The following is a 115,343-nucleotide window of genomic DNA, read 5'->3' as shown; positions in this document are numbered from 1 at the left end:
AGTGTCGGGTGCTTCCCACGCCACGTGGTCGTCGGCCCTGCGGATGATCATCGGCAGCGCACCGCCGAGATGCGAGCAGATGATCTTCACGCCGGGATAGCGCTGAAGGTGTCCCGAGGTGATCAGCTGCATCGCGGCGATGGTGTCCTCGAACGGCGCCCCGACCATCCAGGTGATGTGGTGATCGGAGACCAGCGGTGAACACGCGCCGTTTCCCGCCGGGTGCAGGTACAGCACCGCGCCGCGGGCGTCGAGCTCGGCGAAGATCGGCTCGAAGGCCGGGTCGGTGATCGCGTGGCCCAGCACGCTCGTGTTCATCGTGACACCGACCATGCCCAATTCATCGACAGCACGATTGATTTCGGCGATCGATGCGTCGATGTGGGTCATCGGCGATGAGCGCTCGCGCGAAGTGGGGGCACCTCCCGCCCGAAGGGCAGGGGGACAGACGAACGGCGTGGCGGCGAAGGCGCGGAAGCGGTCAGGATAGGCCGCGACGACGGCAGCGTATTCGTCGTTGACGTGGCGCGCAGCGGCGACGGCCAGGTCGATATCGGCGCCGTACGGCAACTGCGGCGCGGCAGAGAGCACCTGAAGGTCGACGCCTGCGCGGTCCATCAACCGCAGCCGTGCATCGAGTTCCGCGCCATCGCCTGCGCCGATACCGCGCTGGGTGGCGGTGTCGGTCTTGCCGAGACCGACGAGGATATCGAGGTAGGCCTCGGTCCAGTAATGGGCGTGCACGTCGATCCGCATGTATGTCAACGCTATTCGTTGAACGCCACGCCGTACAGCGTTCAGCCGCTGGCGGTTTGGATTGCGCCGCCGCTAGCCTCGGAAGCTGTGAGCGAGAAACTGCACGTCGACCTTTCCGGCGCGCCGCAGACGATGCTGGCTACCCTCTACGCCAAGGCGCTCGACGCTGACCTGCCGAAGCCGATCCTCGGGGACCGCTGGGCGAAGGAGATCGTCGACCGCATCGACTACGACTGGTCGAAGACATCGATCACCAAAGCCAATTCGCCCTCGGTCACCACCCGCAGCGCTCATTTCGACAACTGGGCCAGACAGTTCCTGGCGGTCGCGCCCGAAGCCACCGTCGTGCACCTCGGCTGCGGGCTGGACGCGCGCGCGTTCCGGCTCGACCCCGGTCCGGGCGTCGAGTGGTATGACGTCGACTATCCCGACGTCACCGACCTGCGCCGCCAGCTCTTCCCGGCCCGCGACAACTACCACGTGATCTCCGCGTCGGTGACTGATCCGGCCTGGCTGCGCGAGGTGCGCTCGGACCGGCCGACGCTGATGATCGCCGAGGGACTCACCATGTACCTCACGGAATCCGACGGTGTGGCGTTGTTGCGCCGCATCGTCGACGCGTTCCCGTCCGGAGAGTTGCAGTTCGACGCGTTCAACCGGCTGGGCATCAAGTCACAGTGGATGAACGCGGTGGTCCGCCGATCCGGGTCGACGTTGTACTGGGGGATCGACATGCCGGACGACATCGTCAGCGCCGTTCCCGGGGTTCGCCTGCTGGCCTTCCAGTCCCCGTTCGACTCCCCGACCTTCCAGGACGTCGCGTGGTACTACCGCGTGATGGCCAGGGTGATGTCGGCGGCACCGTCGCTGCGCTACATGGCGCAGTACCACCGCTGCGCGTTCTGAGCTACGCCAGTTGCCGCCTGCGGCCGCGGGGCATGAAAGATTCAGACAATGGTTCCGTCGCAGTCTCCACACAATGAGCCGGGCGCACCCCTTCTGATCGTGCGGTTCGGCACCGTGGACGAGGTGCTGCGTCCCGGAGACGGCCCGGTGTTCATCGGCAGGGAGCTGCCCGCGCAGTTGCGCATCGCCGACCCGCGCATCTCCCGGACGCACGCCAGGATCGAATCGGCAGGCGTGCACTGGGTGGTTGTCGACGAAGCCAGCACGAACGGCGTGTTCCTCCACGGCGAAAGGGTGTCCACCGTCTCCGTGGCCGACGGAATGACACTGCACCTGGGTCATGTCAACGGCATCGAGGTGAGGTTCTCGTTCATCGACCCGGATGCAGGCACCATGATGGCCACCCACCACACCGGTGAGGGGCCGCCCGCGGACACGATCACCGTCCGCACCGATGCGCTCGGCGGCCCCGACATCGCGCGGGCAGGCGCTGCGGTGGCCGCGCGCCGCGAAGAGCTCGGCTACACCCCACGCCGCCTCAGCGACGACGGCGTCATCAGCTCCGGCGAGTTGGAGGAGCTCGAGCGCGGGCGCAGCTGGCCATCCGCGAGTACCCGCGAAAAGGTCGAGCACGCGCTGCGCTGGCCGCCGGGCACCATCACCCACGTGGCCCGCGGTGGCGAGATCCCCGAGGACGATGACACCGAGTTGCTGTCGGATTCCGTGCAGGTAGAGGTGATGGTCGACTACGCCGCGATCGCTCTCGACGGCCTGGGGGCGCAGATCGCGACTTTGCCGCCGATCAGCGATCCGGAGTTCGGCGCGCAGGCCGCCGAGCACCTGGCGCAGCTGCGACGGCTGGAGGCCACCACCGCCAATGCCGCCCGCAGCGCCCCGGCGCCCCAGATCATGCTGGCGCTCGGCGACGTGCGCCGGACCTACCGTGACCTGATGCTGCTCGCCGCCGCCGCCCCGGCCGCCACGCTGGGCCAGCGCCTGTTCGCGGCACGCCACCGCGCCCAACTCAGCGCCGAGGAAACCGCCGCGGCCGCCGGCGTCGACGTCGATGTCGTGACTGCGGTGGAGGCCGAACGGCTGGTACCCGCCGACGTGTCCGCCGCGCTGGAAAGCGTCGTGTTGCGGCTCACCGGCCACTGAGCGACGGACCCGGGTTGAGACGACGGCTGTGGCCGTGCGTGATACTGCAGAGCATGCTTAGGGGGCGGAGCATCGACGACGAAGATGCTGATCGATGGGGTAGCCGATGCTGACCGCCGGGTCGATGGTGGGCGGCTACCGCATCGAACGCGAACTGGGTGTCGGCGGCATGGGCTCGGTGTATCTGGCCGCACACCCCACCCTGCCCCGCTATGACGCGCTAAAGGTGCTCTCCCGTGAACTCTCGCGCGACCCCGACTTCCGGACGCGGTTCACCCGCGAGGCCGACGTTGCCGCCTCGCTGGACCACCCGCAGATCGTGGCCGTGTACAACCGGGGCCAGACCGACGATGGCCAGCTGTGGATCGCGATGCAGTTCGTCGACGGCACCGACGCCGACGCCGCGCTGCGCGCCGGCGGGATGACGCCGACCCGCGCGGTCCACATCGTCGCCGAGGTCGCCAAGGCGCTGGACTTCGCGCACGCCCATACAGTGGTGCATCGCGACATCAAGCCGGCCAACTTTCTGCTGTCCGGACCGGTCGGGCCCGACGAGCGGGTGCTGCTCGGCGACTTCGGGATCGCCCGCGCGCTCGACGACGTCGGACTGACGGCCACCGGCGCGGTCATGGCCACCATCGCCTATGCCGCCCCAGAGGTGTTGTCGGGCATGCCGTTTGACGGTCGCGCCGACATCTATTCGCTGGGCTGCACGCTGTTTCGGCTGCTGACGGGCAAGACACCGTTCTCCGGTGCCAACGGGCCGGCCGCCACGATGATGGCGCACCTGCAGCAACCACCGCCGCGTGTCACCGATGTGGCGCCCTCCCTGCCTGGCGCGCTCGACCAGGTGATCGCCGTCGCGATGGCCAAGGACCCGGCGCGGCGATTCGGTTCGGCCACCGCGCTGGGAGCGGCCGCATTCGCGGCGTTACACGACCCGAGCTTTCAGCAGGACCGCACGCTACTGGCGCCGGTATCGAGCCGCGAGGTCAGCTCCTACCCCCGGGCCGACGCAGGCGCACCGGTCATGCCCTGGTTCAACAACGGGCCGCAGACGATGCAGGGTCCGTCGGCACCGGGCTATGGTCTTCCCGCGCCTGCCAGTGCCGCGCCGCGAAACCGACGGCGCGCCGTCGTGATCGGCGCGGTAGCCGCCGTCGCGGTGCTGATAGCCGCCACCGTGACGGTGGTGGTGTGGCCGTCAGACGAACCGGCATCGACCCCTGCGTCCGGACCGGCGACGATCCCGACGCCGACCGGAGCGCCCGCCACCGACGTGCCCGTCTCGGTGTTGCGTTCAATCTTGTTGACCGGCAGCCAGATTCCCGGAAACACCGGCGACAACGCGGTGGTCCTCGAACAAGACGGTAACCAGATGCTCAACGACTCGGCCACCATTGACAATCAGCAGTGCCTCGGGGCATGGGCACCGGCGCAGCAACCGGTCTACAGCGAGAGCCCTTTCGGTGGGGTAGCGGTGCAGACGCTGCGTGCGCTCTACCGAAAGATCACCCAGGACAGCATCATTCAGGCCGCCGTGTCGTTCCCCGAAGAGAACGGCCCTGGTCTTTCGCTGCAGCTACAGCGGCGGCAGTGGGAGATATGCGCGGGCAAGACGGTCACCATCTCGTCCGCGCAGGACCCGCCTCAGGCGTGGAAGTTCGAGCAGCCCACCAACAACGCCGGAGTGTTCGTGCTGCAGGCCACCTCGAGCGCAGGCGACGCGGTGTGTCAGCACGGCATATCCACCCGCGGCAACGTGCTCATCGATATCCGGCAATGCCGCCCGCCGGGTACCGCCGACGTCGCGGCGTTGGTCAATGCCACCGCCAACAAGGTTCCCCGACAACAGTGAGTCCATCCAATGGAGGTTTGCCGTCAATGACGTCACACAAAGTATCCGCTGTCGTTTCAGCGTTGCTCCTCACGGTCACGCTGGGCGTAGCGTGCTCACGCGGCGGAACACCGGCTGCAGAACATAGCAGTGCGGAGTCGTCTTCGTCGGCGGCGGCAGCGCCCTCGGCGGCCACCTCCACCACGACCGTCGCGCCGGTGTCCGACGAGGATCAGGTGCGTGAGGCGGTGCTGGCCTTCCAGGATGCCTACAACACGCAGAACTGGGACGCCTATCTGGAACTGATGTGTCCCAGTTGGCGGGCGATGTACACCGGGCCGGTCATGGACTCGTTGAAGAAGACCCGTGTCGATCAAGGCCTGACGACGGTCACAGTCAACAGCGTGCGCATCGTCGGGGACGACGCGACGGCGACTGTCGACGCCCAGAACGAGATGCTGGGCCGCAAGACCCTCGACTTCAAGCTGGTCCGCGATGACGGCTGGCGTATGTGTATGCCCAACGGGGTGTAGGCGCAACGCGATGGGACGGATCACGTTCGCGGCGTTGATGATCGCGCTACTGCTGACCGCCTGCGGCGGCGCCGTCGACGGCACGGCGGTGAAATCGACGACACCGACGATCGATCCGTCGGCGCTCGACCCGGGCTCCTACCCGACGACACCCCGGCCTGCGTTGGGACAGGCGGGAACCGATGACGTGGGGCGGCTCGTCGAGGGACGGCGGATGGCCGGCTTCGTCGTCGGGCCGTGGCAGGCCGATCCCGTCCTGATCCAAGCTGGGGCGGCCCCGGCGAAGGTCATGGATCAGCGCAACCAGATTTCGCAGGTGATCTGGCCGTCGATGCTGACCAGGTTTCCCTCGCTGCCGTTGATCGTGGGCTTCGTCAGTGAACGAACTTCGTCGAATGCGAACGACACGGCGATGGTGCGAAACGCGGTGCTGCAGTATCCATTCCCAGAAACTGCTGCGAAAGTCGCCGAAGGCCTGGCCGCCGGGGCGCTGAACATCGTGGTGACCGACAGGGCGGGCGGCCCGGTCCCGACCGAGCCCGTCCGCGCGGTGCCCATACCGGGTCACCCCGAGGCCACCGCGGCACTGATGGCGCGCCCCGAGGGCACCGCGATCGTGCATGAGCTGACCGTGATCAGCGCACGCGGGCCGCACGTGCTGATCCAGGTCATCCAGTTCGCCACACCAGAGCGGGCCGTCGAACTGGCCGGCCGCATCCTCGATCTGCAGGTGCCGCTGATCGACACGTTTGTACCCACCGCCCCTGCACCGCTGGCGACACTACCGCGTGATCCGTCGGGTCTGCTCGCCCGCACTGTGCCGCTCAAGCCCGGCCAGGGGGATTCGATGGTGGACGCCGACTACGACCCGGCAGGGGCAATGCAGTTGGAGGACAACCCGATTGCGGCGGGTGCGGCAATGCGGGACGCCGGGGTGGACACCGTCGCGGTCAGTCAGACGACGGTGTACCAGGCCCGCGACGCCGCGGCCGCCCAACGGCTTGCGCAGGCCCTCGGCGACGACACCGCGCAGAGGCAGGCGGCGCAGCCGGCCGCGGAGGTTCCAGGCCTCGCGGGCAGCCGGTGTGTGCGCATCGACGGAGCTGGCGGCCTGATTCCGCACCACTGGTGCGTCGCCACCAGCGGGCGGTATACGTTCAAAGCCGTTGCCCGCGAACTGAACAACGCGCACCAGCAGATGGCGGCCCAATACCTGATGCTGAGCGGATAGCGCCGCTGGGCTCAGCCCGGAATGCGCTCCAGGATGCGTTTGGCGATCGTGATGTTCTGCTCGGTCAGGCCGCTTCCCATGATCTGCACGTCGACCAGCACGTTGTTCTTGGCCGCGATGGCACGTGTGACGGTCACGGGCGAGTTGTCGTTCACGTTGCGCAACGAGGTGACGCCGCCGCCGGCGTCGACAGGCTGGCCCAGCGTCCACTCCGACTGTTGCCCTTGCGAGACGACCTTCCACGTGAACCGCGTGTCGGCGCAGCGGCGCCACTGCTCGACATAATTGGCCAGCGCCTTCTGCGCGGCCGCCGCGTCGTCGAAGGTGACCACGGACTCGCCGAGTACGACTGATGGCGTCGGCGATTGCTGTTGGCTGACCCCACGAAACCCCCGCCAACCGGTGCCCTCGAAGGCCGGTGGAGCGCCGGCGCCGAACGAGCTGGCGCAACCTGCAGGCTCGTAGACCTGCTGGCGTGGATCCAGCGCCGCCACACCGGTGGAGTTCGGGCCTGCGATCAACGCGGGGTTGTCCATGACGGTCTTGAGCTCATCGAGGCTCGGCAGTAACCCGGCCAGGCCGGCGGCAGTGACGGGCGGCGGCGACGGCGGCGGTGGCGGGGTGGTCGCGGTTGTGGTGGACGAAGCGGTGGGAGTGGAGGCCTCTGTCGCGGGCGACTCCGATGTGCCTGCACACCCTGCGAGGAGAGCGGCCGTGGACAGCGTGAGCGCGGCGAGTGTCTGCCTGCATTGGTACTGACCCATCGAGTCGCCCTCTCCATCACGCCACCGGTCCTTTTCAGCTTCGCACGGTGCGGGGAGGGGTCCGGGCACCAATTCGCCGTTCTCGCGACGTCAGAGCAGGGCGGAGATGGCGGGCCGCGAGGTGTTCGACGCAACGGCGGCGTCGGCGTTGGTCGCCGTTGCCAGCGCGAACGCGCCGATCAGTCCGGCGGGCAGCACGATGTACGTGGCGATGTAGCGCGTGAAGACATGCATTCGGCTCTCCAGTGTCGTGGGATGTGCAGACACCACGATGCCGTGCACAGACCCGCAGGTCTGTCGGGTGATCGGACCGCGCAGGAGGTGATCCGGTGTCCCCCGATCGGGGGACAAGGACGCCTAGACGGCCTTCAGTTCCGCGATGACTTCGGCATAGAGCCGCGCCTTGATCGCCCCGAACACCGCGCCAGCCTTCGGGGCGAGCGCCTCGGCCCGCGCCACCGCGATGTCGACCACCTCACCTTCGCCGCCGGTCGCGGCGACGATGCCTGCGGCATGTGCGTCCTCTCCGCCGTAACGGCGCCCGGTCGTCATCGCCTCATGGGCGATCGCGATCGGTAACCGGGAGCGGATCAGCGCATTCATGCCCGGGGTGAACGGAATTCCCAAGTCGACCTCGGGAAGGCAGAAGTAGCCGCGGTCGGCGCGCATGACGATCTGGTCGTGAGCCAGGGCCAGCATCGCGCCCGCGGCGAACGCGTGGCCCTGCACCGCGGCGACGACGGGCGCGGGAAACGCCAGCACACGGGCGAACAACGCGTGGACGTCGACCAGGTTGGTCTCGGATGCATCCGGGTTCGCCGCCATGAAATCCAGGTCCAGCCCGTTGGAGTAGAACTTGCCGGAACCCGTCGTGACCACCGCCCTGGCGCCCTGCGCCGCCTCCACTTCGTCGAGCGCGGCGTTGATCTGGATCAGTCGATCCGGGTGGAAACGGTTCTCGTCGTTCCCGAGCGTCAACACGAAAACGGCGCCGTGGCGGTCAAGGCCGGTCATCTGCCGATTACACCACTGGTGTGTGCTGCCAGAATCGGACGGTGTCCGAAGCGATTCCTGTCAATGGCCGCATCTCCAACTGGTATGCGGAGCTTCCGGCCGTGCGCGCGCCTCTGCCCGGTGATCGCGACGCCGACGTGTGCATCGTGGGCGCCGGCTACACCGGGCTGTGGACGGCCTACTACCTGAAGCGGGCCGATCCGTCGCTGCGCATCGTCGTGATGGAGGCGCGGTTCGCCGGATTCGGCGCGTCCGGCCGCAACGGTGGGTGGCTGTCCGGGTTGGTGCCCGGCGACCGCAACCGGATGGCGAAGCTCTACGGGCGCGATCGCGTGCTGGCCTGGCAGCAAGCCCTCAACGACGCTGTCGATGAGGTCATCGACGTCGCGGACCGCGAAGGTATCGATGCGGGCGCCGTCAAGGGTGGAACGCTTCACGTGGCGCGCAGCCGTGCGCAGGCGTCGAGGCTGGCGGCCGAAGTCGATGAAGAGCGCCTCTGGAAGGTCGACGGCATCACCGCGTTGACCAAAGACGAATCAGCACAACGCATTCAGATCGACGGCGTGCGGTCGGCGTACTACAACCCGCATTGCGCCCGGATACAGCCGGCCCAGCTCGTGCGGGGTCTGGCCGACACCGTCGAACGGCTCGGCGTCGATATCTACGAGAGGTCGCCTGCGGCCGAGGTCCACGCGGGGCGGGTGAGGACCACGCTCGGCGCGGTCCGCGCGCCCGTCGTGCTGCGCGCGACCGAGGGTTTCACGGCAGCGCTGCCGGGGCTGCGGCGGCGCTGGTTGCCGATGAACAGTTCGATGATCGCGACCGAGCCGATCCCCCAGGATGTTTGGGACACGATCGGCTGGCAGGGCTGTGAGACGTTGGGTGACACCGCGCACGGCTTCTTCTACGCCCAGCGCACGGTGGACGACAGGATTGCGATCGGCGGCCGGAGCGTGCCCTACCGGTTCGGCTCGCGCACCGACATCGACGGACGGGTGCCGGAAAGCACCATCGCGCATCTGACCGCGGTGCTGCACTCGGCGCTGCCGCAGACCCGAGACATCCCCGTCGCGCATGCCTGGTGTGGTGTGCTTGCCGTCCCGCGAGACTGGGAGGCGAGCGTATCCTTCGACAAGGCAACGGGTTTGGGCGCTGCCGGTGGATACGTCGGGCATGGCGTGACAGCCACCAACCTGGCCGCGCGCACCCTGACCGATCTGGTGCTCGGACGGCAGACGCCGCTCACGGACCTGCCGTGGGTCGGGCATGCTTCGCGCGACTGGGAACCCGAGCCGTTGCGATGGTTGGGCGTGCGCGGGATGTACCTCGCGTACAAGGCCGCCGACTGGCACGAGTCGCGTGGGCGTCGGTCGACGTCGCCCATCGCCGTCGTCGCCGACAAGATCGCCGGGCGGCCCTAGTTTTATGTCGCCGGGCGGCCCTAGTTTTATGTCGCCGCCGGGGCGGCCCTAGTTTTATGTCGCCGCCGGGGCGGCTCCCTGGGACTCGGCCTTCTGCTTGAGCCGTGCCAGCGTCAGCTCGATGTGTTCGGCGTTCGCGGACTTGCGGTCCTTCACGCCGGTGGCCCAGCCCGCCGGAATGCGGAACCACCCGGGGCGACGGTCCCAGGTGCTCTCGGTCACCCGGCAGGTCCCCTCGCCGGTGGAGGCGATGTCGTATCGCCAGTGCGCGACGGGCACGACCGCGCTGCGCACATCGAACGCAAAGACGCGGCCGGGTTCGGCATCGGTCACGGTGCACGCCGTCGACCACGACTTGCTGCCGGCCGTATTGGTGCCCTTGAACTTCGCGCCGGGCACCGCGGCGTCACCCTGCACCCACTCCATGGCGGTGGTCTCCGCAGCCACCTGACACATCGTCGGAAGGTGGGTGATCAGGTCGTACACCGCGACGGCGTCTGCCGCGATATCCACACTTGCCTGACAGTCAGCCTCGCGATGTTCGGTCATGCCTGGCGATGCTATTGGCTGGGCCGGAAGAAATGGCGCGTCTTCGCACGTTGGTCTTGTCATGAGCGATCGACCAGTACTGGAGCCCACCGCTGCCCACCCCATCACCGTCGAGCCCACCGGCAAGCACGTCACGGTGCGGATCAACGGAGAGGTCGTGGCCGACACCGACAATGCCCTGACGCTGCAGGAGTCGACCTATCCCGCCGTGCAGTACATCCCGTCGCGCGACGTCGCGCCGTCGGTGATGCGTGCCAGCGACACCGAGACGTACTGCCCGTTCAAGGGCGACGCGAGCTACTACCACGTCGTCACCTCGTCCGGGGAGACCGTCGAGGACGCGATCTGGACCTACGAGCAGCCGTATCCGGCCGTGGCGTTGATCGCCGGTCACGTCGCGTTCTATGCCGAGAAGGCTGACATCACCGTCGCATAGCCTGGTCGGGTGTACAGCGCGGTCAGCGTCGAGTTCGAGGGGCCGGCCGGCCCGGGAGTGACGCTGTCTCCACTGCGCCGCGGCCGCGCTGATCCGTGCTATCACGACGCCGAGGACGGCGCGATCTGGCGCACCAGCCTCATGCGCAGCGGCCCGGTCACCGCGCGCATCACGAAATCCGCGCCCGCAACCGTGGACTGCGAGGCATGGGGCAGCGGCGCAACGGAATTCACCGAATCTCTGCCGAGGCAGCTGGGACGCGATGACGACGTATCGGGCTTTGCACCGGTCGAGCCGACGATCGCCGCAGCGTATCGGCGGGTACCGCACCTGCGGATGGGCCGCACCGACCGGGTCCTGGAAGCGCTCGTCCCGGCGGTCCTTGAACAGCGGGTCTACGGCAAGGACGCCCGACGGGCGTGGAAGTCGCTGGTCACCAAGTACGGTGCCCCAGCACCGGGGCCGGCTCCCGCACACATGCGCGTGCCCCCGCCGGGCGAGGTGTGGCGGCGCATCCCGTCGTGGGAGTTTCACCTCGCCAACGTCGACCCGGGACGCGCCCGCACCATCGTGGGCTGCGCGCAGCGAGCCGACTCGCTGGAACGCCTCGTCGGGCGGCCCGCGGAGCTGGCTCGCGCCGCGTTGATGTCGCTGCCGGGCGTCGGCGTGTGGACCGCGGCCGAGACGGCCCAGCGCGCGTTCGGCGACGCCGACGCGTTGTCGGTCGGCGACTACCACTTGGCCAAGATGGTCGGCTGGAGTCTGCTCGGACACCCGATCGACGACCCTGCAATGGTCGAGCTCCTCGAACCGCTGCGTCCGCATCGGCACCGTGCGGTCCGCTTGCTGGAGATCAGCGGTCTCGCGTTCAATCCGCGGTTCGGTCCCCGGCAGGCGATCCCGAAATTGGCCGATATGTGACGCACGTTTCGCCGGAGTTTCCTCATGAGTGAGGCGGGTACACGACGCGGAACGATCGATATTGCGAAATCGATATTGCGAAGGAGCTTTCGATGACTGCGTTCACCATCCCCGGACTTTCCAACAAGCAGGGCGCTGAAGTCGCCGAGATCCTGCAGAAGGCACTCAGCAGGTACAACGACTTACACCTGACGCTCAAGCATGTGCACTGGAACGTCGTGGGACCGAACTTCATCGGCGTGCACGAGATGATCGACCCGCAGGTCGAACTGGTCCGCGGATACGCCGACGACGTCGCCGAGCGCATCGCGGCGCTGGGCACCTCCCCCAAGGGCACACCCGGTGCGATCATCAACGACCGCACCTGGGATGACTACTCCGTCGAACGCGACACCGTGCAGGCACATCTCGCTGCGCTGGACCTTGTCTACACCGGCGTGATCGAGGACACCCGCAAGGGCATCGACCGCCTCGAAGATCTGGACCTGGTTTCGCAGGACATGTTCATCGGGCAGGCGGGCGAGCTGGAGAAGTTCCAGTGGTTCGTCCGTGCGCACCTGGAGAACTCCGGTGGGCAGCTCGTCAACGAGGGCGCCAAGACCGAGAAGGCCGCAGCAGGTCGGGCGAAGAAGAAGGCGGCCACCAAGTAGGCGCCATACCCGTTGGCGCTCTTACAGGTTCGCGGAAGCGAGTGATGACTGCAGCGGCGCGCTCGGCGCAGTGAGCTCGCGGTGCGCGCCCGCCAGCCTCATGCCTGCGGTAAGCAGGGATCCGATGATGATCGCCGCGCCGACCATCGGGATCGCGGCCGGTGCGGCGGCGATCACGATGGCGGCGAGGCAGCGTTCGGTCTTGCCGAACGGTCCGCCGTTGCGCCGGGTTGCGCCTGCCCCTGCGGCCGCCAGTGACGCGAACGTCGGCAGCGTCGCCGCCAGCGCGGCAACCAGCACCCAAATCACCGGCCACGACAGCCAGTTCATGTCGGGCCCGCCTTGGGATGCCGCCCAGACCGCAAGGCCGGTGAACACAAGCAGGTCCGAGGCCCGGTCCCCGATCTCGTTGAGCGCGAACCCCCACGGCCTGCAGACCTTCCTGGCGCGTGCGACCGCGCCGTCGAGGTTCGCCCCGCCAAGACGCACGGCGAGCGCTATCGCTGCGACGGGCCACCAGCCGGCGGCGATGCACACTGCGGCCGCCGCGGCGCCGAGGACACCGATCGCGGTGAAGACATCCGGCGACGTGCCCTGAATCTCCGCGCGTCGCATGAAGACATGCAGGCGCTGGGTGTACCAGGGCTTCAGTGCGTAGAGTCCGTCCATCGGATCTGCCTCCTCTCGTATCGCATCGTTGGGGGAGTTTTTCCAGCCGCGCTTGGAGGTTTCTTGGACTTCCGGGCGGGTTACGCCGCTGCCGCAGCGGAGGCAGGCCACGCTCGCGGTTGAGCCGCCACGAGATCGGTGCCCAGCACCAGTCGCAGGCTCCCCGTGGACGTCCTGGTGCGACGCGCGGTACGCAACGCCAGCACCTCGCGCCGCAAATCCTGCGCGGCGAGGCCGGTCGGATTCATCGGCTCACCGAAACGGACCTCCATGGGATTCGGCGTGAGGCGGCCGCCCTTCGGCAGCACATCGGCGGTGCCCTTCAAAGCGACAGGAACGATGGGTACGCCGCAGTCGCTTGCCAAATGAATTGCACCGGAGCGAAACTCGCCGATGCGTCCGTTGGTGCTGCGAGTGCCCTCCGGGTAGATCACGACGGTGCGGCCGGCGGCCAGTGCAGGTTTGATCGCTGCGAGCAGCGCCGCGTAGCCGGAGGCGCTACCCGATCTCCGTACGGGTAAGCCGCCTGCGAGGTTTCTGAGCGCGAACCGGCGCACCGGAAAGTCGAACCAGTAGTCCGCGGCCGCGACGAATACCGGCCTGGCTCGGGGCGGCAGTGCGGCAAGGAGGACGGCCGTGTCGGCGTGCGAACTGTGATTGGCCACGAGGATGCAACCGCCCGGATGACTCCAGCGTCCGGTCACCGTGAGGCCGCCCGAGCGCGACACCACGATCCGCCACACGTAGTGCCGGAACGTGGCGGCGAATCGACCCGTGCGGGCGAAACGTAGGCAGGCGACGAGGAGCAGTCCGGCGACGCTGGTCGCGCCGATCCACGGAACGGCGGCCGGGGCGGCGTTGAGCAGGATGGCGATGTTGTTGAACAACTCGGGTGTGTGGCCGTGCATGGCCGAACGGTGCAGGAAGTCTCCCGGGCCGGGGCTGTACCAGGGGTTGAGCGCGTGAAGCGTGTTCATCGGATTCTCCTCTCGTTCTCGTCTTGACCCGACGGTCGATGAGAGGAGTCTGCTGATCTGATCTTGGACGATTCTTGGAACATCACCACAGCCCCGGCACGACGGTGTCGCCCCGGGGCTGTGAGGACAGTGGCTCTGTTGGCCGGCTTACGTGGCGGTTTCCTCCAGCGCGTCGTCGCGCACCGGGCGGTCGGCGAGTTCCTCGTGCGAGCCGAACAGGTACGGATAGGCGATGCCCGCGATGGCGGCGCCAACGAGCGGCGCCAGCCAGAACGCCCAGAGTTGCATCGGTGCGCCCTCGCCGTTGAAGAACGCGACGGCGGTGGACCGTGCCGGGTTGACCGAGGTATTCGAAATGGGGATCGAGATCAGGTGGATCAGCGTCAACGTGAGCCCGATCGACAAGCCCGCGAAACCTTTTGGTGCCCGATCGTCGGTGGACCCGAGAATGACCAACAGGAAGATACCGGTCAGCACCACCTCAGTGACCAGGACTGCCACCAACGAGTAGCCACCCGGGGAGTGATCGCCGTAACCGTTGGCGGCCATGTTGCCCGCAGCGGTCCAGCCTTCCTGGCCCTTGGCGATGATGTAGATGACCATGCCTGCCACCACGCCGCCGATCACCTGGGTGATCCAGTACGCGGGCAGCACTTTCCACTCCACTCGGCGCGCCAGCGCCGCACCGAGGGTGACGGCGGGATTGAAGTGGCCGCCGGAGATCGTGCCGAAGGCGTACACGCCTGTGAGCACGGTCAGGCCGAAGGCGAGTGCGACACCGAGAAACCCGATGCCCAGCGATACGCCGTCGGCAGAAGCGAATTTCGCGGCGAACACGGCGCTACCGCAGCCGCCGAGAACCAGCCAGAACGTTCCGATGAACTCAGCTGCCAATCGGTGCAGCATTGTCGGCTCACGCATGCGTGACTCCTTCGTTGGTGTGACGCTGTGCCTGAGGGTGACATGGATTCATGCCGGAGCGAATGGTCGTGTCCAAATCGTGCCGCGATGGAAATCAACGCAATAACCGCGTGATCTAGCCTTTCCCGCCCGTGCGTGCGTCGACGGGATTGCACCGATTGACGATGAGCGGATCGGTCTTGGTGAACGGGAAGGCCGGCAGGTCGTCGATGTGCATGTTGAATGTCGCGGCCAGCACTTCCCGCGAGTAAGCGCTCGCCGACGCGCGGTAACCGATGTCACCGGGCATCGGCTGGTCGAAGAAGATCGCGAAGTGGATGTCGGGCGCATCGACGACCTCGATGTGATGCGGGTAGGCGCGCGGGATGAAGTAGACGTCGCCCTCCTTGAGGAGGTAGGTGTCCAGCGAACCGTCGGGGTCCATCACGGTCATCCGCCCGGATCCCTTGTGAACATAGCCCATTTCGGCGGTGATGGGATGCCAGTGCGGTTCGCGCATACCGTCTTCGCGAATGCGCAGCGAGTACATCGACAGATCCTTGAGCGCCGGCCAGTACTGCGCCCGTGCCAACCGCGCCGAGCCGACCGCGACGCCGATGGTCGGACTCTGCGCCTCGACGGCGAACTTGTGCGGATCGTCGAAATGCGCGGTCGACGGAACGTCGGGATCTCCCACACGTGCGGCCAACTTACGGTCGGTGGTGTCGCGGCGCATCGCCGAAAAATCGGCGGCAGGCAGGTCATAGGTGTTGCCGAGGACGGCGTCCGTCATCGCACCGAAAGATGCTGCCAGGCCGAAGTCTTCGGGCCGCTCACTGCGGAACGCGAGGATGAACTCGGCGGGCTCCTCGCCGATGTTCTCGATGTGATGCAGTGAACCGGAGTCGATGTGGAACATCTCACCCGCGCCGACGGTGAAACTGGAGAACCTGCTGTAGCTGTCGAGCACCGAAACCAGCGACGTGCCTGATATGCAGTACGTGAGCTCGTTGCAGTTCGCATGCCAGTGCGGTGTGCGCATCGCGCCGGGGTTGACGACGATCCGCTTGATCGACATGCCCGACAGGATCGGGAAGGTGTCGGCGGTGACCCGCGTGATCGACCCGAGGTCGTTCTGCTCGACGACTTCGCCGCCGGTCAGCGAGATCGCATGCAGGCTGGAGGTCTGGAATGTGGAAGTCATGGCCACATGCTCGCGTCGAAATCGACGTTTCGCAGAGGTCTTCTCGAATTTCCGCTGCGAAACGTGGATTTCGATGGTTCAGCTGTACGCGGTCAGTCGCGCGACGATGGCGACTTGCCCGTCCGGACCGATGGCCTGCGCCTCCCCGATGCCGCTGCGGCGGCCCACCCGTAAAGCCGTTCCGACATAACGTGACTCGGGGCTGCCACGAAACTGGCGGATGAAGTTCACCCGGAGCGATGCGGTACGCAGCGGCCGCTCGTCGCGTCCTTCGTTGATCGCTGCGGATGCCACCAGTTCCAGCGCCATGGCGGACACGCCACCGTGCACGATGCCCAGACTGTTGTTCAGCACCGGGTCGGGCAGCTGCTGAAGTGCCTTGGTCGAGCCGCCACTCTCGGCGACCCGGACCGCCATCCGATCGCTCAGTGGGCCGGGTGGCATCGGGCCCGTGGGGCCGTCGAAGGGGAACTCCGCGAGATGTCCCGGGACGCTGATGTAGAAGGAGCGCACCGTCGCGGTGGCCAGCGTGGTGCCCCGGTGGGTGAACTCGCACAGTCCCAGTGCGACGTCGCCCTTGGCGCCGAACGGTCGCGAGGTCGCCTCCACCGGCACTTCGGGGGCTCGCGCGATGACGTCGACCGCGTCGGGGGACACCTCGAGGGAGAGCTCACTGGACAACGTCCACTCGTCGTCGCCGCGGCGGTGATGGTTGACCAGGCCGCCGACATGGTCGACCAGCATCGCCAGCGGCGCGATCGTCGGAGCGCCGTTCAGCGGGTTGAACATGTAGCCCGCGGGTATCGACGCGACGACGCCGGCGGGACCGTCCTCGGCCGTCACGATGCCGAAGCGGCCCAACGGGGTGTTCAGTGGGTGTGACATCGCGATACAGCGTGACGGGCCGCACCTGTCCTAATACCCCCTAGGGGTATACAATCGCCAGCATGACCGAAGTAGCCCACACCGAGCATCAGACGACCGCGGGCCATCAGGGTCACGACGGTCACGGCTCTCACGGACACGGCGACCACGTCGCAGCGTTCCGTCGAATGTTCTGGGTGATGCTCGTGCTGGCCGTCCCGACGGTCGCGGCCTCACCGATGTTCGCGATCATCCTGGGCTACACGCTCCCGCAGTTCCCAGGGGTGCAGTGGGTGTCGCCGGTGCTGGGCACCGTGATGTACGCCTGGGGTGGCCGACCGTTTCTGACGGGAGCAGCCAGCGAGATCCGTTCGCGCGCACCGGGAATGATGCTGCTGATCGGGCTGGCTATCACCGTGGCGTTCGTTTCCTCGTGGGGGGCGAGCCTCGGGTTGCTGCACCACCAGCTGGACTTCTGGTGGGAACTGGCGCTGCTGATCGTGATCATGCTGCTCGGCCACTGGATCGAGATGCGGTCGCTGGCTCAGACCACGTCGGCGCTGGACTCCCTGGCGGCCCTGCTGCCAGATGAGGCCGAGCGCGTGGTGGGTGACGGCGCAAACAGCACCGAGACGGTCGCGCCGTCTGAACTGCGTGTCGGGGACGTCGTGCTCGTGCGGCCCGGTGGCAGCGTTCCCGCCGACGGCGAGATCGTCGACGGATCGGCGGACGTCGACGAGTCGATGGTCACCGGGGAATCCCGCCCGGTGCGCCGGGGCGTCGGCGATCAGGTGGTCGCGGGCACCGTCGCGACGGACTCGGGTCTGCGTGTCCGGGTGACGGCCGTCGGCGACGACACCGCGCTGGCGGGCATCCAGCGCCTGGTGACCGACGCGCAGAACTCGTCGTCGCGGGCGCAGCGCCTCGCGGACAAGGCGGCGGGCTGGCTGTTCTGGTTCGCCTTGAGCGCCGCGGTCATCACGGCCGTCGTGTGGGGCCTGCTCGGGGCGCCCTCGGAGGCGGTGGTGCGCACCATCACGGTGCTGGTGATCGCCTGCCCACACGCGCTGGGGCTGGCGATCCCCCTGGTGGTGTCCATCGCGACCGAACGTGCCGCCCGCGGGGGCGTGTTGATCAAGGACCGGCTGGCCCTGGAGAGCATGCGCACCGTCGGCGCCGTGCTGTTCGACAAGACCGGGACTCTGACCAAGGGTGAGCCGACCGTCACCGCGATCGCCACCACCGGCAGCCGCGAAGAAGATGAGGTGCTGGCGCTGGCGGCCGCGGCGGAGGCGGACTCCGAGCACCCCCTGGCACGCGCGATCGTCGGGGCGGCCAATCGGCGTGGGCTGTCGCTTCCGCGGTCGGCCGATTTCAGTTCGTCGCCGGCGGTCGGGGTCGAAGCGGAGGTCGACGGGCATCGGGTCCGGGTCGGCGGTCCGCGACTCCTGGATGAGGCGGGACAGGACGAGCTGCCCGACCTGTCGGCATGGCGCGACGAGGGGGCGATCGTGCTCCACGTGCTGGTCGACGGTGTGGTGGTCGGGGCCCTGAGGCTGGCCGATGAGGTGCGCCAGGAGTCCCGCGAGGCCGTGGAGGCGCTGCACCGGCTGGGTATCGAGGTGGTGATGATCACAGGCGACGCCGAGTCGGTGGCCCGTTCGGTAGGCGACGAACTCGGCATTGACAGGGTTTTCGCAGGTGTACGCCCGAAAGACAAGGCGGCGAAGGTGGGCGAGCTCCAGCAGGAGGGGCTGAAGGTGGCGTTCGTCGGCGACGGGGTCAACGATGCACCCGCGCTGGCCCAGGCCGACGTCGGTATCGCCATCGGCGCGGGCACCGATGTGGCCATCGCGTCGGCAGGGGTGATCCTCGCGAGTTCTGACCCACGTTCGGTGCTTTCGGTGATCCTGTTGTCCAGGGCGACGTATCGCAAGATGAAGCAGAACCTTTGGTGGGCAGCGGGATACAACCTGATCTCGGTGCCGCTCGCGGCCGGTGTCCTGGCGCCGGTGGGGTTTGTGCTGCCGATGTCCGTGGGCGCGATCTTGATGTCGGTGTCGACGGTCGTGGTGGCCGCCAACGCTCAACTTCTGCGCAGACTGGATCTGCGGCCCGAGGGGAGCGTGCGGGCCATTCTCTAAGAATCTGGCTAAGCTTTGTGCAAACCCGAATATCAAGGTCAACGCAGGGTATTCCCTTGAACTGACACTTCAGCAAACATCTGAAGGGAGGAAGCCGAGAGTGTGACACGCTTCGCAATGTGGATGCCGGCACGGAATGCGACCGAAATACCAACGCCAGCAACACATTTCGATGCCGCGCGCCGCCCGATTCGCGGAGGCCGCGGGCAAGCCCGAAACGCCTAGTTAGGCGGTCCTAAGTTGGCATGTCACGCACCGTTTGTCATATCGTTTTCCTCACTTGTGGCGAGTGGGAATTGGGCCGTCGTTCAGTGCTGCACGAAGGAACCGCCCTCGCCGAAACGGCCCAAAGGCCGTCATCGATGGTTGGCCAGCGGAATCTTCGCTCGGCGTGCGGAAAAGGGTAGGTGGGAATGGCGCCCAGCAGTCAAGGGCTGTACAACCCCGCGTTCGAGCATGACGCGTGTGGCGTGGCCATGGTCGCGGACATGCACGGCCGCCGCAGCCGCGAGATCGTCGATGCGGCGATCACCGCGCTGGTGAACCTCGAACACCGCGGCGCCCAGGGTGCCGAGCCGCACACCGGTGACGGTGCGGGCATCCTGCTGCAGGTTCCCGACGCGTTCCTCCGCGAGGTCGTCGACTTCGATCTTCCCGAGTACGGCAGCTACGCCACCGGCATCGCATTTCTCCCGCAGTCGGCCAATGACGCCGCCACCGCATGCGAAGCCGTGGAGAAGATCGCCGAGGCCGAGGGGCTCGAGGTGATCGGGTGGCGCGAGATGCCCACCGACGATTCCTCCCTCGGTGCGCTGGCCCGCGATGCCATGCCGACGTTTCGGCAGGTGTTCATCACCGGCGCCTCAGGAATGGAACTGGAACGTCGCGCCTACGTGGTGCGCAAGCGCGCCGAGCACGAACTCGGCACCAAGGGGCCGGGACAGGACGGGCCCGGCCGCGAAACCGTCTATTTCCCAAGCCTTTCCGGTCAGACCTTCGTCTACAAGGGCATGCTGACCACGCCGCAGCTCAAGGCGTTCTACCTGGACCTGCAGGACGACCGGCTCACGAGCGCACTCGGCATCGTGCACTCGCGGTTCTCGACCAACACGTTCCCGTCCTGGCCGCTGGCCCACCCGTTCCGGCGGATCGCCCACAACGGCGAGATCAACACCGTCACCGGCAACGAGAACTGGATGCGGGCACGCGAGGCGCTGATCAACACCGATGTGTTCGGCGAGCAGAACCTCGACAAGATCGTCCCGGTGTGCACCCCCGGCGCCTCGGACACCGCACGCTTCGACGAGGTGCTCGAGTTGCTGCACCTGGGCGGCCGCAGTCTTCCGCACGCGGTCCTGATGATGATTCCCGAAGCCTGGGAGCGCAATGAGTCGATGGACCCGGCCCGGCGGGCGTTCTACGAGTACCACTCCTCGCTGATGGAGCCGTGGGACGGCCCCGCGTCGATGACCTTCACCGACGGCACGGTGATCGGGGCGGTGCTCGACCGCAACGGCCTGCGCCCGTCGCGCATCTGGGTCACCAAGGACGGTCTGGTGGTGATGGCGTCGGAGGCCGGCGTGCTGAACCTGGACCCGTCGACCGTCGTGAAGAAGATGCGCCTGCAGCCCGGCCGTATGTTCCTGGTCGACACCGCGCAGGGCCGCATCGTCGACGACGAGGAGATCAAGGCCGAACTCGCCGCCGAGCAGCCGTACCAGGAGTGGCTGGACGCCGGCCTCTTCAAGATCGAGGACCTGCCCGCCGGCGACTACGTGCGGATGCCCCATCACCGGGTCGTGTTGCGCCAGCAGGCTTTCGGCTACACCTATGAAGAGCTGAACCTGCTCGTCGCCCCGATGGCGCGCACCGGAGCCGAACCGCTCGGCTCGATGGGCACCGACACCCCGGTGGCCGTGCTGTCACAGCGGCCCCGGATGCTCTACGACTACTTCCAGCAGCTGTTCGCTCAGGTCACCAACCCGCCGCTGGACGCCATCCGCGAAGAGGTGGTCACCAGTCTGCAGGGCACCGTCGGCCCAGAGGGCGACCTGCTCAACCCCAACGCCGAGTCGTGTCGGCAGATCGTGCTGCCGCAGCCCATCCTGCGCAACGCCGAACTGTCCAAGCTGATCTGCGTCGACCCCGACCACGAGATCCGCGGCCACAAGCATGGCCTGCGGGCCGCCGTCATTCGGTGCCTCTACCCGGTGAACCGTGGCGGGCAGGGCCTCAAGGAGGCGCTCGAGACTGTCCGGGGCAAGGTGTCGGCCGCGATCCGTGACGGCGCGCGGATCATCGTGCTGTCCGACCGCGAGTCCGACGAGCAGATGGCGCCGATCCCCTCGCTGCTGAGCGTCTCGACCGTGCACCACCACCTGGTTCGCGACCGCACCCGCACCCAGGTCGGGCTCGTCGTCGAGGCGGGCGACGCCCGCGAGGTCCATCACATGGCATGCCTGGTCGGCTTCGGCGCCGCCGCGATCAACCCCTACATGGCCTTCGAGTCGATCGAGGACATGGTCGACCGTGGCGTGATCGCGGGCATCTCCAGCGACCAGGCGAAGGCCAACTACGTCAAGGCTGCGGGCAAGGGTGTGCTGAAGGTGATGTCCAAGATGGGCATCTCCACCCTGGCGTCCTACACCGGTGCGCAGCTGTTCCAGGCCATCGGCATCAGCCAGCAGTTGCTCGACGAGTACTTCACCGGGTTGACGTGCCCCGTGGGCGGCATCGACCTCGACGACATCGCCGACGACGTCGCCGCCCGGCATGCGCTGGCGTATCTGGATCGCCCCGACGAGTGGGCACATCGCGAGCTCGAGGTCGGCGGGGAGTACCAGTGGCGCCGCGAAGGCGAGTACCACCTGTTCAACCCGGACACCGTGTTCAAGCTGCAGCACTCGACGCGCACCGGCCAGTACTCGATCTTCAAGGAGTACACCAGCCTGATCGACGATCAGAGCGAGCGGATGGCCTCGCTGCGTGGTCTGCTGAAGTTCAAGGAGGGTGAGCGCGCTCCCGTGCCACTCGACGAGGTGGAGCCGGCCAGCGAGATCGTCAAGCGATTCTCCACCGGTGCGATGAGCTACGGCTCGATCTCCGCCGAGGCTCATGAGACGCTGGCGATCGCGATGAACCGCCTTGGCGGACGGTCGAATTCGGGCGAGGGCGGCGAGGCGGTCCAACGTTTCGATCGCGACGAGAACGGCGACTGGCGCCGCAGCGCGATCAAGCAGGTGGCGTCCGGCCGATTCGGTGTCACCAGCCATTACCTGACCAACTGCACGGACATCCAGATCAAGATGGCCCAGGGCGCGAAACCTGGTGAGGGCGGCCAGCTTCCGGGCAACAAGGTGTATCCGTGGGTCGCCGAGGTGCGGCACTCGACGCCCGGCGTCGGATTGATCTCCCCACCGCCGCACCACGACATCTACTCGATCGAGGATCTGGCACAGCTGATCCACGATCTGAAGAACTCCAACCCGCAGGCGCGCGTGCACGTGAAGCTGGTGAGCGAGAACGGCGTCGGAACGGTTGCGGCGGGCGTCTCGAAGGCGCACGCCGACGTCGTGCTGATCTCCGGTCATGACGGCGGCACCGGCGCGACACCGCTGACCTCGCAGAAGCATGCGGGCGCGCCGTGGGAACTCGGTCTGGCCGAAACCCAGCAGACCTTGCTGCTCAACGGACTTCGCGACCGCATCGTGGTGCAGGTCGACGGTCAGCTCAAGACGGGCCGCGATGTGGTCGTCGCCGCCCTGCTGGGGGCCGAGGAGTTCGGTTTCGCCACGGCACCTTTGGTGGTGTCGGGCTGCATCATGATGCGCGTGTGCCATCTCGACACCTGTCCCGTCGGTGTGGCGACCCAGAATCCGGAACTGCGGAAACGGTTCGTCGGCAAGCCCGAGTTCGTCGAGAACTTCTTCATGTTCATCGCCGAAGAAGTACGGGAGATGATGGCTCAGTTGGGCTTCCGGACTGTCAACGAGATGGTCGGTCAGGTCGGCGCGCTGGACACCAAGCAGGCGGCCGAGCACTGGAAGGCCTACAAGCTCGACTTGGCGCCGGTGCTGCACGAGCCCGAGTCGGCCTTCATGAACCAGGACCTGTATTGCAGCTCACGTCAGGACCATGGCCTGGACAAGGCGCTGGATCAGCAACTGATCGTGATGTGCCGGGAAGCACTGGATTCCGCTTCACCCGTCCAATTCTCCACAACCATCGCCAACGTCAACCGCACCGTCGGGACGATGCTCGGCCACGAGGTGACCAAAGCCTATGGCGGCCAGGGGCTTCCGGACGGCACCATCGACATCACGTTCGACGGCTCGGCGGGCAACAGTTTCGGCGCCTTCGTGCCGAAGGGCATCACGCTTCGCGTCTACGGCGACGCCAACGACTACGTCGGCAAGGGTTTGTCGGGCGGGCGGATCGTGGTGCGCCCGTCCGATGACGCACCGACCGACTATGTCGCCGAGGACAACATCATCGCGGGCAACGTCATCCTGTTCGGCGCCACCAGCGGCCAGGCGTTCATCCGCGGTCAGGTGGGCGAGCGATTCGCGGTGCGCAACTCCGGCGCGCACGCGGTCGTCGAGGGTGTCGGCGACCACGGATGCGAGTACATGACCGGCGGCAAGATCGCGATCCTCGGGCCGACCGGTCGCAACTTCGCGGCGGGCATGTCCGGGGGCATCGCGTATGTCTACGACCCGGACGACACGTTGGGGGACAACCTCAATTCCGAGATGGTGGAACTGGAAAGCCTCGACGACGAGGACACCCAGTGGCTGCAGGACATGCTCCAAGCGCATGTCGATGCCACGGATTCCGCTGTTGGACAGCGTATTTTGAGCGACTGGAAGCAGAATTTGAAGCACTTCACCAAGGTGATGCCCCGCGACTTCAAGCGGGTGCTGGAGGCCATCGCCGACGCTGAAGAGCGCGGTGTGGACGTCGACGAAGCGATCATGGCGGCCGCCGGTGCCTGATCCTCGCGGTTTTCTCAAGCACACCAAGCGCGAGACCCCGCCACGGCGGCCGGTCCCGCTGCGGCTTCTCGACTGGAAAGAGGTCTACGAGGACTTCTCCCACGACACCCTGCGTGAGCAGGCGAGCCGCTGCATGGATTGCGGTATTCCGTTCTGCCACAACGGATGCCCGCTGGGAAACCTGATCCCCGAGTGGAACGACCTGGTGCGCAGCGACCGCTGGCGGGACGCGATCGAGCGGCTGCACGCCACCAACAACTTCCCCGAGTTCACCGGGCGGCTGTGCCCGGCGCCGTGCGAAGGCTCCTGCGTGCTCGGTATCAACCAGGATCCAGTGACGATCAAGCAGATCGAGGTCGAGATCATCGACAAGGCCTTCGACGAGGGCTGGGTCGTCCCGCTGCCGCCGGACGTGCTGACCGACAAGAAGGTGGCCGTCGTCGGATCCGGACCGGCCGGCCTGGCCGCGGCCCAGCAGCTGACCCGTGCGGGCCATTCGGTGACGGTGTTCGAGCGCGAGGACCGCATCGGCGGCCTCCTGCGCTACGGCATCCCCGAATTCAAGATGGAAAAGCGCCATATCGACCGTCGGCTCGAGCAGATGACGGCCGAAGGAACCGAGTTCCGGCCCGGCGTGAACGTCGGCATTGATATAACAGCGCATCAACTCCGCCAGGAGTTCGACGCCGTGGTGCTCACCGGTGGTGCGACCGCCTGGCGTGACCTGCCCATCCCGGGTCGCGAGCTCGACGGCATCCATCAGGCGATGGAGTTCCTGCCGTGGGCCAACCGCGTCCAGCAGGGCGACGACGTCCTCGGCGACGACGGCGAACCGCCCATCACCGCCAAGGATAAGAAGGTCATCATCATCGGCGGCGGCGACACCGGCGCCGACTGCCTCGGCACGTCGCACCGGCAGGGCGCGGCCAGTGTGCACCAGTTCGAGATCATGCCCCGCCCGCCGGAAGAGCGCGCCGACTCGACTCCGTGGCCGGTCTACCCGTTGATGTTCCGGGTGACGTCGGCCCACGAAGAGGGCGGCGAGCGCGTCTACTCGGTCAACACCGAAGAATTTCACGGCAGCGACGGTCGGGTCACACAGCTGCGTGGCCACGAGGTCGAGATGAAGGCGGGCAAGTTCGAGAAGATCGACGGCAGCGACTTCGAGTTGGACGCCGATCTGGTCCTGTTGGCGATGGGTTTCGTCGGCCCGGAGCGCGAGGGGCTCCTGACGGACCTGGGCGTCGAGTTCACCGATCGCGGAAACGTCGCGCGCGACAAGAACTTTGCCACCAATGTGCCGGGCGTGTTCGTGGCCGGTGACATGGGCCGCGGCCAGTCGCTGATCGTCTGGGCGATCGCCGAGGGCCGCGCGGCGGCCGCCGGTGTGGACCGTCATCTGATGGGCAGCACCGCGCTTCCTGCCCCGATCAAGCCGACGGCTGCGCCACAGCGCTAATCGCGACACGCCACGCAATCAGGGGCATTTGCTCCAGCTCGCGGGACAGTAATGGCGATGACGGGCCGTTACCGAGTCCCGCGCGCGGGTTCTGAACTCAACCGGCGCCACTTCCTGGTGGCGCTGTCGGTCGTGACCCTTTCCGGGGTCGGACTCGGACGGTGCGCGGTCGGCGCGCAACCCCGAGTGGCGGGCGCGGCCGCAGAGGTCTCCGAACCCGTGGCCGACGCACCAGCGCCCCTGTTGCCGCCACCGCCGCGATCGGCGCGGGTCCAGCTGCCCGGCGGTGTTCTGAGCAGCCTGCCGGGTGAGGGTGATCTGCTCGCCCTGACCGTCGACGACGGGGTGAACAGCGACGTTCTGAGGGCGTACACACAGTTCGCCAAGGACACCGGCGTACGACTGACGTATTTCGTCAACGGCGTCTACCGGTCGTGGACCGACCACGTCGACCTGTTGCGGCCGATGGTCGACAGCGGACAGATACAACTGGCGAACCACACGTGGTCGCATCCGAACCTGACGAAGCTTCCGTTGGTTGCTGTGGCCGAGGAGCTTCGCCACAACCACGATTTCCTCTGGAAGACCTACGGCGTCGACGCTCGCCCGTACTTCCGGTCGCCCTACGGTGCGCACAACGCGAACGTCGACAAGGTGGCGGGCGATCTGGGCTATACAGCCGACACGCTGTGGTCCGGGACGCTCGAGGACGATCAGGTGATCCCGGAGGCCGAGATAGTCAAGATGGCAGCGAAGTACTTCAACCCCCAGGCGATCGTGATCGGCCATCTGAACCACTTGCCGGTCACGAATGTCTACGGGCAACTGGTCGACATCATTCGCGCGCGGATGCTGCGCACGGTCACCCTCGATGACGTATTTCTGCCTCCCGAATAGCCCAAAATCCAAGTCACATAAACAACATCAGTCACACCAGAAACATCAGATGATTTTTCGGCGCGCCTCGCGCAGTTTGCCAACTCTCCGGTATTTAATGACTTCATGCGGGCATTGCGCTAGGGTAAGGCCCCGAGCAGCTATCGGTTTCGACGCAGGAGTTTTCACTGTGTATCTCAACTCAGTATCTCGGTATCGGGTGAATCGAATCGCCTGGTCATTGTTCCGACACCCACTGAAGAGCCGCGAATTCCCCGCCAAGGCGGAGCGGTTGATCACTGCCGACGAGCTCCTCCGCTTCGGCGTCTAGCGAACAAAAAGTCCTCCGGTCGGCCGTGCCGGCCGCCGAGCGACCCCACCTTTGCCGAATCGTTATATTTTCGTGACCGTCAACTAAATTTGCTGTCTAGCAGGCCGGATGCCTGAATCTCGTTGGCGAGCGGCTCGAGAACACCGGGATCGTATGGCGGCGGCAAATAGATGATGGCGAGATCCAGGCCCTCCTTGCCCAGCGCCCCAGCCTCCTCGACGACCTTTCCGTAGTTGCGGTCCTCGCCGAGCCGAACATGCGCCGACAGCATGATCTCCTTGGGATCGCGGCCGATATCAGCGCAGTGCCCGGCGAGCACATCGCGCTTGCGGGCGAATTCCTCCGGCGGCCCGCCGACGAAGTTCCAGTGCTGGGCGTAGCGGGCGGTGATCTTCAGCGTGCGCTTCTCGCCGCTTCCCCCGATGCAGATGGGCGGGTGCGGTTGTTGCGGACCCTTGGGCTCGTTGCGAGCATCCCTGAGTTGGTAGAACTTTCCGTCGAACGTCGTCGACTCTTTCGACAGCAGACTCGTCAGCACCTCGCAGGCTTCCTCGAACCGGTCGAAGCGTTCCTTGATCGAGCCCAGCTCGATGCCGTACGCGCCGGACTCCTCCTCGTTCCAGCCGGCGCCGATACCGAGTTCCAGGCGGCCGCCCGAGACGATGTCGAGTGCGGAGGCCATATTGGCGAGCACGGCGGGGTGCCGGTAGTGAATGCCCGTGACGAGCACACCTACCCGCAGCCGCTTGGTCGCCTGAGCCAGCGCGGTCAGCGTGGTCCAGCCCTCCAGGCACGGCCCGGTGGAATCCGAGAAGATCGGATAGAAGTGGTCGAAAGTCCAGCCGGACTCGAAGACCTCGATATCGTCGGCGGCCTGCCAGACGGCCAGCATGTCGGCCCAAGTGGTGTTCTGTGGGGAAGTTTTGAATGCGAATCTCACTGCACCCAGGCTAGTCCCTATTCGGATTCCCCGAATTCGTCGAACCAGTACGCCAGTTTGCCTCGGCGACTGACCGCACGAAGCCGGCGTTCGGCCGCGGCCCGTGTCTTCGTGGTCGTGACGATCAGCAGCTCGTCGCCGATCGCGATGCGGGTATCGGGCTGCGGGACGAACGTATGGCCATCGCGGATGATCAGCGTGATCACGCTGGGATCGGGTAGTCGCAGCTCGAGAACGGTGACGTTGTGCAGCCGGGACGGCTCATGCACCGTCATCGTCAGCAGCTCCGCCTCCAGCACATCCAGTGGCGCCGCCTCGACTTGGATCTCGCGGGTGGCGTCCTTGGGGATCAGACCCAAACGGTGCGCGAGCAGGCGAAGGCTGGGGCCCTGAACCAGGGTGTACACCACCACCAGGATGAACACGATGTTGAGGATGCGGACGCTGTCTTCGACGCCCGCGACGATCGGGAAGGTCGCCAGCACGATCGGCACTGCGCCCCGAAGACCGGCCCACGATACGAAGACCTGCTCGCGCCAGGGCACCCGGAACCAGATCAGAGAAAGGAACACCGACAGCGGCCGCGCAATCAAGAGCAGAACCAGGCCGATCACGATCCCCGCAGCCAACTCGGCGCCAAGATCGCTGGGATCGACGAGAAGACCGAGCAGGACGAACAGTCCGATCTGCGCCAGCCAGCCGAGTCCCTCCGCGAACGACCGGGTGGCAGAACGGTGGGGTAACCCGGTGTTGGCGAGCACGACGGCGGCCAGATAGCAGGCGAGGAATCCGCTGGCGTGGGCGCTGCCCGCGGCGGCGAATGCGACCATGCCGAGACCGAAGGTCGCCAACGGATACAGCCCGGATGCGGGAAGAGCGATGCGGCGCAAAGCGATTGAGCCCAGAAATCCGCAGCCCAACCCGATGGCGGCACCCACCACCAACTCGTAGGCCAATTCCGCGAGCGCATGGCCCGCAGACAGCTGCAGCGGTACCACGCTGAACATCAGCACGAGGATGACGGCGGGGGCGTCGTTGAACCCCGACTCTGCCTCGAGCAGACCCGCCACTCGGCGCGGCAGCGGTACGACGCGCAGCACCGAGAACACCGCCGCGGCGTCGGTGACGGAAACGACCGCGCCTAGCAGCAGGGCCAGCTGCCAGTCGATCCCGAGCAGCAGATGTGCGCCGGCCGCGGTCACCGCCATGCTGACGCCCACCCCGATGGTGGCCAACGCCCCCGCGGGAGCCAAGACCTTCCGCACGTCGGAGAACCTGGTCGTCAGACCGCCTTCGACGAGGATGATCGCCAGGGCGACGGTACCGAGGTGGTCGGCGAGCAGGTAGTTGTCGAAGTGCAGACCCAGCCCGTCCTCGCCGACGATGACGCCGACTCCGAGGAACAGCAGCAGGCTCGGCAGCCCCACCCGGCTGGCCGCCCTGGTGGCGATGATGCTGGCCAACAACACGAGGCCAGCAGCCAGCAGCACCAGATACAGCTGCTGCAAGCTCATTTCATCCTCGTTCGGGACGGTATCGGTGGCCTTTTGAAGTGCAGTAAACACCTACCACGGCCGCCGAGCGCGGTGATGAGGTGCGACGATGAATCGGTGTTCCGACTGACGCGGCGACCCACCGAGGAGTCGGGCCGTGTCGATGAGCGACCAAAGATGCGCATCGGCATCGCCGGCGCCGGGGCGGTCGGGAGGTCCGTCGCCCAGGAACTACTGGGATACGGCCACAAGGTGCTGCTGATCGAGCACAACATCCGACACTACGAACCGCATACGGCGCCGGATGCCGACTGGCTGCTGGCCGACGCCTGCGAGCTGACCTCGCTCGAGGACGCGGGGTTACAGACCTGCGATGTGATGATCGCCGCGACCGGTGACGACAAGGTGAATCTGACGGCGTCGCTGCTGGCCAAGACCGAGTTCGGGGTGGATCGTGTGGTCGCGCGGGTCAACGACATGCGCAATGCGTGGCTGTTCACCGAGGCATGGGGTGTCGACGTCGCCGTCTCGGCGCCCGCGGCGCTGGTCGCGGCCATCGAGGGGGCCATCGACATCGGCCACGTCGTGCGGTTGATGGAACTGCGCCAGGGTCAGGTGAGCCTGGCGAAACTGACGCTGCCCGAGGGAGATCCACTGGTCGGCCAGCGGATGCGGGATCTGCCGTTGCCGGAGAACACCGCGCTGGCGATCGTGATTCGTGAGAGCGGCATCGTGTTCCCGAAGCCGGACGACGTGCTGGAGGTGGGCGACGAGATGCTGTTCTTCGCCGGTGGCACCCAGAGTCAGGTGTCCGCTCTCGTTCAGGGTGCGACGAAACCACTCGGCGACCGATGAGTTCCGGCCGTCGCGCCGGTCAGTACGGACATGATCGACTTGACCTCAGCCTGCCAACGCACAGCCCAGGTGTTGGCGAACGTGACCGACGACCAACTCACCGCGCCGACGCCCTGCGAGAAGCTGCGGCTTGACGCGCTCGTCGCGCATATCGGAGTACTGGCGCACGCGTTTACCGCCGCCGCGCGCAAGGACTTCGGCCCGATGACCGACACTCCGCCCGCCGACGACGCGCCGCTCGACGACGACTGGCGCACCGCCTACCCGGCCCGACTGGCGGAGCTGGCGCGTGCCTGGGGTGACCCGGCAGCGTGGGAGGGCATGTCGCGCGCCGGCGGCATCGACTTTCCGGGGGAGGTGGGTGGTTCCATCGCGCTGGCCGAGGTGGTGCTCCACGGCTGGGATGTCGCCAGTGCCGCGGGTGTCTCCTACGACGCCGACGAGGCTACGACCAACGCGCTCCTGGAGTACCTGGCGCAGTTCGACCCGTCGGGCACGCCGGGCATGTTCGGACCAGCAGTGCCTACTGCCGAGAACGCGTCGGCGCTCGACCGGATCGTCGCGATGAGCGGTCGGGACCCTGCGTGGAGTGGACGCTGAGTTCGGCCCGGCGTCAGTGTGGCTGACGGGCCACATGGGTGCGGGCATGGCAGATGGCTTCATCGAGCGTATCCAGCAGGTGGTTCTCGTGGCGAAGTGTCTCGAAGACTCCGACGTTGGTCAACAAGTCCATGTGCTCGCCCCGAACGCCCTTGATGATCACCGTGATGCCGCGAGCTTCCAACTCGGTGGAAATCTGTGCCAGGGTGTGCGCGCCGGTCGCATCCAGCATGCCGAGCTGGGACATCCGGATGACCACCACGGATGTGTCTGGGTGATCGGCGTCGACGATGGCGCTCGAGATACGTTCGGCCACACCGAAAAACATCGCTCCATCAAGTCGAAGAAGCGCAATCTGTTCGTCGCCGGGCTGGCAGGGACCCGGAATGTCCTCGCGGACCACGCTGCTGCGGCGGGCCACGGCACGTAACGCGAAAATTGCCGCAACGACTAGGCCGATCTCAACGGCCTCGACCAGATCGAAGCACACCGTGATGACGGCGGTGAGTATGAACGTCAGCGCGTCCGATCGGGTGGAGCGCAGGATCTTGCGGACGGTACCAGCCGAGATCATCCGGAACGACGTCACCATGAGTACACCGGCCAAGGCGGACAACGGGATAGCCGAGACAGGCCCCGTCGCCAGATACACGACCGCCAGCAACACGAGCGAGTGCACGATCGCCGAAACACGCGTGCGCGCGCCAGAACGGACGTTGACAGCGGTACGCGCGATTGCGCCGGTAGCCGGCATACCGCCGAACGCGCCCGAGGCAATGGAAGCCAGGCCCTGGCCGACCAACTCGCGATCGGGGTCGTAGGGACCCGTCGGCGCCATGGTGGCGGCGACGCGTGCAGACAATAGCGATTCGATCGCCGCCAACGCCGCGATCGCCATCGCGGCGCCGACCAGCGTGCGCATGGCTCCCGGGTCAGCATGTGGCAGTACCGGTGCGGGTAGGTGCGATGGCAGTTCACCGATGGTGGCCACGGAGATCCCACACGCGGCGACGGCCACCGTTGCGACGATCACGGCTGTGAGGGATTCGGGGATGCCCCGGTGCAATCGGGGGAGCACCACCATCAGCACGGCGATAAGCGTCACCACACCAAGGGTTTTCGCAGCGGACTGCCATTCGGTGTGGGTGATGGCGGTCCACGCTGCGGGTAGCGTGCGGGTACCGGCCAAGGTGCCGTGCGCGAATGCGGCGGGTACCTGTTGAAGGAAGATGATCGCCGCGATGCCGAGCGTGAATCCCTCGATGACGGGCCACGGGATGAATGTGACCGCCCGGCCCAGGCCGGTGAGACCGGCGGCGAACACCAGCAGGCCGGCGAGCATCGTCACCAGCGCAACGCTGGCCAGACCGAATTGGGCGACGACAGGTGCGAGTACGACGGCCATCGCGCCCGTCGGGCCGGAAACCTGAACGTGCGATCCGCCGAAGACCGCCGCGACCAGACCAGCCACCACAGCCGTGATCAGCCCAGCGGCCGCTCCGACACCGGAGCTGAGGCCGAAGGCCAGCGCCAGTGGCAACGCGACCACACCGACGGTTACGCCGGCCAGGATGTCGCGCCGCCATGACGACCGTAGTTCGGTGTAGTCGCGGCGGTTCGGCAGCAAACGGGCGAGATTGCCTACGGTGGCAGCGATCACTTGCTACGTCCGAGCGGCGGCAGTGTCTTGAGTGCTTCCCATTGATCGCGTTGCGTACCGAGGACGTCGGCGAGGAAGGTCCTGGCGATGATGAGCAGCTCGGAGATCTTCGGATGCGCGAGCTCGTAATACACCGCGTTACCGACGCGCTGCGCCTTGACCACGCGATGGCGTTTGAGGACCGCCAGGTGTTGCGACAACAGAGTCGGTTCGAGGTGGGTCTCGGTGAGGATCTCGCCGACGGACGTTGCGCTGTCATTAGCCGACAGGATCTCGAGCACGCGAATGCGCGCCGGATGGGCGAGTGCTTTGAACAGATTCGCCTTGATTTCGTAGAGGGGCAGCTCGGAACTACCCGGGGGGCGCGGCGGCATTCTATGACCTAATCGATTGATGGATTGAACAAATCCTCAATTCAGGCTAGCGAGATTTACCGCGGTTATGCAAACCGCGCGTTCGACAGCATCGGGCCGGTACGTGCTCGCCGGGATGACCCTGCGTGGCGCACGCCCTGACCGGGCACACTGAAAGGCATGGATCCGGTCATCGCCCTGCGCCAGATTGCGTATTACAAGGACCGCGCGCGCGAAGATCCCCGCCGGGTGATGGCCTACCGGAACGCCGCCGACATCGTGGAGGCGTTGTCGGATGCCGAGCGGGAGCGGCACGGTGCGGCCAACAGCTGGCAGTCGCTTTCCGGCGTCGGGCCCAAGACCGCCAAGGTGATCGCCCAGGCGTGGGCAGGCCACGAACCCGACGTGCTCGTCGAATTGCGCTCGAATGCAGCAGATCTCGGCGGCGGCGATATCCGCGCCGCCCTGCGCGGAGATCTGCACGTGCACTCCAACTGGTCCGATGGTTCGGCTCCGATCGAGGAGATGATGCTCGCGGCAAAGGAATTGGGCCACGAGTACTGTGCGCTGACCGACCATTCGCCGCGGCTGCGGATCGCCAATGGGCTCTCGCCCGAACGGTTGCGCGAGCAGCTCGACGTGGTCGACGAGATCCGCGACATGGTTGCCCCGATGCGCATCCTCACCGGAATCGAGGTCGACATTCTCGACGACGGTGCGCTCGATCAGGAGGACGAACTGCTCGAACGTCTCGACGTCGTCGTCGCCAGCGTGCATTCGAAGCTGTCGATGGACGCGCCGTCGATGACCCGTCGCATGCTCAAGGCCGTGGCCAATCCGCACACCGATGTGCTGGGCCACTGCACCGGACGGCTCGTGACCGGAGGCCGCGGCGTGCGGCCCGAATCGAAGTTCGATGCCGAGAAGGTGTTCACGGCGTGCCTCGACAATGGCACCGCCGTCGAGATCAACTCCCGGCCCGAACGCCGCGATCCGCCGACCCGTCTGCTGAATCTCGCGCTGGAGATCGGCTGCGTGTTCTCCATCGACACCGACTCCCACGCACCGGGTCAACTCGAGTTCCTGGGCTACGGCGCCCAGCGTGCGCTCGATGCGGGGGTGCCCATCGACCGGATCGTGAACACCTGGCCCGCGGAGAAACTGCTGGAGTGGACCAGCTCTTGAGCCGACGCCTCAGCCGGTGGTGAACGGATTGTGTTCTGCGAGAATCCTTTCCATTCGCGCCTCATCGAGACGTACGCGGACGGTGGTGGCCTCCTCCTGGTCACGGATGACTTTGGCCAGCGTGAACGAGCTCGTCACGAGGAAGAGCACGGTCATGGCGAGGAACAACCTCTGCCAGAGGTCCATGGGCAGGAAGAGAATCCCGCCCAGCGCGCCCAGGAGGCTCACGCCGAATGCGATGGCGGCTTGCAGGAAGAACGCGGCGGTGTTCTTCGAAGGGGAATTGAAAGTGGTCATGGTGCCAGACTGTCGCGTCGGGCGCGTGGGCGGTTGAGTGAGATTACTCAACTTGGCCGGTGCACCTAGTCAGGCAGCAGGGGCATCTCCATTCCCGGATCCCGGCCGAGCAGCACTCCGCGCGTGACGGCGGCGTTCCCGTACCGCCGCCGAACCTGATCGACGGCGTCGTCCAGCGCGACGGTGTCCGCCTCTTCGGTGAACGGAAGCTCCAACTGCTGCGCCCCATGGCGGTCGATGTTGGACACCGAGAACCCGACGAGTGTCAGTCCGCGCTCGGCGATCAGCGGGGCGGCCGCCGCCACCAGCGAGCGCGCGGTGTCGAGGATCATGTCGGTCGATGCGGTCGCCCTCGGCATGGTGTGTGATCTCGTCGCGCGGCCGAAATCGTCGAATCGCAGCCGCAGCACCACAGTTCGGCCGGTGCGGCCCGCCTTGCGCATGCGGCGGGTGATCCGGTCGACGAGGTTGATGACGACGGCGTCGACCTCCGCCGCGGACATGGTGTTGCCGCGCCGTCCGAGTGCCCGCTGAGCGCCGACCGAGCGACGGCGCACACCCGTGACCACGCGTCGCCTGTCGATGTTGCGGGACAACGCGAACAGCCGATAGCCCATCGCGCCGCCGACGAGCGAGCCGAGCGTGCCCTCGGATAGTTCGGCGACGTCGGCCACCGTCTCGATACCGTGCGCGTGCAGCTTCTCGGCGGTCTTGGCGCCGACGCCCCACAGCCGTCGCACCGGCAGCGGATGCAGGAAGGCGAGTTCACGATCGGGCGGTACCAGCAGCAGTCCGTCGGGCTTGGCTTCCTGGCTCGCGACCTTGGCCAGGAACTTGGTCCTCGCGATGCCGACGGTGATCGGCAGCCCCACCCTGTCGCGCACCGCACACCGCAGTTGCGCCGCGATCTCGACCGGTGTGCCGGACACCCGCAGCAGGCCGGAAACGTCGATGAATGCTTCGTCAACGCTGAGCGGCTCGACGATCGGTGAGGTGTCGTCGAATACCTCGAACACGGCGCGGCTGGCCTCGGAGTACGCCGACATCCGCGGTGGCACGACGATGGCGTGCGGGCACAAGGCGCGGGCCTGGCGGCCGCCCATCGCGGTCCGGACGCCGTAAGCCTTGGCCTCGTAGCTGGCGGCGAGCACGACGCCGCCGCCGACGATCACCGGCCGCCCGCGCAGCGCCGGGTCGTCACGCTGCTCGACCGAGGCGTAGAAGGAGTCGAGATCAGCGTGCAGGATGCTCGCACCTGACACGAACATATGTTCGCATCGAGGTACGACTAGTTGGCAGCCGTGCCGTAGATGCTGGTGATCCAGATATGCGCGAGGGTGTCGAGGACGTGCTGCTCCGGCACGGCCGGACGTTCCTCGGAGAACGCCGCCATCATCACCCGTTCGTTCATCAGGTTCAGCGCCGTCGCCAGGTCGTGCGCCGGCAGGGTCACCGGCGCCTGGCCACGCGCGCGCTCGGCCTCGATGATCGCGGCGGTGTTGTCGATCCACTTCTGCATGAACCGCGACCACAGTTCAGCGATCGCGGGAATTGTTGCCCTGGCCTCGTATCCGGCTCGCGACACTCCTTTGTGGGCACCGAAACCGGCACAGAAGATGTTGATACCGGTCCGCCAGAAGGTGAGCCGATCGCCGATGGGCTGATCGGTGACGCCGGAAACTGCGGAATCCGCCTCGAGAATGACGCGCTCGATCAGCGTCACCACCACGGCGACCTTGGACGGGAAGTAGAAGTAGAACGTCGGACGGGATATCCCCGCGCCTTTTGCCAGGTCGTCGACGGAAATCTCGTGCAGGGGCCGCTCGTCGAGCAGGCGGCTCGCGGTTTCCAGAATCGCCAGTTCACGGTCGTCGCCGGAAGGGCGGCCGGTACGGCGGCCACGTGCGGCGCGGGGCTGGCTGACGGAGGTCACAGGGACAGACTTTACACCGAGTCGAGTTTCTCGACACACTGTTGACTGACTCGACACACCGTTGATACGCTCCGGTACCATGAGCGAACACCTCGATGTCGTCATCGTCGGAGCCGGCATCTCCGGCATCAGCGCCGCCTGGCACCTGCAGGACCGCTGTCCGGGCAAGACCTACGCGATCCTGGAGCGCCGCGAGAATCTCGGCGGAACCTGGGACCTGTTCAAGTACCCGGGTATCCGTTCGGACTCCGACATGTTCACCCTGGGCTTCCGGTTCAAGCCGTGGACGTCGGAGAAGGCCATCGCCGACGGGCCGTCGATCATGTCCTATCTCAAGGAGACGGTCGCCGAGTTCGGCATCGACAAGCACATCCGCTACGGCCAGCGGGTACTCGGCGCGGACTGGTCAGACGCCGACAACCGCTGGACGGTCCGCATCGAGACCGACGGGCAGGAGCGTCAGATCACGGCGTCCTTCCTGTTCGCGGCCAGCGGCTACTACAACTACGACCAGGGCTTCTCGCCGGAGTTCGCCGGTAGCGACGAATTCGACGGCACGATCATCCACCCGCAGCACTGGCCCGAGGACCTCGACTACACCGGTAAGAAGATCGTCGTGATCGGCAGCGGCGCTACCGCAGTGACTCTCATTCCGGCCCTTGCCAATTCGGGAGCCGGTCATGTGACGATGCTGCAGCGTTCACCGACCTACATCGGCGCCCTGCCCGATGTCGATCCGTTCACCGTCCGGACGAACAAGGCTCTGCCGGAGAAGCCCGCCTACGTGCTCAATCGCTGGAAGAGCATCCTGGCGCAGTCGGCGCAGTACCGGTTGAGCAGGCGGTTCCCGAAGTTCATGCGCAAGACGTTGATGACGATGGCGCAGCGACGGCTGCCCGAGGGCTACGACGTCGAAAAGCACTTCGGGCCGAAGTACAACCCGTGGGACGAGCGACTGTGCCTGGCGCCCAACGGCGACCTGTTCAAGACCATTCGGCACGGCAAAGCCGACGTCGTGACCGACACCATCGAGCGGTTCACGAAAAGCGGCATCAAGCTGTCCTCGGGTGAGGAACTTGCCGCCGATATCATCGTCACCGCAACGGGTTTGAACCTGCAGCTATTCGGCGGCGCGGAGATCTCCCGCAATGGAGTGCCGATCGAGTTGAACGACACCATGGCCTTCAAGGGCATGATGTTGACGCATATGCCGAACATGGCGTTCACGATCGGCTACACGAACGCGTCGTGGACCCTGAAGGCCGACCTGGTATCCGAATTCGTCTGCCGCGTGCTCAACTACATGGACGCCAAGGGCTACGAGACCGTCGAGCCACAGCACCCGGGCAATTCGGTCGACGAGCGCCCGCTGATGGATTTCACGCCTGGCTACGTGCTGCGCGCGCTGGACTATCTACCCAAGGCCGGGCACGTCGCGCCGTGGCGGCTCAAGCAGAACTATCTGCTTGACATCGGCCTGATCCGGCGCGGCAAGGTCGACGACGAAGCGCTGAAATTCACCAAACAGCGTGCGCGCGTAGCCACTTCGGCTTGATCGCTAGGCGGCGACGACGACAATGCCGTCGTCGTCGCTGTACGCGATGTGGCCGGGGACGAACACCACCCCGCCGAAGTCGACAGCCGCATTCCGCGATCCGTCTCCGGTCTTCGTGCCCTTGCGCGGGTTTGTGCCCAGCGCCTTGATGCCGATGTCGAGGGTGCGCAGCGTTGAAGAGTCGCGCACGGCGCCGTTGATGATGAGGCCGACCCACCCGTTGTCGATGGCGATCCCCGCGATGACGTCGCCGACGAGCGCGGAATGTAGCGAACCGTCCCCGTCGATCACCAGGACCCCACCGTTACCCGGCTCGGAGAGTACAGCTTTCAATAGCGCGTTGTCCTCGAAGCACTTCACTGTCGTGATGAGCCCGGCGAACTCGGAACGCCCACCGAACTGACGCAGCTGCAGATCGCAGCTGCGGACGGCGGGACCGATGTCGTCGACGAGGTCTGCGGTGGGGCGGGGCTCGATGGTCACCTGTCGATGCTAGCCACCACGATGTCGTGCACAAACTGCGTCAACCCGGGCTCGACATCGTCATAGTGGCGCGTGAACCGTTCGTCGGCCAGATACATCTGTGCCAGAGCAATATGCATCTCAGCGCTGCAGTCGTAGTACCGCTCGATCGATGCGCGGTGCCGGGCGGCCAGTTCGTTGGCGTGCGCGGAGCCGGGCTCCACACCCGACCGCTTGGCTTCGGCGAGTGCGCCCAGCAGCGCGTCACCTTCTGCCTTGATGTCGATCCAGTCCTGCTTGGTGAATGTCGAAACCCGCTCGCTGGACTGCTTCCACGCCTCGGTGTCACCCCACCGCTGTTCGGCCTGGTCGGCGTACTCCGCACCGAATGCGGTGGTGCCGAAGATCTCGATCTGTTCCTCGGCGGTCAGCTGGATTCCGCTGCGGTGTGCGCTCATCAATTCCTCCACTGCCGTGATGGTGTGCTGCAGCCGATCGGCCTGCTCGAGTAGCAGCCGGTGTTGCCGGTCCAGGTGTTCGACCACGTCCGCGCCGTCGTCCAGCAGGGTGCGGATGTCGTTGAGCGACAAGCCGACTGAGCGGTACACCAGCACGACGTGCAGACGTTCGATGTCGGCGTCGGTGTAGCCGCGATACCCGACCGGGGTTCGGACGCTGGGCACCACGAGACCGACGTGGTCATAGTGGTGCAGGGTGCGCACGGAGACTGCCGTGAGAGCGGCTACCGCACTGACGGTCTTTGCGTCCATACCGCCACTATCGACCCTGACGCCGCGTGAGGGTCAAGCCGTCACGTTCAGCTTTGGTCAGAGCCGCGGCGGACGAGCAGTACCACCAGGATGGCCAGTACACCGGCCGCGATCGCCGCGGCGATCGGCAACCGCGACGTCTCGGGTCCGATCAGTGGCACCGGCGCGGGGCCGGACACCGGGTTGCTCGCGGTGGCGACGGCCGCCTTTGCCTTGGCCGCGGCTTCCTTCGCCGCGGAGCCGAGGTCGCCGTTGGTGTCCGCCAGTTTCGGCGTCGCGGGGGCGTTCTTGGCCGGAACCTTCTTGGCGGGCGCTTTCTTGGCCGGAGCCTTCTTCGCGGGAGCGGCTTTCTTCGCAGCCTTGGCCGGAGCCTTCTTCGCGGGAGCGGCTTTCTTCGCAGCCTTGGCCGGTTGTTTCTTGGCCGGGGGCGGTGGGCTCTTCTCGGGCACCGGCGGCTCGGCCAGCGGGGGTTCGGCCGGGCGCGGTTCGGCTACGGGTGGCTCCGCGGGCGGCGGCGGCGTGGGCCCAGGCGGCGGCGCCGATGCGGGCGGCGGCGGCGTGGACTGCGGCCCTTCGTCGGGTCGGTCCTGCTGGTCTGCCATCGTCTGCTCCTTTGCAGTGTCTCGTCTACGCATATCCGGCGCGAGCGTCGGTAACCGGCAGTGGACCCCATCATGCCAGTTCGGGTATGGCGCTAACCGGTTGCGGCCAGTCCGGCCGCCAAAGCGAGCGCCACGGCCATCACCGCCAATTCGACCAGCGACCGTGATCGCGACACCACTGCGGTGGCGCGGTGGGCGCGCGCCGCGGGCAGCCAGATCGTCCGGTTGCGCCAGCCCAACAGCACCAGCACTGCCGCCACCGCGATCTTGGCCGACAGCAGCCGGCCATAGCCGGTGGCGTACAACTCGGCTGGTGAACCGAGCCGGTCCACAGCCCCGACGGTGCCGCCGATCAGAAGTGCGAGCACACACCACAGCGACAGCGCGGAGAAGCGCGGCAGCACCCGTGCCCAGCGACCCCGATGCTCGACGGTGAGCACGAGGCCCGCGAGCGCACCACACCACAGTGCGGCCGCCAGGCTGTGAACGGCAAGCGCCAGGCCGCCCACCGCACTTTCGAAGAAGTGCCCCGTGACCAGCCGCGCCGTCAGGCCCACCGCTGCCAGGCCGGCCACCGCGAGGTTGACCGGTGCCGTCCGCGGCGCGGCGATGACGGTCAGGCAGAGCGCCGCGGCTGCCGCGACACTGAGCATGCCCGCCCGTCCCGGCGCGGTGCGCAACGCGAAGTCGAGCGTCGTCTGTACGCCCAGCCCGGTGATCGGGAGCGCGGCGGCCTGTGCGGCCGCCACGATCAACCGGCCCAGCTCGGCCAGCAGCCAGACGGCACCGGCGGCAGACAGCGGAATGGTGGCGCGCCCGATGATCTCGGCGCGATGCCGCTCGTCGTCGAGCAACGGCACCACGGCCAGCCCCAGGCAGATCACCACGGCGCAGTCGGCGACGGCCCGCACCAGCGTCACCGCCAGCGAACCCTGGGGGTACGCCAGAGCCCACGCCACCACGGACGCCGCCGCGACCACCAGCGCTCCGCACGCCAGTGCCGCCCGACGCGTCACTTCCTGCGCCGCGCCGCCCACAGGGCTCCCGCGCCGATGATCACCACGGCGCCGACGAAGAACGGCCACACTGGAATCCCGTCGGACTTCTCGGAATTCCCCGAGGCATCCGCCGGTGGGCTAGGAGCGTCGGCGGCGGGCGGACCCGGAGTGCCGGTCCCTGCCACCGTCAGCTGGAACGACCACGAGCCCGAGACGACGTGGCCGTCTGCCGACGTCGCCCGGTAGTTCACGGTGTAGGTGCCCGACGGGCCGAGGGGACGCACCCCGACACTGATGACGGCGCCCTCGACAGTCGGCTCGCCGGTGGACCACAAGTCACCGTCGGGGCCAACCACCGTCATCGCCGCGAATTGGGGTTGCATCGCCTCGTTGAAGGTCGCGCTGACCCTCGGCGGGGACTTTGTCAGAGAGGCATTCTCGGCCGGGTCAGATGAAATGCGGGCAGCGTGTGCTGCAGCGATGCCCGCATTGCCCAGCGTTCCCGCCGCGAGCCCCAAAATCAGAACCGCCACGGCGACAACGTGCTTCATGACCGCCGCCGCGAAAACAGTGTCGCAGCGAGCGCGACGGCGGCGACCGTCAGCGCGCCGCCGGCGAGCCAGCGAGCCGAGTTGTCGGCCGACGGCGATTGCGCGATCGCGGCCGGATGGTCGTGTTCGGACTCGGCCCCCGCGGCACTCAAGGTCAGTGCGGGCGCCGGATATTCGGGCTCGCCACCGTCGGGAAGAGGCGGCTGGTCCCAGCGCACCACCTTTCCGTCGGAGTACGTCTGCGTCGTGGGGAAGCTGACTTCATCCCCCTCCGGCAGCTTGACCGATACCCGGAACAGCGCGAACTGGTCAGGCGTGATGCCTGCGCCAGGTGCCGCCGTCCAGGTGACGGCCGAGACGGTGCCCGCGTCGGTGGCTCGGTCCAGGCGAGCCGTCCAACCCGGCATGACCTCGGTACGCGCCGACGCGACATTGGGAAGGTCGACCTTCAATTGTGTTGTCAACGCGCCGGTTTCAGATTCTCCCGGCACCCGGAAGGTGACGACGGCGGTCTGACCCGGCGACGCGTTGTCGGATTCGGCGTGGACGTGGGCCGACGCGGTCGCCGTTCCGGGCAGCAGTCCGAGGGAAACCGTCGCGCCTGTGACGGCGACGGCGATCAGGGCGCGCGAGGCCGCCCCAGCTGTGGATCTCATTCGTTTGTGGCTTTCTTGTGTCGTGGGGGATCGGTGGATCAGCGGGCGAGGCTGACCGGCGGACCCCTATGCGACACCGAAGCGGCGAGAAGCAACGCGGAGCGCAGCGGCTGATCTGCCCTGCGCGCGGCAGCCGCGGGTTTGGCGGCCACCGTGCAGACGATGCGGACGACCGCGCGCACGGTCCGCGAGAGCGCACACCATAGCCGTTCGCCTGCGGCGATGAGAATCGCACCGGCAGCGATCGCCATCAGGTGGGCGGCGATCATGGCGGCTGTGGGCTGGGACGTGTGGTGGTGGCCGGCGGCGCTGAGCAACAGGTGACCGAGCAGCTGGCCGACCGCGAGTAACCCCAGTAGGTACCGGGGCGTGCTCGCGCACGAGACGTTGGCGGCCACCGCGCCAGCGGTGGCCGCAACCACAGCCAGCAACGCCGCCGTCGCGCCGGTGGGCAGTGCGCCGCCGCCCGCGCCATGGGCGGCGATCGCGAGTGCGGCGGTCAACAGGCCCGTCGCCACACCGCGGACGCGGTCAACGGGCCTAACCGCCGGCTTGGACATGTCAGACCAAGCCGAGCCGAGCCATCAGGTCGGCGTCTATCCCGTCCATCTGTGTGGCGATGGCGGTATGAGCGGAACGGCGCTGCGGCACAGGCATATTCTCGGCTGCTGCGACGGCGGCGGACAGATCGCTGAGGCGCTCGGTGATCGCCGCGACGAACTGCTTCGTCTCGGCGTCCTTGGGCTTCTTCTCGGCAACCAGCCGCAGCGACTGCTCAGCCCCGGCGATCCGCGCGGACAGCTGTGCGCCGTGGCCGGAGAACTGACCGAGCTGGCTGAGTGGGACGCCCAACCGGTCTGCGCGCCGCTCGTCGACGTATCCGCGCGCGGCGATCGAGGCGCGGTACACCAGCGGAACGACGACCGGCGCGACAAGCCGCGTGACCGTGAGCACTCGACGAATCCTGGTGGGGGAGAACAACTTGCCCTCGCGCGCGGCCTTCAGCTGCAGATCCGCGACCTTGAGTGCGGTCCGGTCGCTGTCGCGCTGGGCCTTCAACTGCGCCTTGAGTGCGTTGGTTTCGGCCCTGTGGTCGGCCTTGATGCGGCGAGCTTCGTTCTTCGCCTCCAGCTTGGCCTCGAGCCTCGCCTTTGCCTTGATGGCGCGGGCCTCGGCCTTGCGGGTGGCGCGGGTTTTGCGCTTGAACAGGCTCATCCCAGCTGTCTCCCGTTCGCGTTGTCGATGCAGCACAACACTATCGTCCGGTGCGGGTACCGCGCGTAGGAGTCCCTGCGGCGGACCGGTCCGCCTCGTCAGCAAAGCGATTTACGTGCTTATGCAACAATCGGTTGAGGACCGAATTGTGCACAGACGATGCGTATGAAGGGTGGTGCTGGAGTGGGGTCCCGCGTGCGGATCGCCGCGGCTCGCCTGCTCGTGGCATCAGGACTCTTGGTCGGCGGCGCCAGCGAGGTCCCGGCGTATGCCACTCCATCGCACGACTCCCGCGACGCCGGCGAGAGCGACCCGGACACGACCGATTCCCCGAGTCGCGATGCAACGAATTCGAGGTCCCGGCCAGGTTCTAATGAGCGCAGTCCCCATTTCGGTTCTCCGCACGAGAAACCGGACGGTTCGAAGTCCACTGGACGGAAGCCAGGTGATCGACGGCCCGGCGACCGAAAGCCGGCCGACGGCAGTCACGGCGGTCACGATGGCGAGGGCACCGGGCAATCATCGCCCGACAAAGCACCGCCGGACAACGAAGACCCCGAAGACTGTGGCCCGTCGTGGCCGTCCGGTCCGGAAACCGGGCCTCCGCCCACCGAACCGAGCGAACCCGACGAACCGGGCGGCGACGGCGGAGGGGTGAGCAACCCAGACCAGCCGACGCGGCGCCCGACTGTGCCGCCGATGCAACTGCCCGCTCACCTTCAGACCGCGCCGGCCGCACCGAGCGTCCCCTCGGTCGTCGCGGCACCGCCTGTGGGTCTCGCCGTCGACAGCGCTCCGCAGTCGCTAGCAACGGTGCCGGATGCACCATCCCGCGGTGTCGCAGTCGATCCGCCTGCGGGGCCACAGCGCTCACCAGCGAAGACGGACAGCACGGTGAGCGGCCCGCCGGCGTCCTACCGGGCCGGCTACCCGGATTATTTGCAGGGCGCCGGGATTTCGCGGGTCGTGGTCTTGGCAGCGGCCGGCCTTGCAGGCATGCTGATACTCACTGGTTTGGGGGGACTGCTCGGGTATCGCCAGGCCAAAGCCGGCCGCGCGGTACGTACCGGCGGGACAGCAAGATTTATGAAGTGACGACGAAGCGCTGCCGCGGAGACGCAGACAGCGCATAGTGGATTCGTCGAAAGGGGGATATATGCCTGCTAGTCGCAGCGTCACTCGTGCGGTAGGTGCGGTGCTCGACCTCGCGCCACGGCGCGGAGAGGTTTCGCTCACCAGGCTCGTCGACGCAGTCGGCGCGGACAGGGGTCGTCCGATCGAGCTGAAGACGGCGGATCTGCCGCCCGGGGTTTGCGGGCAGTGGCGGCAGTACGCCGATCGCGATGTGTTCCTGATCCAGAAGGGCCTGCCCGCATGGGACCGCACCCTTGCGCACGAACTCGGACACCTCGTCCTCGGACATGAGGGCATGCCGGTCGTCGAGGCCGCGCTCGAGAGCACCGAGATGGCCAGCTCCGATTTGATCAGTTACATGTTGAACCAGCGGACCGGCTGCATGGGACCCAACGGTGAGGACGCGGAGCAGGAGGCCGAGGATTTCGCGGCGCTGCTGCTCTACCGGTTGGGCCGGCTGCCCTCCGACCGCGCCTCCATCGTCCAGGTCCGGCTCGGAGAGGCGTTTGGTTGATCATCTGGGTGATCGCCGGTCTGCTTGGACTGGCCACCGGTCTCCGCATCGGATGGGCGTTGGTCAACAAGCAATCACTGGTGAGCACCGCGATGATCCTCGCGCTGGGAAGTCTCGGTCTGGTCGCCGCACTGAACTGGCAGCCGCTGACGCTCCTGATCGACACCGTGCTGCATTGGCCCAACGTCTCGATGGGTCTGTCTCAGATGGCGCTGATCGGGTGCGCGGCGGGCAGCTGCGTGATGATCACGACCGTCTCCTCCGGGCGTAAGCCCGCCACCATCCGCAAGATCGCCATCGCCCAGTACGGCGTCGCGGGCGCGATCGCCGTGGTGAGCCTGGTGGCCTTCTTCACCGCGGCACGGCAACCCGAGATGTCGCCGCAGGAGTATCTACGGCGCAACCTGGCCTCCGGCGGCAACTCGCTGCCGTGGCTGTTGCCGCTGCTGTACGTGCTGCTGGCACTGTCACTGGTGTCGTGGGCCGGGCTGCGTTACTCCAATCGAAGCCGACGTGGGCGCGCACTGTTCGTCTTCACGATCGGCATCGTGCTCATCGTGCTCGCGTCTGGCTTCTTCTTCCTTCGGGCCGTCGGCACGACCGGGCCAGTCGGGGTGGGCGCCGCGGCCACCCTTCTCGGCTGCGCGATGCTTGTGGTCGCCGCAGGCTCGCTGCTGCCCAGCGTGGAGGACTGGTTCGGCGCGCGGCGTGAGCTGAGGTCTATTCAGCCGATCCTGGACGAACTCGGCCACCGCCAGCCGCACGTCGGTATCGGGGAACGGCCACGCGGACCCCTCGCTTTTCGCGTGGCCGAACGGATGTCGTTGATCTCCGATGCGCTGTTCCTGGAAGCGAGCGCCGCAGACAGCACCCGCAAGCGGGTCGATACGACCGGGGCGCTGTCCGATCGAGACGACGACGACGACATCGACGACGACGATATCCAATCCCCGGGGGTGCCGCCCGAGGAGCAGGCGCGGGCGATCGCTCAGTGGATCTATGCGGGACGTGAGGACGCAGGCGAGGACGAGCAGCCGGAGTTTCCAGGACTGGGGTGGTTGCGGCAGCCCAGCGTCTACTCAGACCGCGAGTGGATACTCGAGATTGCGCTGCAGTACCGCACGCTGACACGTGGGCAGAGCGCACACACCTGAACCGAGTCCCCAGGTCTCAAAAGTGGGGCATGACGACTTCGCCGGCCGCCGTAAAGCGACTTACGGCGGGCTAATCGTCCAACTGCTCCTGGCGACGAAGCTCATCGACCTTTTGGACGATGTCCTGCTGAGCCTCGACGGACAGGCCGACGGTGCGCGCCGCAATCCGACGAACGCCCTCGTCGCGCATATTCGCGAGCCAGGTCAGTTCCTTGTCGAGCTTCTCGTAGTACTCGTCGTCGGTGAAGTACGCCGGCTTGATACGGAAGAAGTTGGCAAGCGCAGCCATGGTCGCCGCGGAAGGGTTGGTGCGGTTGCCCGAGCGAAGCTGCGACAGGTACGGGGCGGACATGGTCACACCCTCGGACTTGAGTGCCCCGATAACTTCGGCGGACGTATGGGGGCCGCGACCGGGCGGGTAGACCGTGTCGAACAGTCTGTTGAGTCGGGCGGCGAACGTCTTGCTCATCGGTATTGACCTCCACATGCGTAGACGAGCGGACTTCTGGCGGCGTGTTTGCTGATCATCGTAGCGAGAGTTGTGCCGAAACCCAAGTGCAAACTCAAAAAATCTTGACTGCCTTGTGCATTCTGAGGGCCTCCCCCACAAGTAACGATACCCATAGGGTACTCAGGAACGCCGGTCGGATGGTGGCCTCGGGCAAATAAGATCAATGCATTCAAAATGTTTTGCCCAGGGTTACTGCCAGGATCGCCTCAGTAATCTCGATTCTTCCCACCGGCAACGTAGATCGCCACCTTCTGGGGGCTTTGCGGCGTTTGCTGTTTTCGAATGCAAATAGTTCTGAATCACCAGTCAGACGGCGCGCATGGGTCCGTGGCATGTGTTAGCGGGACAAGATCGCGAAGCGCGACAAACCGCGGCCCGTCAGTAGCCGACAGATTGCCGGGTCGGCATCGAAGCAACAGTGCGCCCATCCGGCATTCCAGGAGCAGTCGGCCCTTATGCGGCGAGGAGCATGGCCAGGATCGCCGTGTCTGGGTGACTGATCGGGTCGACGCCGACCCTGCTCACCATCGACGTCACGGTGCCGTCGGCCTCTGCTTCCACCCACGCGGCGCGGTGTTCCAGGCCGAGATGGGGCAGACCGGGCAGCAGAACACACCCCGAGGCCGCACCTGAGCACTCCGGCAGCGTCGGCATGGTCTCCGACGGGGGGTGCAGCATCAACAGGGCAGGCGGCTGATGCTGTGCGAAATAGCCCGGCGGAACCGCCGATTCGCCGACGACTGTGCCCTCGGCGACGACGAGGCCGACCGTGTTGGGCTCGGGCTCATCGGGCAGCTCTTCGCGGGCGCCGAAAATCGTTGTGGTGGAAAGCAATCCAGGGAGCGACGCCACCCGCACGGCCACCATCAGCAGTTGTGCCCACTCCTTGGTGGAGTCCGGCCAGCGGCCTGAAATGACGAAGCCCTTGAGTGACCCCTGCGAGTGAAACGGAGCGATCTCGATCGCCCGACCGGAACCCATCTCCATCTCGCCTCCGCACCATCGTTGTTCGGTGAAACCCGACACGACTGTGGGTCGATCAGATCAGAATGCGCAGGTTCTGACCGCCGCGCAAGCGGACACGCATCAGCCGGCCTGGCGAGGAGCCCGGATTGTCCGCACGACGCGGTAGGTATCAGCCGCCGAAATCCAGCCGAATTCATGTGAATCGACGGCACCGGGAGCCTTCGGATTGTCCGAGCGAGCCTCGAATATGGCGCTCGAGCCTGTTCCGTGCACATCGCCGACCCGCTTGACGAGCCACCGGGTGGACCGGCGCGGATCACGGAACAACCGCAACTGGCCGACCGCGGGGGTGCCACCGCGCAGGCCGACGAGCCCGTCGCCCGGATTCAGCGTCGGGCGCATCGAGTCCTCGACGACTCTGAACAAACGCAGTGGCCAAAGCCGTGGAGGATGGTTGCGCGCCACCCTCGAAGGGTAGGTTAAGGCCATGCTGCATCGACTCATGAACAACGCCACACCTGCCCACGCCCACTGCGACCTGTACTGCGGTGTCTACGACCCGGCCCAGGCCAAGATCGAGGCATTGTCGTGCCTCAAGACGCTGAAGAAGTTCCACGACTCAGACGATGACCACTTCCGGACCCGCGCGATCATCATCAAGGAGCAGCGCGCCGAAGAGGTCAAGCATCACCTGATGGTGCTGTGGGCCGACTTCTTCACCAAAGACCACTTCGACCAGTTCCCCAATCTGCATCAGCTGTTCTGGGACGGCGTGCACGGCGCGGGCGATGTGAAGAAGTCGACGGATGTCGCCGTCGCCGAGAAGCTGCTGAAGACCATCGACGAGATCTCCGACATCTTCTGGCAGACCGAGAAGGCCAAGGATATGGGCGTCTACCCGCCGAAATAGTCGACCGATACACGAGGACGGGCCCGCTCATCGAGAGCGGGCCCGTTTTTCGTCGTCAGCGTTGGCGTCAGTACAGAACGATGAGGGCGAGCACGCCCAACAACACCAGGGCGATGACGCCCGCACGCATACAGGCCATCAGTTGGCCGCGGGTGTACATGTTCGTCGAGGAATGCCATTCAGAGGGCGGCACCGCGGACCCCGGCCCTACCGGATGTGACGCCATCAAGAGCTCCTGACCTGCACGATCGGTACCCCTCCCCAGGTGAGATCGGTCACAACGCCCAGTTGTGACGCCGATCATAACCCCTGTCGTCCAACGGAAGAAATCGGGAGAGAAGTGGGTTTAGAAGCATGTCGGCCGGGTATAGCCAGCGCGATAGGTGGCCAGGAAGCCGGTGATTAGTCCAGCGAATTATTTCGCTCGGGCACGCTGAGGCTGTTGATCGCCTTACCTATCTCGTCTCAGTTTATCCACAGTGATCTTGAGCCAATGCACAGATTCAGCGGCTCAGGATAGGTCTGTCCCGATCAATGGCCTGTGGATGAACCTGTGGAAACTGTGGATAGGCCGGTATTGCTGGCTCTGCGCGGAGACTGCGCGGTGTGTCAGCATGAACGAATGGACGACGACGCGGTCCCGCAGGCCGACATCGCCACCGTTCCGCCGAACTTCGACGAATCGGTCATATTGCTGGACGTCCGCGAGGACGACGAGTGGCAGCGCGGCCACGCGCCGGGCGCCCTCCATATCCCGATGGGACAGGTTCCGGCACGCATCGGCGAGATCGACACCGAGGCCGCGCTCTACGTCGTGTGTCAGGGCGGCGGCCGGTCCCAGCGGGTCTCGCAGTATCTGGCGCAGAACGGCTACGCACCGGTCAATGTGAGCGGCGGAATGCTGGCGTGGGCCGGTGCCGGACGTCCGGTGGTCAACGACGACGGTGGCGCGGGCGCCATCTGAGCAGCCTCCGGCGAACCCTAGCTAGGCTGGTCGGATGATTCAGGTCTGTTCCTCATGCGGAACGCGCTGGAACGTGCGCGACCGCAAGCGGGACTGGTGCCCACGCTGCAACGGTGCGCTGCTTGCGCCGTCGGGTCCCGACCATGCCCCGCTGGGGACCCCACCTTCAGGTAGGGGATGGAGGCCGCCGGCGGGCCTCGGGACTCCACCCTCGGCCAGGGGACGTCTACCTGCGGGCTATCGCTGGATCGCCGTCCGACCCGGTGCGGCGCCACCACCGCGCCGAGGCCGGCGCGTGCTCGGTCCGACCCCGCGCTATGCGTTCATCCCGCGCTGGGGCCTCGTCGACCACTTCGATCAGGGCGATCAGCAGCAGATCGAGCCACGCTCTGGACCGTCGGCCCGGATGGTGCGCGCCACGCTGATCGCGACGATGGCGGTGCTCGGCGCTGCGGCGTTCGTGCATCTGGTGCGCTACGGACTCCTCATCCTCAACCGCAGCATGTTGTTGAACCCGTGGGTGGCGGGTATCGCGACGTGGCTTGGCGTGGGTCTCAGCGTCGTCGCGATATTCACGGTCGTGGCTAGTGCGGTTGTCCTGACGAACTGGCTCATCGGACGCAGAGCGGCCGCATACGCCTATCGGGGGCAGCCCGATCCGCGGCCGGTATGGGCCCTTCGCGTCGGGTGCCTGGTGCCCGTGCTCAATCTGGCGTGGGCGCCGGTGTACGTCATCGAACTGTCCGGCGTCGAGGAGCGGCTCAGTTGGCTGCGCAGATCGATCGCGGTGTGGTGGCTGATGTGGGTCGCTGCCACCGTCGTGTCGGTGTTCTCTATCGCGACCAGCTTCGCCACCGAAACCCAGGCGATCGCCGACAACACCGTGACGACGACCGTGGCCTATCTGTTGGGATTGGCGTCCGTGCTGCTGGCGATGAAGGTGTTCGACGGGTTCGAACGCCAACCCGTCGAGAAGCCGTCGAGGCGCTGGGTGATCGTGCCCGACGACCGGGAGTATGCCGCTTCGGTTGAGTCCGAAGGGCAAAACCCGGCAGCATAGGGACCTATGAACTCGGGCGACGGCGCCATCGCCGGCCATCCGTTCGTCGTGGCGCACCGCGGCGCGTCCGGCGAGCGGCCCGAGCACACCCTGGCGGCCTATGAGTTGGCCCTGCAGGAGGGTGCCGACGGCGTCGAATGCGATGTGCGGCTGACCCGCGACGGGCACCTGGTGTGCGTGCACGACCGCAGGGTGGACCGGACGTCGAACGGCAGCGGTCTGGTCAGCGAGATGACGCTATCGCAGTTGCGTGAATTGGATTACGGCACTTGGCATCCCAGCTCGAAAGAGGCAACGGAAGGCACGGGATTGCTGACCCTCGACGACCTCGTCAAGCTGGTCCTGGACTGGAACCGCCCGGTGAAGATATTCATCGAAACCAAGCATCCGGTCCGCTACGGCGCCCTGGTCGAAAGCAAGGTACTGGCCCTGCTGCACCGGTACGGCGTCGCCTCGCCGGCGTCGGCCGATCTGTCCCGAGCCGTCGTGATGTCGTTCTCGGCAGCCGCGGTATGGCGGATCCGGCGTGCGGCACCCATGCTGCCGACCGTGCTACTCGGCGAAACATCCCGATTTCTCGGTGGCAGTGCCGCGACGACCGTCGGCGCCACCGCGGTCGGCCCGTCGATCTCGACCCTGCGTGAGCATCCCGAACTGGTGGACCGCGCCGCCGCGCAGGGCCGCGCGTTGTACTGCTGGACCGTCGACCACTACGAGGACGTCCGGTACTGCCGCGATGTCGGCGTCGCATGGGTGGCGACGAACCACCCCGGCCGCACGAAAGGCTGGCTGCAGAACGGGCTGACCGGGGTGCCGCACGACTGACGCCTCAGAGGTGTCCGCCCGCAGCCCTTGGCGCTGAGCGAGCCGCTGTCTCGTCATGCGCGCGCCCTCTTCGATCTGCCAACTGCGGCAAATCGTCGGCAGCGAAATACGTGGCAATCGCAATGTATTGCTGTGAGGCACTGGATTCGATGCGGATCTGCTCCTGCAAGAGGTTGTTGAATTTGGTTTCGTCCGTGTGCATCGTCGTCATGGCGACCGAGATATAGCAGCTCAGAGCGGGCTGTCTTCGAAGGAAGGCCCGAGCTAAGTCAGCGTTGCCCTACTAAGGTAAGCCGGCCGGACGGCGCCTGCAGCGTGCAAAATGTGTTTGCTGAGCATTTTATGGTTGTGCGTCGATGACGTCCTGTGGCACCGGATTGTCGGTTTTAAGGGCAGTGAATAACTGGTCGGCGACTTCGCTATTCCACTCGACGATCGATCCGGAGTCCCCGTCGCTGAATTCGCCGATGGGGACCGTTGTGGTGGTGATCTCACCCCGCAGGGCCCAGGCCAACCGGACCAGATCCCAGATGTGGTCCTGCTGGTCGACGGTGACCGCCCCCGTCGCCGCGTGCGCCATCGGATACCAGCGCAACGGGTTCAGCCACACCGCCGGGCTGGCGGCGCGGTGCAGCAGTGCGGACATGAACGCACGCTGATTCACCATCCGGTCCAGATCGGCGCGCGGCGTCGCACGCGTGCGGACGTACCCGAGGGCACTGCGGCCGTCGAGTTCCTGACAGCCCGCGGGCAGGTTGATACCCGCAAGCGGATCGTCGATCGGTTCGGTCGGGCACATCGTCACCCCGCCCACCGCGTCGACCATCACCGCGAAGCCGTCGAAACCGATCTCCGCATAGTGGTCCATGCGTAGGCCCGTGGCCTGTTCGACGGTCTGCGCCAACAGCGGCGCCCCACCCTCAACGAACGCCGCGTTGATCTTGTCGCTGCCGTAGCCGGGGATCTCCACGTAGGAGTCCCGTGGGATCGACACCATGGTGGTCGGCGTGCCCGATCCGAGGCCCGGAATGTGCACCAGCAGAATCGTGTCGGTGCGGCCGGTGCCGAGATCGCCGCCGGTGGCCAGCTCCGCCTGCTGCTCTGGCGTCAACTGCTGACGGCTGTCGGACCCGACGAGCAACCACGTCGTACCGGCGCCCCCGGCCGGCCGGTCGGGGTAGTCGGCCAGCGCCGGGATGCGATGCAGCGACGAGTCCATCCAGAGGCCGCCCGCCACCACTGCGGCGACAAGGACAAGCACCAGTGCGAGGAGCACGCGGCCCCAATGTCGTTTGCGCCGAGGTTTTTTCGGCTTCGGTGGTGCTGCGGGTGGACGAACCGGCGGAGGTGCGGGAGGCCTGGCCTGCGGCGGTGCCGGCCGGCGTGGTGGTGGTGGCCTGCGCGGTGGTGGCGGTGGTGGCGGTGGTGGCGGCGGGTTGGGCGGCCATGGGGGCCGGTAACCGGGATCCCGCCGGATCACCTGCGACGGCTCCCGGCGCCGCCGCGGGTCGAAACCCGGGGGCTGCTGCCGGTTGTCGTCCACAGCAAGAATGTACGTCGGCCGCGGCCTACTGCAGCCAGTTCAGGTGCCCTGCCGCCAACGCGTAACCGACGAACGCGACGGCGTCGATCAGAGCGTGCGCGACGATCAGTGGCCACAACCGGCCGGTGCGCACGTACACGTAGCCGAACACCAGCCCCATCGCGAGGTTGCCGAGGCCGGCGCCGAAGCCCTGATAGAGGTGGTACAGACCGCGAAGCACGCTCGTCAGGATCACCGCAGCGACGACGCTCATGCGCAGCTGGCGCAGCCGGGTGAACAGGAATCCGACGACGATCACCTCTTCGGCCCAACCGTTGGCGAACGCGACGAGCAGCAGCACGGGAATGCGCCACCACGTGTCGTAGAGCTCGGCGGGTTCCACGGATGCGTTCATGCCGAGCACCCGGGACAGCAGATAGAACGCCAGTCCGGGCACCCCGATCAACGCGGCAAGGCCGAGACCGCCGAGCAGGTCGGAGCGCAGGCGTATCCGTCCCAACCCGACCTGGCTTGGCCCAAATCCGCTGCGCCACAGCAGATAAAGGCCCAATGCGCCCCACGCCAGCAACTGGAACACCCAGGCGAGGTTGAGGCCGAGATCGATCAGGTCGAACGGCGAGCGGCGCGGATTGAGCGCTACGACCTGTCCGGAGAGCCCGAGCAGGACGGCCTCGGTGAGGTTCAGAAGAGCGGTGTAGGCGGAGAGCCCGAAGGTGACCGCCAGCACGACGACGATCTCGATGCGCAGCGCACGGCGCTGCGGGTCCGTCAGTTCGTCGGGGCCGCCGGTCACCGGAGCCAGGCTAGCGGCCCGGCCGCGACTCAGAGCCGACGCGCGCGCAAGCCGTTGAGGAACGGGCAACCCATGAGCACACGGATCGCCTGGCTCAAGCCGCTGATGTCGTCGACCGGATTCGCGAAGGGCAGCCGGACATCGTGGTCGCCGTCGTCGCCCTCGACGCGAAGCTGCACCCCATAGCGGTCCAGGCCGAGGGGTCGGACACGTCCACGGCGTAACGAGACGGGCAGCCGGCTGGCCAGCCGGTCGACCACCTCGCGGTGTGCGGACTCCATATGTTGCAGCCAGCACGACTCCATCGCGCAGAAGGGGTCCGGGCGCGCACCGAGCAGCGCGCTCAGCCCGACGGATTCGGCGCCGGTGGAATCGGCCACCACGACCGAGTCGATCTCGAGCCGCATGAGTGAGTAGCGCGTATCGCTGTCGCTGTCGGCGTCAGTCGAGTTCACCTGAAGCAGGGCGGGATTCGGATCCTCGGCCGCGATGAGGTCGAGCAGGGCCGCGACGTCGCTCGACGGAACCTCGTGCAGTCGCCCGCGGATCCACACCAGCGACCGCACCGGTTCGCGCAGGGGCAGCGGTGCGTAGTCCGTCATCTCCAGCACGGCCTGGACGCCCGCCTGGGCCGCCGAGACCACCATCTGGGCGACGGCGCCGTCCACCGGGACCGTGATCGCGAACGATCCGTCGTCGAGGAGGTGATGCACCGGGGATTCCGCGGGTTCCAGCCCTTCGACCGCCAGCATCGCGCCGCCCGCGCGTGCGAAAGCGCTGCGGATGCGCTCGGCCGTCGTCGGTGTGACGTTGGTCGAAAGCTCTGTCATCGCCTACCTCCCATAGATAAGGTGAGCCTAACTTAACTATGTCCCCGGCGATCGCGCAAGGCTTACGTGCAGGGGAACGGGATTACCACAGCGAACCGATAGGGTTGGACTGTGATCCGTATCGCTTATCTCGGACCCGAAGGGACCTTCACCGAGTCGGCCTTGCGCGGCATGGTCGAGGCGCAGCTGGTCCCCGTGGCGGACTTCGAATGGTTCCCGGCGGCCAGCGCGGCGGCGGCACTGGAAATGGTGCGATCCTCCGAAGCTGCCTACGCGTGCGTGCCGATCGAGAACTCGATCGAGGGCTCCATCCTGCCGACGCTGGACAGTCTGGCGACCGGCACGCCGCTTCAGATCTTCGCCGAATACGAACTCGACATCGCCTTCACGATCGCGGTGCGTAAGGGCGTCACCGAGCCCACGTCGATCGCCGCTTTTCCGGTGGCGCGTTCCCAGGTCGCGAAGTGGGCCGCACAGCATCTTCCGCACGCCGAGTTCCACCCGGCGGACTCCAACGCCGCAGCGGCTGTCGACGTCGCCAACGGCCATGCCGACGCCGCCGTGACCACCCCGCTGGCCGCGCAACGCCACGGCCTCGAGGTGCTGGCGGCCGGTGTCGTCGACGAGGCCAACGCCCGAACCCGTTTCGTGCTGGCCGGGCCGGTCGGTCCACCGCCGGGCCGCACGAACGCCGACCGGACGTCGGTGGTGCTGCGACTCGACAACGTTCCAGGGGCGCTGGCGTCCGCGCTTGCGGAGTTCGCGATCCGCGACATCGGCCTGACTCGCATCGAATCGCGGCCCACCCGAACCGAACTGGGCACATACGTCTTCTTCCTGGACTGCGTCGGCCACGTCGAAGACCCGCCGGTTGCCGAGGCACTCAAAGCGTTGGTCGAGCGTTGTGCAGATGTGCGCTATCTCGGTTCATGGCCGACGGCGTCGGGCGAGTCGACGCAATCGCGGGAGGGGATTAAATGAGTGGACGGCTGGTGCTGGTCCGGCACGGACAGTCGCATTCAAACGTCGAGCGTCGGCTCGACACCAGACCGCCCGGTGCGGCTCTGACCGATCTGGGCCGGGATCAGTCCCGCACATTCGCGCGCGGGCTCACGGACAAACCCGGGCTCATCGCGCATTCGGTGGCAGTGCGGGCATCGCAGACCGCCCTCGAGATCGCCGACGAACTCGGCGTGGGCACCTACGAATTGGAGGGGATCCACGAAGTGCAGGTGGGTCAACTCGAGGACCGCGACGACGACGCCGCCATCGAGGAGTTCAACAGTATCTACCAGCGGTGGCACCAGGGCGATGTCGATGTGCCGCTGCCCGACGGGGAGACCGCCCGCCAGGTGCTGACCCGGTATCTGCCCGTCGTCACACAACTGCGCATGCGCTACCTCGACGACGACGCGTTCTCCGGCGACATCGTGATGGTGAGCCACGGCGCCGCGATCCGGCTGGCCTCAGCCGTGCTGGCGGGTGTCGACGGCAACTTCGCCCTCGACCACCACCTGGGCAACACCGAGGCTGTCGTGCTGGCGCCGATCACCGACGGCAGATGGAGCTGCGTGCAGTGGGGGACGCTGGTGCCGCCGTTCTATCCGGAGGCCGACGCGCATCCCGTCCAGGATGCGCTCGAGTCGGCCGACCCGATGGGCTAGCCGATTCGGCCGGCTCAGATCGCCGCGGCGATCCTGACATCGCAGGTGCAGCCGATCGCATCGCAGTCGATGGAGAACGCGTGCACCACCTCGGGTGTCTCACAGCCGTCCTCGGTGCATTCGACGCGGTGCCAGGCGTGACGGATGACGGTGCCGTGGCAGTGCTCCACCCCGGCCACACAGTCACGGCACTGCCTCATGGCCCCAGTTTCCCGCGCGCGCAGACGCAAGTGGCCCAACAACGCGGCGTGTCGCGGAATGGGTGCTATCCCCAGCCGAGTTCGTGCAGGCGGTCGTCGTCGATGCCGAAGTGGTGCGCGATCTCGTGGATGACCGTGATGGCGACCTCGTCGACGACCTGCGCTTCGCTTTCGCAGCTGTCCAGCAGTGCGCCGCGATAGATCGTGATGGTGTCCGGCAGCGATCCCGCCGCATACCAGCTGTCGCGCTCGGTCAGCGCGATCCCCTCGTAGAGGCCGAGCAGGTCCGGTTCCTCGGCGTTTCGGTCCTCGACAAGGACGACGACGTTGTCGATCGCCTTCGTGAGCTCCTGGGGGATCAGATCGAGCGCATCGGAGACGAGCTCGTCAAAGCGCTGCGAGCTCATCCGTACGGCCACGCGGTTACGCCGGCGGCGGTGCGGCCGGTCCCGGCGGTGGCGGCAGCCCGGGCGGCGGCGGCGCGGGGACGGCCTCCGGCGCGGGGGGCGGCGGGGGTAGCCCCGGTGGTGGCGGTGGCGGCGGGAGCCCCGGCGGCGGCGCAGGTGCGCCAGGCGGTGGGGGCGGTGCGTTCAGGAATGTGTTGCCCGGTGCGGCGGGGTCGGTGGTCGGGGCCGGGGTCTCGGTGGCCTGCGGGGATCCCGGCATGTGCTGGGTCTGATTGCCGTAATCCGTCTGGTCGTCAGTCGTCTGCGACGTCGACGAGGACGACGTGGACGAAGACCCGGACTCGTCCGGCTCGTCGGGCATCGGGATCGGCGGGAAGTTCAGCCGCTCCTCGGGGATGTCGGGCGGGGGCACCGGCGGCTGACCGTTGATCATCAAGGGACCCTTGGCGCTGTTGAGCAGCGTCGACCAGCCACCGTTTCCGAGAGTCGCACCGATGCTGCACGACACCTGGTGGCTGCCCGCCGACCAGGTCGGCAGCGAGATCGTGCTGTAGATCAGGGTCAGAGTGGTGCTACGCAGGGCAATGGGCGCCAGGTAGGCGTCCGTCATCTTGGTACACGCGTCCTTGATGTAACCGTCCTGCTCCGCCTCGGGCGGAAGGCCTGCCGGGTACTTGTCGGCGAGGTTGACGGCGCCGGTGACTTCCATCGCGTGCGGCGCGGCGCAGTCGATCGGAATATCGGTCGGCTGATTGGTCGACGGGTCGATGCCGAGGCAGGTGCCTGCGGGCCACACCTTCGACTGGTCGATGTCGCCGACCTTGCCCTTGAAGGCCATCTGCTGGTTGTTGGGCCCGGGCAGCTGCATGCCGCAGAGCATCCGGCGCTCACCGTTTTGCCGCCAGGCCTTGTCGCCGGACCACAGCATGCTGATGGTGAAGCGGCTGTTCGGGTCGAACGCGCTGCCCAGGTAGCGCTTGACGGCGGCCGAGCACTGTTCCTGGCTGATCTGCTGGATCCGTGCGGCCGACGGCGGCGCGGCGTCGGGCCCGTACTCGCTGCCGGGGAATGTCCGCATGTCCACCGACTGGGCGACCTCGAACCGGTGGTCGTCCTTGCAGTCGACGATCTCGGCGGCGTCGGGGGTGCGGTCCGGCCAGTTCAGGCAGTCGCCGGCCTTGGCGTGCTTGAAGGTCTCGTTGCCGCGGGGGCCGAGCGAGATCGTGCTGGCCGTCAGGCTGCCCGGCCCCTCTTTCTGAGGGATCGCGGTGATCAGTCCGGCGATGAGTAGGCCGCCGAGGGCGGTCAGCAGCAGCGCCCGCCGGGTCGAGTTGGCCTGCAGGCTGCGCCACCACGACGCCCGCCGAGAGGGCGCAGGGGCCTCATCGACTCGCGGATATTCCATGGTGGGCGCTTCAGACATCTGCTCCATTGTGACAGGCGTGTCGGGCCCTGTGACAACTGATGCAGTTGTAACGTTATGAGGTTGTGCCTGACGGGTCCGACCTCGGCATGATCCCCAGCCCGAACCAAAAGTAGTGTTGCGCCCGTGATCGACCTCAAACTGCTGCGCGACCACCCGGGTGTGGTGCGCGCTTCGCAACGTGCCCGTGGCGAAGACCCCGGCCTCGTCGACGCACTCCTGGACACCGATGCCGCGCGGCGGGCCGCAGTGTCGTCCGCCGACAATCTGCGCGCGGAGCAGAAGGCAGCCAGCAAGAAGGTGGGCAAGGCGTCGCCGGACGAGCGGCCTGCCCTGTTGGCGGCGGCCAAGGAGCTCGCGGACAAGGTCAAGGCCGCCGAGGCGGAGCAGGCCGAGACCGAGACGGCGTTCACCGCGTCGCACATGGCGATCTCGAACGTGATCATCGATGGCGTGCCCGCGGGCGGCGAGGACGACTTCGTCGTGCTCGACACCGTCGGCGAACCCCGCACCATCGACAACCCGAAGGATCACGTCGAGCTGGGCGAGTCGCTGGGACTCATCGACTTGGAGCGGGGCGCGAAGGTGGCCGGCTCGCGGTTCTACTTTCTGACCGGTGCGGGGGCGCTGCTACAGCTCGGACTGCTGCAGCTGGCCGCGCGCCTGGCCCAGCAGAACGGTTTCACCCTGATGATCCCGCCGGTGCTGGTGCGACCGGAGATCATGGCGGGCACCGGATTTCTCGGTGCCCATGCCGAGGAGGTGTACCACCTCGAGGCCGACGATCTCTATCTGGTCGGCACGTCGGAAGTGGCGTTGGCCGGTTACCACTCCGGCGAGATCCTCGATCTTTCGGACGGGCCGCTGCGCTACGCGGGGTGGTCATCGTGCTTCCGGCGTGAGGCGGGCAGCCATGGCAAGGACACCCGCGGCATCATCCGTGTGCATCAGTTCGACAAGGTCGAGGGCTTCATCTACTGCAAACCCGAGGATGCCGAGGCCGAACACCAGCGGTTGCTCGGATGGGAGCGCGAGATGCTCGCGCAGATCGACGTTCCGTACCGCGTAATCGACATTGCCGCAGGTGATTTGGGCTCATCGGCTGCGCGCAAATTCGACTGCGAGGCGTGGATCCCGACCCAGGGGACTTATCGGGAGCTGACCTCGACGTCGAACTGCACGACGTTTCAGGCACGCCGTCTTGCGGTGCGCTACCGCGACGAGAACGGCAAGCCACAGACGGCAGCGACCCTCAACGGCACGCTGGCGACGACGCGGTGGCTGGTGGCCATTCTCGAGAACCACCAGCAGCCCGACGGCAGCGTCAAGGTGCCGGCAGCCTTGGTGCCCTTCGTCGGAACCGAGGTGCTCGAGCCGACGAAGAACTAAGGCGCCAGCAGTTCATCGAGCATGGCGATGAACTCCTTGGGCCGCTGCGGGGTGAATGCCGGTGCGGGGCGCACCCCGTCGACGTCGAGGACGATGAGTGTCGACTTGATCGGACGCCAGACGTCGAGCGGCATCCAGCGCCGAGGATCGAAACTCCCCCAGACGCGGAACCGCTCGGTGAACATGCCGAGCGACTCGGCCTTGTAGCCCCGGATCGACCGTAGCGGAATGATCTTCGATGTTCCTGACGGAAAGTGGTAGCGGCGCAGTGTGATCGCCAGCTGGTCGAGCTGAATCATCCCGTCGTCGTAGCACTGACGCGGGCGCGTCACGACTGCGCACCCTCTCGAGCGGAGCGCAACTCGTGGCCCTTTGTCGTCAGGCACCGGCCGTTCTCGAGGTTCCACTGCCAGCCGTGCAGATTGCACGTCAGTGTGGAGCCTTCCACCACACCGAACTTCGAGAGGTCGGCCTTCAAGTGCGGGCAACGGCGCTGAATCTCCCAGCCGTCCAATGTGATAGACGCGGTGTCGTCGTGCGCCTCGGCGAACCAGCCGTCCGCATAGGCGACGCGCTCGTCGGTCAGGCATTTGAAGAAGGTGTAGAGGTACTCGTTGTAGCCGCCGACCCGCCACGCCGAGAATCGGGTGGACAGGAAGATGGTGTTGACCCAGTCCGGCTCGGCGTCGCGCAGCACCGTCCTCACGAGTTCCGGTGCGATCGCGAAGCCGTAACGAAACTTCTCGTCCGGAATAGGTTCGCGCACTGCACGTTTCGGGAAGTCGAGCACGACTGTCTCGTCATGCCCATTTCCGCGGAGCCGGAGTTCTACCGGATAGCCGATGCCGTCGCAGATCTGGTCGCTTTGAAGCATGATGGGCTCGAACAGTGTGCGCAGCGGCTCCAGCAGAGATTCACCGGCTGCAGGCGCCCAGTTCGCCTTCTCCGCGGCGAGCACGGGCGCCATCCGCTCGGCATAGTCGGCGATGTAGGCCGCCTTACCGCTGGTGAAAATCGCGTGCACCTGATCGTCGGGCAGCGGGTGCTGAAGTGATTTCAACTGTGAGCCAACGAAATCGGCCGTCGAGCCGGGCATCATCAGAAGGCCGCCGTCGTGACCGTGGGCACGCATCTGGTCGAGGAAGACCACCTGGTTGGGAAAGATGTTCGCGGGGTCGTCGTGATCGTCGTTGAGGTCGCGCAGCGCCGGGTCCAGGAAGCACGGCGGGCCCGCGGACGGGATCACCCACGTCGCGGCAACCTGTGCGATGTACTGGCGGCACCGGTCCATCTGACGCTGACGCTTCTGGATGCCGAAGGCCGCCTTGGCGCGGGCGGGCATGTCGTAGACCATCGGGTACCAGATGGCCCCGGAGTACTGCAGCATGTGCACGTCGACGGCTCCGAAGTCAGCGTGCACCACGTCGAGGTCGACGGGTCGCGCATCGTTCATGTTGAAGCAGACCGTGTCGCCGTCGTCGACCACCAGGCCCGAGTCTCCGATCGGGCCGTCGGCGGGGGCACGCAGCGAGATGATCATCACATCGAGGTCGCCCTTGGGTCCGCTGACGCGATGTTTGACCGAGTCGGTGGTTTCGAAGAACCGGTGAAACCCGAGTTGTTCCAGTTCCCGGCGCAGGTCTGGCACCGGGAAGTCGGGCAGCAGCACCACCGCGTCCTTGTTCACGTGCGCAGTCAGGTTTCTGGGGTCGAAGTGGTCGGCGTGCAGATGCGATACGTACAGGTAGTCGCAGTCGCCGAGGGCGTCCCAGTCCAGCTCACTGTTGTCGGGGAACGGGAACCACGACGCGAAGTACGCCGGGTTGACCCACGGATCGCACAAAATGCTTCCGGCGTTCGTTTCGATCCGGAAGCCTGCGTGTCCGACGCTGGTGACCTGCACTGATGCCCCTTCGGTGAGATCGCGTTGTGCCGGGTCCAAGCCTAACCGGAGGCGAACAGATGGCGTAAATACGCGTCGGGCTCCGACAGGAAGCGGCGCCAGTGGGCCACCATCGGCAGGTCATCCCATGTGCTGACGTGGCGGCCGTGCTCGCCGAGTTCAATGATCGTCGCCCCGGGGAACGCGGCGAGCACCGGTGAGTGGGTGGCGAGCAGGACCTGCGATCCATCGGCGACGAGCGAGTCCATCAGCACCATCAATTGCAGACACGACTGAAACGACAGCGCGGCCTCGGGTTCGTCGAGGATGAACAGCCCACGCTCGGTGTCCCGCGACGACAGGAATGCCAGGAACGACTCACCGTGGCTGCGGGCGTTGAGCGCGCCGTCGAAAGCCTGGTGCGGGATGCCTTGCGGGGTGTTCCGGTCGACCTCGGTGAACAACTGATGCATCGCCTCGGCCCGCAGGAAACAGCCGCCTGCAGGCGGCGGGTACTCGCCCTGCAGCCGCACCGCCCAGTGCAGATCGCTGTCCTCATCGCTCGCCCGCGGCGACCAGTGTTTGACCGCTCCGCGCAGCCGCGCGGCCCACGAGGCGGCGACGGCTTCGAGCAACGTCGACTTCCCCGACCCGTTCTCGCCGACGATCACCGTGACCGGTGCGTCGAGCACCAGCGGCTGCGTGGCGAGTTGCGAGATCGCCGCGATGTCGAAATACCAAGCTTCCGAAGCCTTCTCGGCGTCCAATGCGATCTGCTGCAGAATCAATTGCCGTCCTCCCACAGACGCAGGTAGTGGTCCATGCGGTCCTGATCGGGTGCGATGCCGTAGGCATCGAAGAACTCGCCGCGCCAGTCGCCGCGGTAGTTGTACCGCAGCGACCATTCCGCGACTGAGATTGCCCTGGGGGCACCTCCCGCTTGCGGGGGACGGTCGGCGACACCGAGATCGCCGAGGTCGACGTGCCCGCTGGGTTGTCCGTCGTCGTCGATCAAGGTGTTCGGTGCACATGCGTCGCCGTGGCACACGACGAGCCGATCGACATGGCGCCCCTCGGTCACCCACGCCGGCGGCCCGAACGGGCAGTCCTCGACCGGCAACGCGTCGTGCATCAACGCCAGGCCCGCGCCGATCGCCCGCGCCGCCGTGCGCGGATCACTGAGCCACCGCGGATCGACCGCGGAGGAACCCGGCAGCCCCTCGGTGTGCAGCCAACCGTCGCCTGCGCCCAGCACCCGCGGCACGCGGAGGTAGGTGGCCGCCCACGGGAGCCGGCAGGCCTCGGCCTCGAGGTGGTGCGCCCATCGCGGCGGCGTGACCTTGACGTATTCGGATCCGCCGTCGACGGCGAAGGTGACACCGCCGAGTTCGTTGACCCACACCGGGGCCACCGGCCTGCCCGCCGCGATCTCGGTGACGACCAAGGGAGTCGGCACGGGTTCGGTGGGCCGGGTCACGCGACTAGGCTGCCTGATGTGGAGCCGGTATACGGAACAGTCATCCAACTCGCCAGGCTGCTTTGGCGAATACAGGGGCTGACGTTCACCGTCACCGGGGTCGAGAATCTGCCGGTCGACGGTGGGGCCGTGATCGCCATCAACCACACGGGGTACATCGACTTCACCTTCGCCGGCCTGCCCGCCTACAAACAGGGTCGTCATCGCAAGGTCCGGTTCATGGCGAAGAAAGAGGTCTTCGACAACAAGCTGACCGGCCCGATCATGCGCAGCCTGCGTCACATCGAGGTGGACCGCAACAGCGGTGCCGCATCGTTTGACGAGGCCTGCCGCAAGCTCAAGGAAGGTGAACTGGTCGGCGTCTATCCCGAGGCCACCATCAGCCGCAGCTTCGAGATCAAAGAGTTCAAATCCGGTGCCGCGCGGATGGCGATCGCCGCCGACGTGCCGATCGTCCCGCACATCGTCTGGGGCGCGCAGCGCGTCTGGACCAAGGGCCATCCCAAGAACATGCGCCGTCCCAAGGTGCCGATCACCGTGGCCGTGGGCGAGCCGATCTACCCGACGTTGCCGCCCGCCGAGCTGACCGCGCTGCTGCATTCGCGGATGCAGCATCTGCTCGATCGCGTACAGGACACCTACGGTGCCCATCCGCCCGGTGAGTTCTGGGTTCCGCACCGGCTCGGCGGCGGTGCGCCGTCGCTGGCCGAGGCGAACCGGATGGACGCCGAAGAGGCTGCGGAGAAGGCGGCCCGCCGCGAACAGCGGGGCCCCGAAGGAGCCGCGGGGTAGCGCGCATGGAGCCGGTTTTCCGCATGTTGGAGATTGCCGTCAGCACGGCGAACAGGGCGATCGGTACCCGGATCACGTACCTCGGGCTGGAGAACATCCCGGCACAAGGCGGTGCGGTCGTCGCGATCAACCACACCAGCTACCTCGACTGGTATCCCTCGGCGCTGGCGGCCTATCAGGTCAAACGCCGATTGCGATTCATGATCAAGTCCGAAATGCAGCAGGTGAGGATCGTCAACTTCTTGATCAAGCACTCCAAGACGATTCCGGTGGACCGCGATGCCGGTGGTGAGGCCTATGCCGCTGCCACCGAGCGACTGCGGGCGGGGGAGCTCGTCGCCGTGTATCCCGAGGCCACGATCAGCCGCAGTTTCGAGCTCAAGGAGTTCAAGTCCGGGGCGGCGCGGATGGCGCGCGACGCGCAGGTGCCGATCATCCCCATGATCGTGTGGGGTGCGCAACGAATGTGGACCAAGGACCACCCGCGAAACATGGGCCGCAAGAAGATACCGATCACCGTTGCGATCGGCCCCCCTGTGTACGCCGCGGCGACGACCGATGAGACCAGCGCCGCGATGCGCGACGCCATGAACAAGCTCCTGCACATGGTGCAGGAGGACTATCCGCATCCCGCGGGGGAGTATTGGGTGCCGCACCGCCTCGGCGGTTGCGCACCGACGATTGAAGAGGCCAAGTTGCTCGAGGAAGCAGAACTCGCAGAGCGAGCGCGCAAGCGGGCCGAGCGAGAGACGAAAAGCCGCCGGTGACACTGCCGCTGCTCATTGCCTCCGATGTGGACGGCACGCTGCTCGACGACGACGACAACATCACCGGTCGCACCCGCGCCGCAATCACGGCGGCGGTGGACTCCGGTACCCGGTTCGTGCTCGCGACCGGTCGGCCGCCGCGCTGGGTCAACCCCGTGGTCGAAGCCCTGGGTTTCGCGCCGATGGCGGTGTGCGCCAACGGCGCAGTGATCTACGACCCGTCGACCGACCGCATCCTGTCGGCCCGGACGTTGTCCGTCGACCTGCTCGGTGAGCTCGCCGAGATCGCCACCCGTGTCATCCCCGGCGCGGGCCTTGCCGTCGAACGGGTCGGGCGCAGCGCACACGATGCCGCCACCCCGCAGTTCGTCAGCTCGCCCGGCTACGAGCATGCATGGCTCAACCCGGACAACACCGAGGTGTCGATCGAAGACCTGCTGAGTGCCCCCGCCATCAAGTTGCTCATCCGCAAGGCGGGAGCGCAGAGCGCCGACATGGCCGATGCATTGGCCAAATACGTTGGTCTGCAGGGCGATATCACCTACTCGACCAACAACGGCCTGATCGAGGTGATGCCGCTGGGCATCAGCAAGGCCACCGGAATCGCCGAACTGGCCCAGCCGCTGGACATCGCCGCCGAAGACGTGGTCGCTTTCGGTGACATGCCCAACGACGTGCCGATGCTGAGCTGGGCCGGACTCGGTGTCGCAATGGGCAACGCTCATCCGGATGCGGTGGCCGCGGCCGACGAGGTCACCGCGACGAACGCGGACGACGGCGTGGCCCGGGTGCTCGAGCGTTGGTGGTTGTGACTACGCAGGGCTGATGGGCGGTGTGAATCGCTCCAGCTGGATCGGGGTGCTGTCGAACACCGACTTCGGAAGATCGGTGGCGACCTGGTCGATGACGCGGGTGACGGTGCCGGTCTCGCGGTCGAAGTTCAGCGTGCCGTGCTGGAAGTTCTGCACGATCCACAGCGGTTCGGAGATCTCGCCGCTCGTCGGCAGGCCCAGCGCACCGCGCTCGAAGCCCAGCGATCCCCAGGCCGTGTAGATCTCGCCGGTGACCGGTTCGGCTCCGCTGGTCGGCGACCAGTAGATCGCGCCGTGCTCGAAGTTGGCGTACCGCACCGGGCCTTCACCGGACGCCTCAGGCGACCGGGGTGCGCCCAGGGGGCTGTTCGGACCGCCCATCGATTCCCACTTCATGAAGATCGCACCGCCGCGCAAGGTGTCCGCCAGATTCGGCGGCCCCGGCGGTCTGTTGAATCGCGCCGCGATATCGCGGATCTGGTCCATGGCGGCATATGCCGCATTGCCCGGGCATTCGGTGATGCCCACGTCGCGGTGGGTGAAGATGGTCGGCAGCGTCGGGGTCGCCCCGAACGGGAATTTGGAGAACGAGGTGCCTGCCGAGGCGAGCACCACCGTGCCCTTCGGATCGATGTGGTCGAGGCCGAGGCGCCATCCGAGCAATCTGCCCGTGTTCTCCAACTGGATCTGGGTCGGGGCGGCCTGGTCGAAGTTACCCAACATCGCCACCCCCCAGGTGTCGCGGTTGAAGCCACCGGTGTGGGCGCCCTCGACGGGTTTGTCGATGCCGCCCGCGCGACCCTCGAAGACCTGCCCGTACTTGTCGACCAGTGCGTTGTACGCGATGTCGCACCAACCCAGCGTGCGCGTGTGGTACTCGTAGATGGACCGGATGATCCCGGCCGAATCCTGGGGAGCGTATTCGTTGCTTCCGGCGGTGTGGTGGACGATTCCGGCCCGGATCCCCTTGTCGTACTGCGGGTTTGGGCACCGTATCGACTCGTCGGCACCCCACGCCGCCCGGCTGATGATCTGGGGCGGAACCCCCGGAGCAGTGACCGCCGCGGGCAGCGGCAACGAATCGACCGGCGCCTCCGGCGGGCTGATCAGCACGGCGTTGACGTTCTGGGGCAGCGGCTGTTCGACGTTGGCGGGCACGTACCCGAGCGCGGGCCGATCATCGGCCGGCGGTGGTTTCTGTGCAGGCGTCCCCTGCGTCCCGCGCGTGGGCCCAGGACGGGTGACCGCGATCTGCACCGTGTTGGTGCGACCGACGAAGACCGGTTCGGTGCCGTGCGGGGCACCCGCCGCGGGGACGTCGGGCCCGAGCCCGTCCATGGCCTCCGCCTCGTACCAGGGACCCCAGGTGCCGTCGGCTTTCTTGGCGCGGATGCGGGCCGATGTGCCCGACAGGTCGCTGGCGGTCAGCGCGACCAGAGAGAAGGGGGTGTCCTGGTGGACCTCGCGAACCGTCTCACCGCCGCCGAGGTCGGCCAGCGGTTGTTGCGTGAGCTGTGTTGGGCTCGGTGACGACTCCTTGTCATCGCCGATGCCAGGAATGCCGTAGATCGCCATCGGCAACACGACAGCCGTCGCCGCGATGGCGGTGAACAGCATCGACGGCAACCGACGGCGACACGACACAAGCTGATGTTACGTATGTGTCAGTTGTTACCAATGTTTCGACACGGCGCCCGGAGCGACCAAAATGGGCTGCGCTTCACACAACGGCACCGCAGAGCCAGGGTGAAGGCTTCTGCGGTGCCGTTCGGTGACAGGTTTTATGCGCCGGCGCCGGTGGAGGCCGCTGCTGCGGCGGCCGCCGCGGGTGCTGCGGCTGCTGCGGGTGCTGCCGCGGCAGGAACCGCTGCTGCGGCCGGCTTGACGGCCGACATGATCGCGGGCATCACCATTCCCTTGAGCAGGTCGATCGCCTGACCGGCGCCCAATTGGTTGGCCATGCTGGACAGATCGCCCATGATGCCGGGGCTCCCGGTGCTCGCAGGCGCCGCCAGGGACGGATCACCCATGATCGGGTACATACCCGCGGCGGGATCCAGCCCGATCGGCGCCGAGATCGGAATCTCGCTGGGTGCCGGCAGCGCGCTGGTGGACAGCGGGGACAGTCCCGGGGCGGTGAGCGACGCCGCCGGCGTCGACAGTCCCGGTGTCGTCAGGTCCGGTGTCGTCAGACCCGTCGCACCCGTGCTCGGGGTGGTCAGCCCGGGCGTGGAGAGCGCCGGACTCGTCAGCGCGGGGTTGGCCAGCGCCGGATCGGTCAGCGCGGGTCCGGTCGCCGTGAGGCCCGGAAGGGTCGCGCTCGGCGCCGTGAGGCCGGGCGTGGTGAGGCCCGGTGTGCTCAGCCCAGGTGCGCTCAACCCTGGCGTGGACAGCCCCGGTGCCGTGAGGGCGGGCGAGGTCAGCCCAGGGGTGGTCAGCGCCGGGGGTGTGGTGGACCCGGTACCCGTCAGCACGCCAGTGGGCATCGGCGGCAGGTTGATGCCGAATTGCGAAAGGCCCTGGGACAGCGCTGAGATCAGCTCGTTCGGCAGGTCGGTGACGCCCGCGGCCTGGACGAACTCGCGCTTCTGGGTCGGCGGATCGATGCTCGCCGACAACTCGGATACGGCGACTACTGCTGCTGGACTCGCGACTGCCAGGGCGGCGACTGCGCTCATGGCCGTCGAGAGCCTGCGTCGACGTCGGTTCGGCACGGAAGTCTCCTCAATATATGGACTACGTCTGGTAGGTACTCGTACGTGATTGACGGTACTGGTGTGACTGGTGAGACTAAAGTGACGATACGGAATTGTGAGCCAATCTTGACCTGAGGCGGCGATCGGATTCGAAGCGGGCGACCAGCGTCGGATACCCTTGCTGCCGATGACAGCTCGTTTCGACCTCATTGTCGTCGGCTCCGGATTCTTCGGCCTGACGATTGCCGAGCGCACGGCGACGCAGCTGAACAAGCGCGTGCTGGTACTGGACCGTCGACCCCACATCGGCGGGAACGCGTACTCGGAGGCCGAGCCCGACACCGGCATCGAGGTGCACAAATACGGTGCTCACCTCTTCCACACCTCGAACAAACGGGTGTGGGACTACGTGCGCCAGTTCACCGACTTCACCGGTTATCAGCACCGGGTCTTCGCCATGCACGACGGGCAGGCCTACCAGTTCCCGATGGGACTGGGCCTGGTGTCGCAGTTCTTCGGCAGGTACTTCAGTCCCGACGAGGCCCGCGCCCTGATCAAAGAGCAGGCCGCCGAGTTCGACACCGCGGTGGCGTCGAACTTCGAGGAGAAGGCCATCTCGCTGATCGGACGCCCGCTCTACGAGGCGTTCATGAAGCACTACACGGCGAAACAGTGGGAGACCGACCCCAAGAACCTGCCTGCGAGCAACATCACCCGGCTGCCCGTGCGCTACACATTCGACAACCGGTACTTCAACGACACCTATGAGGGCTTGCCGGTCGACGGGTACACCGCGTGGCTGCAGAACATGGCCGCCGACGATCGGATCGAGGTGCGTCTGGACACCGACTGGTTCGACGTACGCGACGAACTGCGCGCCGAGAGCCCCGACGCACCCGTGGTGTACACCGGCCCGCTGGACCGCTACTTCGACTATTCCGAGGGCCGGTTGGGTTGGCGCACTTTGGACTTCGAGCTCGAAGTGCTCGAAACCGGCGACTTTCAGGGCACACCGGTGATGAACTACAACGACGCCGACGTGCCCTACACCCGCATCCACGAGTTCCGGCACTTCCACCCCGAGCGGGAGTACCCGGACGACAAGACCGTGATCATGCGGGAGTACGGGCGATTCGCCAAGGACGACGACGAGCCCTACTACCCGATCAACACCCCCGACGACCGCGCGATGGTCGAGGCGTACCGCCGTCTGGCCAAGGAAGAGGCGTCGGGGGCCAAGGTGCTGTTCGGCGGCCGCCTCGGCACCTATCAGTACCTCGACATGCACATGGCCATCGCCAGCGCATTGAATATGTACGACAACACCCTCGCGCCGCACCTGCGTGACGGCGCTCCGCTTGCCGAACCTGGCACAGAAAGCAGCAGCGCATGAGTGACATCCCGTCCGGCGCACTCGACGCCGCCGAGGCATCCAAAGCCGTCAGCCCGCTGGCGCGCATCATCCTTCCCCGCCCTGGCGAACCGCTCGACGTCCGCAAGCTCTATATAGAGGAGTCGGACACCAACGCCCGCCGCGCCCACGCGCCCACGCGCACCACGCTGGAGATCGGCGCGGAGTCGGAGGTGTCGTTCGCGACGTACTTCAACGCGTTCCCGGCGAGCTACTGGCGCCGCTGGTCCACCCTCGAGTCGGTCGTGCTTCGCGTCGAACTCACCGGCAACGCCCGTGTCGACGTGTACAGGTCGAAGGCGACCGGCGCCCGCATCACCTTCGGCGGCGAAGAGGTGTCCAGCGCCGAAGGCGAAACCGCCTTCGTCGAATTCGAGATCGAGCTGTCGCCGTTCGAGGACGGCGGGTGGATCTGGTTCGACATCACCACCAACAGCAAGGTCACGGTGCACAGCGCGGGCTGGTATGCGCCGGTGCCCGCGCCCGGGCGTGCGAACATCGCCGTCGGAATCCCGACCTTCAACCGTCCGTCGGACTGCGTCAACGCCCTTGCCGCCCTGACGTCGGATCCGTTGGTGGACAAGGTGATCAGCGCGGTGATCGTGTCCGATCAGGGCACCAAGAAGGCCAAGGACCATCCTGGCTTCGAGGCGGTCGCCGCGGCCCTCGGTAGCCGGCTTTCGCTGCACAACCAGCCCAACCTCGGTGGCTCCGGCGGCTACAGCCGGGTGATGTACGAGGCACTGAAGAACACCGACTGCGAACAGATACTGTTCATGGACGACGACATCCGCGTCGAACCCGACTCGATCCTGCGGTTGCTGGCCCTGAACCGGTTCGCGAAGACCCCGACCCTGGTCGGTGGCCAGATGCTCAACCTGCAGGAGCCCAGCCACCTGCACGTGATGGGCGAGATGGTCGACGCCGAGAACTTCATGTGGACCGGCGCGGTCAACACCGAATACGACCACAACTTCGCCAAGTACGCGCTGAACGACGAAGAGGAATACCGCAGCAGGCTTCTGCACCGTCGTATCGATGTCGACTACAACGGCTGGTGGATGTGCATGATCCCGCGGCAGGTCGCCGAGGAACTCGGCCAGCCGCTGCCCCTGTTCATCAAGTGGGACGACGCCGACTACGGATTGCGCGCCGGTGAGCACGGCTATCCGACCGTCACGCTGCCCGGTGCCGCGATCTGGCACATGGCGTGGAGCGACAAGGACGACGCTATCGACTGGCAGGCGTACTTCCACCTTCGCAACCGGCTGGTTGTCGCGGCCATCCACTGGGACGGCAAGGTTTCCGGTCTGCTGGCGAGCCATCTGAAGGCGACAATCAAACACCTGCTTTGCCTTGAATATTCAACCGTCGCGATCCAGAACAAGGCGATGGACGACTTCCTGGCCGGGCCCGATCACATCTTCTCGATCCTGGAGTCCGCACTGCCGGACGTGCGCGCTCTGCGTCAGGAGTACCCCGACGCGGTGGTGCTGCCGAGCGCAACCGCGCTGCCGACGCCATCGGACAAGCGCTGGCGCAAGAAGGTCAACATCCCGACCAACCCGCTGTCGATTTCGGTGCGGCTGACCCGCGGGGTGCTGCACCAACTCAGGGCGCACGATCCCGAGCACCACGTGCGCCCGCAGATCAACGTCGCGACCCAGGATGCGCGCTGGTTCTCGCTGTGCAAGGTAGACGGCGTCACGGTCACCACCGCCGACGGTCGCGGTGTCGTGTACCGGCAACGCGATCGCGCGAAAATGGCTGAGCTGCTTCGTGAGTCGCTCAAACGACAGGTGGAGCTCGGCCGCAAGTTCAACCGCATGCGCAAGGTGTACCGCGAGGCGGTACCCGTGCTGACGAGCAAGCAGAAGTGGGAGACGGTCCTGCCGCCCGGGGACGATGGCTGACAATCCGCGTGGTGAGGAAGCCGCGCTGGTGGCCATCCAGTCCGCGCTCGCCGATCGGCCCGGCGTGCTGGCAGGCGCGCGGGCGCTTTCGCACTTCGGCGAACACAGCATCGGCTGGCTCTCCATCGCGGCGCTCGGCGCGCTGGCCCAACCCGCACGGCGGCGGGTCTGGATCAACGCCGGGGTCGGCACCTTCGCGGCCCACGCTGCCGCGGTGCTCATCAAGCGTGTGGTGCGCCGCGAACGCCCACACCACCCCGCGATCGCCGTGAACGTCGGCACGCCCAGCCGGCTGAGCTTCCCGTCGGCGCACGCGACATCCACCACCGCGGCGTCGATTCTGTTGGCCCGGGCCACCGGGCTGCCGTTGCCCGCGATCCTGGTCCCACCAATGGCGTTGTCGCGGTTGGTGCTCGGCGTGCATTACCCCAGTGACGTGCTCACCGGCGTGGCGGTCGGGGCCGCCGTCGCCAAGGCGGTCACCATGGTCACAGAGCGGGGCGAAGGAGTCCGATGAGCATCTCGAGCGAGAGCAGTGCAGAGAGTGCGACGCCGATGAGTCATGAGCCGGCGCCCGAGAAGGGTCCACCGCGCAATCTCGCCACCGGGGTGATCAAGGCGCTCCGGCCGCGGCAGTGGGTGAAGAACGTCCTGGTGTTCCTGGCTCCGGTCGCCGCGCTCGGCGATGACCGGTACACCTACGACTACCGCGAAGTCCTGATCCATGTGCTGCTGGCGTTCGTGGTGTTCAGCCTCGCCGCGTCGTGCATCTATCTGGTCAACGACGCCCGTGACGTCGAAGCGGACCGCGCGCACCCGACCAAGCGGTTCCGCCCGATCGCCGCGGGCGTGGTGCCCGAATGGCTGGCCTACACCCTGGCCGTGGTGCTCGGTGTTGCGTCGCTGGCGATTTCGTGGCTGGTGACGCCGAACCTGGCAATCGTGATCGCCATCTACATCGCGATCCAGCTGGCGTACTGCTTCGGGCTCAAGCATCAGCCCGTCATCGACATCTGCATCGTCTCGTCGGGCTTTCTGATCCGCGCCATCGCCGGTGGTGTGGCGGCCGATGTCCGGTTGTCGCAGTGGTTCCTGCTGGTGATGGCGTTCGGTTCGCTGTTCATGGCGGCAGGAAAGCGGTATGCCGAACTTCAGCTCGCAGAACGCACCGGCGCCAAGATCCGCAAGTCGCTGGAGAGTTACACCAGCTCCTATCTGCGCTTCGTGTGGACATTGTCGGCGACCGCAATGGTGGTCTGCTACAGCCTCTGGGCCTTCGAAAGGGACGGCGCCAACGCCGGATGGTTCGCGATAACCATCATCCCGATCACGGTTGCGATCCTGCGCTACGCCGTCGACGTCGACGGCGGCATGGCGGGAGAGCCCGAGGAGATCGCCCTGAAAGACCGGGTGCTGCAGCTCCTGCTCCTGGCGTGGATCGGAACCATCGGTGCCGCCGTCTTCCTCAGCTGAGCGGATGCGCTCCTCGGTCGCCGGTCGCGGTGGCTGGATTGACGATCTCGGTGACCGGCTGAAGCGGCTGCCTGCCTTCCCCTACGACATCACGGTCCGGGTGAGCCTGTGGACGAGCGTGATCGTCGTCGCGGCGCTGTTCGGCTGGGGTGCATGGGAGCGGCGCTGGATCGCCGACGACGGGCTCATCGTTCTGCGCACTGTCCGAAACCTCTTGGCGGGTAACGGCCCGGTCTTCAACGCAGGGGAGCGCGTCGAGGCGAACACGTCGACGATATGGACCTACCTGATCTACCTCGGCGCGTGGATCGGCGGCCCGGTGCGGATGGAGTACGTCGCGCTGTTTCTCGCGCTCACGCTGAGCGTGCTCGGTGTCGTGTTCGCGATGCTGGGGGCGGCGCGGCTGTACGCACCGAGCCTGCGGGGACGCCGGGCGTTGATGCTGCCCGCGGGCGTGCTGGTCTACATCGCCGTGCCGCCTGCCCGTGACTTCGCCACCTCGGGACTCGAAAACGGTTTGGTGCTGGCGTATCTCGGCCTGCTGTGGTGGATGATGGTGTGCTGGTCGCAGGCGTTGCGCGCCACCGGACCCACAGGACCGGCGATGCGCGGTGGTCCACCGACCATACGCAGGCAACCGTTCGGGCCGCCGCCGCAGCCACGCATCGCCAGCAAAACCTTCGACGCCGCAATGGCTTTCGTCGCAGGCTTGAGCGTGCTGGTTCGGCCCGAGCTGGCGCTGGTGGGCGGCCTCGCGTTGGTCATGATGTTGATCGCCGCCCGTGACTGGAGGCGTCGCGGTCTCATCGTCCTGGCGGGCGGCCTGGTGCCGGTGGCCTACGAGATCTTCCGAATGGGCTACTACGGCTTGCTGTTTCCCGGCACCGCGCTGGCCAAGGATGCCTCGGGCTCCAAGTGGTCACAGGGCTTCGTCTACCTCGCGAACTTCAACACGCCCTATCTGCTGTGGGCACCCGCGATCCTGCTCGCCGGCTTGGCGGCCGTGGTGATGGTGACCCGAGGACGCCCGTGGGGAATTCGGCATACGGTGACACCCGGCCACGGATGGCTGGCGCGGACCGTGCAGAGCCCGCAGGCCGTGGTGGGTTTCATGCTCGTCAGCGGATTGCTGCAAGCGCTGTACTGGATCCGTCAGGGCGGCGACTTCATGCACGGCCGGGTGCTGCTCACGCCGTTGTTCTGCATGCTGGCGCCCATCGCGGTGATTCCTCTGGTGCTGCCCGACGGAGCCCGAATGGCCCGTGGCGCAGGCTATTTGTTCGTCGGTGCCACGAGCCTGCTGTGGGCGTCCATCGCCGGTTGGTCACTGTGGGTGGCCAATTCGAACGGTATGGGCCCCGACGCGACCCGTGTGACGTACAGCGGCATCGTCGACGAGCGCCGGTTCTATTCACAGGCGACGGGCAACGCGCACCCGCTCACTGCCGCCGACTATCTCGACTACCCGCGAATGCGTGCGGTGATGACCGCGCTGAACAACACGCCTGATGGCGCACTGCTGTTGCCGTCGGGCAACTACGACCAGTGGGATGTGGTGCCCGCCATCCCGCCGCCGCCGGACGCACCGCGGGACACGCTCGGAAACGGCCCTCACACAGTGTTTTTCACCAACCTCGGCATGCTGGGGATGAACGTCGGCCTCGACGTCCGGGTGATAGATCAGATCGGACTGGCGAACCCGCTCGCCGCACACACCGCACGCCTCGACGACGGCCGCATCGGTCACGACAAGAACCTGTTCCCGGACTGGGCGGTGGCCGAGGGGCCGTTCCTCAAGACCCGGCCGTTCATTCCTGCCTACCTCGACGAGGACTGGATCGCACAGGCCGAGGCGGCGCTGAAGTGTCCGTCGACCGACGCGATGCTCAACGCTGTCCGCGGCGAGATGGGTCCACGCCGGTTTCTGTCGAATCTGTTACACGCGTACCAATTAACGCAGTACCGCATCGATCGGGTGCCCCTCTACGAGCTGGAACGCTGCGGTCTTGACGTGCCCGAGTCGAGGGGCGAGCCCTACACCGGCATGCCGGCCACGGGGCCCTAACCACCGGTAACGCGGTCCGCGAGTCGGGCGATACACAGGTCGCGGGAACCGCCGTTCAACCGGCGCCTCACTGACGAACGGATGGTAAGAGCTGTGCGAACCTGGCTTCGCCGCGCGATCGCGACGTGCGCCGCGGTCCTGACGATGCCTGCCATCGCTGTTGTGTCCAACGTCACACCGACGGCGAATGCGTTCTCCCGCGAGGGCCTTCCGGTCGAATACCTCGACGTGTACTCGACGGCGATGGGCCGCAACGTTCGCGTGCAGTTCCAGCCCGCGACCAGACCTGCACCCGCGTCGGCTGCGATACCCGGTGCGAAGGCCGTGTATCTGCTCGACGGCATGCGTGCACGCGACGACTACAACGGCTGGGACATCGAGACCGCGGCGTTCGAGTGGTTCTTCGATTCCGGTGTCGCCACGGTCATGCCCGTCGGCGGGCAGTCCAGTTTCTACAGCGACTGGTATTCGCCCTCGAACTTCAACAACCAGCCCTATACCTACAAATGGGAGACGTTCCTCACCAGCGAGCTCCCCACGTGGCTGGCCGCGAACAGGCAGGTCTCCATGACCGGCAACGGCGTCGTCGGACTATCGATGTCCGGCGGTCCGGCGCTCATTCTTTCGGCTTACCATCCTGCACAATTCCGTTACGCCGCATCGCTTTCCGGCTTCCTGAATCCGTCGGCGACATTCATGCAGCAGGCGATCCGTGTCGCGATGATCGACGCGGGCGGCTACAACGTCGACAACATGTGGGGCGCTCCGTGGGATAACGCCTGGAAGCGCAACGACCCGATCCGCCAGGTTTCGCGCATCGTCGCCAACGGCACGCGCCTCTGGATTTACTGCGCACCGGGCGGCTCGACCCCGCTCGACGTGCGCGCCGATCCGAATCAGGCATTCAGCGCCAACAGCCTCGAGTCGATGGCTCTGAAGAGCAATGTGGACTTCCGATCGGCCTATGAAGAGGCCGGGGGCAACAATGCGACTTTCGAGTTTCCGCCCGCGGGAAATCACGCGTGGCCGTACTGGGGAGCACAGTTACAAGCCCTCAAACCAGACCTGATCGCAACACTCAACAGCTAAGGAGCGACCAGGGACGATACACGCCGAATAGAGCTTCCACAGCGAGTTGTGGTTGACTGCAACGGCAACGCGGCAGGGTCCATGAGACATGTTCCGCGTGCGGCATACGACAGATGGGATAGAAGAAGCATGAAGTTCGTTGGCAAAATCCGGGGCGCGTGGGTGCGCCGGCTCGCGGCTGTGGCCTTCGCGGCCGCCGTGCTGCCCGCCCTCATCGGCGCCGTCGGAGGCTCGGCGACTGCTGGGGCTTTCTCTCGTCCGGGTCTGCCGGTCGAGTACCTGATGGTTCCGTCCGCAGGCATGGGACACGACATCAAGGTCCAGTTCCAGAACGGCGGGCCCAACGCGCCCGGCGTCTACCTGCTGGACGGCCTGCGTGCGCAGGATGACTTCAACGGCTGGGACATCAACACCCCGGCATTCGAGTGGTACGTCGACTCCGGTCTCGCCACGATCATGCCGGTCGGTGGACAGTCGAGCTTCTACTCCGACTGGTACAAGCCGGCGTGCGGCAAGGCGGGCTGCTCCACCTACAAGTGGGAGACCTTCCTGACCCAGGAGCTTCCGGCTTACCTGGCCGCGAACAAGGGCGTGAACCCGAACCGCAACGCGGCGGTGGGTTTGTCGATGGCCGGTTCGGCCGCCATGACGCTGTCCATCTACTACCCGCAGCAGTTCCAGTACGCGGCCTCGCTTTCGGGCTTCCTGAACCTGTCCGAGGGCTGGTGGCCGATGCTGGTCAACACCTCGATGGGTGACGCGGGCGGCTACAAGTCCAAGGACATGTGGGGCGACTCGAGCGACCCGGCGTGGAAGCGCAATGACCCGATGGTCAACATCGACCAGCTGGTCGCCAACGGCACCCGCATCTGGGTGTACTGCGGTAACGGCAAGCCCGCCGACATCAACGGCAGCGGTGTCGCGGCAGGCGACAACTTCAACGCGAAGTTCCTCGAGAGCTTCACGCTGCGGACGAACAAGACGTTCCAGGAGAACTACATCGCCGCAGGCGGTAAGAACGGCGTGTTCAACTTCCCCGAGGCTGGTACGCACAGCTGGGAGTACTGGGGTCAGCAGCTGCAGCAGATGAAGCCGGACATCCAGCGTGTGCTGGGTGCCACCCCGCAGCCGTCCACCCCGATCGGTGGGCCTGCGCCTGCCGAGGGTGCACCTGTGGCCCAGCCGGCATCGGCTGAGACCGAGCAGTCGGGCGGCTAATTAACCCACTCGTCGGAAACGGCGGGGAAACGACATAGTCGGCGGCGGCGATCCTTCAGGGTCGCCGCCGTCGGTCATTTCCGGAGCGCCCCGTCATGCTGGTGTGATTGACTTCTCGCGCGGAGACAGGCGACGAGCGTGAGGTGGGGCAGTTGATGCGTGGCGTAATCCGGATAGTGCTGACCGTGGTGGTGGCTGCGGGTTTGTGGACCGCGGGAACATCGGTGGCGCCGACCGCCAAGGCCGACGTCGAGATGCTGATGGTGCCGTCCGCGGCGATGGGCCGCGACATCCCCGTCGCATTCTCCGGTGGTGGCCCGCACGCCGTCGTCCTGCTCGACGCCTTCAACGCCGCCCCCGACGTCAGTAATTGGGTGACGGCGGGCAATGCGATGAACACGCTCGGCGGCCAGGGCATCTCGATAGCCGCGCCCGCCAGTGGCGCATGGAGCATGTACACCAACTGGGAGCAGGACGGCAGCAAGCAGTGGGAGACGTTCCTGGCGACCGAGCTGCCGAACTGGCTGGCCGCCAACAAGGGCCTGGCACCCGGCGGTCACGGCATCGTCGGCGCCTCCCAGGGCGGGTTCGGTGCGATGGCCATGGCCACCTTCCACCCGGACCGCTACCGCTTCGCCGGATCTCTCTCGGGATTCCTGGCCCCTGAGCGCACCGGGGTCGACGGCGCCATCACCGCCGGTTTACAGCAGTTCGGCAACGCGGATGTCCGCAACATGTGGGGCTTGCCACAGTTGGGCCGCTGGAAGTGGCACTCGCCGAACGTCCACGTGCAGCTTCTTTCCGACAACAACACCCGCTTGTGGGTGTACAGCCCGACGTCCGGCGGCTGCGATGTGCCCGCGATGATCGGCTACTGCGATATCGCCGCAGGCACGAACAAGGAGTTCTACCAGCACTACCGCTCCGTCGGCGGTCACAACGGTCACTTCGACTTCCCGGCCGCCGGCGGCAATGACTGGGGCACCTGGAGTGGGCAGCTGGCCGCGATGTCGGGCGATCTGGTTGCCACGATCGCCTAGCAGCGACAGGCGGGGCAGCGAATAAGCCGGCCCGCACTCTCAGGTTCCCCTGACTATCAGCCGGTACCTTGGAACCGTGCAGCTATCGGTGTGGCGACGGGTCGGTTCGGCCTCGCGCACGGGATGGTTGGCAACCTCAGCAACAACCCTGTTGGTAGCTTCGGTCCCCGCCCTGGTGACCGGATGCTCCGGTGACGACGTCATGGCGACCATGGGCATGCCCACGTCCGAGACGGCGACCGCGCACGGCGAGTCCAGCGCGGCACCGGGACCGGTCGCGGCAGGCGGGCAGTCGAACGCGCTGGTGGTGACGGCGCAACAACGCGAGTATCTGCACGCACTGACCGCCGCCGGAGTGAAGCCGTCGAGCGACCTGGCGGCACTGTCGATCGGGTCCTATGTGTGTCAGGCCCGCGCCGCCAAACAGAACGACCAGGCGGTATGGGATTTCGTGCTGCCGTTGGTGCGAAGCGACGTTCGGGACGGTCGCCTATCCTCGATTGCGCCGACGAGCGCTGACGTCGACTCAGCCACCTCCGACTACATTCGCATCGCGACCGAGCGACTCTGCTAGTCGCGGTCGACGAGCACACATATCACCGCACGCAAGGAGTAGTAGAAACCCATGTCCAAGACCACACGGCGGAAACGTCACCGCATCCTGGGTCTCGTCGCGGCGGTCGCGGTCTCCCTCGTCGTCGTGCTGGTCGTGGTGCTCGTATGGGTCTGGCAGCGATCGCCGGACACCCCACCGGGTGCGGTCCCGCCCACCGCGGTGCCGGGAGGCATACCGCCGACGGGTAAGAAGCCAAGGCCCGAGTTTCAGGACGCCAGCTGTCCCGACGTGCAGATGATCTCGATTCCCGGCACCTGGGAGTCGTCGCCTCAGCTCGACCCGTTGAACCCGACGCAGTTCCCGATCGCGCTGCTCCTCAACGTCACCAACCCGCTCCGCCAGCAGTTCGACGCGGGCCGGCTGGAGATCTACACGGTTCCCTACACCGCGCAGTTCCACAATCCGTTCGCCGCGGACAAGCAGATGTCCTACAACCAGAGCCGCGCCGAGGGCTTCGATGCCACGGTGCGCGCGATGACGGACATGAACAACCGCTGCCCGCTGACCAGCTACGTGCTGGTCGGCTTCTCGCAGGGCGCGGTGATTGCCGGCGACATGGCCAGCGACATCGGCAACGGCCGGGGCCCGGTCGACGAGGACCTGGTTCTCGGGGTGGCGTTGATCGCCGACGGCCGCCGTCAAACGGGCGTCGGGCAGGACGTCGGACCCAATGCGCCGGGACAGGGTGCCGAGATCACTCTGGACGAGGTACCGATGCTCAACGAGCTCGGCCTGGATATGACCGGGCCGCGGTCGGGCGGATTCGGGATGCTCAACAACCGCACCTACGAGATATGCGCGACGGGTGACCTGATCTGCTCCGCGCCCGAGTCGGCGTTCAACATCACCCAACTGCCCAAGACGCTCGAGGTGCTCAGCGGTGGTGCGGGACAGCCGATCCACGCGATGTACAACACGCCGCAGTTCTGGAATCTGGACGGTGCCCCTGCCCCGCAGTGGACACTGGGATGGGCGCAGAACGTGATCAATAACGCTCCGCACCCAAAACATGGCTGACCTGTAACCGCAGGGATTTGGACTGCGTCCACTGGTCGCCTAACATTAAGAGATAACTAAGAGCGAGATCAGTCGGCTATCGCGAATGCACTGGTCAGAGCGCCTAAACCGGTGAGCGCCGACTCCCCGGTACGATCTTGGGGTTTAGGGTTGCTCGGCGACCCGGCGCCGCCACCTCACGCCGACTGATGTGGGCTTCGACAGGAGAGTGAGAATGGGCTTTCACAACCCGTTCCTGAAAGACGGACTGATCAAGTTCCCCGACAACGGCAGCGTGGTCAAGCACGTCGAGAAGTGGGCGAAGGTCCGTGGGGACAAGGTCGCTTATCGGTTCATCGACTTCTCCGTCGAGCGCGACGGTGTGGAGCGCGACCTGAACTGGGCGGATTTCGGCGCGCGCAACCGTGCGGTCGCCGCCCGTCTGCAGCAAGTCACCGAACCCGGCGACCGGATCGCCATCCTGTGCCCTCAGAATCTCGACTACGTCGTCGCGATGTACGGGACGCTTTATTCGGGCCGGATCGCGGTGCCGCTGTTCGACCCCTCGGAGCCCGGCCACGTCGGACGGTTGCACGCCGTGCTCGACGACTGCCGGCCGTCGGCCATTCTGACCACCACGGACTCCGCCGAGGGTGTCCGCAAGTTCTTCCGTAGCCGTCCCGCCAAGGAGCGCCCGCGCGTCATCGCGGTCGACGCCGTGCCTGCCGAGGTCGGCGCCACCTGGGTGCCTGTCGACGTCAGCGCCGACACGATCGCCTACCTGCAGTACACGTCCGGATCGACCCGCATCCCGACCGGCGTGCAGATCACCCACCTCAACCTGGCCACCAACATCGTCCAGATCATCGAAGCGCTCGACGGCGAAGAGGGCGACCGCGGTCTGTCGTGGCTGCCGTTCTTCCACGACATGGGGCTGATCACGGCCATGTTGGCGCCGATGCTCGGGCACTACATCACCTTCATGACCCCCGCGGCGTTCGTGCGCAGGCCCGGTCGATGGATCCGGGAGATGTCCCGCAAGCCCGACGACACCGGTGGCGTGATCTCGGTGGCCCCGAACTTCGCGTTCGATCACGCGGCGGCCCGGGGGCTGCCCAAGGACGACGAACCGCCACTGGACCTGTCGGTCGTCAAGTGCATCCTCAACGGCAGCGAGCCGATCTCGGCGGCGACCGTGCACAGGTTCAACGAGGCGTTCGCACCGCACGGCTTCAAACCGCAGGCCATCAAGCCGTCCTACGGATTGGCGGAGGCGACGCTGTTCGTGTCGACGACGCCGATGGGTGATCACCCGAGGATCGTCTCCGTGGATCGGGATGCGCTGAACACCGGCAGCTTCGTCGAAGTCGATCCCGAATCGCCGAGCGCCGTCGCGCAGGCCGGCGCGGGCAAGATCGGCGTGGCCGAATGGGCCGTCATCGTCGACGCGGAGACCGCCACCGAGCTGCCCGACGGACAGATCGGTGAGGTCTGGATCAGCGGCCAGAACATGGGCACCGGTTACTGGGGTAAGCCGCAGGAGACGGTCGAGACATTCCAGAACATCCTCAAGTCGCGCACCAATCCTTCGCATGCCGAAGGGGCCACCGACGACGCCACATGGGTGCGCACCGGAGATCTCGGCGCGTACCACGACGGCGAGTTGTTCATCACCGGCCGGGTGAAGGATCTGGTGATCGTCGACGGTCGAAATCACTATCCGCAGGACCTCGAATACTCCGCGCAGGAGGCCACCAAGGCGCTGCGCGTCGGGTTCGTGGCGGCGTTCTCCGTGCCCGCCAACCAGCTGCCCGACGAGGTTTTCGACAACGCGCACGCAGGGCTCAAGCGCGATCCCGGTGACAGCTCGGAGCAGCTGGTGATCGTCGGCGAGCGGGCACCGGGCGCGCACAAGCTGGAGATGGCCCCGATCGTCGATGACATCCGCGCCGCCATCGCGGTGCGTCACGGTGTCACGGTGCGCGACGTCCTGCTGACCGCGGCAGGTGCGATTCCGCGTACCTCCAGCGGCAAGATCGGCAGACGGGCCTGTCGCGCAGCGTATCTGGACGGCACGCTGCGCAGCGGCAAGGTCGCCAACGACTTCCCCGACGAGACAGACTGACACTGACTAACCTGAATATGGCTGATACACAAGACGATTCGCAGCAGCTGTCCGAGACCTCCGATACCGGGCCCGGTGCACGCACCCACGTCTCGGTGCCCGAGCTGCGCCAGTGGATGCGCAACTGGGTGGCCGCCGCAACGGGTCAGTCGCCCGATTCGATCAACGAGAACGCGCCGCTCATCGAGTTGGGCATGGCCTCCCGCGACGCCGTCGCGATGGCCAGCGATATCGAGGACTACACCGGGGTCACCGTCACGGCCGTGATGGCGTTCCGGCATCCGACGATCGAGGCGCTGGCGACGGTCATCGTCGAGGGCGAGCCGGAACTCGACGATGCATCCGCCGACGAGGACTGGTCTCGCACACGGGATGTCGACGACATCGCGATCGTCGGCATCGCCACACGCTTCCCCGGCGACATGAACACCGCAGCGGAGACGTGGCAGGCACTGCTCGAAGGGCGCAGCGGCATCAGCGATCTGCCGGAGGGCCGCTGGGAGGAATTCCTCTGCGAGCCCCGGATCGCGGAGCGGGTGGCCAAGGCGCGCACCCGCGGCGGATACCTCTCCGACATCAAGGGTTTCGACGCCGAGTTCTTCGCACTGTCGAAGATGGAAGCCGACAACATCGATCCGCAGCAGCGGATGGCGCTCGAATTGACTTGGGAAGCACTGGAAGACGCCCACATTCCGGCATCCAGCCTGCGTGGTGAGAAAGTCGCCGTCTACATCGGTTCGTCGAACAACGACTACCAGTTCCTGGCGGTCTCGGACCCGACGGTCGCCCACCCGTACGCGATCACCGGTACCACGAGTTCGATCATCGCCAACCGCGTCTCATACTTCTACGACTTCCGCGGGCCGTCGATGGCCATCGACACCGCGTGCTCGAGCTCGCTGGTCGCCGCCCACCAGGGTGTGGCGGCGCTGCGTGCCGGCGAGGCCGACGTCGCCGTCGTCGGCGGCGTGAACGCGCTGATCACACCGCTGGTGACGATCGGGTTCGACGAGGTCGGCGGTGTGCTCGCACCCGACGGCCTGATCAAATCGTTCTCGCAGGACGCCGATGGCTACGCGCGTTCCGAGGGCGGCGGCATGCTGGTGTTCAAGCGACTCGCCGACGCCCGCCGCGACGGTGACGACATTTACGCGGTCGTCGCGGGCAGTGCCGTCAATCACGACGGCCGGTCCAACGGCATGCTGGCGCCGAACCCGGACGCCCAGGCCGAGGTGCTGCGCACGGCGTACAAGGACGCGGGCATCAATCCGCGCGACGTCGACTACATCGAGGCGCACGGCACCGGCACCATCCTCGGCGACCCGATCGAGGCCGACGCGCTCGGCCGAGTGGTCGGTCGCGGCAGGCCCGCCGACAAGCCCGCCTTACTCGGCGCCGTGAAATCCAATGTGGGACACCTCGAGTCGGCGGCAGGCGCGGCCAGCCTGGCCAAGATGGCGCTGGCGTTGAAGAACGACAAGATTCCGCCGTCCATCAACTACAGCGGCCCGAACCCCTACATCGATTTCGAGGCGGTGCGGCTGAAGGTCGCCGACACCGTCACCGATTGGCCCCGCTACAGCGGCCACGCCATCAGCGGTGTCTCCGGCTTCGGCTTCGGTGGCGCCAACGCTCACCTCGTGCTGCGTGAGGTGCTGCCGTCGGATCTCGTCGAACCCGAATCCGAGAAACAGGTCGAAAAGGACGACTCCGCAGGATCTTCCGAAGCCACAGCCACGTACGTCGGCGGTGTGCGGATGGACGAGTACGGCGAGTTCATCGATGAGCCGCTTGCGCGAAGAGAATCGGGCTTCGACGACGACGAGGCAGATGAGCCTGCGCACGTCGCCGCGGACGACGGCGAATCGGAGCTGCCGGGCCTCACCGACGAGGCCAAGCGTCTGCTGGAGGTCGCCCGCGAGGAGCTCGAATCCGGCGAACAGCCCACTCTTTTTGTGCCGCTGGCGGTCTCGGGATTCCTGACATCGCGTAAGAAGGCGACCGCCTCCGAGTTGGCCGATTGGATCGACAGTCCGCAGGGGCGTGCGTCGTCGCTGGAGTCGATCGGCCGTGCGTTGTCGCGCCGCAATCACGGCCGCTCCCGTGCGGTCGTGCTGGCCCACGATCACGACGAGGCGATCAAGGGCCTGCGTGCGGTGGCCGAAGGTAAACAGCACCCCAGTGTGTTCAGCGCGGACGGTCCCGTCACCAACGGGCCCGTGTGGGTGCTCGCCGGTTTCGGCGCCCAGCACCGCAAGATGGGCAAGAGCCTGTACCTGCGCAACGAGACGTTCGCCGAGTGGATCAACAAGGTCGACGCCCATGTGCAGGACGAGCTCGGGTACTCCGTCGTCGAGCTGATCCTCGACGATGCGCAGGACTACGGCATCGAGACGACGCAGACGGTGATCTTCGCGATCCAGATCGCGCTGGGTGAGCTTCTCAAGGCCAGTGGCGCCAAACCCGCTGCCGTGGTGGGCCAGTCGCTCGGTGAGGCGGCGGCGGCCTACTTCGCCGGCGGCCTTTCGCTGGCCGACGCCACCAGGACGATCTGCTCTCGCGCGCACCTCATGGGTGAGGGCGAGGCGATGCTGTTCGGCGAGTACATCCGGTTGATGGCGTTGGTGGAGTACTCCGCCGACGAGATCGAGACGGTGTTCGCCGACTTCAAGGACCTCGAGGTGTGTGTGTACGCCGCACCGACGCAGACCGTCATCGGTGGTCCGCCCGAGCAGGTGGACGCGATCATCGCGCGCGCGGAATCGGAGGGGAAGTTCGCCCGCAAGTTCCAGACCAAGGGCGCCAGCCACACCACGCAGATGGATCCGCTGCTCGGCGAGTTGGCAGCGGAGCTGCAGGGCATCGAGCCGCACCCGCTGAACATCGGCTACTTCTCGACGGTGCACGAGGGCGGCTACATCCGGCCGGGCGGCGAACCGATCCACGGTGTGGACTATTGGAAGAAGGGTCTGCGGCACAGCGTGTACTTCACGCATGGCATCCGCAACGCCGTCGACAACGGGCACACGACTTTCCTTGAGCTGGCGCCCAATCCGGTCGCGCTCATGCAGGTGGGCCTGACCACCGCCGACGCCGGGCTGTACGACGCGCAGCTGATCGCGACGCTGGCGCGTAAGCAGGACGAGGTCGATTCGATGACCACGGCCATGGCCCAGCTGTTCGTGTACGGCCACGACCTCGACTTCCGCACGCTGTTCGAAAGAGGCGACTACGCGGACATCCCGCCGACCCGCTTCCGGCGCAAGCCGCACTGGCTCGACGCCCGCTTCACCGGTGACGCTTCGGTGATGATGCCGGGCAACCACGTCGCGATGCCCGACGGCAGGCACGTATGGGAATTCGTCCCGAAGGGCCAGCCCGACCTCGCAGCGCTGGTGAAAGCCGCAGCGGCACAAGTTCTTCCGGACTCCAGGCTGATGGCCTCCGAGCAGCGGGCGGTGCCCGGTGAGGGCGCCCGGCTGGTGACCACGCTGACCCGCCACCCCGGCGGCGCCAGTGTGCAGGTGCACGCGCGCATCGACGAGTCGTTCACGCTGGTCTACGACGCCGTGGTCAGCCGCTCGGGCCAGACGGGCTCATTGCCCGTCGCGGTCGGCGCCGGCACGGTCGCGGAGCAGGTCTCGACGGCGCAGCCGCTCGCGGAAGAGCCCGACGATGCCGAGATTCTGTCGGACCACCTCACCGCGGGCGCGGGCCTCGCGGCGGGTTTCGCGAAATGGTCGGCGGACACCGGCGAGACCATCGGACAGCGGCTCGGCGCGATCGTCGGCGGCGCGATGGGTTACGAGCCAGAGGACCTACCGTGGGAGGTGCCGCTGATCGAGCTCGGACTGGACTCACTGATGGCGGTGCGGATCAAGAACCGCGTCGAGTACGACTTCGACCTGCCACCGATCCAGCTGACCGCGGTGCGCGACGCCAACCTGTACGCCGTGGAGAAGCTGATCGAGTACGCGATCGAGCACCGCGACGAGGTCGACGAGCTCGCCGAGCATCAGAAGACGCTGACCGCCGAAGAGATCGCCGCCGAACAGGCGCAGATGATGGGCGGCGCGACGACGGTCGCCGAGCTCGAAGCGGCGCTGGCCGAGAAGGCCGCCGCGCCCACGCCGGCCACCGACATCCCACCGCCGCCGACAGACCCGTCGGGCCCGGCGATTCCGCCGCCGCCGACGAATCCGGCTGGCCCGCAGCAGAATGTCGCGGCCGCTGCCGCTCCGTCCGGGGCCGGACCGTCGCAGTCGACGGTGGCCGCAGCGTCGAAGGTGCTGACTCAGGAGGCGGTGACCGAGGCGCTGGGCTCGGATGTGCCGCCGCGCGACGCCGCCGAGCGGGTGACGTTCGCGACGTGGGCGATCGTGACCGGTAGGTCGCCGGGCGGCATCTTCAATGAGCTTCCCGATGTCGACGACGCCACCGCGGCCAAGATCGCCGAACGCCTCACCGAACGCGTCGACGAGGGCACCGTGACCGTCGACGACGTGCGCGGCGCGAAAACCGTTGAGGCGCTGGCCACCACGGTCCGTGACTACCTCGAGGGTGGCAGGGTCGACGGCTTCGTGCGGACCCTGCGCGCCCCCGAGCAAGGGTCCGACGCGGTCCCGGTGTTCGTGTTCCACGCCGCGGGCGGGTCGACGGTGGTGTACGAACCGCTGCTCAAGCGGTTGCCCGCGGGCACCCCGATGTACGGCATCGAGCGGGTCGAGGGATCCATCGAAGAGCGGGCCCGCGAGTACGTGCCCAAGTTGATGGAGATCAATGGCGACCGGCCGTTCGCGCTGGCGGGCTGGTCGCTGGGCGGCGTGCTCGCCTACGCGTGCGCGATCGGACTCAAACAGGCGGGCGCCGACGTGCGCTTCGTCGGCCTCATCGACGCGGTGCGTCCCGGCGAACCGATCCTGCAGACCAAGGAGGAGACCCGCGCACGCTGGGATCGCTACGCGCGGTTCGCGGAGCGGACCTTCAACGTCGAGGTGCCCGAGATCCCGTACGAGGAGCTCGAGTCGCTCGACGACGAGGGCCAGGTGAGGTTCATTCTGGATGTCGTGAGCCAGAGCGGGGTGCAGATCCCCGGCGGCATCATCGAGCACCAGCGCACGTCGTATCTGGACCAGCGGGCGATCGATCTCGCGGAGATCCAGCCCTACGACGGTCATGTGACGCTGTACATGGCCGACCGGTACCACGACGACGCGATCTATTTCGAGCCCGCATACGGCACGCGTAAACCGGACGGCGGCTGGGGTGAGTTCGTGTCCGAGCTCGAAGTGGTGCCCATCGGGGGTGAGCACATCCAGGCGATCGACGAGCCGTACATTGCCAAGGTCGGCGCGCATATGAGCGAGGCGCTGAACCGTATCGAGTCCCAGGAGAAGCAGGCGAAGTGACCAACAAGACCACTGCGGAACTGCTGGCCGATCTCCACGTGAAACTGGAGCTCGCGAAGGAACCCGGTGGCGAGAAGGCCATCGCCAAGCGCGAGCGCAAGGGCATTCCGAGCGCCCGCGCACGCATCCACTCGCTGGTCGACCCGGGCAGCTTCCTCGAGGTCGGCGCGCTGGCCAAGACGCCCGGCGACCCGGACGCGCTGTACGGCGACGGCGTCGTCACCGGCCACGGCACCATCAACGGCAGGCCGGTCGGAGTGTTCAGCCACGACCAGACGGTGTTCCAGGGGTCGGTCGGCGAGATGTTCGGCCGCAAGGTCGCCAAGTTGATGGAGTGGGTGGCGATGGTCGGCTGCCCGATCATCGGCATCAACGACTCCGCCGGTGCGCGTATCCAGGACGCGGTGACGTCGCTGGCGTGGTACGCCGAGCTCGGCCGCAGGCACGAGATGCTGCGCGGGCTGGTGCCCGAGATCTCGCTGATCTTCGGTGCGTGTGCGGGCGGCGCGGTGTACTCGCCGATCCAGACCGACCTGGTGGTGGCGGTCCGCGACCAGGGCTACATGTTCATCACCGGTCCCGACGTCATCAAGGACGTGACCGGAGAGGACGTCACGCTCGACGAACTGGGCGGCGCCGACAATCAGGCGCGTTACGGGAACATCCACCAGGTGGTCGAGTCTGAGGAGGCGGCGTTCGCCTACGTCCGCGACTACCTCAGCTTCCTGCCCTCCAACACTTTTGACGACCCGCCGATCGTCAATCCCGGTCTCGAACCGGAGCTGACGCCGCATGACTACGAGCTCGACTCGATCGTGCCGGACAGCGACAACATGGCCTACGACATGCACGAGATCCTGCTGCGGATCTTCGACGACGGCGACGTTTTCGAAGTCGGCGCCCAACGTGGGCAGGCGATGATCACGGCGTTCGCCCGGATCGACGGACGTCCCGTCGGCGTGATCGCCAACCAGCCCATGTTCCTGGCAGGCGCGATCGACAACGAAGCCTCGGACAAGGCAACGGCGTTCATCCGATTCTGCGACTCCTACAACACGCCTTTGGTTTTCGTGGTCGACACCCCGGGTGCGCTCCCCGGTGTCGAGCAGGAGAAGGGCGGCATCATCAAGCGCGGCGGCCGGTTCTTCAACGCGCTGGTGGAGGCCGATGTGCCGAAGATGACGGTAATCGTCCGAAAGGCGTACGGCGGTGGGTACGCGGTGATGGGGTCCAAGCAGCTGGCCGCCGACCTGAACTTCGCGTGGCCGACGGCGCGCATCGCGGTGATCGGCGCCGAGGGTGCGGCGCAGTTGTTGGTCAAGCGGTTCCCGGATCCCAAAGCGCCGGAGGTGCAGAAGATCCGTGCCGACTTCATCGAGGGTTACAACCTCAATATGGCGACACCGTGGATCGCCGCCGAGCGCGGGTACATCGACGCGGTGATCCAGCCGCACGAAACCCGCTTGTTGCTGCGTAAGTCGTTGCGGTTGCTGCGCGACAAGCAGAAGTGGGATCGCGTGCAGCGAAAGCATGGTCTGACCCCGATCTGATCGGGAATGATCGGCTTGTGTCCAACCACTTCACAGGCCTGAGTCTGGGACCGCCTCTCGGCGATCAACGACTCGATCTATGCGATCTCTACGCCTTTCAATCGCCGGCGGATTCCACGCGGACGGTTCTGATTCTCAACGCGAATCCGAATGCCGACGCCCTGCATCCCGACGCCATCTACCGCCTCGCCATCGACAACGACGGCGATCTGCAGAACGACATCGCGTTCAGCTACGTCTTCTCCACTCCGCAGGGCGGCAGGCAGACCGTGGACGTCTACCTCGCCCACGGCGACGAGGCAAAGGAGCCAGAAGCCGTCGGCGAGAAGATCTTCGACGCCGTGGAAGTGTCGTTCGGCAAGACTCCCGATGTACACGAGTCGGGCGGCTTCACCTTCTTCGCCGGTGCACGCAGCGACGCGTTCTTCTTCGACTTCGACGGCATCAAGAATCTGTTCGACATTTCGGGAACGCGCAACTTCACCGCACCCCACCTTGCGGAACTCGGCGGCAAGTCGCCGTGGACCGGCCAGGATTCCAACACCACCGCCAACGTGTTCTCCACCGTTCTGGAACTGCCGACCAGTTACCTGCGGCCCGCTCCCGACATCCGGATCTGGGGCCGGTGCAGTCTTCGCGTCGACGGAAAGCTCGACCACGTCGACCGGGCCGGGCACCCGTCGGTGAGCAGTTTCTTCAACACCGACGACACCAAGCTCGAGTACAACGCCAGTGAACCGGTGCGCGACCGCGAGCGCTGGATCGAGCAGTTCGTCCACCTGATGGGCCACACGGGCGGTTACACGCGTGAGCAGGCGATCGCCGCGATCGACCGCGAAGGCACGCTGCCCGACATGCTGACGTTCGACCCCGCCAAACCGGCGAAGTACCCGAACGGGCGGGTGTTCACCGACGACGTCATCGATTATCGGCTGGCCTTCCTGACCAAAGACGAATGCCCGCCCAGCGGATTGAGTCCGCACACGGACACCCTGGCCGAGTTCCCCTACCTGGGCACTCCGCACTGAGGTCTTAGGTCCGGACCACTACTATTCGGCCATGCCGCTCGCGGACGGACAGGAGATCGCCGGGTACACCATCGTGCGCTCACTCGGCGCCGGTGGCATGGGCGAGGTGTACCTGGCCAAGCATCCCCGGCTGCCGCGTTACGACGCGCTCAAGGTGCTCTCGACCACCGTCTGCGCCGACAGTGAGTACCGGGAGCGCTTCAACCGGGAGGCCGATATCGCGGCCACGCTGTGGCACCAGCACATCGTCGAGGTCCACGATCGTGGCGACGTCGACGGCCAGCTGTGGATCTCGATGGACTACGTCGAGGGCACCGACGCGCACCGTCTTCTCGCGCAGAGCTATCCGGACGGCATGCCGCCCGATGACGTCGTGCGCATCGTCACCGCCGTCGCCGACGCACTCGACTACGCCCACGATCGCGGCCTGCTCCACCGCGACGTCAAGCCGGCGAACATTCTCTTGGCCAACCCGGGCACTGCGAACGAGCGAATCATGCTGGCCGATTTCGGGATCGCAAGGCGCATCGGCGACACGACCAACCTGACCGGTACCAACATGACCGTCGGCACCGTCGCCTACTCCGCGCCGGAGCAACTCATGGGCGAAAGCGTCGACGGCCGGGCCGACCAGTATGCGCTGGCGGCGACGGCTTTCCAGCTGCTGACCGGAAACCCGCCCTTCCAGCACACCAATCCGGCGGTCGTCATCAGCCAGCACCTGACGGGAGATCCGCCGGCGATCGGCACCCGACGGCCCGAATTGTCCAATCTCGGAACGGCTTTCACCAAGGCACTGGCGAAGTCACCGCACGCTCGGTATGAGCGCTGCATCGATTTCGCCCGCGCGCTGGCCCATCGGACCGACGCCACGATCTCCGGCTCCGGCCTGAATTGGACCGGCCCGGTGGTGGACGATATCGGTCAATCGGAGCCGACGATGTCCGCGCCGTCGCCGTCGGGCCCGCGACATTCCCGATCCGAGCCCGGCCCTCGGCGCCGGCTTCTCCTGCCTGCGGCCATCGCCGCGGTGGTGATCGCCGTTGCCGCAATCGCTTTCGTGGTGTTCGCGCAGGACCGGGATCGTCCGGCAGAGGCCAAGCCGCCGCCGACCACCTCGGCGCCTGCGCCCGCGCCGTCGGGGACCGTCGCCCTGCCGGTGGTGGTCGTTGGCGCGAACTGCGCAACGCTGGGGCAAGCCGGTCTCACCGAGACCGGTGCACCGGCGTATTGCGCACATCTGTCGGCGACCGACACCACGATATGGTCGACGTATCCCGGTGAGATCTCCAGTCCCACAGTCACTCCCGGCCCCGACGATCCGGCGCTTCCCACGGAGAGTCAGGCACCCGTGCTCGTCTGCATGGAGCAGACCGGGCAGTCGCATGTCGACTGCCACAGCGACATTCTCGAAGGCAACGCGTCTGCGACGCCGTCCCCCTAGATCGCTGGGAACTCCAGCCATTCGTCGACCATGAAACCGTCCTCGCGTGCGACGACCGTCGCACCGCCGTGGCCGGGATAGTGCGCGGGAATCACCGCGGCGCCGCGCCGGGACGCCTCGGTGAGCACTTGTTTGCGTGTCGCCGCCGCCGCCTCGAAGTCCTCGTCCCACGCACACGGATCGTTCGGTCGGCTCAACTGCATGGGGCAATGGGTCAGGTCGCCGACGAAGACGGCCGGCTTGCCCGCGTCCAGCCAGACCACGCAGGCCCCCGGCGTGTGACCCGGCGCCGGCCGCACCCACAGTGACCTGCTGATCTGATTGTCGCCGGCCCACAACTCGATCTGACCCTCCAAGGGAGACACGCTGTCTGCGAACACCGTTCGCACATGCTGCTGCACCGCTTCGTCTTCGGCCGACTGCGGCGTCGAGGTCTGCGCCGGGCCGTCGGGGCAGAAGTGCAGGTAGTCGGGTTCGGGGATCACGTAGCGAGCGTTGAAGAATGTCGGTGCCCACCCCTCGCCCGCGTGCACGGTGTTCCAGCCGACGTGGTCGAAATGCAGGTGGGTGTTCACGACGACGTCGATATCGGCGGGGTCGAAGCCCGCGCGGCCCAGCTCGTCGAGGAAGTCGGTCTGCAGATGGTCCAGCGCCGCCATCCGGGGCCGGGACTTGTCGTTACCCGCACCCGTGTCGATGAGCACCGTCAGTCCGTCCACCTCGATGACCCAGATCTGCATGGCGATGCGCCAGCCGTCGTCGTTCCAGTAGGTCGGCTTGAACTCGCTGTCTGCGCGCCAGGCGTCGGGCGGCGTATGGGGAAAAATCTCGACTGGCAGGTTGTCGACCTGGGTTTCGATGATCCGCGTGAGCGTGGCGTCGCCCAGCCGGATGCGGTCTGACGTCATGGCTTGATCCGGATGTGTCCGGGTGAGTACAGCCCGCTGCGGGTGGCGGTGCCGAGATCGAGCTGTCCCACCTGGGCGTCCACGATCGTGTCGAACTTGCGCAGCGAACCCCAGTCCCTGCCCCAGTCCTTCGACAGGTACGTCGCCATCACATGCGCGCGCAGCAGCAGGTCGCTGATGCCGAGCAGACCGCCGTTGAGGCCGTCCTCCCAGGTGTCGGTGTCCTTGCGCTTGGCGTTGTAGTCCGGCGTGATCCGGAACTTGGGGATCTCGGTGACACCGTTGGCGTGCAGCATCGGCTGCTGACACGGGAACGCCATCCCCACCGCCCAGTCCATCAGGACGGGCTGATCCGATCCCACGAATTCCTGCACCGACCGCAACTCCGGCACCCGCGGCGGGGTGACCGCGATCCAGTCGCCCGGTGTGAGCGAAACATCCTCGGCCACAACGCGTACCGCGACCGCATCGGCGGGAATCTGATCGCGGGGGAAACGCAGATTGCGCCACGACGGGGCAGGCCCGAGGTCGTAGGGCACCAGCCGGCCCCCGGGTACGGGAGCGCCGTCCGGTCCGGCAAGCGCGTACTCCAACTCGACCGTCTGACCGTCGGTCCGCGCGTTGAACACGCTGTCGCCGGTGATGGTGCCGGCAGCCGTGACCACCACAAGGGGGTGCGCATCCTCGCGGGGCGGCAGTTCATACCACGCGGATGTCAGCCGGCTCTCTTGCTGTGGCCCCTGGACGTAGCTGCCCGCCAACGGAACCTTTGCGGGGTCGAGGCCGTACGGCAGCGGAACCTTCGAGCCGTTGACGCCCGGTGTCTTGCGTTTGATCGGCTGATCCCAGTCGTAGTCGGTGCCCGGCATGGGCAGATTCATCCGGATCGTCTCGGCGACAATCTTTTCCGGCACACCGTTGGGTGTGAACCCGGTGGGACCGACACCGCCAAGCGGCCCAAGGGGACCGAAGTCACCGGGCAGCGCCTTCAGGTAGCCGTCGTTCGGGTTGGGTTCCACCAGAACGTCGTCGGCTAGACCGCAGCCGCCGGTGAAGGCGCGCAGGTTGGACCACGCGTTGGAGTACGTCGGGTACTGGCGGACCACGCCGGTCAGCATCGACCCCACGAACACGAGCACCATGAATCCCGCCGCAACCGGAATCGGTGCGGCCGTGATGGCCCGCGTCACGCGATCCTCACCCCAGCGACGGTCGGCGAAGTGCAGGTAGGTCGCCCAGATCGCCGCGAGGGCGAACAGTGCGAAGAAGATCGTGCTGACGGTGACGGGACCGATCTTCGGCATCGCGTTGTTGAACGGGACGCCGTAACTGGACACGTACCACCACCCGTTGGTGGTCGCGAAACACATTGCGAGAAGGAACAATACGGCCGACACGACCGCCATCCGGTTACGCGAGGAGCGCAGCACCGTTCTCGAGACGAGCACGGTGGCCAGCGCCGCCATCGCCGCGCCGACGGCGGCGAAGAGGCCGAAGTGGTGCACCCACTTGGTGGGCGCGAACTGCAGGAAGAAGATCGTGCCGAAGATCGTGCCGATCAGCCGCCACGCGGGCCCGCGCGCCACACCGGGCACGCGCTTGCGCCGCAACAGGATGAACAACGACGCGAACAGTGCCAGCGCGGTCATGAGGAACCCGAAGCGCCGCGACAGCGACCCGTCGACGGTCGGCAAGATCAGGTAGTAGTAGCGCAGGTTCTCGGTCCACCACTCCTGCGCGGGCCCGATGGCGGTGCGGACTCTGGTGGCCTCCAAGACCGTTGCGATGGTCTGGTCGGCGAAGACCACCGTCAGGATCACCGTTCCCGCCGCCAGCATCGGCGCCACCAGCGGCCAGGTACCGACGAGACGATGCCTGCGCACCAGGATCCGCAGGATCGGTCTGCCGCCTGCGAGCAACGCAGCGACGGCGATGAGTCCCGTCGGCTGGATGCCGAGGGTGAACGCGGCGGTCAACGTGGCGAGAGCCGCGGGTGTCATCCGTCCCGAGGCGATGGCACGTTCGATCAGCACGTAGGTGATGAGCGCGCCGGTGGCGATCTGCCCCTCGGGCCGCAGGCCGTTGTTGAACGGCATCCAGGCGGCCAGCAGAACCAGGCCGGCTGCCCACACCGCCGCCCGGCTCGACGCCACCGCCGGTCCCAGCCGCGGCAACACCTCGCGGGACAGCAAGAGCCAGCACACGATTCCGCACACCAGGTCGGGCAGCCGGATCCAGATGCTGGAATCGCTGACGCTGGTCATCAGCGCGAGCAGGTTGTAGTACCAGCCGAACGGATCCTCGGGACTGCCGAACCACCGGAAGTAGTTCGACATGTAGCCGGCATGGCCCGCGATGCGTGCCATCTGGAGCTGATAGCCGTCGTCGGATGAGTTCGCGCCGATGATGTGCCACAGCAGGAAGCTGCCGACCACCACCACATCGGTGGAGCTGAGCGTCCGCCACCGCGACGGTATGACGCGCTGCATCCGCCTGCCGTCGACCTGGTCCAGACGCCACAGCGCGACCAGGGCGATGACCGTGGCGATCATCGCCAGCACCATCGCCGACAGCTTCAAAGCCGTTGGGGACGTGGTGAATCGGGTGTCGATGACCGCCGACACCGACAGCCCCGGCGGCGCCGGGCCGGTCAGGTCGGTGAAGACGCCGACGATCTCGGGCCGCAGATTGGGGTCCGTGAAGCCGGTGTACTGGTCGGTGCCGTCGGGTTTGCGCAGCCCGACGAAGTTCGCGAACGTACCCGCCTCCGAGGAGGTGATCTCGATGCGCTGGCAGTCGGGGGACATCACCCGCGCGCGCTGCACGCTGGCGACGACGACGTTGCGGTCGGTGATGTCGACCCGCTGCGCGGTCACGGTGACGAACAGCGATTGCAGTGCGGCCTGCTTGCCGTTCTTGGGTGCGGTGCCGAGCACCATCCCGCCCGACGGGGGCATCGACCGGATGACCTCGCAGGGCACGGTCGCCGTCATCGACACCGGTGTCAGCGAGATCAGCGGTGACGTCACGTTGTTCATCTGCCCGGCCTGCGGCCAGTTCAGCGTCGCGGTGGTCTGCACCACCGGCAGCAGCGGCGTCGCGACCGAGAGCACGAAGCCGATCAGGCCGGCGATCGTGGCCACCCAGCGGGCCACCCTTGTCTCGCGCGTCATGGCAGGGCCCTGATCGGTCCGTTGCGGCTCCACCCGAACACGCGCTTGGTGCCCTGTTCGATGTCGGCGTCGGGTGCCCGCGACGACGGCACCACCCGGTCGTAGCGCTCGATCGAACCCCAGTCGCGGTACCAGTCGTCACGCAGATAGCTCGGGACCGCGGTCGTGCGGAGCAACGCCTGGATGAACAGGAACGGGCCTCCGTCCTGCGCCGACTGCCACATGTTCGACGACGACACCATCTGCTTGAAGTTGGGCTGGATGCGGTACTCGGGCAACTCGGCGACGCCAAGATGTTCGGAGAACGGCCGCTGGCAGGGGAAGTTCGCCGCGGTCGCGATGTCGAGCATCACCGGCGTCTGCGACCCGAGCAGTTGTTGCGCGGTCTCGAGCACGGGCACCCGAGGCGGGGTGAACGCGAACCACTGGTCGGTGGACAGGTTGGGGTCGTCGGCGACGATGCGCGCGACGTTGGCCTCCGGCGGCGCCCACGCAAGCGGGAAACGCAAGTTGCGCCAGGCCTTTTGGGGGAAGATGTCGATGGGCTGCACCTCGCCGAGCGCCTGGTAGCTGCCGTCGGGTCGCTGCACACCCCACTGCAGTTTCAGCGACTGGCCGTAGTTGAAGGAGCCGTCCTCTTCGAAGTACCAGATGGCGCCCGCGGCGGCGACCGTCACCAGCGGCCGGTCGGGAGTCCGCGGCGGCAGTTGATACCACGCCGACGTGACCTTCGCCGCAACGGTGTTCTCGTCGTAGCTACCCATCACGGGCGTGCGCTTGGGGTCGAGGCCGAACGGCAGGAAGGCGTTCGATCCGTTGACGCCGACGGGTCCGTAGCCGCCGCCGGTGCCCGCCGCGAAACCGATACCGACGTTCGGTTCGTTGGGGGAGCCGTCGGAGTTCACCAGGCCGGGATTGGCGGTGACGGGCTCGGCGGGCTCGAGGGTGTCGCTGACGCCGTTCGGGGTGAACCCGACCGGATCCTCGCCGCCGAGCGGTCCGTACTCGCCGATCCGCTGTCCCGGAACCGGTTGCAGCATACCGGCATTGGTGTCCGCTTCGACGAGTACGTCATCGGCCATCGAGCAGCTGGCGGAGGACAGGCCCGACATGAGCGCGCTGGCGTTGGCTTTGGCGGTGGTGTACACGGGATAGCGCTGCGCGGCTCCCTTGGCCAGCGAACCGACCTCGAGCACGACCATGATGACCGCGACCACCAGAAGCGGCGTCGACGCAAGTGCGCGGTTGCGGCCGGTGTCGGCGACCTCGGTGTGACCGGCGTAGTCCATGCGGAAGTGCAACCAGCCGGCGAGCAGGCCCGTCAGTATCGCGAGCACCAGGAAGATGGTCAGGACGGGGAACCCGGCGATCACCGGCTGCTTGTCGAACCACGGCACCCCGTAGTTGCCGACGTAGAACCAGCCGTTGATACCCGATGTCGCCCAAGCTAATACGAAGAGCAGCGCGGTCACATACAGCGCGACGTTGCGCCTGCTGTGCAGCCCGACCCTGGCGAACGAGAAAGCGGTGGCCGCGCCGAGCGCACCTGCCAGCGCGGCGAACGCACCGAACTGCACGGCCCACTTCGTCGGCGTGAACGTGAGAAGCAGAAGGCCGATGGCGGTCGTACCGATCAGCCGCCACACCGGCCCCCGCGCCATGCCGGGCACCGAGCTGCGGCGCAAGAGGACGGTCAGCATGCCGAACAGACACAGCAGAAGGACAAGCACCGCGAAGCGACGCGTCATCGACGAGTCGACGCTGTCCTCGACGGTGAGGAAGTAGTAGCGCAGGAAGTCCTGATACCAGGCGATGGTCGGGCCGACAACGTATTTGATGCGGGCCGACTCCGCGACGGTGGCCAGGGTCTGGTCACGGAACACGATGACGAAGATCAGTGCCACCGAAGCGAACAGGGTGGCCAGCGGGGCGATCAGACCGTCGACCGCGCGACGGCTGCGGATGATCCCTGCCACCGCTCGCGCACCGACGAGCAGCGGCGCCACCGCGATCAGGCCTTGCGGCGCCAGCGTCACCGAGAACGCCGCCACCACGATGGCGAACGCATAGGGCAGCAGGCGCCGGGTGCCGATCGCGTATTCGACGAGTGCCCACGCGGCGATGACGCCGAAGGCGATCAGCGGTTCGGGGCGCAGACCGTTGTTGAACGGCAGCCACGCCGCCAGGAACACCGCTGCCGCCGTCCAGACGGTGACGCGATTGGCCGCGAGCCTCTTGCCGAGCCGGGGCAGCACCCAGCGGCTCAGGATCAACCAGGCGCCGATACCGGCAAGGGTCGCCGGAATGCGCATCCAGACGCTGGCGGTGCTGATCGCCGCGAAATGTGCGAGCACGGATTGATACCAGTCGAACGGGGCCTCGGTGGTGCCGAAGAAGCGGTAGTAGTTCGCGGTGTAGCCGGCGTCGGCGGACACCCTTGCGATGGTGAGGTTGTAGCCGTCGTCCGACGAAAGGGCGCCGATGATGTGCCACAGCAGCAGCGTCCCGACGACGCCGATGTCGGCAAGCCACGTGGCGAATCCCACCCGCCAGAGTCGCCGCCACGCGTGCGCGATGCGCCTCCCGCCCCGGCGGTCCAGCAGGGCCATCGCCACCATCGAGGCGATGACGGAGGCCACCCCGAGCACCATCACGGCCAGCTTGAGGGCGCTCGGCGTGGTGATGAAGCGGGTGTCGATGTCGATGCGGCCGGACAGGCCCGTCTGCGCCGCCACCTTCAGATCGGTGAAGACGCCGGCGACCTGCGGCTTCTTCTCAGCTGAGAGGGTGCCTGCCGCACCGGGGATGCCGACGAAGTCGGCACCGACCTCGCCGGGGTTGGCCCAGAGGTGCAATGTGCTGCACGCGCCGGATTCGACGGCGGCCCGCGGCGCGACCGCGGCGACGGAATCGCGCACCGCCACCACCACGACGTCGGCGGTGGCACGCACGAACATGCCGTTACGGCTGGCGTCGATACCGCTCGGTGGCACCGTCGACACCACCAGCCCGCCCGCCGGGGGCAGGGTGGCAACCGCCTGGCAGGGAATCGAGATGTCGAGGGCCAGCGGTGCACCCGACACCAGCGGCGCGGTGATGTCGGTGATCAGACCGTCGGGACCCGACGCCTGAGGCCACAGGATGGAGGCGGTGGTCTGCTTGACCGGCAGAAGGGGAACCAGCCCGCACAGCAGCACCCCTGCGATGCCTGCCACGACGGCGACGATGCGTGCGAACCGGTGGGTCCGCTCTTGTTCGTCGCGTGGCACGAGGCTCGATGGTATTCCACGGCGCTGTCGCCGCCGACGATGCGGGGCCGGGTGAAGGGGGTCGAGTAATTCGCGGTCGTCAGGACAACCGCAGCGGTGTCGGGCTCCACAGCCCGCTGCGCGTCGCCGATCCCAGTTCCAGCCTCGCCGGCTGCGCGTTCGGGTACCACGGCGTGAGCTGCTGCAGCGCACCCCAGTCGCGGAACCAGTCGTTCTTCAGATAGCTCGGCACAGTGATGGCCCGCACCAGCAGTTCGGTGATGCCCAGCGGTCCGCCGCCCAGGTAGTCCATCACGGGTGAATTGGCCTCGGCGCCGAAGCGGTCGGGCAGGATGCGCCACTTCGGCACCTCCGCGACGCCGTACTGATGGCCGTATGGGCGCTGGCACGGGAACGCCAGGCCGACGAGCCAGTCCAGCAACACCGGATCCTGGGTGCCGACGACGTCCTGCAGGGTGCGCAGTTTCGGGATGCGGGGCGGGGTGAGGGCGATCCAGTGTTGCGGATTGAGATCGTCGTCGGTCGCGACGAGCCGCACCTGGGTGGCGGAGTCCGGGATGGCGGCCATCGGAGCGCGCAGGTTGCGCCATGCGGGCACCGCGCCGACGTCGGCGAACCCGACGCCACCGCCGGGCGCATCGGCGGCCGCCTGTGCGTCGTCGGCCCACTGCAGGGTGACCTCGCCAGGATCGAAACGTCCGGCGGCGGCGACCACCATCAGCGGCCCCGCCTCATCGCGTGGCGGCAGCCGGTACCACGCCGAGCGCAGGACGGCCGGCTGCTGGGTGCCTGCGCGCCAGCTGCCCATCACCGGTGTGGTCGCCGGGTCGAGGCCGTAGGGCAGGCGGGCCCGGGAACCGTTGACGCCCGCCGCGGCGGTGGTGCCGCCCTCGGTGCCGGCCTCGCCCGCGGTGTCGTCGGCCTCGGGTGTGTCGGCGAAGTTGGTGGCGGTGCCTGGTCCGCTCGCCACCTCGTCGGCCGACACGTCGGTTGGAATTCCGTTGGGCCCGAAGCCCTCTGCGGTGACCGCGCCGAGCGCGTCTCCGACGGGACTGTCGACGGGCTTCAGTACGGCCCCGTTCGGGTCCTGTTCGACGAGCACGTTGGAGGCCATACCGCAGGTCTTGCCGGCCACGGCCTCGAGATTGGACCGCCCGACACTCCAGGCCGGATACTGGTCGATCATCGCCAGGGTCAGCGACAGCACCTCGAATATCACAAGCACCCACGTCGCAATTGCCAACGGGGACTGCACAATACGCTGCCATCGAGTCGGCGGACCCGGCGGCGACACATCGCGTCCGGAGAAATGGAACCACGCCGCGAGCAGCAGCGCGACGAGCGAAAGTCCAAGTAGCCCTGTGGTGAAACCGAACTTCCACTCCGGGAACTGGTTGCTCCACGGCACGCCGAAGTTGGAGACGTACCACCACCCGTTGACGGTCGCGAACGACAGCGCCATCACGAACAGCACAGCCGCGGCGAACACGGCCCGGTTACGGCGCGAGCGCATCGCCACCGCGGTGACGGCGACCGCGGCCAACGCGCCGAGCGATCCGGCGAGCCCGGCGAACACGCCGAAGTGGTGGGTCCACTTGGTCGGGGTGAACATCAGCGCCAGGAACGAGATGACCGTGATGCCGATGATGCGGCGGCTGGGTCCGAGTGCGGTGCCGGGAATCCGGTACTTGCGCAGGGACATCGCCACCGAGACCGCAAGGGTCAGAAGCAGGGTGAGCACCGCGAACCTGCGGGCCACCGAGCCGTCGGGACTGGTGGTGAACAGCCGCTCGTATCGGATGTGCTCGTCGAACCAGCTCAGGCTCGGGCCCACGGCCGACTTGAACGTGTTGGCCTGCAGTTCGCCGATCAAGGTCTGATCGCGGAAGATCAAGATGATCGTCACCGTGGCCGCCGCGAGGATCGGGGCGAGCAGAGCGAGGTACCCGAATCGCGAAGTATGCGCGGCCACAATGGTTTTCAAAGGACCGACGGCGACCAGCAGCGCGCCGACCGCGGCGATGCCTGTAGGCCCGGAGAACAGCGTGAGCGCTCCGATGATGATGGCGATCGCGACCGGAAGCAACCGGCTGGTGGCCACCCCGCGTTCCACCGAGCACCAGGTGAGCAGGATGCCGAGCGCGATGATGGGCTCTGGACGCAGCCCGTTGTTCAGCGGCAGCCAGAACGCGAGGAACAACCCCGCCGCGGTCCACGCCGCGGCCTGGCTGGTCTTCACGGCCTGGCCCAGGCGCGGCAGAACCTCGCGACTGATCACCCACCAGCACGCAAGCGCCATCGCGAGGGTCGGCAGCCGCATCCACACGCTGGTGGTGCTGACATGCGCCCACAACGCCAGCAGGTCGTAGTACCAGCCGAACGGCGCCTCGGGGGTGCCGAACCAGCGGTAGTAGTTCGCCATGTATCCGGCGTGCTCGGATACCCGCGCCATGGTGAGGATGTAGCCGTCGTCCGCGGTGTTGGCGCCGACGAAGTGCCACCACACCAGTACCGCGGCGACCACACCATCCAGCGGCTTGAGCGACCACCATCGCGGCGGCAGAAAACGTTTGACCCGTCTGCCGTCGGCGGTGTCCAGAAGATGAAGGGCGATCAGCGAGATCACCGTCATCGCCACGCCGACGATCATGGCCAGCATTTTCGCCCATGTCGGAGAGCTGCTGTAGCGGGTGTCCAGCGTCGCCGAGAACTCCAGTCCGGGGGGTGCCGGACCGGAAAGATCGGTGAAGACGCCGACGATCTGGGGGCGGAAGTCGTAGCCGCCGCGCTCACCGCGCAGGGGTGCGCCCGGATCGTCGTCAAGGTTGTTGGAGCTTCCCTGCACCAGGCCGACGAACTCGCCCGTCACCTTGTCGGCCTGAGCGGTGAACGTGAGTCGCTGGCAGGCCGGGCTGAGCACCTGGTCCAGCGGTGCGCTGACGACAGGGGTGTTGCGGACGATGACGAGCAGGTCGTTGTTGACCCGTTCGATGAGCAGACCCCGGTCGATCGCCTTGGGGGCCTGCTTGGGCACCGTGGACAGCAACACGGTGCGGGCCCGATTCGGCGGTCCCGCCAGGCCGGCCGCGGCGCTGCACGGCACGGTGATCGTCAGGTCGGTGGCCACGTAGCCGATGAGCGGGGCGTCGACGCTTGCCAGCACGTCGTTCTGGGGCCAGTTCAGCGTCGCGGTGGTCTGCGTCACCGGGAGCAGGGGGGTGGCGAGCGCCATCGCCGCACCGACCAGACCTGCGACGATGGCGATGATTCGCGCGGTCCGGTGGTTAGCCCCGGTCGCCCCGTCTCCGGTCACGGGGCTTGATCTTAATTGGGCACGCGAATGGCCAGCACGAACGGCCCGATGTCGGACACCTGGAAGCGAGGATCGTCGAACAATGCCTCATCGAGGGCGACGTGGTAGCGCCGCACATTCGGCTGGTTGGGGTACACGTCGGAGGCCAGCCGCAACGTATAGGTGTCGTCGGCCCCGCGGCGCATCAGGAACACGGTCGGGGCCTTCCACGGCAGCGAATCGAGGCTGTCGACGAACTGGTCGGCGTCGGTGAGCGTCGCCCAGCCCTCGATCACCTCGGCACGCTTTTCGAACTGGGCGAGCGGGTTGGCGTAGTGCGACGTCAGGCCCTGGAACCCGTAGTAGGGGTAGTACGACAGGAAGCTGTAGTCGGCGGTGAGGACGACGGTCTGGTTGCGCGGCAGCCCGGTCACCTCGGCGATCTTTTCGTCGATCTCGCGGTAGTAGCGCTCAGCGCCAGGTGGCCTGCGATCGGCCCGCTGGCCGTCGCCGTCGGTGTCGGTATAGGCCACGACGATGTCGGACCGCAGCACATCGGGAATGTCCTGGCTGAACGTCAGCGCGCCGACGGTGCCGAGGGCTGCGGCGGCGGCGACCACGCGCTTGGCGGTTGTGCTCATCCCCGGGTCGTCCCCTGCGCTGCGCTCGGGGGCCCATCGCTCCTGCCCGCCGGCCGGTTGGTACCGCTGCGCGATCGCCAACGTGATCTCGATGAAGCCGAACGCGCCCGCGGCGGCCAACAGCACCGTCAGCGTGGGTTGCAGCCGGAACGACAACAGGGTGGTGCCGACCAGCGTGGTGAGCATCGACAGCAGCGACCACGCGTAGACGGCGACCACGGCGACGGTCAGCGCGCCGGCACGCGTCGAGGAGCGGGCACGCCACACCAACCACAGCGCGCCGATCATGCAGAGCGCGCCGAGCAATGTGAAGTGCAGCATGGGGAATTCGAGCTGCGCACCCGCCGACGGCAGATAGTGCTGGGCCGTACCGGAATCGGCGGGCTTGTCCTTGAGCGCGGCCAGCAGCCACGGGCCCAGGCCGATCAGCCACATGGCTCCGGAGATCACCGCGATGACGAGCAGTCTCAGTAGCGGTGCGGCGCTGCGGTAAGCGACGGCGAGAACGAGCGCCATGATCGCCAGCGTGAACGCGGCGAAGCCGAGAAGCAGCGAGTAGAACAGCGCTGCCACGCCGAGGAACACCCCCGTCGCGATGACGGCCGCCCATCCGCCGTTTCGGGTGCGGCCACCCAACCCCGACCACGCCAACACGAAGACGGGCGGCAGCAGCACGACGATGACGGCGGCGTACGGCTCGGCGGGTGAGTACGCCAGCGTGGCCGCGGCGGTGGCCGTCGTGACGATCAACGCGTACTCGAAGCGAATCATGGCGGCCCACAACACGAATGCGAGCACGATGGCGACCGTGATCGAGATGATCGCCCAGGGTTTGAACATCTCCCACGCGGGTGTCCCGCTCAGCGCGGCCATGCGGCCGCCGATCCAGAACCAGCCGGGCGGATAGAACGGCGGTAGACCAAAGTAGGTCATGTCGTGAAGCGAGGCGCCATCGGCGAGCCGGGTGAGGTACTCGGTGCGGAACTGCTGGTCGACGGAGATGCCGAACAGATACAGCTTCGTCGCGCCCAGTGGCATCGCCAGGGTTACCACCGAGAAGGCGGACAGGAACAGCACCGTCGCGATCCGTGCCAGGACGCAGCGTCCTCGCCGCCAGATCAGCCCGGACGCGAACAGGCCAGCCAGACAGACGAATTGGCCGACGGTGGTCAGTGCGTGCAGCTGATTCGACGAGTTGTACGCCGGCCACTCCACCCGCGCTATCGCAACGAGGGAGACCGCCGTCACGGTCACCGCGATGATGACCGCCACCGCCATCTGGCCCACTGTGGTCCAATGGCGCCGCCGCCGCGGCGACGTGGCCAGTGCGCCCCGCATCATCGACTCCCCGGTCGTCCCCTGGGCTTCGCCCGTGGGCCCATCTCTCCTGCCCACCGGACGCTAGATCGGCAGCTTGCGCATGATGGTGCGCGGGATGTGCCGGATCACCATCATCACGTACCGAAATGCTCCTGGCGCCCACACCAGTTCCTTGCCCCTGGCCGCGGCGGCGACCGCCAGTTCGGCGACGTCCTCCTTGTCGACGGTGAACGGAGCTTCCTTGGCGCCGGTGGCCTTCCAGTGCGCGATCGTCGTCCCGGTGCGAACCTGACCGGGCCTGATCACCAGGACCCGAACGCCGAACTCGCGCAACGCCTCTCCGAGTCCGAGATAAAAGCCGTCCAGCCCGGCCTTGGTCGAACCATAGACGAAGTTCGAGCGCCGCACCCGCTCACCGGCGGCCGAACTCATCGCGATGATCCGGCCGAAGCCCTGTGCGCGCATCTTCTCGCCGACGAGCACGCCGACGGAAACCGCGGCGGTGTAGTTGATCTCGGCGATCTGCACGGCCTTGCGCTGGTTCTGCCACAGTTCCTCGGCGTCGCCGAGGAGGCCGAACGCCACGATCGCCACATCTACATCACCGTCGGCGAAGGCCGCGTCGATCACCTTGGGATGGCTCTCGGTGTCCACACCGTCGAAGTCGATCCACTCCACGGATTTCGCGCCCGCCGCCTCCATCTGTGCGATGGCGTCGTCGCGCTTGGGGTGTCCGGGCACGTCGGCCAGCACGATGCGTGCCCGCGCGTTGCGCAGGTAGCGCTCGCAGATCGCCAGCCCGATCTCGGAGGTACCGCCGAGCAGCAGGATGGCTTGTGGATTACCGGTGGCGTCGAGAACCATTTACAGAAGCTCCAAGCGTCGGGCCATATCGGATGCGAAGACACCGTTCGGATCGGCCTTGCGGCGCACCGCGATCCACTCATCGATGAGGGGATACATCTTGTGGAACCTCTCCGCGCTGACCCGGGAGTCCTTGGCGGTGTACACGCGCCCGCCGAACTTCATGACGCGGTCGTCGAGTTCGTTGAGGAATTCGTTGACGCCGGGCTTGTTCGGGAAGTCCATCGCGACGTTCCAGCCGGCCATCGGGAAGCTCAGCGGTGCCCGGTTGCCGGGGCCGAACAGTTTGAACACGTTCAGCGCGGAGTAGTGCCCGCGGGTCTGGATCCAGCGGATGATGGCCTTGAACTCGTCGAGCGCATCGGGCGGCACCAGGAACTGATGCTGGGCGAAACCCGCTGGGCCATAAGCATTATTCCACCCACTGACCAGATCCAGCATGTGGTAGAACTGCGACAGGTTCATGATCTTGCCGCTGTAGGTCCCGCCGAGTCGGTAGTACACCTCGCCGATCGCCATGAACGACAGCTTGTTCATCGCGCTGACGGGGAACACGTTCGGTACTGAGAGTAGTTGCGGCGCATCGAATTTCAGCGGGTTTTTCGCGAGCTTGGGGGGCAGCTGGTCCAGCGTCGCGAGACTGCCGCGGCTGACAGCGGCGCGGCCGAGCTTGGGCGGCGGGCTGATGAGGTCGAACCACGCACTGGAGTACGTGTAGCGGTCTTCGCTGCCGTCGAGGTGTACGGCGATCGTTTCGTCGAGGTCCTTGGTGGACACGCCGTCGGCGATGAAGTAGGCGGTCTCGGTCCTTGTCATCGCGATGCTGGCGCGCAGCACGATGCCCGTAAGGCCGTTGCCGCCGACGGTCGCCCAGAACAATTCGCTCTCGGATCCGTCCGGGGTGAGGGTGCGCACCTCGCCGTCGGCCATCAGCAGGTCCATCGACACCACGTGGTTGCCGAAGCTGCCTGCGCTGTGGTGGTTCTTGCCGTGGATATCGGAGGCGATGGCTCCGCCGATGGTGACCTGCCTGGTGCCGGGGAGCACGGGAACCCACAGCCCGAACGGAAGCGCCGCCTTCATCAGCTGATCCAGGCTGACACCGGCGTCGACGTCGGCCACCGCGGTGTCGGAGCTGACCGAATGGATCCGGTTCAGCGCGGTCATGTCGATGACGAGACCGCCGCCGTTGCACGCCTGGTCGCCGTAGGAGCGGCCGAGGCCCCGCGCGAGGATGCCGCGGCGCAGGAAATCCGGGCTGGAAGCGGCTGGGTCGTTGGCTTCGCGGACGGCTTTGGCGATCAGCTCGACGTCCGGTGTGAAGAGGACCTGCGCGACCGACGGAGCGGTGCGCCCGAACCCGGTCAGGGCGCGGGAGGTCGTCGGAACGTTCTCGAACATCGTGACGAGGGTACCGTGCGCCGGTCACGGCCCGGCTGAGCCGACGGTCGGCTAGCGCAGCCGGAAGATGACGGCGCGCTGCACGATGAAGTTGATGACGGTCGCTGTGCCCTGTGCGATGACGAACGCCACCGGCACACGCCACGGCTTGTCGTCCCACGCCATGTAGAAGACATAGTTGATGCCGACCTGCACGGCGTAGGTGACCGCGTAGAGCGCGCAGACCGCGATGAATCGCGCGGTGCTCGGCGGCGCCTGGAACGTCCAGCGCCGGTTGATGAGGTAGGCGGTCGTGGTTCCCGCGATGAAGCTGATGGTCTTGGCGACGTTGACGTGCAACCCGGCCGCGAGCAGCGCGATGTACAGCCCGAAGTCGACGATCGCGGAGAGGCCTCCGGTGACGATGAACCGCCAGGCCTGCGTCGTCAGACTCAGGCCAGGGGGCATCGGGGGCTCGGCCACCCGGGCAGCTTAGCCACCCAGTCCGCTGGCGTTCAGCACGGCGCGCAATGCGTCGAGGGCCGCGCCGAACGCGTGGTCGGCGGGAGTGCCGAAGCCGACGACCAGGCCGTCGGGCCGCGCCACCTCGGGGCCGGCCTGCGGATGGCGCATGATCGACAGACCCTGAAGCCCGACGCCGGCCTCGCCGGCGCGTTGCAGCACCTCCTGTTCGGCGCCGTCGGGCAGCGTCAGGGTCAGGTTCAGCCCGGCGTCCAGTCCGCGGATCTCGATGTCGGTGGCTGACAGAGCCTGGACCACGAGATCGCGTCGCCGCCGGTAGCGCATGCGCATGCGGCGGATGTGTTTGTCGTAGCCGCCGCTGGTGATGAAGTCGGCCATGGTCAGCGCGGCGACGCCGTCGACATAGAACTGGGACCCCCCTTCGGCCGCGATGACGGGGTCGACGAGTTCGGCAGGCAGCACCATCCAGCCCAGGCGCAGCACGGGGGACAGGCTCTTGCTGACGGAGCCCAGATAGACGACGCGCTCGGGACTCAGCGCCTGCAGCGCACCGATCGGTTGGCGGTCGTAGCGGAACTCGCCGTCGTAGTCGTCGTCGATGACGAAACCGTCGGTGCGCTGGGCCCACTCGACGACAGCGGTTCGCCGTGACGGGTGCAGCGGCATCCCGTACGGGTTGTGGTGTGCGGGGGTGAGGAGAACGGCGGGCGCATCGAGCTGGTCGAGCTCGGACACCACGGCGCCGTGGTCGTCGAGACCGATTGGGACGGTTGAGATTCCCATGGCGGTGAGCGCGTCGCGGAAGACGAACAGCCCGTACGCCTCGACGGCGATCGGCCGCTCGGTTCCGAAGACCCTGCCCAGCAGTTCGACGGCGTGCCGCACACCCGCGCAGATGACGATCGAATCCGACGACGTGCGCACACCGCGTACGCGCGCCAGGTAGTCGGCGAGCGCGTCGCGCAGTTCGGGTCGGCCGCGCGGATCGCCCATGCGCAGCGCCTCGGTCGGGGCATTGGTGAGTGCGCGGCGAGTGGAGGCCGCCCACTCGCTGCGGGGGAACTCCGACACGTCGGGGTTACCGGGCTGCAGGTTGTGCGTCGGGACCACCGGCACCCCGCGCGGGCGGGCGGGAAGTTGGGCGCCGCTGGTGTTCACCACCCAGGTGCCCGCCCCCTGCCGCGATGCGAGCCAGCCCTCCGCGACCAGTTCGGCGTAGGCCTCGGCGACCGTGTTGCGGGCCAATCCCAGATCGGCGGCCAGCGACCGCGAAGGCGGAAGCATGGTTCCGGCCGCGAGTCGGCCGGACCGAACGGCGTCGCGCAGCGCGGCGAGCAGCAGCTCACGGGTGCCGCGGGCGCCCGGGGTGATGGCCGCTCGTAGGTCGAGGTGGAGGTCACGACTGCCGGGATTGGCCCACGAAGTCATGCGCGTATTCAACCATGTATATAGGATTATCGGCAGTAGCGTTGGTGGCATGACAACAACATTGAGGACCTTGGAAACGGTGGAACGCATCAAGATCTACAAGACGTCGCCCGAGTTGTACGACGCGATGATGGCGCTGAGCAATGCGGCGGCCAAAGACCTCGAGGTCGAACTCGGCGAGCTGATCAAGATCCGCGCGTCGCAGATCAACCACTGCGCCTTCTGCCTCGACATGCATACGCGGGACGCGCGCAAGCACGGTGTGAAGGAGCAGAAGCTGGACGTGCTGGCGGCGTGGCAGGAGGCGGGGAGCCTGTTCACCGAACGTGAGCAGGCCGCGCTGACGTTGACCGAGGCGATCACCAACCTGAGTGACGGCCATGTCCCCGACGAGGTCTACCAGCGGGCCGCGCAGGTCTTCTCCGACCGCGAGCTCGGTCAGGTGATAGCGATGGCGGTGACCATCAACGCGTGGAATCGCATCAACGTCGCGGTCCGCGTGCAACCGCCGACCCGCTGAGAGCTGGAACCGTATCGGCGTGACTCCGGCTGCAGCTGCCGCGTCGCTAATACGGTCGAGGGGTGCAGACCCGGTCCGGTGCAGAGATCGTCATCGATGGTGACATCGTCTACAAGCTGCACCGGCCGGGAACCGACCCGCTTCAGTTGACGACCCGGCTGCGCGTCGCAGCCGGGTCGCAGTCGCTGGTGCCACCGCTGTCGTTGGTGCCCGAACAGGTCGGCGATCGGTGGCGCACGAGCTGGCTCCGCGTGGAAACCGTTGTGCCGCAACCAGAATTCCTGCCCTGGGCCGAGGCGGGCGGGCTGCTGGCCCGTCTGCACCATGAGGAGCTTCCCGAGCGGATGCCGGTGCACGGATGGCCTCAGCGGCTGCGACGGGCCGTAGGCGCGCTGCGTGGCCCGTCCGCCGCCACTGTGCGGCGCGCGGCCGAGGCCCTGCCCGCCGAGGTGTGGCGCGCGGACTCACCCGGGCGTCCGGCGACGTTGGTGCACGGCGACTTCCACCTTGGGCAGCTCGGTCGGCGGGATGGGGCATCGCCATGGCTTCTGATCGACGTCGACGATCTCGGCGTTGGCGACCCGGCGTGGGACCTCGCCCGCCCGGCCGGCTTCTGGGCGGCGGGGCTGATCCCCGACGCCGATTGGGCGGCCTTCGTCGAGGCGTATCGAGATGCTGACGGGCCCGCCCTGCCAGCGGGTGACCCGTGGCCGGTTCTCGAGCCGTTCGCCAGGGCTGCGGTGGTGCAGGCCGCTGCGTATGAGCCCGATGACGAGCTGCTGGTGGCGGCCTGCGCGAGGATGGCTAGCTAGAGAAGAACAGGCGGCCGAAGCCCTGCTTGCGGTAGTGCTTGTTGCCACGGTGGCCCCAGCCCGGGCCGCCGTAGTCATAGCCGCCGTAGCCCGGTTGACCGCCGTACCCCTGCTGAGGTGGGGGCTGCGGTGCGGACTGAACGAACCGATTCTCCATTTGAGTCAGGGACTCGAGCTCGCCGAAGTCGAGAAAGATGCCGCGGCAGGTGTCGCATTGCTCCAGGTGGATGCCGTTTCGCTCGTACGTCTTCATGACACCGGCGCACTTCGGACACAGCAGCGTGTTCGCGGTGCCGGGCGACGGCATGGGCTTCGGCGGTTCGTATGGCGGGATGCTCATATGTCGACAACGCTGGACGAACCTGGGAAGTGCCTGGGAACGAGATTGCGCCCCCGAGCTCAGAAAGGTGGCGGATCGTCGTGCGCTAGGCGGCGTGGACGGATGGCAAGAGCGGCATCGGCCCAAGCGGTTCCGGGAACCTTGAGCCGCTCCCGATTCTGCGATCGCTGGCCCGCTTCGGCTTCGATGGCGGTTTGATTGTGTCGCCGTTCGTCGTCGATGGCGGCGGCGCGGTTCTGGGCGCGGGCTTGCTTGCGGCGCGGCATCATCAGGCCGCGGTTCGGTTGGGCGGCAGCCCCATTGGTCGGTACACAGACGGGTGCGGTGGGCCGGCACAGCGACGGGAACTGTATTCGGCTGCCGGGGTGGGTGGTGTAGCGCTGACCGCGTGGTGAGCGCCAGTGGACGGTGCCGTCGGGGAGCTGTTGATCGTGCCAGCCCCAGAATGTCTTGAGCAGGTGGTGTTTTCGGCATAGACATTTGAGATTGGATGCCTGCGTCGGGCCGGTCGGGTGGGCGATGGTGTGGTCGATGTCGCAGCGCTGGGCGGGTTGATCGCAGCCCGGGAACCGGCACGTCATATCGCGGCACCGCACGAACCACGCCAACACCGCCGACGGGATGTAGCGCCGCTCTGGTGCGGCGCCACCGGGATGGACGATCGGCACGATCTTGGCGGTGCCCGCGATCTTGGCGGCCAGCAGCGGGGCGGGCAGCATCCCGCCGCCCAGCAATGCCGCGGGTGCGGTGGCCGCGGGTCCGGGCGGCGGGGGTTCTGACAATGCTTCTCGCAGTGTCATGTTGAGCAGTTCAGCGCGCGTCGGTCCGGGTTCTGCTCGTCCGTCGAGCTGGGCGGGGGTGTCGTCGGACAGCGACTCGTCGTCGACCACGACGTGGATCACCACCGTGCTGGGCTGGGTGCCGGCGGCGGCACACTGCGGGTCATCGCATAAGCAGGTGAGTCGGTCGCCGCCGTGGCCGATCGCACCCAACGCGTCGGCGCGGCGTTGTTCGTGGGTGCGCGGATCACCCTCGCAGACGACGCCGGCCATGGCGTCGAGGCGTTGGTCGAGGGCCTCGGCGTCGGTGGCCAACAACTGCCCGGTGATGTCGGCGCTGCCCGACCCGTCGTCGGGGGTGTGGACATCGACATGGCGGCCACGGGAACGGTCTTCGGTGCGCCGCACCGCGGCGGGGTCAAAGCGGTCGACCCAGTAGTCGATGGCCTGCTCTGTCTTGGCTACCGACAGCGAGCCCCACCCGGTGAGGTGGGCGGCGATCTCGGTGTCCACTTTGGCTCTGGCGTCCTTGTCGCGGATCAGCCGGGTCCGTGCGGCGACCGCGGACACCAGCCGGTAGTTGATGGCGCCGGCGGCGAACACCTCAGCCACCCGCGGCAGGCGATGCCGCAGGTCGTCGGCGACCACCAGTTGGTGGGCGGCCACCCCCAGCGACACGTTCTGCGCGGCGGCGATCGATGCGGCGACGGCGTCCCAGTTGTCCAGACACCACTGCTCGCGTTCGTCGGACCCGTCCGCGGCGAGCATCCGTTCGAGTTCATCGGCCATCGCGGCCAGGCGGCGCGCGCAGGCCGCGTTCTCCACCCGCGCCCACGCCCCCACCGCTTCAGCGTGCCGGGAGGCTTCAGCCGCTGCGATCAATGAATCGAACATACATTCGACACTAGCCGTGAAGCCGACACGAACAAGCAGGTCAACCCCAGCCTGTGGATAAAAACGCGATTGGGGATAACTCGCCCGAAACGCCTGAGCGTCAGACCTCGATGCGCGACCCGACGACGACGGTACGGCCCAGCGGCAGACCGAAATGCCTGGCGGCATCGGCGGTGATGTGCGATGTCGCGATGAACAGACGCTTGCGCCACGCCGCCATCGTCGGAGCGTCGCCAAGGCACAGGTCGAGCTTCGACAGGAAGAAGGACGCGTTTTCCAAGTCGATCGGTCCCTCGGTCTCGTCGGGACTCAGCAGTGCAAGGGCACTCGGCACATCAGGCCGCTCCATGTATCCGTAACGCGATTGCACATGGACGATCCCGTCGTTCGCATAGCCGAGGTCGTCGTGTGACATTCGTTCGGAATCGGGCACCCGGGGCACGTCCTCGGTCTCGATCGTCAGGATGATGACGTGCTCGGCCAGCACATGGTTGTGCTCCACGATGGCGCGCATCGCCAACGGAGCCGTATCTCGGCCCCGGTTGAGGAACACCGCCGTGCCCGGAATGCGGACCAGCGGCGGGTCGAGGTGCACCAGCTCGTCGACGAACTCGCGCAACGGCCCCTCGGCCTTTTCCCTTGCGCGCGTGATGATTCGGCGACCCCTCTGCCACGTCGTCATGACGGTGAAGGCGACGACGGCGATCGTCAGCGGTAGCCATGCACCGTGCACGAGTTTGGTGAGATTGGCCGCGAAGAACATCAGGTCGACCAACAGCAGCAGGCCGCCGCCGATCAGCACACCCCACAACGGCCATCCCCACCGCGTCCTGGCGTAGTAGAGGAACAGCGTGGTGGTGATCGTGATGGTTCCGGTGACCGCCATGCCGAACGCGTATGCCAGCGCCGCGGAGCTCCGGAACGCGAAGACCAGGATCAGCACCGCGACCATCAGGGCCGCGTTGATCCACGGCACGTAGATCTGGCCGATGGTCGACGCCGAGGTGTGCTCGATACGCAGTCTCGGCAGATAGCCCAGCCGCGCGGCCTGCGACGCCACGGAGAACGCGCCAGTGATCACCGCCTGCGAGGCGATCACCGTGGCCGCTGTTGCCAAGAGCACCATGGGGATTCGCGCCCACTCCGGAGTGAGGAGGAAGAACGGGGCGGTCACCGTCGACTCGTCGGCCAGCACCAGGGCACCCTGGCCGAAGTAGTTCAGCGTGCAGGCGGGAAGGACGAGGCCGAGCCAACCGAAGGTGATCGCACGCCTACCGAAATGCCCCAGGTCGGCGTACAGCGCCTCAGCGCCGGTGACCGACAGAACGATCGCCGCGAGTGCGAAGAACGCGATGTGGAAGTGGCCGGCCATGAAGGAAAGCGCGTACGTCGGTGACAGCGCCTTGAGGATCTCGGGGTTGTCGACGATGCCGCGGATCCCGCACGCGCCGATTGCGGTGAACCACAGGATCATCACCGGGCCGAAGAACCGGCCGACGGTGGCGGTGCCGCGGCTCTGTACGGAGAACAACCCGACGATGATCACCGCGGTGATCGGCACGATGAAGTCTTTGAAGCCGGGGTCGATCACCTGGATGCCTTCGACGGCTGAGAGCACCGAGATCGCCGGCGTGATCATGCTGTCGCCGAAGAACAGCGCCGCGCCGAAGATCCCCAGTGTGGAGAGCATCACCGCGGTGCGCCGCCCGCGCCTGCCGGTCCAGCGCCGCAGCAACGTGATCAGCGCCATGATGCCGCCCTCGCCGTTGTTGTCGGCGCGCATCACCAACGTGATGTACGTGAGGGTGACGATGATCATGACCGACCAGAAGATCAGTGAGACGACGCCGTAGACGTTCTGCGGGGCTACCGGGACGGGGTGCGGGTCGCCGGGGTTGAATACCGTCTGGATTGTGTAGATCGGGCTGGTTCCGATGTCGCCGAACACCACACCCAGTGCGGCGATGATGACGCTCAACCGCAACGCCTGGGTGCCGGCCGTACGGTCCACACGAGGGACAATACGGTGACGCTGCTCGTGCGGCCCTCGTAATCGCGCCGACGGGGTAGATGATGGCGAGATGGCCGACGGAGATCTCGAGGATCTGGACGCGCTGTACGCCGCCAAGCTCGCCGACTTCACCCAGCTACGCACCACGCTCGCCGCGGAGGCCAAGAAGCGCGGCGACGCCGAAACCGCCAAACAGATCAGCGCGGCGCGCAAGCCCACCTCCGCCGCACACACCGTCAACGTTCTGGTGCTCACCGATCCGGCGGTCAGACGACGCCTCACCGATCTGGGCGAGCGACTACGCGCCGCTCACGCCGGAATGGACGGCGGCCTCATCCGCGAGCTGACCGCGCAGCAGCGCCGCCTCATCGACGAGCTGGCGCGCGCCGCGTTCAAGGCCGCTGCCGTCACGTCGCCGACTGCGACGCTGCGGGAAGACGTGACGGCCACCCTGCAGGCAGCGATCGCCGACCCCGAAGTCGCCGCGCGACTCGGCCGCCTCACCAAGGCCGAGCAGTGGTCGGGGTTCGGCGAGTTCGGTGACACCGCAATCGTTTTCAAGCCCACCCGCGCCCGCAAGACCAAGCCCGAGGCCGAGGCGGAAAAGCCGCCTCCCGGCAAGGAATCCGGCGATGACCGCGGCGCCGAGGAACGCCGCCGTCAGCAGCAGGCACGTGCGGCGCTGGCCGCCGCGGAACGTGCCAGGGCCGACGCCGATGACGCCGTCAAGGAGCTGCAGTCCGATCTCGCCACGGCCCGGCTGCGTCGCGACGATGCGCGCAGGCGGCTCAAGGACGCCGAAAGTGCGCTGACCGCAGCCGAAGACGCCTACGAGCAGGCGAAGCAGTCCGCGCGTGACGCCGCGGCCGTCGTGAAGGAAGCCAAAGCGGGCCTCAAGCGCGGCAGCTGATCTCCATGCTGTCGGCGTCTCGTGCCGGGAAGCTGACGCTGACATAGCCGTTCGCCGGCTCCCGCACGTACTCGAGGTAGGGCGCCAACTGGGGCATCGAGGTGTTGTCGGCGACGACGAGCGTGCCCGGCGAGAGGCGGGGTTCAAGGAGCTCCAGCACTGGAATGTAGAGCTCCTTCCAGCCGTCGAGCAGGACGAAATCCACTGACCCTTCGAGATCCTTGAGGGTCGCGAGCGCGTCACCTTCCAGCACGTCGATGACGTCGTCGAGGCCGACCTCGGCGAATGTCTTCTTCGTCGCGGCCACTTTCGCGGCGCTGAGCTCGGTGGTGACGACCCGCCCGCTGCCGTTGTCACGGACGGCCGACGCCAGGTGGATGGCCGAGATTCCGAGAGACATGCCGAACTCGACGATGGTGGCCGGTCGGGCCGCGCGCACCAACGAGTACAGCAGTCGGCCGGAATCCGCCGTCACAGGCAGGTAGTAGTCACTGAACGCGTCCGCCCGTTCCTGGGCACTGGCCGACTCAAGGCGCGAGAAGTCGGTGCCGCCGTCGCGCATCGATGCGAATTGTTCGGCCGACTCGGCGTACATGCGCTCGAGGGCCGTGGCGACTTTCGGGTTCTGAAGTGTGGAGGTCACCCCCCGAACCTATCCACCCGATCTGAACGATTCCTGAGGGGCTGCGTGCCAGGATGAGACGAGGGCCATGGCCGCTATCGACAGGTCGACACAGCGCGTGATCGCGGTGATCGCGCTCATGGCCGTTGCCGCCTTGGCGCTGCGCGGCCACATCCCCGGTGTCTCCGGCGGGGGGCCGCTCAGCGAGCGCGAACGGCCGCAGAGCAATCCCGCCGCGCTCGTCGTGGTCATCGCGATGGTCTGCGCGGCGGTGGTGATCATCGGGTTCGCGATCATCGCCAGGCTGCGCGACCGCACCCCCCGGGCCAGTTCGGCAGGACCCCTGCCCCGTAGTTCGGGCGCCATAGGGCGCCCCAGTTGGCGCTTCACCCTCGTCGTGCTCGCTCTGGTCATCGGCTGGCTGCTGCTCGTGCTGTTGTTGGCGCGACTGGGTGGTCCCGCCGAAGAACCGTCGTCCGCAACGCCGGCGGCTACCGATACCACCGCTTCGGCACAGGACACCGCATCGCGATCGGCGCCGGACTCCGAACCAGACCCGGAATCGGACACCAATCTCGTCGGCTACCTGATCCCGCCGATGCTGATTCTGATGGTCGTGGTGGTCGTCGGAACGGCGGTCGTCTCGCGGCGCCAACGAACGGAAGCAGCGCAGTACTTCGCCGACGAGGACGACACGAGCCCGTCGCCGCCGACAGCGGGGGAGTCCCTCGTTCGTGCGGCCGAGGTCGGGCTCGCCGAGATCGGCGATCGCACCCGCGAGCCGCGCGAGGCCATCATCGCCTGCTACGCGGCGATGGAACGTGAGCTGACCCGAGTACCCGGCGCCGTCCCACAGGACTGCGACACACCGTCGGAGGTACTCGCCCGG

The 115,343-nt window shown here is 66.8% G+C and carries 103 protein-coding genes (2 of these 103 only partly in view); 48 read left to right on the top strand and 55 right to left on the bottom strand.

From position 1 onward, the window contains the following. Positions 1-756, bottom strand: the 5' portion of a protein-coding gene (locus AB4Z42_RS14065) for an amidohydrolase family protein (RefSeq protein ID WP_442009797.1). Its footprint begins 246 nt before the window's first position; the window shows 756 of its 1,002 coding nt (coding positions 1-756); its start codon is at positions 754-756; its stop codon lies off the left edge, out of view. 132 nt (positions 757-888) lie between these two features. Here AB4Z42_RS14065 and AB4Z42_RS14060 point away from each other — a divergent pair, with 132 nt between their 5' ends. The 5 genes from AB4Z42_RS14060 to AB4Z42_RS14040 all read left to right on the top strand — a co-directional run bounded on the left by AB4Z42_RS14060 (position 889) and on the right by AB4Z42_RS14040 (position 6,421). Continuing rightward, a complete protein-coding gene (locus AB4Z42_RS14060) occupies positions 889-1,662 on the top strand; it encodes a class I SAM-dependent methyltransferase (RefSeq protein ID WP_442010045.1) in 774 nt (257 codons plus the stop codon). 48 nt (positions 1,663-1,710) lie between these two features. Beyond that, positions 1,711-2,820, top strand: coding sequence for an FHA domain-containing protein (locus AB4Z42_RS14055; RefSeq protein WP_442009796.1), 1,110 nt, complete (start codon positions 1,711-1,713; stop codon positions 2,818-2,820). A gap of 106 nt (positions 2,821-2,926) precedes the next feature. Beyond that, the gene (locus AB4Z42_RS14050) at positions 2,927-4,678 is read left to right on the top strand and encodes a serine/threonine-protein kinase PknH/PknJ (RefSeq protein WP_442009795.1); all 1,752 of its coding nucleotides are present in this window, start codon (positions 2,927-2,929) and stop codon (positions 4,676-4,678) included. A 26-nt stretch (positions 4,679-4,704) separates the two neighbouring features. Continuing rightward, a complete protein-coding gene (locus tag AB4Z42_RS14045) occupies positions 4,705-5,190 on the top strand; it encodes a nuclear transport factor 2 family protein (RefSeq protein WP_442009794.1) in 486 nt (161 codons plus the stop codon). A 10-nt stretch (positions 5,191-5,200) separates the two neighbouring features. Then, positions 5,201-6,421 carry a DUF7373 family lipoprotein gene (locus AB4Z42_RS14040; protein WP_442009793.1) on the top strand — a complete coding sequence of 407 codons (1,221 nt, stop codon included), beginning with the start codon at positions 5,201-5,203 and terminating at the stop codon, positions 6,419-6,421. Between the two features lie 11 nt (positions 6,422-6,432). Here the strand turns inward: AB4Z42_RS14040 and AB4Z42_RS14035 are convergent, their stop codons facing one another. The 3 genes from AB4Z42_RS14035 to AB4Z42_RS14025 all read right to left on the bottom strand — a co-directional run bounded on the left by AB4Z42_RS14035 (position 6,433) and on the right by AB4Z42_RS14025 (position 8,199). Next, positions 6,433-7,185: a sensor domain-containing protein gene (locus AB4Z42_RS14035; RefSeq protein WP_442009792.1), complete on the bottom strand. Its 753-nt coding sequence runs from the start codon at positions 7,183-7,185 to the stop codon at positions 6,433-6,435. A 90-nt stretch (positions 7,186-7,275) separates the two neighbouring features. Beyond that, positions 7,276-7,452, bottom strand: coding sequence for a hypothetical protein (locus AB4Z42_RS14030; RefSeq protein WP_442009791.1), 177 nt, complete (start codon positions 7,450-7,452; stop codon positions 7,276-7,278). A gap of 90 nt (positions 7,453-7,542) precedes the next feature. After that, entirely contained in the window at positions 7,543-8,199 is a 657-nt protein-coding gene (locus AB4Z42_RS14025; protein WP_442009790.1) for an enoyl-CoA hydratase-related protein, read from the bottom strand. Between the two features lie 41 nt (positions 8,200-8,240). Here AB4Z42_RS14025 and AB4Z42_RS14020 point away from each other — a divergent pair, with 41 nt between their 5' ends. Further along, on the top strand, positions 8,241-9,620 hold the full coding sequence (locus tag AB4Z42_RS14020) for an NAD(P)/FAD-dependent oxidoreductase (RefSeq protein ID WP_442009789.1): 1,380 nt from the start codon (positions 8,241-8,243) through the stop codon (positions 9,618-9,620). A gap of 54 nt (positions 9,621-9,674) precedes the next feature. Here the strand turns inward: AB4Z42_RS14020 and AB4Z42_RS14015 are convergent, their stop codons facing one another. After that, positions 9,675-10,169 (bottom strand): SRPBCC family protein, encoded by a 495-nt coding sequence (locus AB4Z42_RS14015; protein ID WP_442009788.1) that lies wholly within the window; start codon positions 10,167-10,169, stop codon positions 9,675-9,677. 61 nt (positions 10,170-10,230) lie between these two features. Here AB4Z42_RS14015 and AB4Z42_RS14010 point away from each other — a divergent pair, with 61 nt between their 5' ends. The 3 genes from AB4Z42_RS14010 (at position 10,231) to AB4Z42_RS14000 (ending at position 12,176) form a co-directional block, all read left to right on the top strand. After that, complete coding sequence (locus tag AB4Z42_RS14010; protein ID WP_442009787.1) at positions 10,231-10,605, top strand: DUF427 domain-containing protein; 375 nt, start codon at positions 10,231-10,233, stop codon at positions 10,603-10,605. Between the two features lie 9 nt (positions 10,606-10,614). After that, entirely contained in the window at positions 10,615-11,526 is a 912-nt protein-coding gene (locus tag AB4Z42_RS14005; protein WP_442009786.1) for a DNA-3-methyladenine glycosylase family protein, read from the top strand. Positions 11,527-11,618: 92 nt separating this feature from the next. Beyond that, complete coding sequence (locus AB4Z42_RS14000) at positions 11,619-12,176, top strand: Dps family protein (protein ID WP_442009785.1); 558 nt, start codon at positions 11,619-11,621, stop codon at positions 12,174-12,176. Positions 12,177-12,197: 21 nt separating this feature from the next. On the opposite strand, the gene AB4Z42_RS13995 is transcribed toward AB4Z42_RS14000, so the two are convergent. The 5 genes from AB4Z42_RS13995 to AB4Z42_RS13975 all read right to left on the bottom strand — a co-directional run bounded on the left by AB4Z42_RS13995 (position 12,198) and on the right by AB4Z42_RS13975 (position 16,811). Further along, the gene (locus tag AB4Z42_RS13995; RefSeq protein ID WP_442009784.1) at positions 12,198-12,845 is read right to left on the bottom strand and encodes a CDP-alcohol phosphatidyltransferase family protein; all 648 of its coding nucleotides are present in this window, start codon (positions 12,843-12,845) and stop codon (positions 12,198-12,200) included. Positions 12,846-12,925: 80 nt separating this feature from the next. Then, positions 12,926-13,822, bottom strand: a complete 897-nt coding sequence (locus AB4Z42_RS13990; RefSeq protein ID WP_442009783.1) for a lysophospholipid acyltransferase family protein — start codon at positions 13,820-13,822, stop codon at positions 12,926-12,928. Positions 13,823-13,969: 147 nt separating this feature from the next. Beyond that, the gene (aqpZ, locus tag AB4Z42_RS13985) at positions 13,970-14,743 is read right to left on the bottom strand and encodes an aquaporin Z (RefSeq protein ID WP_442009782.1); all 774 of its coding nucleotides are present in this window, start codon (positions 14,741-14,743) and stop codon (positions 13,970-13,972) included. Positions 14,744-14,858: 115 nt separating this feature from the next. After that, positions 14,859-15,926: a cupin domain-containing protein gene (locus tag AB4Z42_RS13980; RefSeq protein WP_442009781.1), complete on the bottom strand. Its 1,068-nt coding sequence runs from the start codon at positions 15,924-15,926 to the stop codon at positions 14,859-14,861. A 78-nt stretch (positions 15,927-16,004) separates the two neighbouring features. Then, positions 16,005-16,811 (bottom strand): PaaI family thioesterase, encoded by an 807-nt coding sequence (locus tag AB4Z42_RS13975; protein WP_442009780.1) that lies wholly within the window; start codon positions 16,809-16,811, stop codon positions 16,005-16,007. Between the two features lie 62 nt (positions 16,812-16,873). Between AB4Z42_RS13975 and AB4Z42_RS13970 the strand changes: the two genes are divergently transcribed. The 4 genes from AB4Z42_RS13970 to AB4Z42_RS13955 all read left to right on the top strand — a co-directional run bounded on the left by AB4Z42_RS13970 (position 16,874) and on the right by AB4Z42_RS13955 (position 26,284). After that, entirely contained in the window at positions 16,874-18,934 is a 2,061-nt protein-coding gene (locus tag AB4Z42_RS13970) for a heavy metal translocating P-type ATPase (protein WP_442009779.1), read from the top strand. A 413-nt stretch (positions 18,935-19,347) separates the two neighbouring features. Beyond that, positions 19,348-23,928 (top strand): glutamate synthase large subunit, encoded by a 4,581-nt coding sequence (gltB, locus tag AB4Z42_RS13965; protein WP_442009778.1) that lies wholly within the window; start codon positions 19,348-19,350, stop codon positions 23,926-23,928. Next, entirely contained in the window at positions 23,921-25,387 is a 1,467-nt protein-coding gene (locus AB4Z42_RS13960; protein WP_442009777.1) for a glutamate synthase subunit beta, read from the top strand. Before gltB ends, AB4Z42_RS13960 begins: the two co-directional genes overlap by 8 nt. Before the next feature lie 57 nt (positions 25,388-25,444). After that, the gene (locus AB4Z42_RS13955) at positions 25,445-26,284 is read left to right on the top strand and encodes a polysaccharide deacetylase family protein (protein WP_442009776.1); all 840 of its coding nucleotides are present in this window, start codon (positions 25,445-25,447) and stop codon (positions 26,282-26,284) included. A gap of 389 nt (positions 26,285-26,673) precedes the next feature. Here the strand turns inward: AB4Z42_RS13955 and AB4Z42_RS13950 are convergent, their stop codons facing one another. Together AB4Z42_RS13950 and AB4Z42_RS13945 are read right to left on the bottom strand one after the other, a co-directional pair. Beyond that, positions 26,674-27,534, bottom strand: coding sequence for an LLM class F420-dependent oxidoreductase (locus AB4Z42_RS13950; RefSeq protein WP_442009775.1), 861 nt, complete (start codon positions 27,532-27,534; stop codon positions 26,674-26,676). Between the two features lie 17 nt (positions 27,535-27,551). Continuing rightward, positions 27,552-29,048: a potassium/proton antiporter gene (locus AB4Z42_RS13945; RefSeq protein ID WP_442009774.1), complete on the bottom strand. Its 1,497-nt coding sequence runs from the start codon at positions 29,046-29,048 to the stop codon at positions 27,552-27,554. A 156-nt stretch (positions 29,049-29,204) separates the two neighbouring features. Between AB4Z42_RS13945 and AB4Z42_RS13940 the strand changes: the two genes are divergently transcribed. Beyond that, positions 29,205-29,882, top strand: coding sequence for a potassium channel family protein (locus AB4Z42_RS13940; protein WP_442010044.1), 678 nt, complete (start codon positions 29,205-29,207; stop codon positions 29,880-29,882). A 30-nt stretch (positions 29,883-29,912) separates the two neighbouring features. Then, on the top strand, positions 29,913-30,482 hold the full coding sequence (locus tag AB4Z42_RS13935) for a TIGR03086 family metal-binding protein (RefSeq protein WP_442009773.1): 570 nt from the start codon (positions 29,913-29,915) through the stop codon (positions 30,480-30,482). A gap of 13 nt (positions 30,483-30,495) precedes the next feature. Here AB4Z42_RS13935 and AB4Z42_RS13930 read toward each other — a convergent pair whose 3' ends face one another. Continuing rightward, on the bottom strand, positions 30,496-32,142 hold the full coding sequence (locus tag AB4Z42_RS13930; protein ID WP_442009772.1) for a SulP family inorganic anion transporter: 1,647 nt from the start codon (positions 32,140-32,142) through the stop codon (positions 30,496-30,498). Then, entirely contained in the window at positions 32,139-32,516 is a 378-nt protein-coding gene (locus AB4Z42_RS13925; RefSeq protein ID WP_442009771.1) for an ArsR/SmtB family transcription factor, read from the bottom strand. Before AB4Z42_RS13925 ends, AB4Z42_RS13930 begins: the two co-directional genes overlap by 4 nt. Before the next feature lie 159 nt (positions 32,517-32,675). Between AB4Z42_RS13925 and AB4Z42_RS13920 the strand changes: the two genes are divergently transcribed. Next, positions 32,676-33,680: a PHP domain-containing protein gene (locus AB4Z42_RS13920; RefSeq protein WP_442009770.1), complete on the top strand. Its 1,005-nt coding sequence runs from the start codon at positions 32,676-32,678 to the stop codon at positions 33,678-33,680. A 9-nt stretch (positions 33,681-33,689) separates the two neighbouring features. On the opposite strand, the gene AB4Z42_RS13915 is transcribed toward AB4Z42_RS13920, so the two are convergent. From AB4Z42_RS13915 to AB4Z42_RS13905, 3 genes are all read right to left on the bottom strand, one after another. After that, positions 33,690-33,977, bottom strand: a complete 288-nt coding sequence (locus AB4Z42_RS13915) for a YiaA/YiaB family inner membrane protein (RefSeq protein WP_442009769.1) — start codon at positions 33,975-33,977, stop codon at positions 33,690-33,692. A 65-nt stretch (positions 33,978-34,042) separates the two neighbouring features. Further along, positions 34,043-35,245, bottom strand: a complete 1,203-nt coding sequence (dinB, locus tag AB4Z42_RS13910) for a DNA polymerase IV (protein ID WP_442009768.1) — start codon at positions 35,243-35,245, stop codon at positions 34,043-34,045. A 20-nt stretch (positions 35,246-35,265) separates the two neighbouring features. After that, complete coding sequence (locus AB4Z42_RS13905) at positions 35,266-35,910, bottom strand: TetR/AcrR family transcriptional regulator (RefSeq protein WP_442009767.1); 645 nt, start codon at positions 35,908-35,910, stop codon at positions 35,266-35,268. A 79-nt stretch (positions 35,911-35,989) separates the two neighbouring features. On the opposite strand from AB4Z42_RS13905, the gene AB4Z42_RS13900 reads away from it, so the two are divergent. Further along, entirely contained in the window at positions 35,990-37,465 is a 1,476-nt protein-coding gene (locus AB4Z42_RS13900) for a flavin-containing monooxygenase (RefSeq protein ID WP_442009766.1), read from the top strand. A 3-nt stretch (positions 37,466-37,468) separates the two neighbouring features. On the opposite strand, the gene rraA is transcribed toward AB4Z42_RS13900, so the two are convergent. The 8 genes from rraA to AB4Z42_RS13860 all read right to left on the bottom strand — a co-directional run bounded on the left by rraA (position 37,469) and on the right by AB4Z42_RS13860 (position 42,719). After that, positions 37,469-37,948, bottom strand: coding sequence for a ribonuclease E activity regulator RraA (gene rraA, locus AB4Z42_RS13895; protein ID WP_442009765.1), 480 nt, complete (start codon positions 37,946-37,948; stop codon positions 37,469-37,471). Further along, on the bottom strand, positions 37,945-38,697 hold the full coding sequence (locus AB4Z42_RS13890; protein WP_442009764.1) for a MerR family transcriptional regulator: 753 nt from the start codon (positions 38,695-38,697) through the stop codon (positions 37,945-37,947). The genes rraA and AB4Z42_RS13890 overlap by 4 nt, the downstream gene beginning before the upstream one ends. 47 nt (positions 38,698-38,744) lie before the next feature. After that, complete coding sequence (locus tag AB4Z42_RS13885; protein ID WP_442009763.1) at positions 38,745-39,299, bottom strand: hypothetical protein; 555 nt, start codon at positions 39,297-39,299, stop codon at positions 38,745-38,747. 92 nt (positions 39,300-39,391) lie between these two features. Further along, positions 39,392-40,315 carry a copper resistance D family protein gene (locus tag AB4Z42_RS13880; RefSeq protein WP_442009762.1) on the bottom strand — a complete coding sequence of 308 codons (924 nt, stop codon included), beginning with the start codon at positions 40,313-40,315 and terminating at the stop codon, positions 39,392-39,394. After that, on the bottom strand, positions 40,312-40,848 hold the full coding sequence (locus AB4Z42_RS13875) for a copper resistance CopC family protein (protein ID WP_442009761.1): 537 nt from the start codon (positions 40,846-40,848) through the stop codon (positions 40,312-40,314). The genes AB4Z42_RS13880 and AB4Z42_RS13875 overlap by 4 nt, the downstream gene beginning before the upstream one ends. Then, a complete protein-coding gene (locus AB4Z42_RS13870) occupies positions 40,845-41,504 on the bottom strand; it encodes a YcnI family copper-binding membrane protein (protein WP_442009760.1) in 660 nt (219 codons plus the stop codon). The genes AB4Z42_RS13875 and AB4Z42_RS13870 overlap by 4 nt, the downstream gene beginning before the upstream one ends. 38 nt (positions 41,505-41,542) lie before the next feature. Further along, complete coding sequence (locus AB4Z42_RS13865) at positions 41,543-42,064, bottom strand: hypothetical protein (RefSeq protein WP_442009759.1); 522 nt, start codon at positions 42,062-42,064, stop codon at positions 41,543-41,545. A gap of 1 nt (position 42,065) precedes the next feature. After that, positions 42,066-42,719, bottom strand: coding sequence for a DUF6474 family protein (locus AB4Z42_RS13860; RefSeq protein WP_442009758.1), 654 nt, complete (start codon positions 42,717-42,719; stop codon positions 42,066-42,068). Between the two features lie 1,156 nt (positions 42,720-43,875). Here AB4Z42_RS13860 and AB4Z42_RS13855 point away from each other — a divergent pair. Both AB4Z42_RS13855 and AB4Z42_RS13850 read left to right on the top strand, forming a co-directional pair. After that, complete coding sequence (locus AB4Z42_RS13855; protein ID WP_442009757.1) at positions 43,876-44,367, top strand: ImmA/IrrE family metallo-endopeptidase; 492 nt, start codon at positions 43,876-43,878, stop codon at positions 44,365-44,367. Next, positions 44,364-45,521: a hypothetical protein gene (locus AB4Z42_RS13850; RefSeq protein WP_442009756.1), complete on the top strand. Its 1,158-nt coding sequence runs from the start codon at positions 44,364-44,366 to the stop codon at positions 45,519-45,521. Before AB4Z42_RS13855 ends, AB4Z42_RS13850 begins: the two co-directional genes overlap by 4 nt. A 70-nt stretch (positions 45,522-45,591) precedes the next feature. Here AB4Z42_RS13850 and AB4Z42_RS13845 read toward each other — a convergent pair whose 3' ends face one another. From AB4Z42_RS13845 to AB4Z42_RS13835, 3 genes are all read right to left on the bottom strand, one after another. Then, positions 45,592-45,990, bottom strand: coding sequence for a transcriptional regulator (locus AB4Z42_RS13845; protein ID WP_442009755.1), 399 nt, complete (start codon positions 45,988-45,990; stop codon positions 45,592-45,594). 495 nt (positions 45,991-46,485) lie between these two features. Continuing rightward, the gene (locus AB4Z42_RS13840) at positions 46,486-47,019 is read right to left on the bottom strand and encodes a peptidase (RefSeq protein ID WP_396726610.1); all 534 of its coding nucleotides are present in this window, start codon (positions 47,017-47,019) and stop codon (positions 46,486-46,488) included. 99 nt (positions 47,020-47,118) lie between these two features. Further along, complete coding sequence (locus tag AB4Z42_RS13835; RefSeq protein WP_442010043.1) at positions 47,119-47,430, bottom strand: S26 family signal peptidase; 312 nt, start codon at positions 47,428-47,430, stop codon at positions 47,119-47,121. Between the two features lie 55 nt (positions 47,431-47,485). Here AB4Z42_RS13835 and sodN point away from each other — a divergent pair, with 55 nt between their 5' ends. Beyond that, the gene (gene sodN / locus AB4Z42_RS13830) at positions 47,486-47,908 is read left to right on the top strand and encodes a superoxide dismutase, Ni (protein WP_442009754.1); all 423 of its coding nucleotides are present in this window, start codon (positions 47,486-47,488) and stop codon (positions 47,906-47,908) included. Between the two features lie 67 nt (positions 47,909-47,975). Here sodN and AB4Z42_RS13825 read toward each other — a convergent pair whose 3' ends face one another. After that, positions 47,976-48,134, bottom strand: a complete 159-nt coding sequence (locus AB4Z42_RS13825) for a hypothetical protein (RefSeq protein ID WP_442009753.1) — start codon at positions 48,132-48,134, stop codon at positions 47,976-47,978. Between the two features lie 396 nt (positions 48,135-48,530). Here AB4Z42_RS13825 and AB4Z42_RS13820 point away from each other — a divergent pair, with 396 nt between their 5' ends. The 3 genes from AB4Z42_RS13820 to AB4Z42_RS13810 are packed head-to-tail and all read left to right on the top strand — an operon-like array spanning position 48,531 to position 50,757. Then, the gene (locus AB4Z42_RS13820; protein ID WP_442009752.1) at positions 48,531-48,872 is read left to right on the top strand and encodes a rhodanese-like domain-containing protein; all 342 of its coding nucleotides are present in this window, start codon (positions 48,531-48,533) and stop codon (positions 48,870-48,872) included. Between the two features lie 34 nt (positions 48,873-48,906). After that, positions 48,907-49,932, top strand: coding sequence for a DUF4328 domain-containing protein (locus AB4Z42_RS13815; RefSeq protein ID WP_442009751.1), 1,026 nt, complete (start codon positions 48,907-48,909; stop codon positions 49,930-49,932). Between the two features lie 6 nt (positions 49,933-49,938). Then, the gene (locus tag AB4Z42_RS13810) at positions 49,939-50,757 is read left to right on the top strand and encodes a glycerophosphodiester phosphodiesterase (protein WP_442009750.1); all 819 of its coding nucleotides are present in this window, start codon (positions 49,939-49,941) and stop codon (positions 50,755-50,757) included. 4 nt (positions 50,758-50,761) lie between these two features. Here the strand turns inward: AB4Z42_RS13810 and AB4Z42_RS13805 are convergent, their stop codons facing one another. The 4 genes from AB4Z42_RS13805 to AB4Z42_RS13790 form a co-directional block, all read right to left on the bottom strand. Continuing rightward, the gene (locus AB4Z42_RS13805; RefSeq protein WP_442009749.1) at positions 50,762-50,968 is read right to left on the bottom strand and encodes a hypothetical protein; all 207 of its coding nucleotides are present in this window, start codon (positions 50,966-50,968) and stop codon (positions 50,762-50,764) included. A gap of 129 nt (positions 50,969-51,097) precedes the next feature. Continuing rightward, positions 51,098-52,234: an LCP family protein gene (locus AB4Z42_RS13800; protein ID WP_442010042.1), complete on the bottom strand. Its 1,137-nt coding sequence runs from the start codon at positions 52,232-52,234 to the stop codon at positions 51,098-51,100. 91 nt (positions 52,235-52,325) lie between these two features. Continuing rightward, positions 52,326-53,093 carry a CPBP family intramembrane glutamic endopeptidase gene (locus AB4Z42_RS13795; protein WP_442009748.1) on the bottom strand — a complete coding sequence of 256 codons (768 nt, stop codon included), beginning with the start codon at positions 53,091-53,093 and terminating at the stop codon, positions 52,326-52,328. A 29-nt stretch (positions 53,094-53,122) separates the two neighbouring features. After that, positions 53,123-53,923, bottom strand: a complete 801-nt coding sequence (locus AB4Z42_RS13790; protein WP_442009747.1) for a DUF2470 domain-containing protein — start codon at positions 53,921-53,923, stop codon at positions 53,123-53,125. Positions 53,924-54,034: 111 nt separating this feature from the next. Between AB4Z42_RS13790 and pheA the strand changes: the two genes are divergently transcribed. Further along, entirely contained in the window at positions 54,035-54,904 is an 870-nt protein-coding gene (gene pheA, locus AB4Z42_RS13785; RefSeq protein WP_442009746.1) for a prephenate dehydratase, read from the top strand. After that, a complete protein-coding gene (locus tag AB4Z42_RS13780; protein WP_442009745.1) occupies positions 54,901-55,587 on the top strand; it encodes a histidine phosphatase family protein in 687 nt (228 codons plus the stop codon). The genes pheA and AB4Z42_RS13780 overlap by 4 nt, the downstream gene beginning before the upstream one ends. A 14-nt stretch (positions 55,588-55,601) precedes the next feature. On the opposite strand, the gene AB4Z42_RS13775 is transcribed toward AB4Z42_RS13780, so the two are convergent. The 3 genes from AB4Z42_RS13775 to AB4Z42_RS13765 all read right to left on the bottom strand — a co-directional run bounded on the left by AB4Z42_RS13775 (position 55,602) and on the right by AB4Z42_RS13765 (position 57,626). Next, positions 55,602-55,787, bottom strand: coding sequence for a hypothetical protein (locus AB4Z42_RS13775; protein ID WP_442009744.1), 186 nt, complete (start codon positions 55,785-55,787; stop codon positions 55,602-55,604). Positions 55,788-55,852: 65 nt separating this feature from the next. Beyond that, a complete protein-coding gene (locus AB4Z42_RS13770) occupies positions 55,853-56,194 on the bottom strand; it encodes a metallopeptidase family protein (protein WP_442009743.1) in 342 nt (113 codons plus the stop codon). Positions 56,195-56,210: 16 nt separating this feature from the next. Further along, positions 56,211-57,626 carry a septum formation family protein gene (locus AB4Z42_RS13765; RefSeq protein ID WP_442009742.1) on the bottom strand — a complete coding sequence of 472 codons (1,416 nt, stop codon included), beginning with the start codon at positions 57,624-57,626 and terminating at the stop codon, positions 56,211-56,213. Between the two features lie 117 nt (positions 57,627-57,743). Between AB4Z42_RS13765 and serS the strand changes: the two genes are divergently transcribed. Next, positions 57,744-59,006: a serine--tRNA ligase gene (gene serS / locus AB4Z42_RS13760; RefSeq protein ID WP_442009741.1), complete on the top strand. Its 1,263-nt coding sequence runs from the start codon at positions 57,744-57,746 to the stop codon at positions 59,004-59,006. Here serS and AB4Z42_RS13755 read toward each other — a convergent pair. The 4 genes from AB4Z42_RS13755 to AB4Z42_RS13740 are packed head-to-tail and all read right to left on the bottom strand — an operon-like array spanning position 59,003 to position 62,365. Beyond that, positions 59,003-59,305 (bottom strand): hypothetical protein, encoded by a 303-nt coding sequence (locus AB4Z42_RS13755; protein WP_442010041.1) that lies wholly within the window; start codon positions 59,303-59,305, stop codon positions 59,003-59,005. The genes serS and AB4Z42_RS13755 overlap by 4 nt on opposite strands. A gap of 29 nt (positions 59,306-59,334) precedes the next feature. Beyond that, a complete protein-coding gene (locus AB4Z42_RS13750) occupies positions 59,335-60,909 on the bottom strand; it encodes a Rieske 2Fe-2S domain-containing protein (protein WP_442009740.1) in 1,575 nt (524 codons plus the stop codon). A gap of 41 nt (positions 60,910-60,950) precedes the next feature. Continuing rightward, entirely contained in the window at positions 60,951-61,676 is a 726-nt protein-coding gene (locus AB4Z42_RS13745) for an AAA family ATPase (RefSeq protein ID WP_442009739.1), read from the bottom strand. Then, positions 61,673-62,365 (bottom strand): phosphotransferase, encoded by a 693-nt coding sequence (locus AB4Z42_RS13740; RefSeq protein WP_442009738.1) that lies wholly within the window; start codon positions 62,363-62,365, stop codon positions 61,673-61,675. Before AB4Z42_RS13740 ends, AB4Z42_RS13745 begins: the two co-directional genes overlap by 4 nt. A gap of 18 nt (positions 62,366-62,383) precedes the next feature. Between AB4Z42_RS13740 and AB4Z42_RS13735 the strand changes: the two genes are divergently transcribed. The 3 genes from AB4Z42_RS13735 to AB4Z42_RS13725 are packed head-to-tail and all read left to right on the top strand — an operon-like array spanning position 62,384 to position 64,736. Further along, a complete protein-coding gene (locus AB4Z42_RS13735; protein ID WP_442009737.1) occupies positions 62,384-63,157 on the top strand; it encodes a lysophospholipid acyltransferase family protein in 774 nt (257 codons plus the stop codon). Positions 63,158-63,162: 5 nt separating this feature from the next. Continuing rightward, positions 63,163-63,924 carry a lysophospholipid acyltransferase family protein gene (locus tag AB4Z42_RS13730; protein ID WP_442009736.1) on the top strand — a complete coding sequence of 254 codons (762 nt, stop codon included), beginning with the start codon at positions 63,163-63,165 and terminating at the stop codon, positions 63,922-63,924. Then, entirely contained in the window at positions 63,921-64,736 is an 816-nt protein-coding gene (locus AB4Z42_RS13725) for an HAD family hydrolase (RefSeq protein ID WP_442009735.1), read from the top strand. Before AB4Z42_RS13730 ends, AB4Z42_RS13725 begins: the two co-directional genes overlap by 4 nt. Here the strand turns inward: AB4Z42_RS13725 and AB4Z42_RS13720 are convergent, their stop codons facing one another. Then, on the bottom strand, positions 64,737-66,353 hold the full coding sequence (locus AB4Z42_RS13720) for an N-acetylmuramoyl-L-alanine amidase (RefSeq protein WP_442010040.1): 1,617 nt from the start codon (positions 66,351-66,353) through the stop codon (positions 64,737-64,739). A 164-nt stretch (positions 66,354-66,517) separates the two neighbouring features. Further along, positions 66,518-67,450: a hypothetical protein gene (locus tag AB4Z42_RS13715; RefSeq protein ID WP_442009734.1), complete on the bottom strand. Its 933-nt coding sequence runs from the start codon at positions 67,448-67,450 to the stop codon at positions 66,518-66,520. Between the two features lie 160 nt (positions 67,451-67,610). On the opposite strand from AB4Z42_RS13715, the gene glf reads away from it, so the two are divergent. The 15 genes from glf to AB4Z42_RS13640 all read left to right on the top strand — a co-directional run bounded on the left by glf (position 67,611) and on the right by AB4Z42_RS13640 (position 90,808). Further along, a complete protein-coding gene (gene glf / locus AB4Z42_RS13710) occupies positions 67,611-68,825 on the top strand; it encodes a UDP-galactopyranose mutase (RefSeq protein WP_442009733.1) in 1,215 nt (404 codons plus the stop codon). Further along, positions 68,822-70,756: a glycosyltransferase gene (locus tag AB4Z42_RS13705; protein ID WP_442009732.1), complete on the top strand. Its 1,935-nt coding sequence runs from the start codon at positions 68,822-68,824 to the stop codon at positions 70,754-70,756. Before glf ends, AB4Z42_RS13705 begins: the two co-directional genes overlap by 4 nt. Beyond that, a complete protein-coding gene (locus AB4Z42_RS13700; protein ID WP_442009731.1) occupies positions 70,749-71,273 on the top strand; it encodes a phosphatase PAP2 family protein in 525 nt (174 codons plus the stop codon). Before AB4Z42_RS13705 ends, AB4Z42_RS13700 begins: the two co-directional genes overlap by 8 nt. 38 nt (positions 71,274-71,311) lie before the next feature. Beyond that, positions 71,312-72,229 carry a decaprenyl-phosphate phosphoribosyltransferase gene (locus tag AB4Z42_RS13695; protein WP_442010039.1) on the top strand — a complete coding sequence of 306 codons (918 nt, stop codon included), beginning with the start codon at positions 71,312-71,314 and terminating at the stop codon, positions 72,227-72,229. 4 nt (positions 72,230-72,233) lie between these two features. Continuing rightward, positions 72,234-74,294 carry a flagellar motor control protein ZomB gene (zomB, locus tag AB4Z42_RS13690; protein WP_442009730.1) on the top strand — a complete coding sequence of 687 codons (2,061 nt, stop codon included), beginning with the start codon at positions 72,234-72,236 and terminating at the stop codon, positions 74,292-74,294. 81 nt (positions 74,295-74,375) lie between these two features. Continuing rightward, positions 74,376-75,383, top strand: coding sequence for an alpha/beta hydrolase (locus AB4Z42_RS13685; protein ID WP_442009729.1), 1,008 nt, complete (start codon positions 74,376-74,378; stop codon positions 75,381-75,383). A 129-nt stretch (positions 75,384-75,512) separates the two neighbouring features. Continuing rightward, positions 75,513-76,601, top strand: coding sequence for an esterase family protein (locus AB4Z42_RS13680; RefSeq protein ID WP_442009728.1), 1,089 nt, complete (start codon positions 75,513-75,515; stop codon positions 76,599-76,601). A gap of 155 nt (positions 76,602-76,756) precedes the next feature. Continuing rightward, positions 76,757-77,641: an alpha/beta hydrolase-fold protein gene (locus tag AB4Z42_RS13675; RefSeq protein WP_442010038.1), complete on the top strand. Its 885-nt coding sequence runs from the start codon at positions 76,757-76,759 to the stop codon at positions 77,639-77,641. A 76-nt stretch (positions 77,642-77,717) separates the two neighbouring features. Next, on the top strand, positions 77,718-78,215 hold the full coding sequence (locus tag AB4Z42_RS13670) for a DUF732 domain-containing protein (protein WP_442009727.1): 498 nt from the start codon (positions 77,718-77,720) through the stop codon (positions 78,213-78,215). A 51-nt stretch (positions 78,216-78,266) separates the two neighbouring features. Then, positions 78,267-79,274 carry a carboxylesterase Culp6 gene (gene culp6 / locus AB4Z42_RS13665; protein ID WP_442009726.1) on the top strand — a complete coding sequence of 336 codons (1,008 nt, stop codon included), beginning with the start codon at positions 78,267-78,269 and terminating at the stop codon, positions 79,272-79,274. 214 nt (positions 79,275-79,488) lie between these two features. Further along, a complete protein-coding gene (fadD32, locus tag AB4Z42_RS13660; RefSeq protein WP_442009725.1) occupies positions 79,489-81,378 on the top strand; it encodes a long-chain-fatty-acid--AMP ligase FadD32 in 1,890 nt (629 codons plus the stop codon). Between the two features lie 17 nt (positions 81,379-81,395). Continuing rightward, the gene (gene pks13 / locus AB4Z42_RS13655; protein WP_442009724.1) at positions 81,396-86,786 is read left to right on the top strand and encodes a polyketide synthase Pks13; all 5,391 of its coding nucleotides are present in this window, start codon (positions 81,396-81,398) and stop codon (positions 86,784-86,786) included. Further along, on the top strand, positions 86,783-88,336 hold the full coding sequence (locus tag AB4Z42_RS13650; protein WP_442009723.1) for an acyl-CoA carboxylase subunit beta: 1,554 nt from the start codon (positions 86,783-86,785) through the stop codon (positions 88,334-88,336). Before pks13 ends, AB4Z42_RS13650 begins: the two co-directional genes overlap by 4 nt. Positions 88,337-88,353: 17 nt before the next feature. Further along, positions 88,354-89,364 carry a DUF4331 family protein gene (locus tag AB4Z42_RS13645; protein ID WP_442009722.1) on the top strand — a complete coding sequence of 337 codons (1,011 nt, stop codon included), beginning with the start codon at positions 88,354-88,356 and terminating at the stop codon, positions 89,362-89,364. Between the two features lie 31 nt (positions 89,365-89,395). Beyond that, positions 89,396-90,808, top strand: coding sequence for a serine/threonine-protein kinase (locus AB4Z42_RS13640; protein WP_442009721.1), 1,413 nt, complete (start codon positions 89,396-89,398; stop codon positions 90,806-90,808). Here the strand turns inward: AB4Z42_RS13640 and AB4Z42_RS13635 are convergent. From AB4Z42_RS13635 to pdxR, 9 genes are all read right to left on the bottom strand, one after another. After that, on the bottom strand, positions 90,805-91,716 hold the full coding sequence (locus tag AB4Z42_RS13635; protein ID WP_442009720.1) for an MBL fold metallo-hydrolase: 912 nt from the start codon (positions 91,714-91,716) through the stop codon (positions 90,805-90,807). The two genes, AB4Z42_RS13640 and AB4Z42_RS13635, sit on opposite strands and share 4 nt — an antisense overlap. After that, complete coding sequence (locus AB4Z42_RS13630) at positions 91,713-94,889, bottom strand: arabinosyltransferase domain-containing protein (protein ID WP_442009719.1); 3,177 nt, start codon at positions 94,887-94,889, stop codon at positions 91,713-91,715. Before AB4Z42_RS13630 ends, AB4Z42_RS13635 begins: the two co-directional genes overlap by 4 nt. After that, positions 94,886-98,158 carry an arabinosyltransferase domain-containing protein gene (locus tag AB4Z42_RS13625; RefSeq protein ID WP_442009718.1) on the bottom strand — a complete coding sequence of 1,091 codons (3,273 nt, stop codon included), beginning with the start codon at positions 98,156-98,158 and terminating at the stop codon, positions 94,886-94,888. The genes AB4Z42_RS13630 and AB4Z42_RS13625 overlap by 4 nt, the downstream gene beginning before the upstream one ends. A gap of 79 nt (positions 98,159-98,237) precedes the next feature. Then, a complete protein-coding gene (locus AB4Z42_RS13620) occupies positions 98,238-101,471 on the bottom strand; it encodes an arabinosyltransferase domain-containing protein (protein ID WP_442009717.1) in 3,234 nt (1,077 codons plus the stop codon). Positions 101,472-101,482: 11 nt separating this feature from the next. After that, positions 101,483-103,429 carry a galactan 5-O-arabinofuranosyltransferase gene (locus AB4Z42_RS13615; RefSeq protein ID WP_442009716.1) on the bottom strand — a complete coding sequence of 649 codons (1,947 nt, stop codon included), beginning with the start codon at positions 103,427-103,429 and terminating at the stop codon, positions 101,483-101,485. 63 nt (positions 103,430-103,492) lie between these two features. Next, positions 103,493-104,275, bottom strand: coding sequence for a decaprenylphospho-beta-D-erythro-pentofuranosid-2-ulose 2-reductase (locus AB4Z42_RS13610; protein ID WP_442009715.1), 783 nt, complete (start codon positions 104,273-104,275; stop codon positions 103,493-103,495). Further along, positions 104,276-105,676, bottom strand: coding sequence for an FAD-binding protein (locus tag AB4Z42_RS13605; RefSeq protein WP_442009714.1), 1,401 nt, complete (start codon positions 105,674-105,676; stop codon positions 104,276-104,278). A 51-nt stretch (positions 105,677-105,727) separates the two neighbouring features. Next, entirely contained in the window at positions 105,728-106,123 is a 396-nt protein-coding gene (locus AB4Z42_RS13600; RefSeq protein WP_442010037.1) for a GtrA family protein, read from the bottom strand. A 24-nt stretch (positions 106,124-106,147) separates the two neighbouring features. Further along, positions 106,148-107,566: a MocR-like pyridoxine biosynthesis transcription factor PdxR gene (pdxR, locus tag AB4Z42_RS13595; RefSeq protein ID WP_442009713.1), complete on the bottom strand. Its 1,419-nt coding sequence runs from the start codon at positions 107,564-107,566 to the stop codon at positions 106,148-106,150. A gap of 49 nt (positions 107,567-107,615) precedes the next feature. Between pdxR and AB4Z42_RS13590 the strand changes: the two genes are divergently transcribed. Both AB4Z42_RS13590 and AB4Z42_RS13585 read left to right on the top strand, forming a co-directional pair. After that, complete coding sequence (locus AB4Z42_RS13590) at positions 107,616-108,086, top strand: carboxymuconolactone decarboxylase family protein (protein WP_442009712.1); 471 nt, start codon at positions 107,616-107,618, stop codon at positions 108,084-108,086. A 62-nt stretch (positions 108,087-108,148) separates the two neighbouring features. After that, positions 108,149-108,898, top strand: coding sequence for a phosphotransferase family protein (locus AB4Z42_RS13585; protein WP_442009711.1), 750 nt, complete (start codon positions 108,149-108,151; stop codon positions 108,896-108,898). Here AB4Z42_RS13585 and AB4Z42_RS13580 read toward each other — a convergent pair. The 3 genes from AB4Z42_RS13580 to AB4Z42_RS13570 form a co-directional block, all read right to left on the bottom strand. Further along, positions 108,891-109,238 carry a zf-TFIIB domain-containing protein gene (locus AB4Z42_RS13580; RefSeq protein WP_442009710.1) on the bottom strand — a complete coding sequence of 116 codons (348 nt, stop codon included), beginning with the start codon at positions 109,236-109,238 and terminating at the stop codon, positions 108,891-108,893. The two genes, AB4Z42_RS13585 and AB4Z42_RS13580, sit on opposite strands and share 8 nt — an antisense overlap. Before the next feature lie 59 nt (positions 109,239-109,297). Next, positions 109,298-110,911, bottom strand: a complete 1,614-nt coding sequence (locus AB4Z42_RS13575; RefSeq protein ID WP_442009709.1) for a DUF222 domain-containing protein — start codon at positions 110,909-110,911, stop codon at positions 109,298-109,300. A gap of 100 nt (positions 110,912-111,011) precedes the next feature. Then, positions 111,012-112,922, bottom strand: coding sequence for a potassium transporter Kup (locus AB4Z42_RS13570; protein ID WP_442009708.1), 1,911 nt, complete (start codon positions 112,920-112,922; stop codon positions 111,012-111,014). Positions 112,923-112,992: 70 nt separating this feature from the next. Between AB4Z42_RS13570 and AB4Z42_RS13565 the strand changes: the two genes are divergently transcribed. After that, complete coding sequence (locus tag AB4Z42_RS13565; RefSeq protein WP_442009707.1) at positions 112,993-113,832, top strand: hypothetical protein; 840 nt, start codon at positions 112,993-112,995, stop codon at positions 113,830-113,832. On the opposite strand, the gene AB4Z42_RS13560 is transcribed toward AB4Z42_RS13565, so the two are convergent. Next, entirely contained in the window at positions 113,816-114,475 is a 660-nt protein-coding gene (locus tag AB4Z42_RS13560; RefSeq protein ID WP_442009706.1) for an O-methyltransferase, read from the bottom strand. The two genes, AB4Z42_RS13565 and AB4Z42_RS13560, sit on opposite strands and share 17 nt — an antisense overlap. Before the next feature lie 67 nt (positions 114,476-114,542). Here AB4Z42_RS13560 and AB4Z42_RS13555 point away from each other — a divergent pair, with 67 nt between their 5' ends. Continuing rightward, on the top strand, positions 114,543-115,343 hold the 5' portion of the coding sequence (locus AB4Z42_RS13555) for a DUF4129 domain-containing protein (protein ID WP_442009705.1). Its footprint extends 174 nt past the window's final position; the window shows 801 of its 975 coding nt (coding positions 1-801); it begins with the start codon at positions 114,543-114,545; the stop codon falls past the right edge of the window.

Source organism: Mycobacterium sp. 2YAF39, assembly GCF_052114565.1.
Classification (GTDB): Bacteria; Actinomycetota; Actinomycetes; order Mycobacteriales; family Mycobacteriaceae; genus Mycobacterium.
Note: the sequence above shows the minus strand (reverse complement) of the source record. Positions and strands in the feature narration are given on the sequence as shown.

Bases quoted from the DNA above. Each gene is read 5' to 3' on its own strand.
- AB4Z42_RS14060 (WP_442010045.1), top strand. From the start codon at position 889: ATGCTGGCTACCCTCTACGCCAAGGCGCTCGACGCTGACCTGCCGAAG.
- AB4Z42_RS14055 (WP_442009796.1), top strand. From the start codon at position 1,711: ATGGTTCCGTCGCAGTCTCCACACAATGAGCCGGGCGCACCCCTTCTG.
- AB4Z42_RS14050 (WP_442009795.1), top strand. From the start codon at position 2,927: ATGCTGACCGCCGGGTCGATGGTGGGCGGCTACCGCATCGAACGCGAA.
- AB4Z42_RS14045 (WP_442009794.1), top strand. From the start codon at position 4,705: ATGACGTCACACAAAGTATCCGCTGTCGTTTCAGCGTTGCTCCTCACG.
- AB4Z42_RS14040 (WP_442009793.1), top strand. From the start codon at position 5,201: ATGGGACGGATCACGTTCGCGGCGTTGATGATCGCGCTACTGCTGACC.
- AB4Z42_RS14035 (WP_442009792.1), bottom strand. From the start codon at position 7,185: ATGGGTCAGTACCAATGCAGGCAGACACTCGCCGCGCTCACGCTGTCC.
- AB4Z42_RS14025 (WP_442009790.1), bottom strand. From the start codon at position 8,199: ATGACCGGCCTTGACCGCCACGGCGCCGTTTTCGTGTTGACGCTCGGG.
- AB4Z42_RS14015 (WP_442009788.1), bottom strand. From the start codon at position 10,169: ATGACCGAACATCGCGAGGCTGACTGTCAGGCAAGTGTGGATATCGCG.
- AB4Z42_RS14010 (WP_442009787.1), top strand. From the start codon at position 10,231: ATGAGCGATCGACCAGTACTGGAGCCCACCGCTGCCCACCCCATCACC.
- AB4Z42_RS14000 (WP_442009785.1), top strand. From the start codon at position 11,619: ATGACTGCGTTCACCATCCCCGGACTTTCCAACAAGCAGGGCGCTGAA.
- AB4Z42_RS13995 (WP_442009784.1), bottom strand. From the start codon at position 12,845: ATGGACGGACTCTACGCACTGAAGCCCTGGTACACCCAGCGCCTGCAT.
- AB4Z42_RS13990 (WP_442009783.1), bottom strand. From the start codon at position 13,822: ATGAACACGCTTCACGCGCTCAACCCCTGGTACAGCCCCGGCCCGGGA.
- aqpZ (WP_442009782.1), bottom strand. From the start codon at position 14,743: ATGCGTGAGCCGACAATGCTGCACCGATTGGCAGCTGAGTTCATCGGA.
- AB4Z42_RS13980 (WP_442009781.1), bottom strand. From the start codon at position 15,926: ATGACTTCCACATTCCAGACCTCCAGCCTGCATGCGATCTCGCTGACC.
- AB4Z42_RS13975 (WP_442009780.1), bottom strand. From the start codon at position 16,811: ATGTCACACCCACTGAACACCCCGTTGGGCCGCTTCGGCATCGTGACG.
- AB4Z42_RS13970 (WP_442009779.1), top strand. From the start codon at position 16,874: ATGACCGAAGTAGCCCACACCGAGCATCAGACGACCGCGGGCCATCAG.
- gltB (WP_442009778.1), top strand. From the start codon at position 19,348: ATGGCGCCCAGCAGTCAAGGGCTGTACAACCCCGCGTTCGAGCATGAC.
- AB4Z42_RS13955 (WP_442009776.1), top strand. From the start codon at position 25,445: ATGACGGGCCGTTACCGAGTCCCGCGCGCGGGTTCTGAACTCAACCGG.
- AB4Z42_RS13945 (WP_442009774.1), bottom strand. From the start codon at position 29,048: ATGAGCTTGCAGCAGCTGTATCTGGTGCTGCTGGCTGCTGGCCTCGTG.
- AB4Z42_RS13940 (WP_442010044.1), top strand. From the start codon at position 29,205: ATGCGCATCGGCATCGCCGGCGCCGGGGCGGTCGGGAGGTCCGTCGCC.
- AB4Z42_RS13935 (WP_442009773.1), top strand. From the start codon at position 29,913: ATGATCGACTTGACCTCAGCCTGCCAACGCACAGCCCAGGTGTTGGCG.
- AB4Z42_RS13925 (WP_442009771.1), bottom strand. From the start codon at position 32,516: ATGCCGCCGCGCCCCCCGGGTAGTTCCGAGCTGCCCCTCTACGAAATC.
- AB4Z42_RS13920 (WP_442009770.1), top strand. From the start codon at position 32,676: ATGGATCCGGTCATCGCCCTGCGCCAGATTGCGTATTACAAGGACCGC.
- AB4Z42_RS13915 (WP_442009769.1), bottom strand. From the start codon at position 33,977: ATGACCACTTTCAATTCCCCTTCGAAGAACACCGCCGCGTTCTTCCTG.
- dinB (WP_442009768.1), bottom strand. From the start codon at position 35,245: ATGTTCGTGTCAGGTGCGAGCATCCTGCACGCTGATCTCGACTCCTTC.
- AB4Z42_RS13900 (WP_442009766.1), top strand. From the start codon at position 35,990: ATGAGCGAACACCTCGATGTCGTCATCGTCGGAGCCGGCATCTCCGGC.
- AB4Z42_RS13890 (WP_442009764.1), bottom strand. From the start codon at position 38,697: ATGGACGCAAAGACCGTCAGTGCGGTAGCCGCTCTCACGGCAGTCTCC.
- AB4Z42_RS13885 (WP_442009763.1), bottom strand. From the start codon at position 39,299: ATGGCAGACCAGCAGGACCGACCCGACGAAGGGCCGCAGTCCACGCCG.
- AB4Z42_RS13875 (WP_442009761.1), bottom strand. From the start codon at position 40,848: ATGAAGCACGTTGTCGCCGTGGCGGTTCTGATTTTGGGGCTCGCGGCG.
- AB4Z42_RS13870 (WP_442009760.1), bottom strand. From the start codon at position 41,504: ATGAGATCCACAGCTGGGGCGGCCTCGCGCGCCCTGATCGCCGTCGCC.
- AB4Z42_RS13865 (WP_442009759.1), bottom strand. From the start codon at position 42,064: ATGTCCAAGCCGGCGGTTAGGCCCGTTGACCGCGTCCGCGGTGTGGCG.
- AB4Z42_RS13860 (WP_442009758.1), bottom strand. From the start codon at position 42,719: ATGAGCCTGTTCAAGCGCAAAACCCGCGCCACCCGCAAGGCCGAGGCC.
- AB4Z42_RS13855 (WP_442009757.1), top strand. From the start codon at position 43,876: ATGCCTGCTAGTCGCAGCGTCACTCGTGCGGTAGGTGCGGTGCTCGAC.
- AB4Z42_RS13845 (WP_442009755.1), bottom strand. From the start codon at position 45,990: ATGAGCAAGACGTTCGCCGCCCGACTCAACAGACTGTTCGACACGGTC.
- AB4Z42_RS13840 (WP_396726610.1), bottom strand. From the start codon at position 47,019: ATGGAGATGGGTTCCGGTCGGGCGATCGAGATCGCTCCGTTTCACTCG.
- sodN (WP_442009754.1), top strand. From the start codon at position 47,486: ATGCTGCATCGACTCATGAACAACGCCACACCTGCCCACGCCCACTGC.
- AB4Z42_RS13825 (WP_442009753.1), bottom strand. From the start codon at position 48,134: ATGGCGTCACATCCGGTAGGGCCGGGGTCCGCGGTGCCGCCCTCTGAA.
- AB4Z42_RS13820 (WP_442009752.1), top strand. From the start codon at position 48,531: ATGGACGACGACGCGGTCCCGCAGGCCGACATCGCCACCGTTCCGCCG.
- AB4Z42_RS13815 (WP_442009751.1), top strand. From the start codon at position 48,907: ATGATTCAGGTCTGTTCCTCATGCGGAACGCGCTGGAACGTGCGCGAC.
- AB4Z42_RS13810 (WP_442009750.1), top strand. From the start codon at position 49,939: ATGAACTCGGGCGACGGCGCCATCGCCGGCCATCCGTTCGTCGTGGCG.
- AB4Z42_RS13805 (WP_442009749.1), bottom strand. From the start codon at position 50,968: ATGACGACGATGCACACGGACGAAACCAAATTCAACAACCTCTTGCAG.
- AB4Z42_RS13790 (WP_442009747.1), bottom strand. From the start codon at position 53,923: ATGACAGAGCTTTCGACCAACGTCACACCGACGACGGCCGAGCGCATC.
- AB4Z42_RS13780 (WP_442009745.1), top strand. From the start codon at position 54,901: ATGAGTGGACGGCTGGTGCTGGTCCGGCACGGACAGTCGCATTCAAAC.
- AB4Z42_RS13775 (WP_442009744.1), bottom strand. From the start codon at position 55,787: ATGAGGCAGTGCCGTGACTGTGTGGCCGGGGTGGAGCACTGCCACGGC.
- AB4Z42_RS13770 (WP_442009743.1), bottom strand. From the start codon at position 56,194: ATGAGCTCGCAGCGCTTTGACGAGCTCGTCTCCGATGCGCTCGATCTG.
- AB4Z42_RS13765 (WP_442009742.1), bottom strand. From the start codon at position 57,626: ATGGAGCAGATGTCTGAAGCGCCCACCATGGAATATCCGCGAGTCGAT.
- AB4Z42_RS13755 (WP_442010041.1), bottom strand. From the start codon at position 59,305: ATGATTCAGCTCGACCAGCTGGCGATCACACTGCGCCGCTACCACTTT.
- AB4Z42_RS13730 (WP_442009736.1), top strand. From the start codon at position 63,163: ATGGAGCCGGTTTTCCGCATGTTGGAGATTGCCGTCAGCACGGCGAAC.
- AB4Z42_RS13720 (WP_442010040.1), bottom strand. From the start codon at position 66,353: ATGCTGTTCACCGCCATCGCGGCGACGGCTGTCGTGTTGCCGATGGCG.
- AB4Z42_RS13705 (WP_442009732.1), top strand. From the start codon at position 68,822: ATGAGTGACATCCCGTCCGGCGCACTCGACGCCGCCGAGGCATCCAAA.
- AB4Z42_RS13700 (WP_442009731.1), top strand. From the start codon at position 70,749: ATGGCTGACAATCCGCGTGGTGAGGAAGCCGCGCTGGTGGCCATCCAG.
- AB4Z42_RS13695 (WP_442010039.1), top strand. From the start codon at position 71,312: ATGAGTCATGAGCCGGCGCCCGAGAAGGGTCCACCGCGCAATCTCGCC.
- zomB (WP_442009730.1), top strand. From the start codon at position 72,234: ATGCGCTCCTCGGTCGCCGGTCGCGGTGGCTGGATTGACGATCTCGGT.
- AB4Z42_RS13685 (WP_442009729.1), top strand. From the start codon at position 74,376: ATGGTAAGAGCTGTGCGAACCTGGCTTCGCCGCGCGATCGCGACGTGC.
- AB4Z42_RS13680 (WP_442009728.1), top strand. From the start codon at position 75,513: ATGAAGTTCGTTGGCAAAATCCGGGGCGCGTGGGTGCGCCGGCTCGCG.
- AB4Z42_RS13675 (WP_442010038.1), top strand. From the start codon at position 76,757: ATGCGTGGCGTAATCCGGATAGTGCTGACCGTGGTGGTGGCTGCGGGT.
- culp6 (WP_442009726.1), top strand. From the start codon at position 78,267: ATGTCCAAGACCACACGGCGGAAACGTCACCGCATCCTGGGTCTCGTC.
- fadD32 (WP_442009725.1), top strand. From the start codon at position 79,489: ATGGGCTTTCACAACCCGTTCCTGAAAGACGGACTGATCAAGTTCCCC.
- pks13 (WP_442009724.1), top strand. From the start codon at position 81,396: ATGGCTGATACACAAGACGATTCGCAGCAGCTGTCCGAGACCTCCGAT.
- AB4Z42_RS13640 (WP_442009721.1), top strand. From the start codon at position 89,396: ATGCCGCTCGCGGACGGACAGGAGATCGCCGGGTACACCATCGTGCGC.
- AB4Z42_RS13635 (WP_442009720.1), bottom strand. From the start codon at position 91,716: ATGACGTCAGACCGCATCCGGCTGGGCGACGCCACGCTCACGCGGATC.
- AB4Z42_RS13630 (WP_442009719.1), bottom strand. From the start codon at position 94,889: ATGACGCGCGAGACAAGGGTGGCCCGCTGGGTGGCCACGATCGCCGGC.
- AB4Z42_RS13615 (WP_442009716.1), bottom strand. From the start codon at position 103,429: ATGCGGGGCGCACTGGCCACGTCGCCGCGGCGGCGGCGCCATTGGACC.
- AB4Z42_RS13610 (WP_442009715.1), bottom strand. From the start codon at position 104,275: ATGGTTCTCGACGCCACCGGTAATCCACAAGCCATCCTGCTGCTCGGC.
- AB4Z42_RS13605 (WP_442009714.1), bottom strand. From the start codon at position 105,676: ATGTTCGAGAACGTTCCGACGACCTCCCGCGCCCTGACCGGGTTCGGG.
- AB4Z42_RS13600 (WP_442010037.1), bottom strand. From the start codon at position 106,123: ATGCCCCCTGGCCTGAGTCTGACGACGCAGGCCTGGCGGTTCATCGTC.
- pdxR (WP_442009713.1), bottom strand. From the start codon at position 107,566: ATGACTTCGTGGGCCAATCCCGGCAGTCGTGACCTCCACCTCGACCTA.
- AB4Z42_RS13590 (WP_442009712.1), top strand. From the start codon at position 107,616: ATGACAACAACATTGAGGACCTTGGAAACGGTGGAACGCATCAAGATC.
- AB4Z42_RS13580 (WP_442009710.1), bottom strand. From the start codon at position 109,238: ATGAGCATCCCGCCATACGAACCGCCGAAGCCCATGCCGTCGCCCGGC.
- AB4Z42_RS13575 (WP_442009709.1), bottom strand. From the start codon at position 110,911: ATGTTCGATTCATTGATCGCAGCGGCTGAAGCCTCCCGGCACGCTGAA.
- AB4Z42_RS13565 (WP_442009707.1), top strand. From the start codon at position 112,993: ATGGCCGACGGAGATCTCGAGGATCTGGACGCGCTGTACGCCGCCAAG.